This is a genomic window from Ornithinimicrobium panacihumi (assembly GCF_052073805.1).
In the GTDB taxonomy this organism is placed as follows: domain Bacteria; phylum Actinomycetota; class Actinomycetes; order Actinomycetales; family Dermatophilaceae; genus Ornithinicoccus; species Ornithinicoccus panacihumi.
In genome coordinates this window covers 1-115,343 of sequence record NZ_JBQGWG010000011.1, presented here as the reverse complement: position 1 = coordinate 115,343, position 115,343 = coordinate 1, and the positions used below count along the sequence as shown (strand labels likewise).

At 70.0% G+C, this 115,343-nt stretch carries 88 protein-coding genes, 1 pseudogene and 2 riboswitches (1 of these 91 running past the window's edge); of the genes and pseudogenes, 42 read left to right on the top strand and 47 right to left on the bottom strand.

The annotated features are described in order from the left end of the window. The 3 genes from ACTMMA_RS11720 to ACTMMA_RS11710 form a co-directional block, all read left to right on the top strand. Positions 1 to 1,286, top strand: partial view of an MBL fold metallo-hydrolase RNA specificity domain-containing protein gene (locus ACTMMA_RS11720; protein WP_441190312.1) — the 3' portion only. It extends 172 nt beyond the left edge of the window; only the last 1,286 of its 1,458 coding nucleotides appear in the window; the start codon falls outside the window, past its left edge; the stop codon is at positions 1,284 to 1,286. A gap of 110 nt (positions 1,287 to 1,396) precedes the next feature. Beyond that, complete coding sequence (locus ACTMMA_RS11715; RefSeq protein WP_441190311.1) at positions 1,397 to 2,779, top strand: sensor histidine kinase; 1,383 nt, start codon at positions 1,397 to 1,399, stop codon at positions 2,777 to 2,779. Positions 2,780 to 2,853: 74 nt separating this feature from the next. Then, positions 2,854 to 3,486, top strand: coding sequence for a response regulator (locus ACTMMA_RS11710; protein WP_441190320.1), 633 nt, complete (start codon positions 2,854 to 2,856; stop codon positions 3,484 to 3,486). A gap of 115 nt (positions 3,487 to 3,601) precedes the next feature. Here the strand turns inward: ACTMMA_RS11710 and ACTMMA_RS11705 are convergent, their stop codons facing one another. Continuing rightward, the gene (locus ACTMMA_RS11705; protein WP_441190310.1) at positions 3,602 to 3,841 is read right to left on the bottom strand and encodes a DUF2568 domain-containing protein; all 240 of its coding nucleotides are present in this window, start codon (positions 3,839 to 3,841) and stop codon (positions 3,602 to 3,604) included. Between the two features lie 229 nt (positions 3,842 to 4,070). Continuing rightward, positions 4,071 to 4,133: riboswitch (guanidine-III (ykkC-III) riboswitch) on the top strand. A gap of 39 nt (positions 4,134 to 4,172) precedes the next feature. Between ACTMMA_RS11705 and ACTMMA_RS11700 the strand changes: the two genes are divergently transcribed. The 5 genes from ACTMMA_RS11700 (at position 4,173) to ACTMMA_RS11680 (ending at position 9,352) form a co-directional block, all read left to right on the top strand. After that, a complete protein-coding gene (locus tag ACTMMA_RS11700; RefSeq protein WP_441190309.1) occupies positions 4,173 to 4,487 on the top strand; it encodes a DMT family transporter in 315 nt (104 codons plus the stop codon). Between the two features lies 1 nt (position 4,488). Next, complete coding sequence (locus tag ACTMMA_RS11695) at positions 4,489 to 4,863, top strand: DMT family transporter (protein WP_441190308.1); 375 nt, start codon at positions 4,489 to 4,491, stop codon at positions 4,861 to 4,863. A 67-nt stretch (positions 4,864 to 4,930) separates the two neighbouring features. Further along, positions 4,931 to 5,704, top strand: a complete 774-nt coding sequence (locus ACTMMA_RS11690; protein WP_441190307.1) for an ABC transporter ATP-binding protein — start codon at positions 4,931 to 4,933, stop codon at positions 5,702 to 5,704. Further along, complete coding sequence (locus tag ACTMMA_RS11685; protein ID WP_441190306.1) at positions 5,704 to 8,259, top strand: ABC transporter permease; 2,556 nt, start codon at positions 5,704 to 5,706, stop codon at positions 8,257 to 8,259. The genes ACTMMA_RS11690 and ACTMMA_RS11685 overlap by 1 nt, the downstream gene beginning before the upstream one ends. A gap of 361 nt (positions 8,260 to 8,620) precedes the next feature. Then, the gene (locus ACTMMA_RS11680; protein ID WP_441190305.1) at positions 8,621 to 9,352 is read left to right on the top strand and encodes a type 1 glutamine amidotransferase domain-containing protein; all 732 of its coding nucleotides are present in this window, start codon (positions 8,621 to 8,623) and stop codon (positions 9,350 to 9,352) included. A gap of 86 nt (positions 9,353 to 9,438) precedes the next feature. Here ACTMMA_RS11680 and recD read toward each other — a convergent pair whose 3' ends face one another. The 3 genes from recD to recC are packed head-to-tail and all read right to left on the bottom strand — an operon-like array spanning position 9,439 to position 18,226. Beyond that, positions 9,439 to 11,265 (bottom strand): exodeoxyribonuclease V subunit alpha, encoded by a 1,827-nt coding sequence (gene recD, locus ACTMMA_RS11675; protein ID WP_441190304.1) that lies wholly within the window; start codon positions 11,263 to 11,265, stop codon positions 9,439 to 9,441. Continuing rightward, positions 11,262 to 14,729: a UvrD-helicase domain-containing protein gene (locus tag ACTMMA_RS11670; protein ID WP_441190319.1), complete on the bottom strand. Its 3,468-nt coding sequence runs from the start codon at positions 14,727 to 14,729 to the stop codon at positions 11,262 to 11,264. Before ACTMMA_RS11670 ends, recD begins: the two co-directional genes overlap by 4 nt. Before the next feature lie 2 nt (positions 14,730 to 14,731). Then, on the bottom strand, positions 14,732 to 18,226 hold the full coding sequence (gene recC / locus ACTMMA_RS11665; RefSeq protein ID WP_441190303.1) for an exodeoxyribonuclease V subunit gamma: 3,495 nt from the start codon (positions 18,224 to 18,226) through the stop codon (positions 14,732 to 14,734). Between the two features lie 128 nt (positions 18,227 to 18,354). Here recC and ACTMMA_RS11660 point away from each other — a divergent pair, with 128 nt between their 5' ends. Next, complete coding sequence (locus ACTMMA_RS11660; protein ID WP_441190302.1) at positions 18,355 to 20,724, top strand: cell wall-binding repeat-containing protein; 2,370 nt, start codon at positions 18,355 to 18,357, stop codon at positions 20,722 to 20,724. Between the two features lie 19 nt (positions 20,725 to 20,743). Here the strand turns inward: ACTMMA_RS11660 and ACTMMA_RS11655 are convergent, their stop codons facing one another. Beyond that, the gene (locus tag ACTMMA_RS11655) at positions 20,744 to 21,208 is read right to left on the bottom strand and encodes a YbaK/EbsC family protein (RefSeq protein WP_441190301.1); all 465 of its coding nucleotides are present in this window, start codon (positions 21,206 to 21,208) and stop codon (positions 20,744 to 20,746) included. Positions 21,209 to 21,309: 101 nt separating this feature from the next. Here ACTMMA_RS11655 and ACTMMA_RS11650 point away from each other — a divergent pair, with 101 nt between their 5' ends. Next, positions 21,310 to 21,930: a CueP family metal-binding protein gene (locus tag ACTMMA_RS11650; RefSeq protein ID WP_441190300.1), complete on the top strand. Its 621-nt coding sequence runs from the start codon at positions 21,310 to 21,312 to the stop codon at positions 21,928 to 21,930. 263 nt (positions 21,931 to 22,193) lie between these two features. Here ACTMMA_RS11650 and ACTMMA_RS11645 read toward each other — a convergent pair whose 3' ends face one another. Genes ACTMMA_RS11645 through pdhA form a run of 3 tightly spaced genes read right to left on the bottom strand, consistent with a single transcriptional unit; the run spans position 22,194 to position 25,920 of the window. Continuing rightward, positions 22,194 to 23,732 carry a dihydrolipoamide acetyltransferase family protein gene (locus tag ACTMMA_RS11645; RefSeq protein ID WP_441190299.1) on the bottom strand — a complete coding sequence of 513 codons (1,539 nt, stop codon included), beginning with the start codon at positions 23,730 to 23,732 and terminating at the stop codon, positions 22,194 to 22,196. Continuing rightward, complete coding sequence (locus tag ACTMMA_RS11640) at positions 23,729 to 24,769, bottom strand: alpha-ketoacid dehydrogenase subunit beta (RefSeq protein WP_441190298.1); 1,041 nt, start codon at positions 24,767 to 24,769, stop codon at positions 23,729 to 23,731. The genes ACTMMA_RS11645 and ACTMMA_RS11640 overlap by 4 nt, the downstream gene beginning before the upstream one ends. Further along, a complete protein-coding gene (gene pdhA / locus ACTMMA_RS11635; RefSeq protein ID WP_441190297.1) occupies positions 24,766 to 25,920 on the bottom strand; it encodes a pyruvate dehydrogenase (acetyl-transferring) E1 component subunit alpha in 1,155 nt (384 codons plus the stop codon). Before pdhA ends, ACTMMA_RS11640 begins: the two co-directional genes overlap by 4 nt. 103 nt (positions 25,921 to 26,023) lie before the next feature. Between pdhA and ACTMMA_RS11630 the strand changes: the two genes are divergently transcribed. From ACTMMA_RS11630 to ACTMMA_RS11610, 5 genes are all read left to right on the top strand, one after another. Next, the gene (locus tag ACTMMA_RS11630) at positions 26,024 to 26,521 is read left to right on the top strand and encodes an Lrp/AsnC family transcriptional regulator (RefSeq protein ID WP_441190296.1); all 498 of its coding nucleotides are present in this window, start codon (positions 26,024 to 26,026) and stop codon (positions 26,519 to 26,521) included. A 113-nt stretch (positions 26,522 to 26,634) separates the two neighbouring features. Then, the gene (locus tag ACTMMA_RS11625; RefSeq protein ID WP_441190295.1) at positions 26,635 to 27,081 is read left to right on the top strand and encodes an FAD synthase family protein; all 447 of its coding nucleotides are present in this window, start codon (positions 26,635 to 26,637) and stop codon (positions 27,079 to 27,081) included. A gap of 122 nt (positions 27,082 to 27,203) precedes the next feature. Beyond that, entirely contained in the window at positions 27,204 to 27,974 is a 771-nt protein-coding gene (locus ACTMMA_RS11620) for a Wzz/FepE/Etk N-terminal domain-containing protein (RefSeq protein ID WP_441190294.1), read from the top strand. A gap of 10 nt (positions 27,975 to 27,984) precedes the next feature. After that, on the top strand, positions 27,985 to 29,169 hold the full coding sequence (locus ACTMMA_RS11615) for a Gfo/Idh/MocA family protein (RefSeq protein WP_441190293.1): 1,185 nt from the start codon (positions 27,985 to 27,987) through the stop codon (positions 29,167 to 29,169). A gap of 2 nt (positions 29,170 to 29,171) precedes the next feature. Then, entirely contained in the window at positions 29,172 to 30,065 is an 894-nt protein-coding gene (locus ACTMMA_RS11610) for a hypothetical protein (protein WP_441190292.1), read from the top strand. Here ACTMMA_RS11610 and ACTMMA_RS11605 read toward each other — a convergent pair whose 3' ends face one another. Further along, entirely contained in the window at positions 30,066 to 31,415 is a 1,350-nt protein-coding gene (locus ACTMMA_RS11605; RefSeq protein WP_441190321.1) for a phenylacetate--CoA ligase family protein, read from the bottom strand. Between ACTMMA_RS11605 and ACTMMA_RS11600 the strand changes: the two genes are divergently transcribed. The 3 genes from ACTMMA_RS11600 to ACTMMA_RS11590 are packed head-to-tail and all read left to right on the top strand — an operon-like array spanning position 31,347 to position 33,546. After that, positions 31,347 to 32,408 carry a glycosyltransferase family 2 protein gene (locus ACTMMA_RS11600; RefSeq protein ID WP_441190318.1) on the top strand — a complete coding sequence of 354 codons (1,062 nt, stop codon included), beginning with the start codon at positions 31,347 to 31,349 and terminating at the stop codon, positions 32,406 to 32,408. The two genes, ACTMMA_RS11605 and ACTMMA_RS11600, sit on opposite strands and share 69 nt — an antisense overlap. After that, positions 32,408 to 32,857, top strand: a complete 450-nt coding sequence (locus tag ACTMMA_RS11595) for a UDP-N-acetylglucosamine--LPS N-acetylglucosamine transferase (RefSeq protein ID WP_441190291.1) — start codon at positions 32,408 to 32,410, stop codon at positions 32,855 to 32,857. The genes ACTMMA_RS11600 and ACTMMA_RS11595 overlap by 1 nt, the downstream gene beginning before the upstream one ends. Continuing rightward, positions 32,854 to 33,546 (top strand): glycosyltransferase, encoded by a 693-nt coding sequence (locus tag ACTMMA_RS11590; RefSeq protein WP_441190290.1) that lies wholly within the window; start codon positions 32,854 to 32,856, stop codon positions 33,544 to 33,546. Before ACTMMA_RS11595 ends, ACTMMA_RS11590 begins: the two co-directional genes overlap by 4 nt. On the opposite strand, the gene ACTMMA_RS11585 is transcribed toward ACTMMA_RS11590, so the two are convergent. From ACTMMA_RS11585 to ACTMMA_RS11525, 13 genes are all read right to left on the bottom strand, one after another. Continuing rightward, on the bottom strand, positions 33,434 to 35,104 hold the full coding sequence (locus ACTMMA_RS11585) for a lipopolysaccharide biosynthesis protein (RefSeq protein WP_441190289.1): 1,671 nt from the start codon (positions 35,102 to 35,104) through the stop codon (positions 33,434 to 33,436). The genes ACTMMA_RS11590 and ACTMMA_RS11585 overlap by 113 nt on opposite strands. Then, positions 35,101 to 36,411: an O-antigen ligase family protein gene (locus ACTMMA_RS11580; protein WP_441190288.1), complete on the bottom strand. Its 1,311-nt coding sequence runs from the start codon at positions 36,409 to 36,411 to the stop codon at positions 35,101 to 35,103. Before ACTMMA_RS11580 ends, ACTMMA_RS11585 begins: the two co-directional genes overlap by 4 nt. Next, entirely contained in the window at positions 36,408 to 37,208 is an 801-nt protein-coding gene (locus ACTMMA_RS11575; protein WP_441190287.1) for a CDP-alcohol phosphatidyltransferase family protein, read from the bottom strand. The genes ACTMMA_RS11580 and ACTMMA_RS11575 overlap by 4 nt, the downstream gene beginning before the upstream one ends. Then, a complete protein-coding gene (locus tag ACTMMA_RS11570; protein ID WP_441190286.1) occupies positions 37,205 to 40,843 on the bottom strand; it encodes a fibrinogen-like YCDxxxxGGGW domain-containing protein in 3,639 nt (1,212 codons plus the stop codon). Before ACTMMA_RS11570 ends, ACTMMA_RS11575 begins: the two co-directional genes overlap by 4 nt. A gap of 38 nt (positions 40,844 to 40,881) precedes the next feature. Continuing rightward, positions 40,882 to 41,628 carry a hypothetical protein gene (locus tag ACTMMA_RS11565; protein WP_441190285.1) on the bottom strand — a complete coding sequence of 249 codons (747 nt, stop codon included), beginning with the start codon at positions 41,626 to 41,628 and terminating at the stop codon, positions 40,882 to 40,884. A 246-nt stretch (positions 41,629 to 41,874) separates the two neighbouring features. Beyond that, complete coding sequence (locus ACTMMA_RS11560; protein WP_441190284.1) at positions 41,875 to 43,065, bottom strand: type III PLP-dependent enzyme domain-containing protein; 1,191 nt, start codon at positions 43,063 to 43,065, stop codon at positions 41,875 to 41,877. A gap of 2 nt (positions 43,066 to 43,067) precedes the next feature. Continuing rightward, positions 43,068 to 44,279 (bottom strand): pyridoxal phosphate-dependent aminotransferase, encoded by a 1,212-nt coding sequence (locus ACTMMA_RS11555; RefSeq protein ID WP_441190283.1) that lies wholly within the window; start codon positions 44,277 to 44,279, stop codon positions 43,068 to 43,070. Next, a complete protein-coding gene (locus tag ACTMMA_RS11550; protein ID WP_441190282.1) occupies positions 44,276 to 45,103 on the bottom strand; it encodes a 2,3,4,5-tetrahydropyridine-2,6-dicarboxylate N-succinyltransferase in 828 nt (275 codons plus the stop codon). Before ACTMMA_RS11550 ends, ACTMMA_RS11555 begins: the two co-directional genes overlap by 4 nt. Further along, positions 45,100 to 46,089 carry a 4-hydroxy-tetrahydrodipicolinate synthase gene (dapA, locus tag ACTMMA_RS11545; RefSeq protein WP_441190281.1) on the bottom strand — a complete coding sequence of 330 codons (990 nt, stop codon included), beginning with the start codon at positions 46,087 to 46,089 and terminating at the stop codon, positions 45,100 to 45,102. The genes ACTMMA_RS11550 and dapA overlap by 4 nt, the downstream gene beginning before the upstream one ends. Next, positions 46,086 to 46,877 carry a 4-hydroxy-tetrahydrodipicolinate reductase gene (locus ACTMMA_RS11540; RefSeq protein ID WP_441190280.1) on the bottom strand — a complete coding sequence of 264 codons (792 nt, stop codon included), beginning with the start codon at positions 46,875 to 46,877 and terminating at the stop codon, positions 46,086 to 46,088. Before ACTMMA_RS11540 ends, dapA begins: the two co-directional genes overlap by 4 nt. A gap of 160 nt (positions 46,878 to 47,037) precedes the next feature. Then, a complete protein-coding gene (locus tag ACTMMA_RS11535) occupies positions 47,038 to 47,700 on the bottom strand; it encodes a response regulator transcription factor (RefSeq protein ID WP_441190279.1) in 663 nt (220 codons plus the stop codon). Further along, positions 47,697 to 49,016 (bottom strand): sensor histidine kinase, encoded by a 1,320-nt coding sequence (locus ACTMMA_RS11530; RefSeq protein ID WP_441190278.1) that lies wholly within the window; start codon positions 49,014 to 49,016, stop codon positions 47,697 to 47,699. The genes ACTMMA_RS11535 and ACTMMA_RS11530 overlap by 4 nt, the downstream gene beginning before the upstream one ends. Positions 49,017 to 49,057: 41 nt before the next feature. After that, on the bottom strand, positions 49,058 to 49,492 hold the full coding sequence (locus ACTMMA_RS11525; RefSeq protein ID WP_441190277.1) for a hypothetical protein: 435 nt from the start codon (positions 49,490 to 49,492) through the stop codon (positions 49,058 to 49,060). Positions 49,493 to 49,590: 98 nt separating this feature from the next. On the opposite strand from ACTMMA_RS11525, the gene ACTMMA_RS11520 reads away from it, so the two are divergent. Continuing rightward, positions 49,591 to 50,334 carry an esterase family protein gene (locus tag ACTMMA_RS11520; RefSeq protein ID WP_441190276.1) on the top strand — a complete coding sequence of 248 codons (744 nt, stop codon included), beginning with the start codon at positions 49,591 to 49,593 and terminating at the stop codon, positions 50,332 to 50,334. A 17-nt stretch (positions 50,335 to 50,351) separates the two neighbouring features. Continuing rightward, positions 50,352 to 51,605, top strand: a complete 1,254-nt coding sequence (locus ACTMMA_RS11515; protein ID WP_441190275.1) for an ATP-grasp domain-containing protein — start codon at positions 50,352 to 50,354, stop codon at positions 51,603 to 51,605. Positions 51,606 to 52,011: 406 nt separating this feature from the next. On the opposite strand, the gene ACTMMA_RS11510 is transcribed toward ACTMMA_RS11515, so the two are convergent. Continuing rightward, on the bottom strand, positions 52,012 to 53,904 hold the full coding sequence (locus ACTMMA_RS11510; RefSeq protein WP_441190274.1) for an acetate--CoA ligase: 1,893 nt from the start codon (positions 53,902 to 53,904) through the stop codon (positions 52,012 to 52,014). Further along, positions 53,897 to 54,643: an IclR family transcriptional regulator gene (locus ACTMMA_RS11505; protein ID WP_441190273.1), complete on the bottom strand. Its 747-nt coding sequence runs from the start codon at positions 54,641 to 54,643 to the stop codon at positions 53,897 to 53,899. The genes ACTMMA_RS11510 and ACTMMA_RS11505 overlap by 8 nt, the downstream gene beginning before the upstream one ends. A gap of 199 nt (positions 54,644 to 54,842) precedes the next feature. Here ACTMMA_RS11505 and ACTMMA_RS11500 point away from each other — a divergent pair, with 199 nt between their 5' ends. The 7 genes from ACTMMA_RS11500 (at position 54,843) to ACTMMA_RS11470 (ending at position 63,119) form a co-directional block, all read left to right on the top strand. Further along, complete coding sequence (locus ACTMMA_RS11500; RefSeq protein ID WP_441190272.1) at positions 54,843 to 55,775, top strand: ABC transporter ATP-binding protein; 933 nt, start codon at positions 54,843 to 54,845, stop codon at positions 55,773 to 55,775. Next, positions 55,768 to 57,753, top strand: coding sequence for an AMP-binding protein (locus ACTMMA_RS11495; protein WP_441190271.1), 1,986 nt, complete (start codon positions 55,768 to 55,770; stop codon positions 57,751 to 57,753). The genes ACTMMA_RS11500 and ACTMMA_RS11495 overlap by 8 nt, the downstream gene beginning before the upstream one ends. A 32-nt stretch (positions 57,754 to 57,785) precedes the next feature. Next, complete coding sequence (locus ACTMMA_RS11490; RefSeq protein ID WP_441190270.1) at positions 57,786 to 58,658, top strand: branched-chain amino acid ABC transporter permease; 873 nt, start codon at positions 57,786 to 57,788, stop codon at positions 58,656 to 58,658. A gap of 3 nt (positions 58,659 to 58,661) precedes the next feature. Continuing rightward, a complete protein-coding gene (locus ACTMMA_RS11485; protein WP_441190269.1) occupies positions 58,662 to 59,720 on the top strand; it encodes a branched-chain amino acid ABC transporter permease in 1,059 nt (352 codons plus the stop codon). A 61-nt stretch (positions 59,721 to 59,781) separates the two neighbouring features. Beyond that, positions 59,782 to 60,993, top strand: coding sequence for an ABC transporter substrate-binding protein (locus ACTMMA_RS11480; RefSeq protein ID WP_441190268.1), 1,212 nt, complete (start codon positions 59,782 to 59,784; stop codon positions 60,991 to 60,993). Beyond that, positions 60,990 to 61,847 carry an ABC transporter ATP-binding protein gene (locus ACTMMA_RS11475; protein WP_441190267.1) on the top strand — a complete coding sequence of 286 codons (858 nt, stop codon included), beginning with the start codon at positions 60,990 to 60,992 and terminating at the stop codon, positions 61,845 to 61,847. The genes ACTMMA_RS11480 and ACTMMA_RS11475 overlap by 4 nt, the downstream gene beginning before the upstream one ends. A gap of 51 nt (positions 61,848 to 61,898) precedes the next feature. Continuing rightward, on the top strand, positions 61,899 to 63,119 hold the full coding sequence (locus tag ACTMMA_RS11470) for a phenylacetate--CoA ligase family protein (RefSeq protein ID WP_441190266.1): 1,221 nt from the start codon (positions 61,899 to 61,901) through the stop codon (positions 63,117 to 63,119). 31 nt (positions 63,120 to 63,150) lie between these two features. On the opposite strand, the gene ACTMMA_RS11465 is transcribed toward ACTMMA_RS11470, so the two are convergent. Continuing rightward, entirely contained in the window at positions 63,151 to 63,939 is a 789-nt protein-coding gene (locus tag ACTMMA_RS11465; protein WP_441190265.1) for a hypothetical protein, read from the bottom strand. Between the two features lie 98 nt (positions 63,940 to 64,037). Here ACTMMA_RS11465 and ACTMMA_RS11460 point away from each other — a divergent pair, with 98 nt between their 5' ends. The 3 genes from ACTMMA_RS11460 (at position 64,038) to ACTMMA_RS11450 (ending at position 67,674) form a co-directional block, all read left to right on the top strand. Next, positions 64,038 to 65,891, top strand: a complete 1,854-nt coding sequence (locus tag ACTMMA_RS11460; protein WP_441190264.1) for a glycosyltransferase family protein — start codon at positions 64,038 to 64,040, stop codon at positions 65,889 to 65,891. Between the two features lie 77 nt (positions 65,892 to 65,968). Beyond that, entirely contained in the window at positions 65,969 to 67,210 is a 1,242-nt protein-coding gene (wecC, locus tag ACTMMA_RS11455; protein WP_441190263.1) for a UDP-N-acetyl-D-mannosamine dehydrogenase, read from the top strand. A 170-nt stretch (positions 67,211 to 67,380) separates the two neighbouring features. Beyond that, positions 67,381 to 67,674, top strand: coding sequence for a hypothetical protein (locus ACTMMA_RS11450; protein WP_441190262.1), 294 nt, complete (start codon positions 67,381 to 67,383; stop codon positions 67,672 to 67,674). A 22-nt stretch (positions 67,675 to 67,696) separates the two neighbouring features. On the opposite strand, the gene ACTMMA_RS11445 is transcribed toward ACTMMA_RS11450, so the two are convergent. The 3 genes from ACTMMA_RS11445 to ACTMMA_RS11435 all read right to left on the bottom strand — a co-directional run bounded on the left by ACTMMA_RS11445 (position 67,697) and on the right by ACTMMA_RS11435 (position 74,102). After that, complete coding sequence (locus ACTMMA_RS11445) at positions 67,697 to 69,178, bottom strand: hypothetical protein (RefSeq protein WP_441190261.1); 1,482 nt, start codon at positions 69,176 to 69,178, stop codon at positions 67,697 to 67,699. A 291-nt stretch (positions 69,179 to 69,469) separates the two neighbouring features. Continuing rightward, positions 69,470 to 72,328, bottom strand: coding sequence for a polysaccharide pyruvyl transferase family protein (locus ACTMMA_RS11440; RefSeq protein ID WP_441190260.1), 2,859 nt, complete (start codon positions 72,326 to 72,328; stop codon positions 69,470 to 69,472). 13 nt (positions 72,329 to 72,341) lie between these two features. Further along, a complete protein-coding gene (locus ACTMMA_RS11435) occupies positions 72,342 to 74,102 on the bottom strand; it encodes an FAD-dependent oxidoreductase (RefSeq protein ID WP_441190259.1) in 1,761 nt (586 codons plus the stop codon). Positions 74,103 to 74,269: 167 nt separating this feature from the next. On the opposite strand from ACTMMA_RS11435, the gene ACTMMA_RS11430 reads away from it, so the two are divergent. From ACTMMA_RS11430 to ACTMMA_RS11420, 3 genes and pseudogenes are all read left to right on the top strand, one after another. Beyond that, positions 74,270 to 77,362, top strand: a complete 3,093-nt coding sequence (locus tag ACTMMA_RS11430) for a glycosyltransferase (RefSeq protein ID WP_441190258.1) — start codon at positions 74,270 to 74,272, stop codon at positions 77,360 to 77,362. Positions 77,363 to 77,370: 8 nt separating this feature from the next. Next, positions 77,371 to 78,366: a polysaccharide pyruvyl transferase family protein gene (locus tag ACTMMA_RS11425; protein ID WP_441190257.1), complete on the top strand. Its 996-nt coding sequence runs from the start codon at positions 77,371 to 77,373 to the stop codon at positions 78,364 to 78,366. 175 nt (positions 78,367 to 78,541) lie between these two features. After that, positions 78,542 to 78,660, top strand: a pseudogene (locus tag ACTMMA_RS11420) (IS982 family transposase); the annotation flags it as partial. Positions 78,661 to 78,866: 206 nt separating this feature from the next. Here the strand turns inward: ACTMMA_RS11420 and ACTMMA_RS11415 are convergent. After that, the gene (locus ACTMMA_RS11415) at positions 78,867 to 79,364 is read right to left on the bottom strand and encodes an alpha/beta hydrolase family protein (protein WP_441190256.1); all 498 of its coding nucleotides are present in this window, start codon (positions 79,362 to 79,364) and stop codon (positions 78,867 to 78,869) included. Positions 79,365 to 79,827: 463 nt separating this feature from the next. Between ACTMMA_RS11415 and ACTMMA_RS11410 the strand changes: the two genes are divergently transcribed. The 3 genes from ACTMMA_RS11410 to ACTMMA_RS11400 are packed head-to-tail and all read left to right on the top strand — an operon-like array spanning position 79,828 to position 85,039. Then, a complete protein-coding gene (locus tag ACTMMA_RS11410) occupies positions 79,828 to 81,537 on the top strand; it encodes a heparinase II/III domain-containing protein (protein ID WP_441190255.1) in 1,710 nt (569 codons plus the stop codon). A gap of 23 nt (positions 81,538 to 81,560) precedes the next feature. Beyond that, complete coding sequence (locus ACTMMA_RS11405) at positions 81,561 to 83,387, top strand: asparagine synthetase B family protein (protein ID WP_441190254.1); 1,827 nt, start codon at positions 81,561 to 81,563, stop codon at positions 83,385 to 83,387. Between the two features lie 23 nt (positions 83,388 to 83,410). Continuing rightward, positions 83,411 to 85,039: a DUF6270 domain-containing protein gene (locus ACTMMA_RS11400; protein WP_441190253.1), complete on the top strand. Its 1,629-nt coding sequence runs from the start codon at positions 83,411 to 83,413 to the stop codon at positions 85,037 to 85,039. A gap of 42 nt (positions 85,040 to 85,081) precedes the next feature. On the opposite strand, the gene ACTMMA_RS11395 is transcribed toward ACTMMA_RS11400, so the two are convergent. Both ACTMMA_RS11395 and ACTMMA_RS11390 read right to left on the bottom strand, forming a co-directional pair. Further along, on the bottom strand, positions 85,082 to 86,176 hold the full coding sequence (locus tag ACTMMA_RS11395; protein ID WP_441190252.1) for an integrase core domain-containing protein: 1,095 nt from the start codon (positions 86,174 to 86,176) through the stop codon (positions 85,082 to 85,084). Next, positions 86,173 to 86,517 (bottom strand): hypothetical protein, encoded by a 345-nt coding sequence (locus ACTMMA_RS11390; RefSeq protein WP_441190251.1) that lies wholly within the window; start codon positions 86,515 to 86,517, stop codon positions 86,173 to 86,175. Before ACTMMA_RS11390 ends, ACTMMA_RS11395 begins: the two co-directional genes overlap by 4 nt. A 214-nt stretch (positions 86,518 to 86,731) precedes the next feature. Here ACTMMA_RS11390 and ACTMMA_RS11385 point away from each other — a divergent pair, with 214 nt between their 5' ends. After that, on the top strand, positions 86,732 to 87,325 hold the full coding sequence (locus tag ACTMMA_RS11385; protein WP_441190250.1) for a bactofilin family protein: 594 nt from the start codon (positions 86,732 to 86,734) through the stop codon (positions 87,323 to 87,325). A 61-nt stretch (positions 87,326 to 87,386) separates the two neighbouring features. Here the strand turns inward: ACTMMA_RS11385 and ACTMMA_RS11380 are convergent, their stop codons facing one another. The 10 genes from ACTMMA_RS11380 to ACTMMA_RS11335 form a co-directional block, all read right to left on the bottom strand. Beyond that, complete coding sequence (locus ACTMMA_RS11380; RefSeq protein WP_441190249.1) at positions 87,387 to 88,154, bottom strand: DUF6270 domain-containing protein; 768 nt, start codon at positions 88,152 to 88,154, stop codon at positions 87,387 to 87,389. Then, on the bottom strand, positions 88,151 to 92,659 hold the full coding sequence (locus ACTMMA_RS11375) for a glycosyltransferase (RefSeq protein WP_441190248.1): 4,509 nt from the start codon (positions 92,657 to 92,659) through the stop codon (positions 88,151 to 88,153). Before ACTMMA_RS11375 ends, ACTMMA_RS11380 begins: the two co-directional genes overlap by 4 nt. Positions 92,660 to 92,698: 39 nt before the next feature. Next, positions 92,699 to 94,705, bottom strand: coding sequence for an ATP-binding cassette domain-containing protein (locus ACTMMA_RS11370; RefSeq protein ID WP_441190247.1), 2,007 nt, complete (start codon positions 94,703 to 94,705; stop codon positions 92,699 to 92,701). Next, entirely contained in the window at positions 94,692 to 95,555 is an 864-nt protein-coding gene (locus tag ACTMMA_RS11365) for an ABC transporter permease (protein ID WP_441190246.1), read from the bottom strand. The genes ACTMMA_RS11370 and ACTMMA_RS11365 overlap by 14 nt, the downstream gene beginning before the upstream one ends. A 2-nt stretch (positions 95,556 to 95,557) precedes the next feature. After that, complete coding sequence (locus ACTMMA_RS11360) at positions 95,558 to 97,315, bottom strand: glycosyltransferase family 4 protein (protein ID WP_441190245.1); 1,758 nt, start codon at positions 97,313 to 97,315, stop codon at positions 95,558 to 95,560. Continuing rightward, positions 97,312 to 98,574, bottom strand: coding sequence for a glycosyltransferase family 4 protein (locus tag ACTMMA_RS11355; RefSeq protein ID WP_441190244.1), 1,263 nt, complete (start codon positions 98,572 to 98,574; stop codon positions 97,312 to 97,314). Before ACTMMA_RS11355 ends, ACTMMA_RS11360 begins: the two co-directional genes overlap by 4 nt. A 13-nt stretch (positions 98,575 to 98,587) precedes the next feature. Next, a complete protein-coding gene (locus ACTMMA_RS11350) occupies positions 98,588 to 99,823 on the bottom strand; it encodes an SGNH/GDSL hydrolase family protein (protein ID WP_441190243.1) in 1,236 nt (411 codons plus the stop codon). Then, on the bottom strand, positions 99,820 to 100,713 hold the full coding sequence (locus ACTMMA_RS11345; protein WP_441190242.1) for an MraY family glycosyltransferase: 894 nt from the start codon (positions 100,711 to 100,713) through the stop codon (positions 99,820 to 99,822). The genes ACTMMA_RS11350 and ACTMMA_RS11345 overlap by 4 nt, the downstream gene beginning before the upstream one ends. After that, positions 100,710 to 102,527 carry an SDR family NAD(P)-dependent oxidoreductase gene (locus ACTMMA_RS11340; RefSeq protein ID WP_441190241.1) on the bottom strand — a complete coding sequence of 606 codons (1,818 nt, stop codon included), beginning with the start codon at positions 102,525 to 102,527 and terminating at the stop codon, positions 100,710 to 100,712. The genes ACTMMA_RS11345 and ACTMMA_RS11340 overlap by 4 nt, the downstream gene beginning before the upstream one ends. A gap of 128 nt (positions 102,528 to 102,655) precedes the next feature. Beyond that, positions 102,656 to 102,934: a DUF4235 domain-containing protein gene (locus ACTMMA_RS11335; protein WP_441190240.1), complete on the bottom strand. Its 279-nt coding sequence runs from the start codon at positions 102,932 to 102,934 to the stop codon at positions 102,656 to 102,658. A 37-nt stretch (positions 102,935 to 102,971) separates the two neighbouring features. After that, a riboswitch (TPP riboswitch) is annotated at positions 102,972 to 103,076 on the top strand. Between the two features lie 49 nt (positions 103,077 to 103,125). Between ACTMMA_RS11335 and ACTMMA_RS11330 the strand changes: the two genes are divergently transcribed. The 3 genes from ACTMMA_RS11330 to ACTMMA_RS11320 are packed head-to-tail and all read left to right on the top strand — an operon-like array spanning position 103,126 to position 106,978. Next, positions 103,126 to 104,304 (top strand): thiamine ABC transporter substrate-binding protein, encoded by a 1,179-nt coding sequence (locus tag ACTMMA_RS11330; RefSeq protein WP_441190239.1) that lies wholly within the window; start codon positions 103,126 to 103,128, stop codon positions 104,302 to 104,304. Further along, positions 104,280 to 105,944: an ABC transporter permease gene (locus tag ACTMMA_RS11325; protein WP_441190238.1), complete on the top strand. Its 1,665-nt coding sequence runs from the start codon at positions 104,280 to 104,282 to the stop codon at positions 105,942 to 105,944. Before ACTMMA_RS11330 ends, ACTMMA_RS11325 begins: the two co-directional genes overlap by 25 nt. Before the next feature lie 11 nt (positions 105,945 to 105,955). Continuing rightward, the gene (locus tag ACTMMA_RS11320; RefSeq protein WP_441190237.1) at positions 105,956 to 106,978 is read left to right on the top strand and encodes an ABC transporter ATP-binding protein; all 1,023 of its coding nucleotides are present in this window, start codon (positions 105,956 to 105,958) and stop codon (positions 106,976 to 106,978) included. A 29-nt stretch (positions 106,979 to 107,007) separates the two neighbouring features. On the opposite strand, the gene ACTMMA_RS11315 is transcribed toward ACTMMA_RS11320, so the two are convergent. From ACTMMA_RS11315 to ACTMMA_RS11305, 3 genes are read right to left on the bottom strand one after another with little or no spacing between them, the layout of a single operon-like run. Further along, positions 107,008 to 107,793 carry an ABC transporter ATP-binding protein gene (locus tag ACTMMA_RS11315; protein WP_441190236.1) on the bottom strand — a complete coding sequence of 262 codons (786 nt, stop codon included), beginning with the start codon at positions 107,791 to 107,793 and terminating at the stop codon, positions 107,008 to 107,010. Continuing rightward, positions 107,790 to 108,887 carry a taurine ABC transporter substrate-binding protein gene (locus ACTMMA_RS11310; RefSeq protein WP_441190235.1) on the bottom strand — a complete coding sequence of 366 codons (1,098 nt, stop codon included), beginning with the start codon at positions 108,885 to 108,887 and terminating at the stop codon, positions 107,790 to 107,792. The genes ACTMMA_RS11315 and ACTMMA_RS11310 overlap by 4 nt, the downstream gene beginning before the upstream one ends. Before the next feature lie 25 nt (positions 108,888 to 108,912). Continuing rightward, positions 108,913 to 109,791: an ABC transporter permease gene (locus tag ACTMMA_RS11305; RefSeq protein ID WP_441190234.1), complete on the bottom strand. Its 879-nt coding sequence runs from the start codon at positions 109,789 to 109,791 to the stop codon at positions 108,913 to 108,915. Positions 109,792 to 109,920: 129 nt separating this feature from the next. Here ACTMMA_RS11305 and ACTMMA_RS11300 point away from each other — a divergent pair, with 129 nt between their 5' ends. Beyond that, a complete protein-coding gene (locus ACTMMA_RS11300; protein WP_441190233.1) occupies positions 109,921 to 111,081 on the top strand; it encodes a hypothetical protein in 1,161 nt (386 codons plus the stop codon). A gap of 23 nt (positions 111,082 to 111,104) precedes the next feature. Here ACTMMA_RS11300 and wecB read toward each other — a convergent pair whose 3' ends face one another. Both wecB and ACTMMA_RS11290 read right to left on the bottom strand, forming a co-directional pair. Next, positions 111,105 to 112,256: a non-hydrolyzing UDP-N-acetylglucosamine 2-epimerase gene (gene wecB / locus ACTMMA_RS11295; protein ID WP_441190232.1), complete on the bottom strand. Its 1,152-nt coding sequence runs from the start codon at positions 112,254 to 112,256 to the stop codon at positions 111,105 to 111,107. Between the two features lie 124 nt (positions 112,257 to 112,380). Next, complete coding sequence (locus ACTMMA_RS11290) at positions 112,381 to 112,914, bottom strand: DUF8738 domain-containing protein (protein WP_441190231.1); 534 nt, start codon at positions 112,912 to 112,914, stop codon at positions 112,381 to 112,383. Positions 112,915 to 113,352: 438 nt separating this feature from the next. Between ACTMMA_RS11290 and ACTMMA_RS11285 the strand changes: the two genes are divergently transcribed. After that, positions 113,353 to 113,679, top strand: a complete 327-nt coding sequence (locus ACTMMA_RS11285; RefSeq protein ID WP_441190230.1) for a Fic/DOC family N-terminal domain-containing protein — start codon at positions 113,353 to 113,355, stop codon at positions 113,677 to 113,679. Positions 113,680 to 113,809: 130 nt separating this feature from the next. On the opposite strand, the gene ACTMMA_RS11280 is transcribed toward ACTMMA_RS11285, so the two are convergent. After that, a complete protein-coding gene (locus ACTMMA_RS11280) occupies positions 113,810 to 115,216 on the bottom strand; it encodes an IS1380 family transposase (RefSeq protein ID WP_441190229.1) in 1,407 nt (468 codons plus the stop codon). Positions 115,217 to 115,343 lie beyond the last annotated feature (127 nt).

Genomic DNA, 115,343 nt, shown 5'->3' with positions numbered 1-115,343 from the left:
AGCTCACCGACGTGCTGATCACCCACGCGCACACCGATCACATCGGCTACCTCCCGGCGTTGGTCGAGCAGGGTTTCTCCGGTCCGGTCTGGCTGACCGAGGGCAGTGCCGCGATCGGTGAGATCGTCCTGCGCGACGCGGGCAAGCTGCAGGAAGAGGCCGCCAAGGAGGCCAAGGAGGGCGGCTGGTCCAAGCACGCCGAGCCCAAGCCGCTGTTCGACATGGGCGGCGTGGAGCGCACGCTCCCTCTCTTCCGCACCGCCGAGGTCGACACCGATGTCGACCTCGGCGAGGGGGTCGTCGCCCGCTGGACCCGCGCCGCGCACATCCTGGGCTCGGCCAGCATCCGGGTGGCCGTCGACGACACCTCGGTCCTCTTCTCCGGCGACCTCGGCCGCCACGACCACCCGATCCTCAAGGACCGCGGCACCCCTCAGGGAGCCCGATATGTCCTCTGCGAGTCGACCTACGGCGACCGCGAGCACCCCGAGCCGGAGGTCGAGCACGAGGAGATGGCCAGGGCCATCACCCGCACCATCGAGCGCGGCGGGCTGGTCGTCATCCCGGCGTTCGCGGTCGACCGCACCCAGTCGGTGTTGCGCACCCTGGTCCAGCAGATGCGTGAGGGCCGCATCCCCGAGGTGCCGGTCGTCGTCGACTCGCCGATGGCGCTGAAGGTGCTGGACGTCTACCGGGACGACTCCCTGGGTGAGCTGCACGAGGGCATCACCGTGGAGGACTTCACCGGCATCCCGAAGCTCATCGAGGCCAACACCTCCAAGGAGTCCCGCGCGCTCAACCGGCGCTTCGACCCGATGATCATCGTCGCCTCCTCCGGGATGGCCGAGGGCGGTCGTGTCCTGCACCACCTGGCCCGGCTGCTGCCCGACAAGCGCAACTGCGTGATCCTCACCGGCTTCCAGGCTCACGGCACCCGTGGCCGCGCGCTGGAGGAGGGGGCTCACTCGGTCAAGATCAACGGCCGCTACATCAAGGTCCGTGCCGAGATCGTCCGCGACCACGAGTTCTCCGTGCACGGGGACGCCTCCGACCTGCTCGACTGGCTCAAGGACCTGGACCAGGCGCCGGAGACGCTCTTCCTCACCCACGGCGAGGCCGAGGTCGCGCACACCTTCGCCGAGCGCATCGAGACGGAGCTGGACTGGAATGTCGTCGTCCCCCGCTACGGCGAGGTCGTCAGCCTGATCCCGGGCGCGCCGGACCCCGACGACCTCGACCTGGAGGTGCCCGCCCCGCCCCGGCCGGGAGAGGAGCCCAAGGAGTGAGGACGGGCGCACCCGGGTGCGCCACGTCATACTCCGGTCGCACGGATCCGGGGCAGGATGCTGCCCTGGCATGACGATCCTGCCCCCGCCCCGCGCCTAGAGTCGACGACGTGACTTCCCCTGCCCACTATCCCCACGGCCCTCCCCGGCCGGGCGATGCCGCCCCCGGCGACGGCAGCGACGCCGCCGCCGGAGCCGAGCCCGGCAGCTCCGGGCGGTTCGGCGACCTCCGCGACTCCTGGCTGGACGTGACCAACGGCGGCTTCCGCAGCTCGCCGTGGCTGCCCGACCTCGCGCTGGTCCTCGGGCTGCTGCTGTGGAATCTTGTCACCACCGTCGGCACGGGCACGGGACTGTTGGTCATCGGGCTGCTCATGGTGGTGCCGCTCTACTGGCGCCGCACCCACCCTCTCCCGGTCGCGCTCGCCGTCGCGCTCGCCTGCCTGGGCCAGCTGATCCTGTCGAGCAACCCGCACGGGTCCAACATCGCGGTGCCGATCGCGGTCTACAGCGCCGCCGCCTTCGGCAGCCGGCGTGACTCCCGCATCGTGCTGGCCCTGGGGCTGGTCGGGGCGGTCCTGGCTGGTTTCGACTGGTCCTACGGCGCCGGCTTCGACCGGCTCCCCAGCGCCATCTTCGGTATGACATTCCTGGCCATGTTCGTCGGCGTCGCCTGGATCGGTGGTGACGTGGTCCGCCGGCGCAAGGCGGTGGTCTCGCGGCTCCAGGCGCAGAACCGCGCGCTCGCCCGGGACCAGGCCCAGCGAGCCCGCCTCGCGGCCCAGGACGAGCGGGCCGCGATCGCCCGCGAGATGCACGACGTGGTCGCCCACTCCCTGGCGGTGGTCGTGGTCCAGGCAGACGGGGCCCTCTACGCGGCGCGTGTCGCCCTCGAGTCGCCACCGGCGATCGGCGCAGACCGGGCGGCGCTGGAGCAGGCCGCCAAGACGCTGGAGACACTCGGCCAGACCGCCCGGGCCTCGCTGGCCGACACCCGACGGCTCGTCGGGGTGCTGCGCGAAGAGGGCTCGGGAGCCGAGTACTCCCCCTTACAGGGCCTGGCCCACCTCGACGACCTGGTCGACCGGGTGCGGCAGTCGGGCATCCCGATCGACCTCGCCGTCCGGGGGCGGGTGGACGACCTGCCCAGAGACGTCAACCTCGCGGCCTACCGGGTGGTGCAGGAGTCCCTCACCAACGCGATGAAGCACGCGGGGCCGGACGCGACCGTCGACGTGGACGTGCTGCGCACGCCCGCCGTCGTGCTCGTGCGGGTCACCGACGACGGAGCGGGTCTGGCTCCCGACGCCGACGGTGAGGGCAACGGGATCCTGGGGATGGCCGAGCGCGTCGAGGTGCTGGGAGGCTCGGTGCACGCCGGTCCCCGCGCCCAGGGACGGGGCGGCTGGGAGGTCGTGGCGACGATCCCGGCGCAGCCGACCGAGGGCCTAGGCTCGGGTGGACGCACCGCCCCAGGAGGAGACACCCTGTGACCACGACAGCCGCCGACGGACCGATCCGGCTCTTTCTCGTCGACGACCAGGAGCTGGTCCGCGCCGGCTTCCGCATGGTCCTGGACGCCCAGGGCGACATGACGGTCGTGGGCGAGGCCGGCGACGGCCAGGCGGCGCTCGACGCGATCGCCGCCACCCGGCCCGACGTGGTCCTGATGGACATCCGGATGCCGCGTCTGGACGGGGTCGAGACGACGCGACGGCTCCAGGAGCGCGGGGACGCCGCGCGGGTCCTGGTGCTGACCACCTTCGACCTGGACGAGTACGCCTTCGCCGCACTCAAGGCCGGTGCCTCCGGCTTCCTGCTCAAGGACGCCGGGCCTACCGAACTCCTGGCCGCCATCCGGGCGGTGCACGCGGGCGACGCCGCCATGGCACCCTCCACCACCCGCCGCATGCTTGAGCGCTTCGTCCCTGAGCTGCCAGACGCCGGGGCCGAGACCGCTGCGGCTGCCCGCCGGAGGGCCGCCACCGAGCGCCTCGCTCCCCTGACCGACCGGGAGCGGGAGGTCCTGGAGGCCGTCGGGCGTGGGCTCACCAACACCGAGATCGCCGCCGAGCTCTTCCTCGCCGAGGCCACGGTCAAGACCCACATCGGCCGCGTCCTGCACAAGCTGGACCTGCGCGACCGCGTGCAGATGGTCATCACCGCCTATGAGACCGGGCTGGTCGGCCGCCCCGAATAGCCGACCGGGCGCGGCCTGTGGTTGTTCCCAGACCCACCGAGCGAGCCCAGTGGTTGTTCGCGCATCGACCCGGCCGGTGAGTGGAGAAACTCGGTCCTCATCGCTGAGAGCCGCGTCAGCCGAGCACCACCAGGTTGCGTCCCGTCACGGCCAGCCGGCGCGGTGCTCGCGGCGCCATGACGAGCGACCACGCCACGATCACGAAGAGAATCGTCAGAACTGAGACGACGAGACCAGCGATCCCGCCGCCGGCCAATCGATGGGCTGCCACGCCGCAGGCGCTCCACAGCACGAGTTCAGCGGCGAAGGCGAGGACGTCGAGACTGTCGAAGCCGGCTGCCTGGCGAGGTGGCACGTCAGCATTCTGACGGACGAAGGTTGATCGAGGAGTGGGTGTCCTTGACCACCCGCGCGACTTGCCGCGCCTGGTCGGGCTGGAGGCAACCATTCGTCGCGCCCAGTGGCTCTGGAAACAACCACTCGGCGCGCTCGGTGGGTCTGGAAACAACCACTCGCCGCGCTTGGTGGGGCAGGGGGCAACCATTCGGCGCGCCCGGTGGGAGGGGGCGTTGTTATCCTGGTTGACGGTGGCGTGAGCGTTGCCCCGGACGACGGTTCAGTACCCGGTGAAGACAAGACTGGCCAACCTTGAAAAGTTGACCTCTCGTCTTCAGGAGTGATCCGTCATGGACTGGGCCATCCTCATCGGCTCCGGCATCTTCGAGGCGGTCTGGGCGACCGCGCTCGGCGCCTCCCGCGGCCTGCGCCGCCCCCTCCCCACCGCGATCTTCGTCGTCGCCTCCGTCATCTCCATGTGGGGGCTGGCTGTCGCCATGCAGACCATCCCCACCGGGACCGCGTATGCGGTGTGGACCGCCACCGGCGCCAGCCTCACCGTGGGCTGGGCGATGGCCCGCGGCACCGAGCCTGCGACGCTCGTCCGGCTCCTGCTGCTGCTCGGCATCGTCGCCTGCGTCGTCGGCCTGAAGGCGGTGGCCTGAGATGGGGTGGGGCATCCTGCTGGTCAGCGCCGTGCTCGAGGCGGTCTGGGCGACGGCTCTCGGCGCGTCCGAGGGCTTCACCCGCCTCGGCCCGAGCATCGTCTTCGGCATCTTCTGCGTGCTGAGCCTGCTCGGCCTCGCGCAGGCGATGAAGCACATCCCCATCGGGACCGCGTATGCGGTGTGGACGGGTCTGGGGGCGGTCCTCACCGTCGCCTGGGCAGCCTTCACCGGGGTCGAGCCACTCACCCCGCTCAAGGTCCTCTTCCTGCTCGGGATCATCGGCTGCGCGGCCGGGCTGAAGCTGGCCTCCGCCGGCCCTGCGGTGGAGGCGACCGAGGAGACCGGGGCGAGCGACGTCATACCCAGGTCGTAGCCGCCCCGGCCCACGTCGCGACCGCCGACCGACGCCGGTCCCGGCCATGCCCACCTACGGTCAGACCATGACCTCAACCGGCACCACGAGCCCTGACGTGCGACGCGCGACCACCCTGGCCGCCAGCGCCATCGACCTGACCAAGACCTACGGCTCCGGCGAGACCGCCGTGCGAGCCCTCGACGGCGTCTCCGTCGGCATCGAGGCCTGGCAGTTCACCGCGATCATGGGCCCCAGCGGCTCGGGCAAGTCCACGCTCATGCACCTGCTCGCCGGGCTGGACGGCGCGACCTCGGGCCGCGTCTTCCTTGGCGACACCGAGCTGACCGGCCTGTCCGACAAGCAGCTCACGACGCTGAGGCGCCGCGCGGTCGGCTTCGTCTTCCAGGCCTTCAACCTGCTGCCCACCCTGACCGCGAGCCAGAACATCCGGCTCCCGCTCGACCTGGCCGGCCAGAAGGTCGACGCGGACTGGGAGCGCACGATCATCGACGGGCTCGGGCTGAGCGACCGGCTCGGCCACCGCCCCGGCGAGCTCTCCGGCGGGCAGCAGCAGCGGGTCGCCCTGGCCCGCGCCCTCGTCACCCGCCCCGACGTGATCTTCGCCGACGAGCCGACCGGCGCCCTGGACTCCACCACGGGGGCCGAGGTGCTGGGCATGCTGCGCCGCGCCGTCGACGAGTGGGGCCAGACCGTCGTCATGGTCACCCACGACCCGAACGCCGCGGCCGTCGCCGACCGGGTGCTCCTGCTCGCCGACGGGCAGCTGGCCGGCGAGATCCTCGACCCGGACGCCGACGCGATCCTGGCCGCCGTCCGCGACCTCGGCAAGGCGCTGTGATGGCCGGCTCCTGGATGACCGGCGGCCTGGCCTCGCGGGGCCGCCGGCTGCTGTCGGCCGCCGTCGCGATCATCATCGGCGTCGCCTTCCTGACCACGAGCCTGGCGGTGCTCCTCAGCGCCAAGGCCGGCCTGGAGGACGCGGTCGGCGCGGGTCTGCGCGACGCCGATCTGGTGCTGACCGGGCAGGCGTTCGTTCCGAAGGACTATGACGCCGTAGCCGCGGCCCAGGGCGTCGGTTCGGTCACCGGCGAGGCCTTCGTCTTCAGCGAGCGCGGCCCCGACTCCTACGTCAGCGGCACCAACCTGGCGACCAGCGGCCTCACCCTCCTCGAGGGGCGGATGCCACAGGCCGAGGGGGAGATCGTCGTCAACGACGACCTGGCCGAGGCCGGTTTCGGTGCTGGCGAGGAGCTCCGGCTGACGTCGATGCCCATGGACGAGGACGCCCAGCCGGCCACGGTCGTCCTCGACGTGGTCGGTGTCGTCAAGGCGGGCGACTTCAGCCCCATCTCCTTCGGTGAGGGCTTCCTCGCCGACGACGCCACGCTGCGCCTCGTCGACCCCATGGTCACCTATCAGTCCATCCGGGTGGACGTGGCCGACGAAGCCTCCGTCGACACGGTCCGCGAGACCCTGGCCGGCGCGCTGCCCGACGCGACGATCACGACCGGCCCGGAGGCGGCCGAGGAGCGCGTCTCAGCGATGACCGGTGGTACCGCCGTCATGGGTGCCATCCTGCTCGGCTTCGGCGCGGTCGCCCTGGCCACCGCCGCGATCGTCATCGCCAACACCTTCACCATCACCCTGGCCCAGCGCACCGGTGAGCTCGCCCTGCTGCGCTGCGTCGGCGCGACCAAGCAGCAGGTCCGCCGCTCGGTGCTGCTCGAGGCGCTGCTGCTGGGGCTGGTCGCCTCCGCGGTCGGTGTCCTGCTGGGCCTGGTCGGCGCCTGGGGCCTGGTCCGGCTCGGCGAACGCATGGACCTGGGTCTGCCGCTGGGCTCCGGCCTGAGTATCGACCCGGTCACCGTCCTGGCCCCGCTCGCGGTGGGCACGGTCGTCACCCTGTTCGCCCCCCTGTGGCCCGCGACCCGCGCCACCCGGGTCTCCCCGCTGGCGGCGCTGCGTCCGACGGGCGAGTCCAGCGAGCGGACCCGGATCAGCCTGGTCCGGGTCGGCCTGGCGGGTCTCCTGGTCGCCGGCGGCACCGCGCTGATGGTGTATGCGGCCACGAACCGCGACGTGCTCAGCGGCATCCTCGGTGGTTTCGTCAGCTTCGCCGGGGTGCTCGTGGGCGCGGCGGTCATCGTCCCGGCCGCGGTGCGTGCGCTGGGGCTGGGTGCCCGGGCGGCCGGTGTGCCCGGCAAGCTCGCGGTCGACAACGCCGTGCGCAACCCCGGCCGGGTCGCCGCCACCAGCGCTGCGCTCATCGTCGGGGTCACGCTCATCACGATGACCTCGGTCGGGGCCGCCTCCGGTCAGCGGACCGCGCTGGGCGAGATCGACAAGGAGTATGCGGTGGACCTCGTCGCGGAGACGGTCCCCGAGGCGGTCGAGGCCCTACCGGCCGACGGTCCGGCCGAGGAGGCCACCGGTGGTGAGGGCGACGGTGGCGAGGGCGGCCGCGTCCAGGACCAGATGGTCCCCGCCGCCGTGCCGTCCACCGTCCCTGCCGAGTTGGCCGCGGTGGAGGGCGTGGCCGCGGCGCTGCCGGTCGACACCGCATACCTGACCATGGACGAGGCCTGGGGCGAGACGCTCGCCATCGGCCTGGACCCGGCCACCGCCGGCCAGGTGATCCGCAGCCAGGCGCTCGTCGACTCCGTCCGCCCCGGGGTGGTCGGGATGAGCGACATGCAGCTGCTGATCCACGGCCTCGAGGTCGGTGACACCCTGCCCGTGCACGGCTCGGCCGGCAGCAAGGACCTGACGGTCATCGAGCTCGGGATGGGGTCGAGCACCATCGTGCTGCACGCCGACGACCTCGCCGCCCTGGACGGTGACCAGGTCGGCCGCGGTGCCGTCCTGCTCACACTGGAGGACAAGGCCGACATCGGCCAGGCCTTCAAGGACATCGAGGCGGTGACCCAGGACGCGACGATGAACGTCTCCGGCTCCGCCGCCGAGCGCGCCCGGATCACCCAGATCCTGGACGTCATGGTGCTCATCACCACCGCCCTGCTGGGGGTGGCCGTGCTCATCGCCGTGGTCGGCATCGCCAACACCCTGTCGCTGTCGATCATCGAGCGGCACCGCGAGCACGCGCTGCTGCGCGGTCTGGGCCTGACGCGCGGCCAGATGCGCACCATGCTCCTCGTCGAAGGCGTGCTGATCGCCCTGGTCAGCGCGGTGCTTGGGCTCCTGCTCGGCGTCGGTTACGCCGCCCTGGGCATCCAGACGATCCTGCCGGAGGACACCGCCCTGGACCTGGCGATCCCGTGGAGCCGCGTGGGCATCATCGTCGGCGTCGCGCTGCTGGCCGGGGTGCTCTCCAGCGTGCTTCCCGCCCGCCGCGCCACCCGGGTCAGCCCGGCCGAGGGGCTGGCGGCCGCATGATCTGCACCTAGACCGTCGGGTGCCGGCCCGGGACAGGCCGGCCCCGACCTCCGGGGGACCTCCGACGTCGGGACAACGTCGGGCGGTCCGCCCGCCGCGAGGGACACGCGGCGGGCCCACGGCCCGGTCGTGCCCAGGCGGGGTGGGCGCGACCGGGCCCTTCCCTGTCCGGTAGGGCTCCAGCTCCGGGCAGCGTGCCGGTTCGGGGCCGCGCGCCGGTGGCGACGGAGCCTCATACTGACGGCATGCCTCAGCAGGGACGGCGCAGCGTGCCGTCATGCGGCGGGAGCTGTAGCGCTCGAGGTGCGCCACCGCATACTCCTTGGTTGACTGGAGGGTCGTCGTCACCAAGGAGACCATCATGACCACCCCGCGCGTGCTCGCCCTCGTCACCAACGTCTCGGACTACCAGAAGGTGGGCTACCGGACCGGGCTCTGGCTGGGCGAGCTCACCCACTTCCAGGACGTCCTCGAGAAGGCGGGGTATGCCGTCGACGTCGCCAGCCCGCAGGGCGGCTACGTGCCCCTCGACCCCGAGAGCCTGTCCGCGGTGATGCTGAAGATGGGCGGCACCGACAAGCGCTACGAGGACCCCGCCTACATGAAGACCCTGCAGCACACCCGGGCCGCCGCGGACGTGGACGTCGCCGACTACGAGGCGGTCTACCTGGCCGGCGGGCACGGCACCATGTTCGACTTCCGCGACCCCCAGGTCGTGCGTCTCGTCGGCGCCTTCGCGGACGCCGGCAAGGTCGTCTCGGCCGTCTGCCACGGCCCCGCCGGGCTGCTGGACGTCACCCTGGCCGACGGCACGCCGCTGCTGGAGGGCCGCAAGGTGACCGGCTTCTCGTGGCGCGAGGAGAAGGTCGCGGGACGCCGCCGGGCGGTGCCCTTCAACCTGGAGAAGGAGCTGGGCCAGCGGGGCCGCTACGGCAAGGCCATGCTGCCGATGAAGAGCCACGTCGTCGTCGACGGCACCCTGGTGACCGGCCAGAACCCGATGTCCGCCTCGGGCGTCGGCGATGAGGTCGTCAAGCTGCTCAAGAAGGCGGCCAAGCGGGCGCGCAAGCAGGGCGCCGCCATGGGGAGCTGACCGACGACGACGCGGCTAGGGCTGCGGGCAGGCGGCCTCGGTCGGCACCGGAGTCGCCCGACGTCATGGAGGTCAGGGTATGAACATCAGGGCGCGGGCGGCGCCCCGGCGAGGCGTTGCCGCAGGCCGCTGGCCCGGACGACCCGCCGGCCGACCGCGGCGCGCACGGCCTGCTCGCTGGCCACCACACGGACCCGCTCCTGCGCCCGGGTGACCGCGGTGTAGAACAGCTCCCGGGTCAGCAGCGGGGAGTCCTCGTCGGGCAGGAGCACGGTGATCTCCTTGGCCTGGCTGCCCTGGGCCTTGTGCACGGTCATGGCGTGCATCGTCTCGACGTCGCCCAGCCGGCTCGGCGCGAAGCGGTGCGCCCCGGTGGCGCCCTCGATGACGGCCATCCGCACCGGCGTCCCGTCCGGCTTGTGCGACTGCACGACGACGCCGGCGTCGCCGTTGAGCACGCCGGTGGCGTAGTCGTTGGCGGTGACCAGGAGGGGGCGGCCGACGTACATCGGGTCGTAGAAGGTCAGGCCGGTGTCCTCGGCCAGCCAGGTCTCGACCAGCGAGTTCCAGGTCCGCGCGCCGAAGGGGCCCCGGCGGTGCGGGCAGAGCAGCCGGTGGGCACCGAGGGCGGCCAGGGCCGCGCCGGTGTCCTGGTTGCGTGCGGCGGTGAGTACCGCTCGCGCGTGCCTGGTCAGCAACGGGCGCAGGTATGCGGCAGGGTCGGGGTCGGCGACCCACTCCACCTCGGTGCTCCCCGCAGAGAGCTCCGCCACGACGGCGTCGGCGTCGCCGGTGCGCAGCGCCTCGGCCAGCGCGCCGATGGTCTCGCCGAAGCGGTGCACCGTGCGCAGCCGGGCCAGGGCGACGGGTGAGTCCGCGCTGGCCTCGGCGCCGGCGACGAGGTCGGCCAGCACCGCACCGGCGTCCACCGACACCAGCTGGTCGGCGTCCCCGACAAGGATCAGCCGGGAGGTGGGGCGCAGCGCCTCGAGCAGCCTGGCCATGTGGGTCAGCGAGACCATCGAGGCCTCGTCCACCAGCACGACGTCGTGGGGGAGCCGGTTGGTCCGGTCGTGCCGGAAGCGGGTGCTGCTGTCGGGGCGCCAGCCCAGGAGCCGGTGGAGGGTCATCGGCTCGACGGTGGTCAGCGACTCCACCACCGAGCGGGCCTCGGGGTCCTCGGTGCGCTCCAGGATCTGCCCGAGCGCCTCGGTGACCGCGACCTTCACGCGGGCCGCGGCCTTGCCGGTGGGGGCGGCCAGGCCGACCCGCAGGCGTCGCTCGCCGGCGGCGTGGGCCTGGTCGGCGAGCAGCGCCAGGACCCCGGCCACCGTCGTCGTCTTGCCCGTGCCGGGACCGCCGGTGATCACGCTGGTGCGGGAGCGGGCCGCCAGCTCGGCCGCGGCCCGCTGCTCGGCGTAGCCCTCGCCCGGGAAGATCCGCGCCAGGCCCTCGGCGAGGACGGCCTCGTCGACGGGGGGTGCCGGGAGGGCGGCGCGGGCACGCAGGTCGTCGACGACCTGGACCTCCTGGTGGTGGTAGCGCTGGAGGTAGACCAGCCCGTGCTCGACGACCACGGCTCCCTGGGCGACCAGCTTGCTCGCGGCCACCTGCTTGGTCCACCCCTCCGGGTCTGGCCACGGCAGGCCGGGCAGCGCCTGCCTGCCGGCGGTGGCGAGCGCGGCCAGGTCGGCACCGACCGAGCCGGAGCGCAGCGCCCGCGCGGCCATCGCGGCGGCCAGCACCGCGGCGTCGTCCTGCTCGTGGGCGATCCGCGCCAGGGTGGCGGCCAGGTGCACGTCGGCGGAGGTGACCACCCCGTGGCTGTTGAACTCCCCGAGGATGCCCTTGGCCCCCCTGGCCAGGCGGCGGTCGTGGCGGTCGACGTGCTCGATGACGTCCAGGATCGTCATGCCGGCACCTCCTCGACGGTCCCAGGAGCAGGCTCGGACCGGCCGGTGCCGTCGAGCAGGTCGGAGACGGCCAGCACCAGCGCCACCGGCGGCTTCCAGGAGAAGACGCCGCACGGGTGACCGTCCACGACAGGAGTGTCGGGCCCGCACATCCCGCGGACGTAGAGGTAGAGGACCCCGCCGAGGTGGCGGGCCGGGTCGTACCCGGGCAGCCGCCAGCGCAGGAAGCGGTGAGCGACGACCGAGTAGAGCAGCGCCTGGAGCGGGTAGGAGGAGTGGCCCATCGCCTCGTCGAGCTTCTCCGGCCGGTAGTGCGCGGCGGTCAGCGGCTCCTCGCCGCTGCCCAGCCAGTTGGTCTTGTAGTCGACCACCAGGTAGCGCCCGCCGGTGCGGAGCACGACGTCCACCGACCCGGTGAGGTAGCCGCGCAGCTGCTGGGCGCCCAGCTCCGGGGCGGCGTCGAGGACGTCGGCCCAGCCCCGCACCGGGTCGCCCGCGGGCAGGTGGCTGCGCAGCAGCGGGGCGAGGTCGCCGAGCACGGCGTGGGCCTGCCCGTCCCCCGGGTCGCGCGGTGGCGAGCCGGCGCCGCGGTGGCGGCGCTGCTGCATACGCCCCTCGTCCCCTCCGCCCAGGGGGAGCTCGAAGTCGAGCTCGCAGAGGCGGTCCGCGCGGCCGATGCCGGCCAGGGTCGCGTCCGTGGCCAGCGGGCCGAGCGGGGAGCGGCAGACCGCGACCAGGGCGTCGGCGAGGGTCTCGCGCAGCCACCGCTCGTCACCCTGGTCGGAGCGCACCGGCCAGTAGACCAGCTGCTCCTCGATGTGGCCCAGCAGCTCCGCGCGCAGGTCGGGAGCCTGCGGGTCTGCGTGCTCGAGGACGCCGTGCACCAGGGAACCGAAGGTTGCGCCGACGGGCAGGTCGGCCATGGGAGAGGGCACGTCGCTGCCGCTGGGCGCCTCGTCGAGGCCGGGCAGCGGTGGAGCCTGGTCCAGGACCGGGGTGGGGGTCTCGGGCTCGTCCTCGACGGCGGTCACCTCGCCCTCCGGCTCGCTCCCGACGCCGCCGGTCAGCTCGTGGCCCTGGTCGTCGCGGGGCGTGGACAGGGCGGTGTATGAGGTGCGCCGCCAGTCGGTGTCGATGCGGCGGGTCCAGGTGCCGGCGCGCAGCGCGCTGGTCTCTGCCTCGGGGGAGGACTCGGGGACCTCCGCGTGGTCGGCGCGCTCCAGCGTGAAGGCACCCCGCGTGGCCCACTCGCCCAGGATCTCGGTGGCCCTGGCGTCCCCGGGCACCTGGGCCACCGGCGGCACCGGTCCCTCCCCGGGTCGGCGGCCGAAGAGGACCCGGTGCAGGGGCGCGGGTCCGGTGTTGTACTTGGTCGGCGACCACCAGGTGACCACCTGGGACTGGGCCCGGGTCAGCGCGACGTAGAGCAGGCGCAGGGACTCGCCCGCGTCCTCCTCCTTGTGCCGGCGGACCGACCCGGCCCACTCGTTGTTGCCCCCGCCCTTGCCGCCGACGTCGATGGCGCGGGTGCGCTCGGGCTCGTCGTCGTGGAAGAGCGGGATCTGCGGGTCCCGGCCGATGTTGCGGTCGGTCAGGGAAGGCAGGTAGACGATGGGGTACTGCAGGCCCTTGCTGCCGTGGATGGTCACCAGTTGCACCGCGGCGGCGTCGCTGTCCAGCCGGCGGGTGCGGGCGCCGGCCGAGGTCGGGGTGTCCTCGGCCATCTGCAGGCGCAGCCACTCCAGGAGGGTGACCAGCCCCAGCTCGCCGTCCCGGCCCGCCTCGTGCAGCAGCTCGGCGACGTGCTTGATGTCGGTGAGCGTCCGCTCGCCCCCGACCAGACCCAGGACGCGCCCGGTCAGCCCGTCAGCGGTCAGCCGCTCCAGCACGGCTGCGATCCCCTGGCGGGCGTAGACGGAGGCGAGCTCACGGACCCGGTGGGCCAGGTCGTCGTCGAGGGACTCCCCGCCCGCGTCGACGTCGGCCAGCGACAGCCCGAGTAGGTCGGTCAGCGCCGCGGCGCGGGTGAGCGTGGAGCGGTGCGGGGCGACCATCGCCTCCAGCAGGGTGAGCCAGTCCTGGGCGGCCTGGCTCTCCAGCACCGAGGAGCCGCCGGTGCTGACCGCGTGGATCCCGACCTCGCGCAGGGCGGCCTGGGCGGCGAGGAGGTCCTTGGACTTGTAGGCCAGGACGGCGACGTCGTGGGCCCGCACCGGGCGCCCGTCGAAGGTCGCGCCGGAGGCGAGCAGGGTGGCGACGTCCAGGGCCAGGTCGCGGGCGATGTGGGCGCGGGTCGCGCCGATCTTGTCGTCGCCGTGCAGGTGGTCCTGGCCCAGCACCTGACGCAGACGGACCGCCCCCGGCTTCGGCGCGCCGGCCAGGCGGCCCTCGGTCAGGTGGGGCGTGACCGGGTGGACGGCGATGTCCGGGTCGCCGAGCTCGGCGCCCTCCAGGAGCACGCGCAGGGCCGTGACGACCTCGGGGTCGGAGCGGAAGTTGCGCGGCAGGGTGTACCGGTCGACGGCGCTGCGGGCGGCGGAGAGGTAGGTGACGATGTCGCCGCCGCGGAAGGCGTAGATGGCCTGCTTGGGGTCCCCGATGAGGACCATGGCGCGCGCGTGGCCGTGGAAGGCCCGCTCGAGGACCTGCCACTGGATCGGGTCGGTGTCCTGGAACTCGTCGACCAGCACCACCTTCCACCGGTGGCGCATCCGCTCCCGGGCCGGGGAGTCCTCCTTCTCCAGGGCTGCGGCGAGCTGGGTGAGGAGGTCGTTGTAGTGCATCACCTGGAGGCGCCGCTTGCGGGTGTCGATCTCGGCCCGCACGGCGCGGGCGAACCTGGCGCGACGGGCCGCGGATGTCGTGGGGTCGGCGGTCCGGGGCCGGATGTCGGCGTGGATGTCTTCTACCGCGGCGCGCGCGATGGTCAGGGCCTCGCCGCGGGTGAAGGCGGGCTCGCCCTCGCCGGCGAAGCGCCCCAGGTAGAGGTCGTCGACGACCTCCACCAGCAGGTCGTCGAGGTCCTCGACGAGCTCGGCGGAGGCGTCGGTGGTGCCTGCGACACCCAGGCTGCGCAGCACCTGCTGGCAGAACTGGTGCACGGTCGCGATCGTGGCCGCGTCGAAGCTGGTCAGCGCCGCCCGGACGCGGGCGTGGCGGCGGCCCCGCTCCTCCTCGTCGGCGTCGAGCAGGTGGGCAAGCAGCTCGTTGCCGTTGCCGTTGCCGGCGTCGCCCGTGGCCAGTGCCCGCTCCGCCTCCGCGAGCTGCTCGCGGACCCGGGCGCGCAGCTCCTGGCTGGCAGCCCGACTGAAGGTCACCACCAGCATCTCCGGCAGCGTCACCTCGCCCTCGGCGACGAACCGGGTCACCAGCGCCGCGATGGTCCAGGTCTTGCCGGTGCCCGCGCTCGCCTCGAGCAGGAGCGTGCCGGAGGGCAGCGGCGCGGTGATGGAGAAGGGTCGCATCGTCACAGCTGCATCAACCTCTCGGGGCCCTCGGTCAGGACCGGCCCCCACACCCGCAGCGCCAGCTGGCCCAGCCGGTGCGGGACGCCGGCCACCCACTGCTCGTCCTCGCGGGGGGTGCCCAGGATCGAGGGGTATGCGGCCGGGCCGCCGTGGACCCGGCTCCACGACGGGTCGTGCTGCTCCTTGGTCCCGTAGCTCGTGTCGCCGGTGGTCCACTCGTAGGTGCCGGCTTTGTAGTCGGCGGCGTTGACCTTGCCGGTCTTCAGGTAGGTCTCCGCCCAGACCTGCGTGGTCGCCAGCGGCAGCGGCAGCACCTCGCGCAGCCCGCGGTCGCGCAGGTCGACCAGCTGGGCGAGCAGCTCCCGTGCCCGCTCGGACTCGTGCGGGCCGTGCGAGGCGTGGACGAAGCCCTTCTTCCCGCCCCAGCGGTACTGCCCGAAGACGTTGCTCGTCGCGGTCGCGTCCCCGTCGGCGGCCAGGGCGAGCGAGACGATCCAGGAGCGCAGGCGCTGCTTGGCCCGCACCGTGGAGTAGGTGGCGGTGAGGGCGTGTCCGAGGACCAGGCCCGGCACGGTGCCCACGACGAGGCGCCCGTCCGGCAGCCTGGCCTCGACGTCCCTCGCCTCGCGCTCCAGCGGCCGGCCCCAGCCGCCCTGGTGCACCGCGCCCCAGGTCGCCTCGCACAGGGCGGTCACCCGGGTGACGATGTCGGTGAGGGTGGTGTGCCCGAGGTTGTGCGGCGGCAGCTCCCCGCGCCAGAGCTCGGCGTCGACGATGGCCTGGCACTCCCGGCCGGCCAGCGCCGACTGCAGGATGCGCTCGCCGATGGCCCACTGCTGCAGCCCGTCGAGCTCGATCGGGATGCCTTCCCCGGCCAGCTCGGGCACCTCCGGCAGGTAGACCCCGACCCGGGAGCGCAGGAACGCGCGGGCGGGGTTGTCGAAGAACCGGAGCAGGTCGTCGAGCTGGACGTCCTCGGCCGGCCGCTCGGGCAGGAGGTAGGAGGCCAACGGCGCCGGGCTCGCCGGCTCGGCCTCGCGGGCGGTGGCCCCGGCCAGTGCCGCGGGGTCGTAGCTGAACGGCTCGCCGCCAGGCCGGAGGTGGTCGCCGTCGAGCCCCGGGCGCCCCAGGTTGCGCGGGTCGAAGGGCTGCAGCGGGTGCCGCGTCACGACGCGTGCCGTCGGCAGGTCGGCGGTGGCGCGGACGGCATCGACCAGCTCACCGAGCGGGACCGCCGGCGGCCGGGCCTGACCGCTGTGCTCGTCCGCGCCGGTGTAGGTGATGACCAGGGTGTCGCCGGCCGCCATCACCGCGTCGAGCAGCAGCTGGCGGTCCTCGCTGCGGGCGTCGCGCTCGCCGGTCACCGGACGCCGGGCGAGGACGTCGTCGCCGTCGGGCACGGCCGAGCGCGGGAACACCCCGTCGTCCATCCCGACCAGGCACACCACGCGGTGCGGGACCGAGCGCATCGGCACCATCGTGCAGACGGTCAGGGTGCCGGTCCGGAAGTTGCTGCGGGTGGCCCGCCCGGCGCCGTGCTCGGCCAGCAGCGCGCGGACGTCGGACAGGGCCATGGACGTCCCCGACCCGGCGGCGGCCCGGATCCGGCTCAGCTCGCGCTCGAGCTGGGTCACCTGCCAGGCGTCGCGGTAGGTGGTGTCGGCCAGGTCCAGCACGCCCTCCTGCAGCAGGTCCAGCCACCGGTCGACCCCGTCGGCCTCCCTCAGGCCCCGCAGGACGTGGCCGAGCCGGTCGACGAGCTCGGCCAGCCGGCCGGCGAGGTCGATGTCCCCGCTGTCGAGCTCGTCCAGGGCCAGCGTGGTGCCCAGGTGGTCGTGGTCGCGCCCGTCGAGCGCGGCCCCGACCAGGACCCGGTCGAGGCCGGCGCGCCAGGTGTTCTGGGGCAGGTTGTGCAGGTCGTAGTCGGTGCGGTGCTCCGCGTCCAGCCCCCACCGGATCGTCACCGCCTCGACCCAGTCCCCGATCCGCTCCAGCGCGTCGTCGTCCAGCCCGAACCGCTGCCGCACGGGGGCGGACCGGGCCAGGTCGAGCACCTGGCTGGCGGTCAGGCGTGACCCGGCCAGCTCCACCAGACGGTGGGCGAGGGACAGCAGCGGGTTGGTCTGCAGCGGCGCCCGGTCCGCGAGCCGCACCCGCAGCAGGTGGGCCGGGTGGGCCACGGACGCCGCGTCGTCACGGACGACCTCGGCCAGGCCGAAGCCGGCGTGCACGAGCGGGGCGAAGGCGTCGATGTCAGGGCACATCACGAGGATGTCCCGCGGCTCCAGGCTCGGGTCGTGCTGGAGCAGGTCGGCCAGCACGTCACGCAGCACCTCGATCTGGCGGGCCCGGCCGTGGCAGGCGTGGACCTGGATGCTGCGATCGTCGGTGGCGATCACGCGGGACTGCTGCTCGGCCCGGTCCGGCACGTGGTCCTGCGCGAGGTCCTGCTGGAGGTGCTCCAGCAGGGTGCGCGGGGCCGTCGACGGGCGCTCGTCAGGGGCGTTCGCAAGAGCCGGGACGTCCGCAACGGACGGGGCGGCGTCGAGACGGTCGCCCAGGGGCCGGTCGGCAGCGCCGGCCACGGCGAGGGTCCGCTGCAGCTCGCGCATGTCGCGGCCCAGGCTGGCCAGGAGCGGGTGCTGCACCAGGCCCCCGGAGCTGTCCTGGGCGCGGGGGACCGGTCCGGCGCCGGCGGCGCCCGCGAGGGCGTCCCAGGAGGCGTGGGAGGCCTGCGGGAGCCAGAGGTGGACGTCGCGGTGCTGGCCCAGGGCCGAGAGGACCTCCACCTCGCTGCGGGCGATACGGGTGTGGCCGAAGAGGGAGAGTCGACCGGGCAGCTCCAGCCCGGGGATGCTGGGGCCGCTGCCCTGCTCCAGGGCCTGCACCACCCGGGCCTGACGCACGTCGGGAGGCTCGGCGTCCACGAGGCCCAGCACGCGCCGGTAGAGCTCGGGCTGCCAGCGCAGGTCCTCGGGCACCTGCCCGCCCAGCCCGTCGCCGTGACCGCCCTCGCGCCAGTCGGTGAGCAGGCTCGGCCGCTGCGCCGCATAGTCGGCGAGCAGACCCGCGAGCCGCCGCGCCACCGCATACCGACGCCCCCGACGCAGCTCGAGCTCGCTGCCGCTCAGCCCCCACCCCAGGTGCGTCGAGAGCGTCGCCGCCCACGGCTCGCCGAGGCTGGCGTCGATCGCCCGGAGCACGGGCCAGGCCAGCTGGGCGGGGTGCCACGGGTCGTCGCGCTCGATGCCGAGGACCATGGCCACCAGCGAGTGCGGGTTCAGGAAGCGCACACCCGCGCAGACGCCGTCGCCGCCGCGCGGCCCCGCCCCGAGGCGGTGCGAGAGCCGCTGGGCCAGCCAGCGCTCCACACCTCGCGCGGGGACCGCGACGACCTCCTCGGCGAACGGGTCCTCCAAGGGGGGGCCGAGCAGCACGGCCAGCCCCTCCGCCAGGTCGGCGGTGGAGGCGGCCCGGTGCACGTACAAGGTCACGGCTCGACCCTAACGGCGACCTCTGACGGGCCTGCGGTAGACATCTCTTTCGGGAACCGGTGCAACATCTGGGGGCGGTCACCTCGTCACCCCTGGAGACACCGCCGTCGACGAAGAAGGGGAATGCTGTGATCAACCACGCGAGGAAGGCAGTGGTGGGGGCGGTCGCGTCGGGCGCGCTGACGCTGGGCGTCCTGGGGGTGCAACCGGCCCTGGCGTCCGAGGAGACCGACTCTCCACCGCCGGACCTGGTGCAGGCGGTGGAGACCGACCTCGGCATGACCTGGCAGGAGTTCGTCCGCGCCGGGGCCCAGGTGGAGGGGGCGGCGGCCACGATCGAGGCAGCCCCGACCGGCCAGGTCGCCCGGCTCACCGCCGACGGCGTCGACCTGACCTCCGCGCAGACCCTCGGCGACGAGGGGCAGGGAGTCAGCCCCTTCGTCGACCTGGACGCGGTGCGCGAGGCCTACCTGCGCGAGGTCGGCCCGGAGGGGCTCACCGGTGTGGCGATCACCCTCGAGGGGTATGAGGTGCTGGTCGCCGACCCGGAGGAGGCCGGCGAGCGCGGCCGCACGGCGCCGGAAGGAGAGCTGGTCTCCCCGGCCGAGTGGGGCCGCCGCAACGGCGTCATCGTCTCCGGCACCTCCGGCGACCCGCAGCCGGCCGCCACCGTGCGCGGCGGCACGCCGATCGCCTTCAACGGCGTCGGCTGCAGCCACGGCTTCAACGGCTGGTATCAGGGCAAGACCCGCGGCATCGCCGTCGGGCACTGCGTCACGATGGGCGGCACCAACGTGACCTGGGGCAACGGCTCCTACCTGGGCACCGTGGACTGGTACCAGTTCGGTGCCCCCGGATCAGGGTGGGAGACCTACGGCACCGACCTGTCCACATACACCATCGCCAGCGGGATCAGCGCCCCTCCGGAGATCTCCACCGCCAACGGCGCCCTGACCATCACCGGCCGCGCGGCGGCCGTGCTCGGCATGCCGGTCTGCAAGCAGGGCCGGATGACCGGCTGGACCTGCTCGACGGTCACCAAGATCGGGTGGCAGTGGATCGGTGACGGGTCCGGCGACATCACCAGGCCCAAGCGCTGGGTGTGGTCGCTCTTCGCCGACACCCGGATCATCCCCGGCGACTCCGGCGGCCCGTGGGTGAGCGGTCGCAAGGCGGTCGGCGTGACCTCTTCCTACGACTGGCACGACGACGGCAGCCCCTACTCCACCGCCGCGCTACTCACCTCGCTCGACGAGTACCGCCCCGGCGCCCAGGTCAGGGTCTGGCTCGGCCGGTCCGTCCTGAGCTTGGCCACCTACACCGACAGCTACACCGCCCGCGCCCGCTGGTCGGCCGGGTCCACCGTCTCGGGCCGGATGACGACGTTCTCCGGCGACTCCGTCTCGGCCGGGACGGTCGTCGACGTCCGCGTCGACGGCACCCTCGTCGCCTCGCCCAAGGTCGTCGCGGACGGTGCCTTCAGCTTCACCTACCCGGGCTCCGACAGCAGCACGCACACGGTGACCTTCCAGGCCCGCAGCGGTGACTCGCGCGGGTCGACAGTCACCGTGACCGACCAGCCCTCCGGCACCGTGCCGAAGCTGGTGCGGCACAGCGGCTCCGACCGCTACTCCGTGGCTGCCGACATCGCCCTGTCCACGTGGTCTGGGCGCGACGTCGGCACCGTCTACCTGGCCTCCGGCCAGACCTTCCCGGACGCGCTCTCCGGCAGCGCCCTCGCCGGCAGCGAGGGCGTCCCGGTGCTGCCGACCCGCAAGGGCAGCCTGCCCAGCGCGAGCCGCGACGCCCTGGTCCGGCTGGCCCCCGAGCGCGTGGTCGTGCTCGGCGGGACGGCGACCGTGGCCTCCACCGTGGTCGACGAGGTGCGGGCGCTCGGCCCCTCGGTGTCCCGGATCGCCGGGGCTGACAGGTATGAGGTGTCGGCCAACATCGCTGCGATGTATCCCTCCGCGAGCACCGTCTTCGTCTCCGCCGGCAGCGCCTTCGCCGACGGTCTGGCCGCATCGGCCCGCGCCGGCGTCCTGGACGCCCCGCTGCTGCTGAGCAAGACCGCCGTCCTGCCCGACGCCGCCGTCGCCCAGCTCGAGCGGCTGCGGCCCTCCAAGATCGTCATCGTCGGCGGACCGGTCTCGGTGAACCCCTCGGTCGAGACCCAGCTGCGCCAGTATGCGGCCGAGGTGATCCGTGTCGGTGGGGACAACCGCTACGAGGTCGCGGCCAACGTGGCCCGTCTCTACTGGGTGCCGGCCAACCAGGTCTGGCTCGCCAAGGGGACCGACTACCCGGACGCGCTCGCCGCAGCCCCGGCGGCCGCCCTCAACCGCAGCCCGGTGGTCCTGACCAAGCCCTCCGTGCTGCCGGCGGTGACGACCTCGGCGATCAAGCGGCTCAAGCCGCCGGTGATCCACCTCGCGGGCGGCCCCGACTCGATCACCTCTGCGGTCGCGGAGGAGCTGCGTTGGCTGACCTTCCGCTGATCGGGACGGCCCGGATGCCTCAGCGCACCCGGGCCGGCGTCCCGCCGGTCAGGCGCACGAGCTGCTCGAAGGTGAGCGCCATGACGGTATCGGGCGTCCCGCCCGCCGCCCAGACCTCGTCGAAGCGCTCCAGATCCACGTCGACGAGAGCCGGCAACCGGCTCGGGTGACCGGCGGGGGCGACCCCGCCGATCGCCATACCCGTCGCCTCCCGGACGAAAGACGCGCTCGCCCGCTCCACCCGCTGCGCGTCCACCGTGCGCGCGATCAGGTCGGTGTCCACCCGGGCGGCCCCGCTGGCCATGACCAGCAGGGGCTCCCCGTCGCGGTCGAAGACGAGGCTGTTGGCGATCGCCGCGACCTCGCAGCCGATCTGCTCGGCAGCCAGGGCGGCGGTCCGGGCGTGCTGGTCGAGCCAGACCATGCGCGGCTCGATCCCGGCGGCGGTCACCGCGTCGAGGACGACCTGGTTGGTGGGGTGCATGGGCCCGATTGTGCCGTAGCGACTTCCCTGCCGGCGTGCAGGTGGCTCCCAGGCTGTCCTACTACGCTGCGTAGGTCCCGACGTGTCCCGAGGAGGACCCCATGCGCACCGCCGCCGCCCTGTCCCTGCTGACCGCCGTCACCCTCGCGCTGTCCGGGTGCTCCACGGCGCAGGACCAGCCGAGGGAGAGGGCGACCTCAGCCGCCGCTTCGCAGACCTCGACCCACGCCGCCGCGCTCCCGGAGCCGGTCGCCGCGCAGCTCGCCGCCCTCGGCGTGCCCACCGACGACGTCAAGGAGCTCATCACCACCCTCGACCAGGTCGAGCAGGCCCGTCCGCTGGCCGTCCAGGCCTCGGTCCGGCACGACGAGGTCATCCTGACCGACGGGCAGCAGGAGGCCACGCTGGCCGTGCCCGGCGACGAGGTCTACGTCTCCGTCGCGCCCTACGTGCACCAGACCCACGACTGCTTCTTCCACGCCCTCGGCGGGTGCCAGGGCGAGCTCGTCGGTGAGCAGGTGCACGTCACGATCACCGACAGCGACGGGGAAGTCCTCGTCGACGAGGACGCCACCACCTATGCCAATGGCTTCGTCGGCTACTGGCTGCCCAAGGACCGGACCGGCACGATCGAGATCACCCAGGGCGACCGCAGCGGGATGGTCGAGCTCGACACCGGCCCCGACGGGGCCACCTGCATCACCACCCTGCAGCTGCGCTGACGACCTGGGCGGCGGGAGCGTGGTCGTCAGCGGGGGTACCACCTGTCCGGGTGAATCCTGGCTGAACGTTCGCGCGATCCCACACGTCTGTCGGCGCCCGGTGCCATGCTCGTCCCAGACGCCCGGCAGCGGGCCGGACGCGGAGCAGAGGGGGCAGGACCATGGCGCACGGCGACATCACCCCACGTCGACATCCCGGCCTCTACGAGGGCGTCACCGGCGGCGAGGACGCTCCCGCGGAGTGAGGTCGGGCGGGGGCGTGCTCACAGGTCGGCGAGCAGCGCCCCCGGCTCCTCCACACAGTCGGCGACGAACCGCAGGAAGCCGCCCGCGGTCCCGCCGTCGCAGACCCGGTGGTCGAAGGTGAAGGACAGCTGCGTCACCTTGCGCACCTTGAGCTTGCCCTTGCGGACCCACGGCTTGTCGATGATGCGGCCCACGCCGAGCATCGCGGCCTCGGGGTGGTTGATGATCGGCGTCGAGCCGTCCACCCCGAAGACGCCGTAGTTGTTGAGCGTGAACGTCCCACCGGTCAGCTCGGCCGGCGTCAGCCTGCCGTCGCGGGCCTTCTCGGTCAGCTCGCGCAGCGCGGTCGCCAGCTCGGTGGTCGTCATGGCGTCGGCGCCGTGGACCACGGGGACCACCAGGCCGCGGGGGCTCTGCGCGGCGAACCCCAGGTTGACGATGCCGTGGTGGACGATCTCGCCGGCCTCGAGGTCCACGGAGGAGTTGAGGGCGGGGTATGCGGCCAGGCCGGCGACGGTGATCCGCGCCAGGAGGGGGAGCACCCCGATGCCGGCGCCGGGGCGGGCGGTCTTGAGGGCGTCCTTGAGCTTCATCAGCCCCGTCGCGTCCACGTCGACCCAGGTGGTGGCGTCGGGGATCTCGCGGCGCGAGGTGGAGAGCCGGTCGACCATGATCCGCTGCACGCCCTGGATAGGCACGCGCACGTCCTCACCGCGACTGCGCGGGCCGGCGCTCCCGGCAGCCCTCCCTTCACCGACCGGACGCGCCGCGTGCACGCCCTCAGCCCCACCGGACGCGCGCGGTGCACGGGTTTCAGCACCACCGGACGCGCCGGGTGCCTGCTCGCGCGCGGCCTCAAGGTCCGCGCGGCGGATCACGCCGGTCGGGCCGGGCTTCACCGTCGATAGGTCGATGCCCCACTCGGCCGCGAGCTTGCGGACCAGGGGTGAGATGACGCGCACCGCCCGACCGCTCGATTCGCCACTTCCTGCGCTCGGTGCAGTGGAATCCGCGCCACTTGGTGCGCTCGGTGCAGTGGAATCCGCGCCACTTGGTGCGCTCGGTGGGGTGGAATCCGCGCCACTTGGTGCGTTCGGTGGGGTGGGAGCGGTGTTGCGGTTGCGGCTGCGGCGGCGTCGGGCGGGGCCGTCGCCGGCGCCGTAGCCGATGAGCGGGCGCTCGGGGGCGTCGTCGGAGGCGACGGTGGACTCGTGGGCGGGGGGCCTGGTCCCGGCGCGCTCCTCGGTGCGGTACTGGTCACCGCCGGCACCGCCACGCCCGTCCTCGCCCGGACTCTCACCCTCGCCGGGGTCGCCGCCGATCGTGATCAGCGGCGCACCGACCTCCAGGACCGTTCCGGGCTCGGCGTGCAGCCGGGTGACGACTCCGGCGGCGGGGCACGGGACGTCGACGGCGGCCTTGGCGGTCTCGACCGTCACCACCTCCTGGTCGATGCTCACCTCGTCACCGACGGCGACGTGCCAGGAGACGATCTCGGCCTCGGTCAGGCCCTCGCCGAGGTCGGGGAGCTTGAAGACGTGGGCGGTGGTGCTCACGCGCGCACCCCCGAGGCCTCGGCGCCGGCGTGCGTCAGGTCGGGCTCGTCGTCCCACTGCAGCCGCTCGATCGTGTCCAGGACACGGTCGACGCCGGGCAGGTAGGTGTGCTCCAGGATCGGCGGGGGATAGGGGATGTCGAGCCCGCTGACGCGCAGCACCGGCGCGGCCAGCGAGTGGAAGCAGCGCTCGGAGACGCGGGCGGCGATCTCGGCGCCCATCCCGGCGAAGCCCTGCGCCTCGGCGAGCACCACGGCCCGCCCGGTCCTGCGCACCGACGCCTCCACGGTCGCGTCGTCGAAGGGCACCAGCGAGCGCAGGTCGATGACCTCCACGCTCCAGTCCTCCTCCGCGGCCGCGACCTCGGCGGCCTTGAGCGCGTGCGGCGCCTGCGGGCCGTAGGTGATGAGCGTGACGTCGCTGCCCTCGCGCCGCACGACGGCCTTCCCGATCGGCTCGGTCGAGGTCGGCAGCTCTAGCGGAGCCTTGGACCAGTAGAGCGACTTCGGCTCCATGAAGACCACGGGGTCCTCGGAGGCGATCGCCTCGCGCAGCAGGCTGTAGGCGTCGGCCGGGGTCGACGGCGTGACGACGTGCAGACCCGGGGTGTGCACGTAGTAGCCCTCGGAGGAGTCGCAGTGGTGCTCGACGCCACCGATGCCACCGGCGTAGGGCACCCGGATCACCATCGGCAGCGTCATTCTCCCCTGCGTCCGGTTGCGCATCTTGGCCACGTGCGAGGCGACCTGCTCGAAGGCGGGGTAGCCGAAGGCGTCGAACTGCATCTCGACCACCGGGCGGAAGCCCTGCGTGCAGAGCCCGATCGCGAAGCCGGCGATGCCCGCCTCGGCCAGCGGGGTGTCGAAGCAGCGCTCCTCACCGAACTCCTTGGTCAGGCCGTCGGTGATCCGGAAGACGCCACCGAGCGTGCCGACGTCCTCGCCGAAGACCAGGACCGAATCGTCCTCGCGGATCGCGTCGCGCAGCGCCGCGTTGAGCGCCTGGGCGTATGTGGTGGGGCGGGGTTCGGTGCTCATCGCGCCTCCTCCTTGCTCGGGCTGGCTCCGGTCGGGCCGGGGCTGGCGGCGCTGGCGGTGCCGGCCAGCTCGCGGCGCACCATGTCCATCTGCTCGCGCAGCTGCGGCGTGGGCTCGTCGTAGACGTGGGCGAAGAGATCCATCGGGTCGACGACCGGCTCGGCGTTCATCCGCGCGCGCAGGTCCGCGGCCATCGCCTCGGCCTCGGCCTTGACCTCCTCGATGCGGGCGTCGTCGAGGCCGCCCTGGGAGACCAGGTAGGCCTGCAGCCGCACGATCGGGTCCTGGCCGGTCCATCCGTCGACCTCGTCCGCGGTGCGGTAGCGGGTCGCGTCGTCGGCGTTGGTGTGCGCCTCCATCCGGTAGGTGTGCGCCTCGACCAGCATCGGGCCCCGGCCGGAGCGGGCGTGCTCGCGGGCGGCGCGCATCACGGCCAGCACGGCGGCCGGGTCGTTGCCGTCGACCTGCTCGCTGCGGACGCCGTAGCCGATGCCCTTGTAGGCCAGCGACGGCGCCTTGGTCTGCTTGGCGAGCGGCACGGAGATGGCGTACTTGTTGTTCTGCACGAAGAAGACGGCCGGGGCGTCGTAGACCGCGGCGAAGTTGAGGCCCTCGTGGAAGTCGCCCTCGGAGGTGGCACCGTCGCCGATGAGGCACAGCGCGATCCCGTCGACTCCGCGTCGGCGTAGGCCGTCCGCGGCCCCTGCGGTGTGGACCGCCTGGGTCGCCAGCGGCGTGCACTGGGGCGCGGTGCGGGTCGCGGCGGGGTCGTAGCCGCAGTGCCAGTCGCCGCGCAGCAGGGTCAGCACCTCGACCGGGTCGATGCCGCGGGTGACCAACGCCATCGAGTCGCGGTAGGTCGGGAAGACCCAGTCGTTCTCCTCCAGGCACAGCATCGAGGCCACCTGGCAGGCGTCCTGGCCGCGGGAGGAGGGGTAGACCGCCAGGCGTCCCTGCTTGGTCAGCGCGGTGGCCTGCGCGTCGAAGCGTCGGCCGATCACCATCGCCCGCCACACGGCGAGCAGGTCGTCGGTCGAGGGCATGGCGTAGCCGCGGGCGCCGGCCTGCTCGCCCGGCTCGACGGCGGTGCCGTCGGGGGCGATCAGCTGCACGGGCTCGGCGCAGGGCAGCAGGTCGTGGATGTCGCTCATCGTCGAGGGCCTCCTGGTTGGACGTCTGCCCTCCATCGTCCCGCGTCGTGACCGATGGCCTCAACGACAGCGCCAATGTCAAGACGTCTGGCACAGTTGAGGCATGAAGGATGACCAGACGTCCAGTGTGATCCAGGACACCTCGGGGGTGGCGAGACAGGTGGCGCCAGGTCTGGACGACACCGACCGGGCGATCGTGGCCGAGCTGCGTCGGGACGGGCGGTTGTCGGTCCGCGCGCTCGCCGAGCGGCTGCACATCAGCCGCGCCACCGCATACTCCCGGCTCGAGCGGTTGCACCGCGACCAGGTGATCACCGGGTATGCGGCGCGCGTGGACCCGGAGCAGCTGGGGCTGACGACGGCCGCCTACGTCTCGGTCTCGATCGAGCAGGGTTCGTGGCGTGAGGTGCTGGAGGCGATGTCGGCGCTCCCCGGGGTGCAGAAGGTCGCGCTCGTCGGCGCGGAGTTCGACATGCTCGTCGAGGTGCGGGCGCGCGACAACCACGAGCTGCGTGACGTCGTGCTCGAGCAGATCCAGGCGGTCCCGGGGGTGCGTGGCACCCGCACCTGGCTCGTCTTCGAGAGCTGGCAGACCGGCTGATCCGCACGGGGCGCGGAAATCATCCTTAAGGCTCATGCCTGACTCCCTGATGGCTGCCAGGGTGGTGAGTGCTCGGCCACCGTGATGGCCGACGGGGATGTTGGGAGTCGTCGATGCAGGGATTGACGGACCGCCCACCTGGGCGGATCGGCTATGTGCCAGGGGTGTTCGACATGCTTCATGTCGGACACCTCAACATCTTCACGCACGCCCGTGGGGCCTGCGACCACCTCATCGCGGGGGTGGTCACCGACGAGCACGCCGCGTTGGTCAAGGGGCGGCTCCCGGTGGTTCCGCTCGTGGAGCGCGTGGAGATGGTCCGGCACTGCCGGCTGGTGGACGAGGCCGTGGTGGAGGACGCCTCCACCAAGCTGGAGATGTGGCGGCGGCTGCGCTTCGACGTCATCTTCAAGGGTGACGACTGGCGGGGCACGCCTCGGGGTGCGGCGCTGGAGGAGCTCATGGCGACGGTCGGCGTCGAGGTCGTCTATTTCCCCTACACCGTCCACACCAGCAGCACCCTCCTCCGAGGGGTGCTCGAGGACTGGGCGGCCTCCTAGCACGACCGCCCACCGTCGCCGACGGTGGACGAAGACTCCACGGTGCAGGGCCGTCGGAGAGCAGGGCGGATGGACCGGACCGTGACTCGGTCCATCCGGAGGGCGACGAAGGAGTGTTTTCGGTGCAGAACCGGACGAGCGTGATCAGCCTGTCGAGCGTGCTGGCCAAGGGCTGGGGCTGGATCGTCAGGCTGGCGTTGCTCGGTGCCGCCCTCGGGGTGGCGGCGGGCTTCTTGTGGCCCAAGACCTACGAGGCCAGCGCCGTCCTCATCCTGAGCGAGCAGCCGGGCGGGCAGCTCAGCATGGAGACCGAGCAGCTGGTCGCCTCCTCCACCGAGATCATGACGCACGCGGCCGAGGGCCTGGGGACGACGGCCGCGCAGGTGCGGCAGGCGGTGTCCGTGTCCGTGCCTCGCGGGGCGAAGGCGCTGCGGTTCACGGCCGAGGCCGACCAGGCCGGGCGTGCGGCCGAGCTGGCCAACGCCGTCGCGGTCGCCTACCGCGACCAGGGGACCGATGCCGCGGCGCTGGAGGCGCAGGTCGGCCAGCTGCAGGCTCGGGTCGACGACCTGGGTGACCGCCTGGCGGAAGCGACCCCCGGGTCGTCCCGGGCGAGGGCGCTGGTCGCCGAGCTCGACTCCACCGAGCAACAGCTGCTGGACCTGCAGATCGCGGCGGAGGCACCCGCGCAGCAGCGCGGGCGGCTGGTCACGCCGGCGGTGGCGCCGTCGTCACCGGCCACCCCGGGGGTCGTCGTCTTCGGGGCAGGCGGGCTGATGGCAGGGGCGATCTCGGGGGCGGCGCTGGCGATGCTGCTGGGTCGTCTGGCGCTGCGTCAGGTGCCGCCACGCACCGTGGGCACAGTCCGTGCAGGGCGTAAGAACACTCGATGAAGGAGCAGATATGAGCAGGGAGAAGTTGCGGGTCGGGCTGGTCGGTGTGGGGAAGATGGGTCTTTCCCACCTGTCCATGATCAGGGCGCACCCCGAGGTTGAGGTGGTGGGCGTCTGCGACTCCTCCCGGCTGCTCCTCGACGTGCTGTCCCGCTACACCGGCGTCACGACCTACACCCGGATGGGTGATCTCATCGAGCGGGCGCGTCCGGAGGCGCTCGTCATCGCCACCCCGACGAGCTCGCACCACCCGCTCGTCCAGGAGGCCCTGGCGAGCGGGCTGCACACGTTCTGCGAGAAGCCGCTGACCCTCTCCCCGGCGGAGTCGCTCGAGCTCGCCGCACTGGGCGAGGTCCGCGGGCTCCACACGCAGGTGGGCTACCACAACCGGTTCGTCGCCTCCTTCCAGGAGTGCCAGCGGCTCGTGGCCACCGGCGCGATCGGCAAGGTGGTGCACGCGCACGGCCAGGCGGAGGGACCGGTGGTGCTGCGCAGCCCGGGCGCGAGCTGGCGCTCGCGCCGGGACCAGGGCGGCAGCTGCCTCTACGACTACGCGGCCCACCCGATCGACCTGCTCAACTGGTGCCTCGGGGAGCCCGTGGCGGTGTCGGGGACCGTCGTGGCCCCGATCTTCTCTCCCGCCACCGACGACGCCGTCTACGCCACGATCCGTTACCAGGACGACGTGAGCGCCCAGCTGGCCGTGAACTGGTCGGACGAGTCCCAGCGCAAGATGTCGACCCAGCTGTCCATCTGGGGCACCCAGGGCAAGATCACCGTCGACCGGCAGGCCTGCCAGGTCTACCTGCGTGCCGGCGCGAAGATGCCGGAGGGCTACCGGAGCGGCTGGAACATCCGCTACACCACCGAGCTGACCCCGACGGGGTGGTTCTACCTCAGGGGCGAGGAGTACAGCGCCCAGCTCGACTACTTCGTCACCAGGTCCATCGCCAGGCGGGACCGGGTCCGGACCGTCGATGAGCCGATCAACAGCTTCCGCAGCGCCGCGCGGACCGACGAGGTCATGGACATGCTGCTGCGCGACTCGACCGCGTGCGCCTGGACCAACCCCGCCGGGAGCGGTCCTGTGGAGGAGCTCTCGCCGACCGCCCGGACCCGCAGGCCGCGTCGCAGCTCGGCGCTGGCGCTCCTGACCGGGGCGCGGGCCGTGGCCTCGCTGGCGAGGATGAGGTAGCCGTGGACCGTCTGCTGTTCGGGGACAACCAGTTCTTCGGCGTCAACCACATGTCGGAGGAGAAGGCGCGCGCCCAGGCGGTGCGCTTCCAGGACCTCGACGCCATCATGGACGTCCTGGCCTGCGCCTGCGAGCAGGGGATCTCGACCTTCATGTGCACCACCCACGACCGCATCGCCGACGTCGTGGAGCGGGCCCGTCAGGACCCGGACAGGTTCTCCGCGCTGACCTTCTACCCGGGCATGCCCTACGCCCACAAGTACGCCAACGCGGTGACCGAGGACGGCATGATCGGGGCGGTCCGTCGCTTCATGCCGCAGGAGGGGACGGTCAACGCGCTCCTGCGAGGTGGAGCCTCGATGGCCCGACGGGACATCGAGGGGGTGATGACCCTCCTCATCGACGCCGAGATGAAGATGTTCGCCGGCGCGCGCACGCCGGTGATCTTCCTGCAGAACGTCGTCGTCGACCTGCTGCTCGGCCTGGAGTTCACCGAGGCCTTCGCCGTGTTCGCCCGGCACGTCCGGGAACGCTACGGCGCCGAGCCCGGCTTCATCACGATGAACCTGCCCATGCTCGTCCCGGTGCTGGAGAGGGCAGGGATGGAGAACCCCCTGGTCTGCGCCAACATCAACAAGCTGGGGTTCCGGATGAGCGGTGGGATCCGCACCTACATCGAGATGCTGGAGGCGCAGCGCTGCCGGGCCATCGCGATGTCGGTCTTCGCCTCCGGAGCCATCCCGCCCCGGGAGGCGCTGGAGTGGGTGGCGCAGATACCGGCGATCCAGTCGGTGGTCTTCGGCGCCTCGTCCGCGGCACACATCGAGTCGACCGCCCGGATCGCGCGCGACATCTGGGGCCTGGACCGGTCGGTGGCCGCCGCGACGGTCGGGTGATCAGTCGTGCACGTGGGAGACGACCAGGCGGGTCTTGCCCCCCTGGTGCGCGATCTCGGCGACGGCCAGGGGCTGCACCGTGACGGTGTCGTGCAGCATGGTCTCGATCCGGCGGGCGGCGATCCCGGCGACGGCGGCCGCCTCCTCGGACGAGCTGCCCGGGACGTAGCGCAGGGTGATGGAGTAGTCGGCCGCTTGCTCGATCTGGAAGTGCTCGACCACCCCCGGGTGGGTGCTGAACAGCGCGCTCAGGCCACCGGCGACCACATGACCCTCCGGTCCCCGCAGCACGTCGACCTCTCGCCCGTCGACGGGGGACACCAGCGGAAGACCGCGCCCGCACGGGCAGTCGTCCGCCAGGGCCGTGGCCCGGTCCCCGATGCGGTAGCGGATCAGCGGGAAGACGAGGTTGCTCAGGTCGGTGACGAGCACATGGCCGAGCTGACCGGGGGGAGCGGGAGCGCCGTCGTCGTCGACGATCTCCACGATGCGGTGGTCGGCCATGACGTGCAGACCGCTGCGGACCTGGCACTGGGCGGCGATCCACGGCACCTCCGCGGACCGGTAGCAGTCGTGGACCGGGGCCCCCAGCACATGCTCCACCGTCTGGCGCTGGCTGGGGTGCAGCACGGAGGCGGTCACCGCGATGGCGAGGGGTGGCGCGAAGGCACTCCCCGTGCGCCGCACGTGTTGGGCCAGCTGGTGGACCCCCTCGACGTAGCCGGTCAGCACCGAGGGCCGCACCCTGTTCCAGCGCGCCACGAAGGAGTCCATCTCCTGCGGACCCATGCCCTGGGCGTCCAGGTAGAGGTGCCGGGCGGGCCACCACTGGGCGTCGTGGGCCAGGGTGCGGAGCCGGCCGCGTCGCTGGCGGTTGACGAAGCCCTCGTGCAGGCCCGGACCGACGCCCCACCAGCGATAGGCACGCCACCACAGCGCCGCGATCGGGGAGCTGCGGTCGTGCAGCACCCGCAACGGCTGGCCGGTGCTCCCTCCCGTCGAGGAGACCAGGCCCCGGCCGCGCAGGCCGGGGGAGACGAGACGCTCCTGGTGCTCCTTGACGGCCGACTTGGTCAGCACCGGCACGGCCGACCAGGAGTCGTCCCGGTCCAGGTCTCCACGGCCCAGACCGGCGGCGTCGAAGGTCTCGGCGTAGTAGGGGACGGTGTCGTAGGCGTGCCGAAGCAGATCCCGGGCCCGCTCGCGCTGCAGCTGCCCCAGAGCGTCGGGGGACAGCGACTCGGCCCGGGCCATGTCCTCGGCGGCCCGTCGGGCCGGGCGCTGGGCCAGGCCCGACTTGAGCGCGTAGATGCGCAGGAGGGCGGCGTCCCGCCCGCGGGTGGAGATCATGCCCCGACCACCTCGCAACCTTCCTTCCCGCAGGTCGACGAGCCTGCGCCGGGGCCGTCGGTCCCGGACCAGGATCGCGACGGCGGACTCCCTGCGGTCACAGTAGTCGTCCCCACGCACAACCGGCCGGAAATGATGACGCGGGCGGTCCGCAGCGTGGTGGACCAGGACTACGACGGAGAGATCGAGGTCGTCATCGTCTTCGACGCCTGCGAGCCCTTCGTGCCCGACGTGCCGACCTCGACGACGCGCACGCTGAGGACGCGGACCAACCGGAGGGCCAGGGGGTTGGCCGGGGCGCGCAACAGCGGGATCGCGGCCGCGAGCCACGACCTGGTGGCCTTCCTCGACGACGACGACGCCTGGCAGCCGGGCAAGCTCCGGGCCCAGGTCGAGGTGCTCCGGCGCCATCCGGAGGCCGTCCTCGTGGGGACGGCGATCGAGGTGCAGGCGGTGGACCGGACGCACCTGCGCCTGGTCCCGCACGATCCGGTCACCCACGCACATCTCCTCCACGACCGGCTCCCCGGCCTGCACTCCAGCTCCTTCCTCTTCCGCAAGGAGGTGCTCACCGACATCGGGATGGTCGACGAGCAGCTGCCGGGCAGCTACGGGGAGGACTACGACCTCCTCCTCCGGACGGCCAGGGCCGGCGCGATCCGCGTCGTCAACGAGCCGTTGACGGTGGTCACCTGGCAGGGGCAGTCGTTCTTCTTCGGCAAGTGGGCCCAGTATGCGGATGCGCTGGAGTGGATGCTGGACCGGCACCCGGAGTTCCGCAGCAGCCCTCGCGCGGTGGGCCGGATCGAGAGCCAGATCGCCTTCGCGAGGTCGGCCGCCGGCCAGCGTGCCCTGGGCCGGCGGTGGGCCGTGCGGGCCCTGCGGCACCATCCCCGCCAGCCCAAGGCGGCGCTGGCCTGGGGGATCGGTGCGGGACTCCTGCGCACGGGCTGGGTCGTGCGCGTGGTGCAGCGGATGGGGAAGGGGATCTGATGAGGGTGCTCCTGGTGTGTTCCTCCGGCGGCCACCTGGCCCAGATGTGGGCGCTGCGACCGTGGTGGGAGCAGCACGAGCGGCGGTGGGTCACCCTGCCGACCGAGGATGCCCGGGCCCGGCTCGTCGGCGAGGACGTCGTCGAGGCCCACTATCCGACGGTCCGCAACGTGCCCAACCTGCTCCGCAACACCCTGCTCGCCCGTCGCGTCCTGCGCGACTTCCGCCCCGACGTCATCCTCAGCACGGGTGCGGCCGCGGTGGTTCCCTTCTTCGTCCAGGCCCGCTCCGTGGGCGCCTGGACCGTCCACCTCGAACCGGTGGACCGCATCAGCGACCTGTCGCTGAGCGGACGACTGCTCTATCCCTTCGCCGACCGGTTCTTCGTCCAGTGGCCGGAGCTGGCCGAGCAGGTCCCCGGCAGCGAGTGCGTCGGGGTGGTCCTGTGACGGCCCGCGTCGTGGTGAGCCTGGGCACCTACCACCTGCCCTTCGACCGGCTCGTGGACTGGACCGACTCCTGGCAGCGACCACAGGGGGTCGAGGTGCTGGTCCAGCACGGCGTCTCGCGGTCGGCACAGGACGCGGACAACGTCGTGATGCTGCCCCACCCCGTGCTGCTCCAGACCTACTCCGCCGCCGACGTGCTGGTCCTGCAGGGGGGTGCGGGCGGTGTCATGGACGCGCTGGCCGTGGGACACGTCCCCATCGTCGTGCCACGCCTGCCGGAGCTGAACGAGGTCGTCGACCACCATCAGGTGCACTTCGGTCGGCTGCTCGCGCGGGACGGCCTCGTGCACCTGGCCGAGACCGAAGCGATGCTCCACGAGCTGCTCGACCAGGCCCTGGGCGGCCGGGTCGAGGTGCGGCGGACGGTGAGCTATCGCTCTCCCGGGGCGGCCGTCGCGATCCGGCACCTGGACGGGCTGGCGACGACAGCCGGGGAGAGCGCCGAGCCAGTGAGCCGGGGCGCGGAGCCGGCCGCGGCTCGGGCGGGGATCGCTGGGTCGGGGATGGAACGGGCGCTCAGGCGCGGGCTGTGGGTCGGACGTCGGCTGGTGCCGAGTGCGCGGAAGGGCTCGGCCCCACAGCTGGACGTGGCCGCTCCCCGTCCTCGGCAGGAGACGCCAGCAGGCTGAGGCCGAGCCGTTCACGGAGCCGCCACAGCACGAAGAGGTAGAGGACCGCGGCCGAGGCGACGTAGACGACCAGGGCCTGCGGCGCGCTGCCCCAGGTCGAGCGCACGAGCAGGCCCGGGAGGCCGAAGCACAGCAGCGGGGCGAGGGCGGCGGGGAGCACGGCTCTGGGCCGCAGCTCGACACCCACGCCGCGGTGGACCAGGACGGCGGCGGCCGTGGTGTCGACCAGGACCACGATGCAGAAGGCCGTGGCTGCCCCCAGCAGGCCCAGCCGAGGCACCAGGACCAGGTTGAGGACCACGCTCAGGAGCAGCGCCGTGCCCTTGGTCCAGACCTGCCAGCTGCTCCGCCCCGCCATGAGCAGGATGCTCTGCAGCATCCCGGCGAGGGCGGCCAGCATGGCTGCCGACGAGAGCAGCGCCAGAGGCAGCGCGCCCGCCCGGAATCCCTCGCCGAAGAGGGCCAGCACGGCCGGACCCATGATGATCAGGACGAGATAGAAGGGCCAGACCAGCAGGACCAGGCCGGTCGTCGCGACGGTGTGGAGCCGTGCGGCGCCGTCGCTGTCACGCACCGCGAGCAGATGGGCGATGCGCGGGCTGGCCGCGACCCGCAGCGCACGGTCCCCGACCTGACCGGCCCGCACGGCCCGGGTCACGACGGCGTAGATGCCGGCCTCGTGGGCGGGCCGGAGGGCGGCCACCACGAGGACGTCCGCCCACTCCAGCGCCACCTCGACCGCCGAGCCCACTGCGCGACCGCCGGTGAACCTCCAGAATCCGCCCAGCGTCTCCCGGCCTCCGGCGCCGGCGTCCCGCCGGGCGCGCCCTCGCAGGTCGCGCAAGACCGGTCCCCACAGGACGCAGACCGTCAGGAGCAGCCACAGGGGCAGGAGCGCAGCCCAGGCGACGACGGCCCCGAGGACGTTCCAGCCGGCCCAGGCTGCCGCCACCACGGCGACGATGCGTCCCAGCGGGATCAGCACGTTCTGGAGGAGGGTGAACGCGAGGACACCCCGCATCATCCGCACGGCGGTGTGAAGGGTGGACATCACCGCGGCGACGACCAGGCAGGGGGCGAGGGCCCTCAGCGCCTCGGCCGTTCCCGCCCCGGCCATGTCGGGGCCGGACGCGGCCGGGCCCAGCCTCGCCGCGAGCCCTGGCGCCCAGACCCAGACCGCCGCCGCGACGAGCGTGGACACGAGGAGCACCGGCCACACCGCATACCAGAGCAGCTGGCCCTCCGGCTGCGACTGGCCCAACGCCCGGGACCGGGCCAGCCCCCGGACCAGGCCGCTGTTGGTCCCCAGCTTCAGGATGCCGGCCAGGACGGCGAACCAGCCCACGAGCTGGAAGAAGACGCCGGTCCCGGCGGGGCCGAAACTGCGCGCGACCACCACGGCGAGCACGAGGGCGGTGCCGGCCGCCACGCTGGATCCGACGAGACTGATCGTCCCGGCACCGAGCAGGGACTCACCACCGGCCCGGCCGGGCCCGGTCGCCGCCGGGACCCGCGCGCCGGACCCCACCACCGGCCGTCCGCCCCTGGGCGCGCTCATGGCCGCAGCACCGCGACGGGCGGCAGGTAACGGTGGCGCAGCAGCATCGCCGCGACGACGGCGATATAGGGCAGGTGCCTGTCGAGTCCGTAGAAGATGCTCATGAAGGCAGCCGCGACCAGGGCGGAGTGCAGCCACAGCTGCCAGGTCGTGGGGGCGGCGAAGGTCCGCAGGACCAGGCCCAGCATGAACCAGGCGAACAGGCCCAGGCCGACGAAACCGAAGCAGAAGAGGACGTTCCAGACCATGCCCTGGGTGCCGACGTAGATCTCGCTCCAGTAGGACTGGCGGGGCGCACCGAAACCCAGGAGGGGCGACCCGAGCGTCCGCTCGAAGGCCTCCCGGTAGAGGCCTGCCCGACCTGCTGTGGTGTCCACGACCTCCTGCCTGGCCGTCAGCAGGCGCATCAGGGCCGCCCACCCTCCGCTGACGGACAGGATCCCCACCCCCACGCCTGCCGCGAGGGGGACGGCCAGGTGCCCCCGCAGCGTCAGGCGCAGCGCGACATAGGCCAGGACGACCGCCCAGGTCAGGAAAAGGCCGCGGTTGGTCGTGGCCAGGGCGGGCGGGATGGTCAGGGCGATCGCGGCAAGGACCAGCCCCTTCCTGACCGGTGTCGGCGTGCGCAGCCCGGCGCCGAGCAGCACCGGCACGAAGAGAGCGATCGAGGCGCCCCACCCGTTGGTGTAGGAGAACGGTGCCGAGGGACGCACGAAGGGCTCGGGCGCACCCCAGGGGTGCTGGATCTCGGCGGCGGTGGGGAAGACCATGTCGCGCACGTAGTCGTTGCCGGCCAGGCCACCGGGCAGGAGCCGACCGACGGTCCAGGTCAGCTGCAGGTCGGGGGCCAGGAGGCCGAGATACCCGCCGGCGACGACGGCACCCCACACGGCGACGAGGCCGGCGAGGATGCGGGAGTCGGGCAGCTGTGCCCGGGCGTTGACCACGTAGACCGCGATCACCGCCACGGACGCGAGCTGGGAGAAGCGGATGAGGAAGCTGAGCATGCCCCCGTCCAGCATCAGGGCGCTGGGCACCATCCACGCCAGGAGGGCGACGTAGGGCAGGATCCCGGGCACCACGACCACGTCGCGCTTGAGCACCAGGTAGCACACCATGGGCACCGCGACGATGACCGAGCTCACCGGGAAGAGACCCAGCACCCACCAGAGGGGCAGGCCCCACAGCAGGGCCAGGAGCGGCCAGGCAGGGAGCTGCGCCACCGCGTCGGTCGCGATCCGGCGCTGCTCCTGCGCCTGGCGGAACTGCGCCCGGCTCAGCGCCTCGTCCCCGGTGGTCACGGTCACGGCTCCGACCTCCCTGGCCGGGCTGGTGATGGGGTGGCGGCCAGCGTGGCGTACTTGCGGATGCCGGACAGGCACGCGACCAGGATCGTCAGGCCGAGCAGGGCGAGGTAGAAGGGGACGAAGATGGACGGCCAGGGCAGCAGGAGAAGGCCGAGGTAGAGGAAGCCCGTGTCGTAGGGCAGCTTCACGAACGAGAGCCACCAGGGGGACGTTGAGGTCCCGGGGGAGACCGGCGTCGTGGTCGACGCCGAGCGGGCCGCCAGCTGCTCCGCCAGGAGCTGGGAGAGGAACCACGCGGAGGCGACCACCATGAAGACCCCGGCACCCGCCGCGGCCCAGGACCAGCGTTCGTCGGTGTGGCGGGCGAGGTGGAGCCCGACGGCGAGGTGCACGAGAGGCTGGCGCACGGCGTCCATGACGTGGTCGAGCCACTCGCCGGCCGGCGACCCGGAGCCCTGGAGCCGGGCGAGCTGGCCGTCGGCCGAGTCCAGGGCGTAGCCGAGGAGCAGCAGGACGACGATGCCCACGGCGGCGGGGACGGTCGCCGGCAGCGTCACCATCAGGAGCGCCGCCACGACGGAGGCGCCCATGCTGAGCGTCGTCACCTGGTTGGGAGACATGCCGGCGACGTGGGCCAGGGCGGCCAGGCGTCGGCCCAGCCCGCGGTTGACCCAGCGGAGGTAGGCCGGGACCCCGGCTCCCGACTTCTGTGCCGCCGACAGCGCAGCGACCGACTCCCGGTAGCGCGGGCGGCTCCCCAGGGTCGGGTGCGTGGTGCTGGTGGCGGGACGGGTCACGGGGCCGGGGGCACCTCCTCCGCCTCGAGGTCGAAGAGGATGTTGGGGCTGTTGCGGTAGTTCAGGTGGGTCTGGGCGGTCACGACGTTCTGGCCGGCCACCAGCAGCCCTGGCGGAACGGCCACGGTGACGGGAGCCGCGCCGGCACCGGGGGCCGCCGTGGCGAACGTGTTCTGCGTGAGGGGGCCCGTCGGCAGGTTGACCCGGGCGACCTCGGTGCCGTTGAGCCAGACGACCGCCCCGTCGTTGGCGAGGAAGGTGAGCTGGGTCGCCCCGAGACCGGACGGGTCGTCCACCGTGAACTCGTGACGGAACTGCACCGACAGCGGACGCGGCGTGGGCGCACCGGCCTTGAGGTCGGTGCTGACCTTGGAGCTGCCGTAGCCCAGGACCGCGCTGCCGACCGCCCAGCCCTGGTCGTCGAAGGCGGCTTGGACCCAGTCCTCGGCCAGGGGTGCGGCGTCGAACCGCCACGACCACGAGGAGCCCTCGGCGACGAGCACCACCGGGTCGGGGACCGGCTCGGGCAGGGTGACCTCGGCGGCCTGCGAGGGCGTCGCCTGCCCGAAGGCGTCCACGGCGCTGACGGTGTAGCTGTGGCTCGATCCCGGCTCCAGCCCCTCGTCGGTGTGGGCCCGGGCGTCCGGCCCCAGCTCGGCCACCACGGCGCCGTCCCGCTCGAGGACGTAGCCGCTGAAGTAGTCACCGGGGACGTGCTCCCAGGCCAGCTCCACCGTCGACGGTGAGGTGGCCAGCGCTTGGAGCGAGGCGGCCGCGGGCGGGTCGGGTGCCACGGCGGGCCCCTCCGTCCCCACCAGGCTCAGGTCGAAGAGGACGTTGGGGGTGCTGCGGTAGTTGAGGTGGGTCTGTGCGGCCAGGACGTTGTCGCCCTCGGTCAGCAGGGCCGCCGGCACCGAGATGGTGACCGGGGGCGCGCTGGCCGGGGGAGCCGCGGTCGCCAGGGTGGTGGAGGTGATGGGACCCGTGGGCAGGTTGACGCGGGCGACCTCGGTGCCGTTGAGCCAGACGACCGCTCCGTCGTTGCCCAGCAGGGTCAGGTCGACCGTGCCGTACTCCCCGGGGTCGGAGACGGTGAACTCGTGCCGGAACTGCGCCGAGAGCGGACGCCGCGTGGGCGCACCGACGGAGATGTCGGTGGAGACCGAGGACGAGCCGTAGCCCAGGACCGCCTCGCCCGTGGCCCAGCCGGAGTCGTCGTGCCCGAGCTGCGTCCATCCCTCCGCGGGCGCCGTGGTGTCGAAGCGCCACGACCACGTCGAGCCCGCGGCCACGAAGGTGGTGCTCACGGGGATCGTGGCGGGGTCCACGACCTGGACGGGTGTCGTGGCAGACCGGTTGCCCGCCGCGTCGACCGCGCGCACCGCGTAGCGTGCCACGCCCTGGGGCAGCGCCACCGAGGTGCTGGTGGTCGTGGGGATTGCGATCACGCGTCCGTCCCGGAGGACCTCGTAGCGTGCGACGCCACCACCTGCCTCCGCATCCCAGGTCAGCTCGAGCTGGGCGCCGGCGGTCACCAGGAGCGACGTCGGCGCGGAGGGGGCGGTGACGTCACGCGGCGCGAAGCGTGCGAAGCCGCCGGACCACTGGTTGACGTAGTTGGCCCGCAGGGAGCTGACGTAGTCGCCCCCGACCCACAGCACCCCGGTGGAGTCGACGAAGGAGGCCCATGCCCCATACCCGGCCCGTCCCTTGAGGACCGGGTTGAACTCGGGCAGGTAGGTGCCGCTGGCGGCGTCCCAGGCCCCGATGGTGGTGATCTGGTCGGCCTGGGTCCAGCCGGGGGTCAGCGTGGGCCACGCGTAGGAGTCCTGGAAGACCCAGTGCCCGCAGTGGCAGCCTCCGTAGACGAGATCGCCGTCGGCGACGACCGTCTGGAAGTCCCCGCCCGCCTTGGTGATCGACCCCGACCGCAGCGCGAAACCCTCCCGGTCGTAGCCGAACAGGCTGTGCTCCGAGCCACCGAGGTAGACCCGTCCGGAGGCCTCCGTGACGCCGAGCTGCCAGAGATTGTCGTTGAGCGTGCGGCTGAACGTCGGGCTCCACACGGGCTCGACGACGGAGGCCCCGGAGCCGGTCAGGACGGCGGAGGCGCTGGTGGTGGGGATCGTGCCGGTCTGGCGGAAGTAGCCGGAGTAGTAGACGCGGTCGCCGGCCTCGGCGGCGTGCACGCCCACGGACGTCCCGTTGAGCGCGGGATTCCAGGCCGTGTCGGGCCGCCCGTCGGAGAGGCGTATGCGGCCGGCGTTCCACGTGGACGCGGTCGTGGTTCCCGACAGCAGGTGCGTCATCGATCCGGACAGGTAGAGGTGGGTGTCGGAGACCGACATCCCGCGCACCGACAGCGCCCCGGAGGCGCTGCGGTTCTGGACCTCCACCTGCCAGCCCTGGAGCGCGCCGGTGACGGGGTCGAGGAACGCCAGGCCGGGCCGGGCCTGCCCGTCGACCGTCGTGAACGTGCCGCCGACGGCGAGGCGTCCGTCGGGGAGTGCGGCCAGGGCCTTGACCTGCCCGTCCAGGACCGGGGCGAAGGAGGTGACCAGCTCGCCGGTGCTCACGTCGAAGCCGGCGAGGAAGCGCCGGGCCACGACGTCGCGGCCGGCCGAGTCTCGCTGGACCTGGCTGAAGTTGCCGCCGACGTAGACGGTCTGGCCCACCTGGGCGAAGGCTTGGACCTCGGTGTTCAACTCGCCGCTGCCGGCGGCCAGACCGGTCACGCCCCAGACGGTCGGCATGGCCTGGCTCTGGGGCAGGCGACGCTGCTCCTGGGCCGGTGCCCCCTCGTCCGGGATCGTCGGGAAGGCCAGGTCCGAGAGCCGCAGCGTGGGGCGCAGGTAGACCTGCGCGAAGGGCAGCGCCCGGCCCTGCCCGTTCGTGCGGGACCAGAGATAGCTGGTCTCGGAGCTGCTGCCGGTGACGCTGTCGCCGTAGGCCCAGCCCGCGCGGTAGCCCATCGCCGAGTTCTCGCCGGTGCGGACCCGGCGCAGGCCCTGGTCGGCGCCGAAGTCGGAGGTCAGGCCGCCGTTGCGGGAGGACCCGTTGAAGGAGAAGCTGCGCAGGCCGTGCTCGGCGCCGAAGGTCCACGTCCACCGGTCGCGGCTGCTGGGGCGGAGCCGGACCTCCTGCCAGGCCGAGCCGTCGGCCGCCGCAGCGCGGCGCACCCGGATCCCGTCGGCGAGGGCGTCGACCCGGCCGCCGTCCAGGAGCCCGTCGATCGTCGACGCCGGCAGCTGCGAGGGCTGGAAGGCCGCCGGTCCGGTCACCGCCGTGAGCATCCGCTCGGGACGGAGCCCGGTGTAGTGCTCCTTCCAGGCGTCCCGGCCTCGACCTACGAGCACCCACCCTCCGCCGTCGGTGGTCATGTCGCAGTAGAACTGGGCGGGTGCGACCAGGGTGGGCGTCACGAGCCAGTAGGTCCCGTCGGGGCTGCCCGGGTCGTTCTGCCTGATCTCCCAGCAGGAGGCCGCGGCTCGCTCCGGGGAGGACCCGTCGGGCAGGTCCGTCGCGGCACTCGCCACCGACCGGCCGGAGGTCAGACCGGCACCGATGAGGGCCAGTGCGGCCACGGTCGCCAGGGCGCGTCGCATCCACCTCGGTCCGATTGCGGTGCTGGTCACGGGATGCTCGATTCTCGCTGCGGCCGGTGCGGTGCCGGTCAGGTGGTGGGGGTGCACGCGTCATCCGCGGGGATCTCGTGGAAGGTGACCTTCCAGCTCCCCTCCGACCGGACGAGGGTGTAGACGTCGCGGACGGGGCGCCCGGGGCGGTAGAGACGGTCGCCCAGGGACACGCCCCGGGCGTCGACGACCTCGACGTCGTCGAGGTCCAGGCAGGCCTCGACGGTCATGGTGGCGGGGTCGGCCTCGTCGTCCCGGTCCAGGATCGTGACGCCGAGGACCTGGACCTGGCCGGTCTGCCGGAGTCCCTCGTTGGCGAACTCCGCGGCGCGCGCCGCCAGCTCGCCCTCGGCGACCCCGGTGACCACCCCGAGGGCGTCGGTCTCCAGCAGCCCGGGCTCGGGCAGCCCGAGGAACTCGTCCTGCGCGGCCAGGAAGTCACCGACCACCGACTCGGCCTCCTCCGCGGCCTCCTGGGGGAGGTGGACCGGGGCAGGAGCCGGACGGGAGACCGGTGTGCCCGCAGGGGCGTGGTCCGGGGCCAGGTCCTGCGGACCGGGGCCCTGCTGCTCGACATCGGGCAGCTCGGTGCTCCGGTCCTGCGGGATGCGAGCTTCGATCTGGGTCTGGGCGGGGCTGGGGGTTTGGGTCGAAGCCGCGTCCACGGCGGAGGCCGAGGAGGCCGCAGGCTCCTGGGGTGTTTGGCCGGCCAGGGAGATGCCCAGCCAGGTGGCGGTGGCCGCGGCGACCGTGCCGGTGAGGGCGAGGGTCAGGAGGCGACCCATGTCAGTCCCCGCCCCGGAGCTCGACCGGGACGTGGGAGATCGCGCGTCCGCTCCCCACCGCACCCCGGAAGGGGGTGAGGGCGTGCGCGCGCGCTCGCCGGACACGGCCAGCCAGGCTCGAACCCATCGTTGCTCCCTGCACATCTCGCACGTCTCACGGATGACGCGCGGTGTGTGGCGAGCCTAGGGCGGGGGGCATGCGGCCGGCCTCCGCCTCCAGGATGATTCGCCCGGTGGCGGCCTCCCTCAGCCCATCCAGACCTGCTCGGGCGCCGGGTGGGACAGGAAGTGGGTCATCGCCTGCGTGAAGGCGTAGGCCCCGGCCCGGCCGAAGACCACCACGTCGCCGGGCTGCAGGTCCACCGGCAGGTCGCCGTGCCCGAGACGGTCCAGCGAGGTGCACAGCGGCCCGGCCAGCGTCGTCGTCGCGGTCCCACCGTCGAGCACGCCCACTCCCGGGCGCAGCGCCAGGGTCGGGAAGGACTGCCCGGTCATCAACGGCCGCAGCAGGTGGTTGATGCCGCCCTCGAGCATGACGAAGCGCTCACCCCGCGAGACCTTGGTCCGCACCACCCGGGCGCAGTAGACCCCCGTCGGCGCGGACAGCCACCGCCCCGGCTCCAGCAGCAGCTCGCCGGTGAACCACGGGTTCTCCTCCAGCACCCGACCCAGCCCCGCACCCAGGGCGCGGACGTCCAGGGTCGGCTGCTCCACGGCATACCGGACCCCCAGCCCACCGCCCAGGTCGATGAGGTCCAGCTCCCGGCCCAGCAGCTCCTGGAGGCGCTGCCCGATCCGCAGCGTCGTGCGGTGGTTGGCCAGCAGTCGCCCCGCGTCGAGCTCGTTGCTCGCGGAGAAGACCTGCAGCCCGCAGATCTGCACGGGGTCGAACCGCGTCGCCTCGCGCACGAACTCCTCGACCACCTCCTCGTCCACCCCGAACGCGCTCGGCCCACCACCACTGATGATGGCCGCGCCCTCCGACACACCCGAGGCCGGATTGACGCGGACGTTCACGCGCAGGGGGCGCTCGCCGGTGTGGAGGGTATGCAGCCGGGCCACGTCCTCGATCCCGTCCACCTGGATCCGGGCGCCGGCGAAGAGAGCCGCCTGCAGGTCGCGCTCGGACTTCGCCGGCCCGGCGACGACCATGCCCGACCCGGTGCCGCCGGCGGCCAGCACCGTCGAGACCTCGCCCGCGGACGCGCAGTCGAACCAGGCTCCTTCGGCGGAGAAGGTCTCCAGCAGCGGCAGGCCAGGGTTGGACTTGACCGCGTAGGCCAGACGGACCCGCTCGGGCAGGGCCGCGCGCAGCTGTCGATAGCGCTCCCGCGCGACGCCCAGGTCGTAGGCGAAGAAGGGCGAGGTGCGGGTGGCGGTCAGGTCGAGCAGCGCCTCCTCGCCGAAGGTGAACAGGTCGGTCGTCGCAGCGGTCAAGATCATGCCTTCCACCGGGGCGCCAGCCGCGCCAGTCCTTGCTCGAGCTCGTCGACGGGGCCGCCGATGCTCACCCGCAGGAAGCCGGCTCCCCGCGGCCCGAACGCTCTGCCGGGGACGGTCGTGACGTGCGACTCGTCCCGCACCCGCAGCGCGAAGCTCTCGGTGTCCGCCCCGGCGTCCTCCGCCACGGTCACCTCTGCCGCGCGCCCCGCCGCCCCCTCCTCGGGCACCGGCAGCCACAGGTAGAAGCCCGCCCGCGGGTCGCCGGGGCTCCGACCTGCCGCCCGGTCGGCCAGGTCGAGCAGCTGCGGGGCGTGCAGCGCCAGCGTCTGCCACCGGACGCGCACCTCCTCGCGCGCGGCCGGGAGCACGACGTCGGCGGACCGCAGCAGGGCCACGGCCGCAGCCTGCGAGGGCCGGGCCGGTGCCGTCGTCATCGCGTTGTGCACGATCCGGGTCGGCGCGAGCACCTCGGGATCGCCGACCGCCCAGCCCACCCGCAGCCCGGGCGCGCCGAAGGACTTGCTCACCGAGCCGAGCACGATGCCCCCCTCGACGCCCACGACGTCGTGCAGGGAGGCGGGCGGTGCACCCAGCCACAGCTCCGCATACACCTCGTCGCTGATGAGCAGCACCCCGCGCGAGGCGCATGCCTCGGCGACGCGGAGCAGGTCCGCCGCGGACGCGGTGGCCCCGGTCGGGTTGGCGGGATGGTTGAGGACGACGACGGACGCGTCGGGCGCGGACTCGAGGGTCGCGACCAGCAGGTCCGCGTCCAGGACGCCGCCGCGCCCGAGCGGGTAGCCGACGCTCCGTGCCTGGCACATCCGGGCCAGCGAGGCGTAGGAGACGAAGCCCGGGTCCGGCACGAGCACCGCGCTGCCCGCCTCGACGTGGGTCAGGAAGAGGGCGCAGAGCGCGGACTGGCTGCCGGACGTCACCATCACCTGGGTCGGGTCGACGGAGGGTATGCGGTGGCTCGCCGCGTGGTGGTCGCTCACCGCGTCGACGAGGTCGGGGGAGGAGGTGTTGGGCCCGTAGGCCAACGGCCCGTGCTCGTGACCGGCCTCGACCAAGGCCTCGCGGGCGACCTGCGGCAGCGCCCAGCCGGGCTCGCCCAGGCCCAGGCTGATGGTGCCCGGGGGAGCGCCCACGGCCATCCGGCGGATGGGGGACAGCCCGACGTCCGCCACCCGTGACGACGGGCTCACCGCAGCGCACCCTCCAGGACGGTGGCGGCGTCGGTGGAGGCGTCGCGGTACTTGACGATCATCGGCGCGTAGAGCGAGAGGCCGAGCACCGCGGCGTAGTCGCCCCGCGCAGGGCGGGACCCCGGCACGACGACCGCGCCCTCGGGGACCTCCCCGCGCAGCTCGGTCTGGTTGACGAGGTCGTAGACCGTCGTCCCCGCCGTGAGCATGACGCCGGGCGCCAGGACGGCCCTGGACCGCACGACGACGCCCTCGTAGAGACCGCACTGCGCGCCGACGAAGACGTCGTCCTCGACCACGACCGGTCGGGCGCCGACCGGCTCGAGCACCCCGCCGAGCTGCACGGCGGTCGAGAGGTGGACCCCGCCGCCCACCTGGGCGCAGGATCCGACCAGCACGTGGCTGTCGACCATCGAGCCCGCGCCCACGTGGGCGCCGACGTTGACATAGCTCGGGGGCATGACCACGACGCCCGGCGCCAGGTGCGCGCCACGGCGCACCGAGGTGCCGCCCGGGACGACCCGCACCCCGTCACCGAGGCCGAGACGTCGCGCCGGGACCAGGGACCGGTCGACGGCGCCGCCCGGCCAGTCGATCTCGACGGTCTCGCTGTGCCGGAAGGCCGCGAGGATGCCGCGCTTGACCCAGGCGTGGGCCTGCCACCGCCCCTCGTCGTCGCGGCTGGCCGCGCGGACGGTGCCCTCCTCGAGCGCCTCCAGCAGCTCCTCGACCCTTTCGAGGGTCTCGCGCTCGCCGGCGCGCTCCGCGGCGCCGCCCTCGGTGAAGAAGGCCTCGAGCGTGCTCTGCTCCGTCCGGGCCGTCACGACGCCAGCGCCGCGGGGCTCGAGGGGATGACCGGCATGAGGGTGCTGGTGCGACGGCTGGCCAGGAGGCCGGCGAGCGCGCGCTGCACGGCGGTCCACGTCTGCGGCTCGGCGGGCGAGAGCGGCAGCCGCACCATCCCCGAGGTGATCCCCAGGCAGGCCAGGGCGGCCTTGACCGGGACCGGATTGGTCTCGACGAACATCGCCGTCATCAGCGGGGCGAGCAGGTCGGCGGTGGCGCGCGCGGTCGCGATGTCGCCGGCCATCGCGGCGTGCACCATCCGCCGGGTCTCGACCGGGGCCACGTTGGCGCAGACCGAGACCAGGCCCTGCGCGCCGAGCGCGACGGAGGCCACGGTGAGGTCGTCGTCCCCGCACAGCACGGCGCGCCCTGCCGGGGCCTGCCGGCACAGCTCGGCCATCTGGCGGATGTCGCCCGAGCTCTCCTTGAGCGCGACCACCTGGTCGATGCCCCAGATCCTGGTCATCGCCGCGGGGGTGATGTTGCAGCCGGTCCGGCCGGGGACGTTGTAGGCGATGATCGGCAGGCCGGGCACGGCGTCGGCCACCGCCCGGAAGTGGGCGACCAGGCCGCTGACCTGCGGCTTGTTGTAGAAGGGCGTCACCACGAGCAGGGCGTCCGCCCCGGCAGCGCGCGCCTCGACGGCCAGCTCGACGGCACGGTCGGTGTCGTTGGCGCCGACGCCGACCACCACGGGGACGCCGCCGGCCAGCGAGACCGCCTGGCGGATGAGCGCCAGCCGCTCCACGTCGGAGACGGTGGCCGCCTCGCCGGTCGAGCCGAGCACGAGCAGCCAGTCCACGCCCTCGCCACCGGCGAGCACGTGCTCGATGAGCCGCCCGTACGCCGCATGGTCGACCGCCGGCTTTCGCGCCCCGCCGACGGCGTCGGTGCCGGCGGTGAAGGGGGTCGCGAGCGCGACGCCCAGTTCGGTGAACGGGGTGGCGGTGAGGCTGCTGCTCATGGCTGGCCTTCCTGGTGGGTGGTCCGGAGTGGATGGATCGGTGGGAACAGGTCTGCTGCGAGGTCGTCGAGGGTATGGACGCCCGCCGCCCTGGTGGTCAGCCAGTCCGCAGCGGCGAGGGCGCCGGCGGCGAACAGGTGGCGGTCGTGGGCGACGTGCTGCACGCGGATGGTCTCCTGCTCGGAGGTCAGGATGAGCTCGTGCTCGCCGACGACGGCGCCGAGCCGCAGGCTCGTGGTCGGTATGTCGTTCTCGTCCCGTCCCGCTCCCACCGCCAGGGCCTGACTGAGGCTCAACGCGGTGCCGCTGGGCGAGTCGACCTTGCCCCGGTGGTGGACCTCGGTGACCGCGAGGTCGGCCGTGGCGCCGGAGGAGGTGAGGGAGGCCGCATACCCCCCGAGGACCTGGGCGACCCGCCGCACGAGTGCGACACCGAGGGAGAAGTTGGGAGCGACCAGCACCGGGATCTCGACCTGGTCGGGCCGGAGGAGGGCGGGGTCCCAGCCCGTGGTGCCGATGACCAGGGGGGTGCCGGTCCGCCCTGCCCACGCCAGGTGGTCCGCGACGGCGTCCGGGTGGCTGACGTCGATCGCGACGTCGACGGGAGCCAGCGGGGGCTCGGCGGGCTCCGGTGCCGGGTCGACGGACCCCGATGCCGGCTCGAGGGACCCCGGTCCCGGCTCGTCCCCGCGGCCACGTGCCCATGCCACGACGTGCCCGGGCTCGGCGATCTGCCGGATCGCCGTGCCGAGGCGTCCGGTGCCGAAGAGGCCGACGGTGGTGGTCACAGCAAGGAGTATGGGACCACTCCGAGCGGCCGATCAAGCCACGTTTTCGCAGGTCAGAGAGGGTTTACGTGGCTGAGGTCAGATGCCCGCGCGATCGTCCTGCCAGGTGCCGACGCCGCCGGATGATCACCGGCCGGAGGGAAGAAAGTTGGTACGCCCCTCAGGGCTGGACCAGGCCGGAGCGGTAGGCCACTGCGACCAGCTGGGAGCGGTCGTGGGACCCGGTCTTCATCAGCAGCCGGGAGATGTGGGTCTTGACCGTCGACTCGGAGACGAAGAGCATCTCGGCCAGCTCGGCGTTGGTCGGGGCGTCGCCCAGGAGGCGCAGGACCTCCAGCTCGCGTCGGGAGAGCATCTCCAGGCTGGGGCGCCCCGTGGCGTCCTTCGGTGCCGTCTCGCGGAGGGTCTCGATGACCTTCCCGGCCACGCTGGGGTCGATCCACGAGCCGCCGTCGGCCACCTTGCGGACGGCGTCGGCCAGCCCGGAGGGGGCGGCGTGCTTGAGCATGTAGCCGGAGGCGCCGGCCCGCAGGGCGCCGTAGAGGGCGTCGTCGTGGTCGAAAGTGGTCAGGACCAGGACGGCCGTGACCTGGTCGCGGCCCTCGCACTCCCGGGCGATCCGTCTGGTGGCCTCGATCCCGTCGACGCCGGGCATCCGGATGTCCATGACCACGACGTCGGGCCGTTCCCGGGTGCACATCGCGACGGCCTGCACGCCGTCCTTGGCCAGGCCCACCACCTCGATGTCGGGCTGGGAGCCGAGCATCATGGCCATGCCGTCCCGGACGGCGGCCTGGTCGTCGGCGATCACGACGCGGATCATGGCTCCCCCTGGCGGTTGCGTAGGTCTGACGTGGAGGTCAGGGGCAGGGTGGCGGTGGTGACGAACTCGCCGTGGACCCAACCCGCCTCGAAGCTGCCTCCGGCGAGCTCGACTCGCTCGCGCAACCCTACCAGCCCGGTGCCGGACGACGGGGCCGTGGGGCGCTGCGGCGTCCCCTCGCCGGGCCCGGAGCGGCTGCGGACCTGAAGATGGAGGCCGTCGGCGCTCCAGGTCTCGTAGACGTCGACCACGGTGCCCCGGCCACCGTGCTTGAGGGCGTTGGTCAGTGACTCCTGGACCACCCGGTAGGCGGCCGAGTCGACCGAGGGGTCCAGCCCCTGGTGCGCGCCGATGTGGTGCAGCTCGACCGTGAGCCCGCACCTGGAGGATCGCTCCACCAGGTCGTGGAGGTTGAGATGGTGGTGGTCGTCGGATCCGCGGTCGTGGGACTGGAGGCCCGGCCCGGCGCTGCCCTCCTCGGCGCCGCGCAGGGCCCCGAGGAGCCGGTGCAGCTCCCGCAAGCTCTGCGAGCCCGTCTCCTCGATGGTGGTCAGGGCATCCTCGACCGTGCCCAGCCGGTCCAGGTCCGTGCCCTCCTCGCCGATCGACCTGGCCACAGCCCGCGCCCCGGCAGCCTGCATCATCATGGCGCTGACGGAATGGGACAGGATGTCGTGCAGCTCGCGGGCGATCCGCCGACGTTCGCGGTCGGTGGCGGCCGCATCGCTGACCGCGACCTGCTGCCGGAGCCGTTGGGCGGCGAGGCGGTTGCCGTACTCGTGGCGGCCGACCGCCCAGACGATGATCGTGAGACTGGTGAAGAAGATGGCCGGGATGACGAAGTCGACGAGGTCGGGGTGGTCGTCGATGAAGGTGTAGGTCCAGTAGGACTGGGCCAGTCCTGGCACGATCGCGGCGAAGAGGGCCCACTGCGAAACGACCGGAGGGCGGACCGAGGCGACGGCATGCAGCCCCAGGAGCATCCCGACGAAAGGCTGCCCGTGGCCCGTCGCCGTGATGACCAGCGTCGGGGCGAGGGCGGTGGCGAAGGCGAGCAGCGGCCATCTCCTGCGCACGAGCAACGGGCCGTAGCACAGGGCGAGGATCGCCAGCCAGCTCAGGTAGCCGTTCCCGAGGAAGTAGGTGCCGCGCTCGATGAGGACAGAGGTCAGGACCCAGTCGATGAGCAGAGCTGCCAGGACGATGAGCAGCTGCCCGATCCACCAGCGCCGGGGCCGGGCACGTAGCCAATCCGGGGGGAGTGGTTCCAGCACGGAGTCCGACACGGTGGGGGAGGGTCCTGGGGTGGTGCCCATGAGCCTCCCTTCAGCTCTGACCAGTCGGACGTCGGCGCCGCTCAGCAGATCCGGAAGATGCGGCACAGCCAGTTCTCCCTGCGCGCGCTGAGCGAGGCGGCCGGATCGAGGTCCATGCTTTCATCCCTGGCCGTCGTCCCGACGCCCGGCTCGACGGTCAGCATCCGCTCGAGGGCTGCGGACTCCTGACGGTCGACCAGGCCCGGGTCGCACTGCTCCGCGAGTCGGAGAGCGACATACGGGCGCCCGTCGACGGCGGGAGCCACCTCGGAGACGGGGGTGGTGTGGTGCTCGTCCTTGCCGCCCCCTGCGGCGACAGGGACGAGCACCACCAGTGGCAGGACAGGCACGGTCTCCCTGTTGACCACACGCATGACAGCAACGTCGGGAGCGACGAGGGCAGCAGTCCCGGAGACCCGGACCACCGTCCCATCTGCATCGACCTCGGCGACTGTGACGTGGCGCTGCGTCTGCACGCGACAATTCTCGTGGAGACGGGGCCCTTTTCCGTCATCCTGCAGGGGGATTCCTGGCCGGTAGGTTGCGGCCCGGCCGGGTGTGGGACGCTGTGCCCATGGAACGGGTGCACACCGATCTCGACACCCTCGGCACCGGACGCGGTGCGGTGATTCGCTACGGCCACTGGGGTCGTCCGCTGCTCGTCTTCGCCTCCGAGGCCGGCCGGGCGTGGGACTTCGAGAACAACGGCATGATCGATGCCATCGCGGACCTCATCGAGGGCGGTCGGGTCAAGGTCTACTGCGTCGATGCGATGGACAACCTGACCTGGTCCGACAACAGCCTCCCGACCGAGGAGCGCGCCCGCCGGCACAACGCCTACGAGTCCTGGATCCTCGACACCGTCGTCCCGCGGATCGACGCCGACTCGCCCGGTCACGCCGGGATCGTGGCCGCCGGGTGCAGCATGGGGGCCTACCACGCGGTCAACATGGGCCTGAAGCGCCCCGACGTGGTCAAGGTCGCGATCGGGCTGTCCGGCAGCTACGACCCCACCACCTGGCACGGCTGGGGGGAGACCGGCGAGGCGACCTACTTCAACAACCCCCACGCGTATGTGGCAGGGATGGAGGGCGGTCATCTCGCCTGGGTGCGCGAGCACGCCAACATCCTGCTCGTCGCCGGGCAGGGCCCCTTCGAGGTCCACCCGACCCAGTCGCTGCCGGGCTCGCAGCGCCTGGCGGACCTGCTGGCCGCCAAGCAGATCCCGCACGAGTTCGACCTGTGGGGTCATGACAGCGCCCACGACTGGCCCTGGTGGCGCAAGCAGCTGGCGCTCCACCTGCCCCGATTCTGCTGACCGGCTAACGTGCTGGCATGACCACGGACGATCGCAAGCATCTCGTCGGCCTGCTCCTCGGTGCCGAGGAGGACTGGCCCCGCGCCTTCGAGACCATCATGGGCAAGGTCGGCCCGGTCAACCTCGGTGGCACCACCCACACCCTGAGCACCGAGCGGGTCCGGATCAGCCCCTTCGACCTCAACGACGAGGTTCGCCACGGCCTTGTCATCGACCGCCTGGCGTACTGGTACTTCCACCCCCGCGAGTGGCTGAAGAAGGCGTCGTTGATGAACGACACCTACCTGCTCAACAGCCCCTTCACCTTCCAGTCGATGGAGAAGCACAGCGCCTACGTGGCCATGCTCCGGCTGGGCATGAAGATCCCCAAGACCGTCCTGATCCCCTACAAGAACCCCGTCGACAACGTGCGCTGGGCCTACACCTCGGCCCGTTACAACGACCCCTTCGACCTGGAGCAGATCGCCGCGGAGATCGGCTATCCGCTGTTCATGAAGCCCTTCGACGGCGGCGGCTGGCGCGGCGTCTCCAAGGTCGACGACGTCGAGGCGCTGCACCGGGCCTACGACGAGTCCGACGACATGCTCATGCACCTGCAGGCCACGGTCGAGTACGACAGCTTCGCGCGGGCCCTGTCGATCGGCCCGGAGACGATGGTGATGGACTTCCGGCCGGGCGAGCCGATGCACAGCCGGTATGCCGTCACGCACGACTTCCTGTCGCCGCAGGCCGGGTGGGAGGCCGAGACGGTCAGCAAGGTGGTCAACGCCTTCTTCGGCTGGGAGTTCAACAGCGCCGAGATGCTGGTCAAGGGCGATGAGGTCTACCCGATCGACTACGCCAACGCCTGCCCCGACGTCGCGGTCACCTCGCTGCACTACTACTTCCCCTGGGCGATGACGGCGCTGGTGCGCTGGTCGGCCTACTGCCTGATGACCGGCCGCCGCAACACGATCGGGCTGCGCAACCCGCTGGCCTACTACGAGATCGCCGACGACCCCGACCGCTCCTACCTGGAGAAGATGCAGGGCTACCGCGAGCTGGCCGACAAGGAGTTCGAGGCCGATCGCTACTGGGACTGGTGCGACCAGCATCTGCCCCACCTGCCCGAGCGCGTCCTCGAGTGGGTCGACTCCGACGACTTCGACGACCTCCTCGTGCAGACGGTCACCTCCACCTATCCCGAGCACGAGCACGAGAAGTTCCTCGCCCACTTCCGCGGCCTCACCGGCATGTGGGTCACCGACCAGAAGGCGCAGCCGCAGCAGTAGCCCCCACACACCACACCCCACCCCATCCCACGACCGGCGACACGGTCTGCTGCCGACTGGCGACACACTTTGCCGAGCGCGGGCTGTCACGGTGGGGGCGCCGAGCCTTATGAGCGGTGCCGATGCCGGTGACTCGAGGAGATGTCGGCAAACCTCACATCGGCCCGGTGCACAACATGGGCAGATATCAGGCTCGGCGACCGGGGCAAGGTTTACCGACATCGGTAGGGCATGGAGCCATCCGTAGCGGCACAGAGTTGGTGGACAGCGTCGGCCGGTCCCTGAGCACGCCCTGGTCGGCAGCAAACCGTGTCGACGGTGGGGAGCAGACCGTGTCGACGGTGGGGAGCAGACCGTGTCGCCGGTGGGGAGCAGACCGTGTCGCCGGTCGGGGATGGGGGCGGGGTCAGCCGTCGCCGGCGGCGGCGACCAGCTGCTCCCAGGTGATCGACCTGGGGGCGCTGTGCCGGTGCTCGGTCGCCAGGGCGGCGATCGCGCGGGACAGCGACTCGCGGCCCAGCTCCTCGCCGAAGCGGTCGACCACGAGGATCGCCCGCGGGCGGGCCAGCCCGCCGAGCGCCTCGCGCACGGCGTCCATCAGCTCGACGGCGATGGCGTCCAGCTCGCTGTCGGCGCCGCGCTCGCCGTCGGTGCTGCGCAACGCTGTCGCCGCCTCGGGGGAGAGCACCACCGCGGCCACGAGGGCCCGCCCCAGCTCGACGTCCTTGCGGACGGTCACGCGCGCCTCGGCGACGAAGGGGTGGTCGGTGAGCACGTCGCGCACCTCGCGCAGCGACACCAGCTGCCCGGAGACGGACACCACGTCGTCGGACCGTCCCAGGAAGACCACGGTCCCGTCCTCGGCCCGCATCGCCAGGTCGCCGGTGGCGTAGACGCCCGGGTGCCGGCTCCAGTGCTCCCACGGGTCCTGCGAGACCTCATCGGAGCCGTCGACGCCGATCATCAGGCCGGCCCAGGGGCGCCGCAGCACCACCTCGCCGGTCTCCCCGGGACCGGCGACCCGCCCCTGCCGGTCGACGATCTCCAGCCCGCAGTCGGGCATCTCGACCGTGCCTGGGTCGGGCTCGACGGTCGTGCCGTGCGTGCCGGTCACCCGCACGACACCGCCCAGCTCCAGCTGGCCCCAGGCGTCCAGGACCTCCAGGTCGGTCCCGAACGAGTCGACGATCCATGACGCCAGCTCGGGCTCGACCGGCTCCCCGGCGGTCGCGAGTCGGCGCAGCGTCGGCGCGTCGTCGGTCTGGGGCATGTCGCGCGCCCAGCCCCGGATCGTGCGCATCACCGACGGGCTGGTGATCAGCGTCTCCACGCCGTAGCGGCGGATGATGTCCCACGCCCGCCGGTGGTCGGGCACGTCGAGGGTGCCTTCGTACATCACCGAGGCGTCGCCCCAGGCGAGCGGTCCGTAGATGGCGTGGAACTGCGTCACCGCCCAGGCGATGTCGCCAGCGCACCAGAACGGTCCGCCGGTCCGGAGCCGGCCGTGCACGGCGATCGCGTTGGCCAGCACCGGGGCGGTCCCGTGCAGCACCGACACCGGCTGTCCGCCGCGGCGGGCGATCGGCACGGACGCCACGGGGTGGTCGCTGTCGAGCAGCAGCACCTCGTCGGTGGTCCGGTCCTTGGAGCGCTTGGCGGCGACGACGTCGTGGTACCAACGGTCGCCCTCGTACCACGCGACGTCCATCCCGGTCCGTCGCACCACGATGGTGTGCTCGATGCTGCCGACCGCCGACAGCGCGTCGTCGAGCCGCGCCTTGAGCGGCAGCACGGTGCCGTGCCGCCACGCGCCGTCCTGGGTGAAGATCACCTTCAGGTCCAGCAGCGCCAGCCGGTCGGCCAAGGGGCCGGGGGGCAGGGTCGAGGAGATGACGCTGTGGACCGCGCCGATCCGGGCGCAGGCGAGCATCGCCACGACGGTCTCCGGGAGCCAGCCGAGGTGCAGACCGACGCGGTCGCCCGGGCCCACACCCATGCCGGTCAGGGCCCGCGCCAGGGTGACGACCTGCTTGTGCAGCTCGCGGTAGGTCAGGTCCCGACGGTCGCCCGGCTCGCCCTCCCAGTGGATGGCGACGTGGTCGGAGCGCTCGTCCAGGTGGGCGTCGAGGCAGGTGGCGGACAGGTTGAGACGTGCCCCGGGCAGCCAGCCGGGAGCCCGGTCCGTGCCCGATGCTCCCGGGTCGCTCCACAGCGCGTCGGCGGGGGAGAGCAGGTGGAGACGCTCGGCGACCTGCGCCCAGCGCGGGTCGGGCGGCAACGCGTTGATCGGCTCAGCCATGCCCCAGTGTCCTTCCTGCCGCTTTCGCGGCTCGACCCAGGTATGCGGCCGCCGCGGCCACGTGCTCGGTGTCGCCGGCGTCCGGGACGTCGGCCGAGATGGCGCCCACGGCTGCGCCCGTCGCGTCAAGCACGGGGACGGCGACCTCCGAGGGCATCGTCATGTCCTCGGGCTCGTGGGCCAGCCACTCGGCGGCGACCCACTCGGCCCGGGCCTTCTCGGCGATGCCGCGCATCTCGGGCGTGGTCAGCCGCAGAGCGTGCTCCCACTCCTCCTCGGCGGCGCGGGCGGCGAGCACCCGACCGCCGGCCGTGTCGAGGGCGGCGTGCACGCGGTTGCTCTCCCGGTAGGGGCCGAGCGTCCCCCCGTCGACGCGATCGACATACACGACCTCGCCCCGGACCAGGATCTCGACGTGGACGGTGGCGCCCACCTTGTCCCGCACCTGCGCCAGGTAGGGGGAGACGGCGCCCACGAGCGGCAGCCGGGTCAGGTAGTGGTGGGAGAGCCGGGCCAGCTCGGGGCCGAGGCCGTAGCGGGAGGTGGCCGGGTCCTGCACGGCCAGGTCGGCCAGGACCAGCGAGCGCAGCAGCCGGTGCACGGTCGGGATGGACATGGAGGATCGCTCCGCCAGGTCGGTGAGCTGGTGGTAGGCCGGCCCGTCGGCCAGCAGCTCCAGCAGGGTCACGGCATTGCGGACCGTCCCCAGTCCGCCCCTGCCGTTGTCGCCGTTCGGCATCCGTTCTCCTCCCGCTGGGACCGTTCGTCGCGCGATGAGAACCGATCATCCCCTATTGAAGCACCGATTGCGACATCCGCGCGAAGATTTCTCTCAGAGGTCTTGCTTTTCAGATAGTGAAACTCTAGTGTCAGTCTCAGTCATCCCGACGGTGAGCTGGCAACCGGCTCTCCCGACACCCGTGGAAGGACCGACGACCTTGCTCACTCGCGCCTACCAGCACTCGCTCAACGGCAGCCATCTGCCGGACGGGGAGCCGCTGCTCGAGGTGGACGGAGTCTCGCTGCGCTTCGGCGGAGTCAAGGCCCTCACCGACATCAGCTTCACCGTGACCCAGGGGCACATCCACGCGATCATCGGCCCCAACGGCGCCGGCAAGTCCTCGATGCTCAACTGCATCAGCGGGATCTACCACCCGCAGGAGGGCGAGATCCGCCTGCAGACCGCCTCGGCGTCGGGGGAGCGCACCACCTCGACCCTGACCCAGCTGCCGCCCTTCAAGATCGCCCGCCTGGGCGTGGCCCGCAGCTTCCAGAACATCGAGCTCTTCTCCCACCTGACCGTGCTGGAGAACCTCATGCTCGGCCGGCACATCCACATGAAGCACAGCGTGGCCGCCTCGATGCTGTGGTTCGGCCCGGCCCGCAAGCAGGAGATCGCCCACCGCCAGCTGGTGGAGGAGGTCATCGACCTGCTCCAGCTGCAGGAGTTCCGCTCCAAGCCGGTCGGCTCCCTGGCCTACGGCATCCAGAAGCGGGTCGAGCTCGGACGCGCCCTGTGCATCCAGCCCGCCCTGCTCCTCCTCGACGAGCCGATGGCCGGCATGAACGCCGAGGAGAAGGAGGACATGGCCCGCTACATCCTCGACGTCCACGAGCTGGCCGGCGTCAGCGTCGTCCTCATCGAGCACGACATGAACGTCGTCATGGACATCTCCAACCGGATCAGCGTCCTGGACTTCGGCAAGCTCATCGCCGACGGGACGCCGGACGAGGTCAAGGTCAACCCCGCCGTCATCGAGGCCTACCTGGGCTCGGAGGACGAGGACGAGGAGGTCCGGGAGGCCGTGGCCCACATGCAGGAGCAGGTCGAGCTGGAGCACCAGCACGAGGAGGAGGGCCACCGTGGCTAAGAAGATCGAGGCCCCCGCCCTGGACCTGTCCAAGGACACCTTCCCGCGCCTGCTGCTGGCGCGTGCCGCCTCCGACCCTGACGCGGTGGCGATGCAGGAGAAGCTCTACGGCATCTGGCAGCCGATCACCTGGTCCGGCTACGCCCGCCGCGTGGAGGACTTCGCCCACGGGCTGGCCGGCTTCGGCGTCGAGCGCGGGCACATCGTGGCCGTCCTGGGCGACAACCGGCCCGAGTGGCTGATCGCCGAGCTGGCCGCCCAGAGCATCGGCGCCGCGGTCGTGGGCATCTATCCGACCTCCATCGGTGAGGAGCTGGAGCACATCCTGGCGATGTCCCAGGCCCGCGTCGTCGTGGTCGAGGACCAGGAGCAGGTCGACAAGCTCCTGCGCCTGCGCGAGACCTCCCAGCTCATGGTCGAGCACGTCATCTACTACGACCCCCACGGCCTGGAGCAGTACGACGACCCGTGGCTGGTCGACTTCACCGAGGTCGAGCGGCAGGGCCGCGAGCGCGCCGAGTCGCAGCCGCAGTGGTTCGCCGAGCAGGTCGAGTCCACCACCCCCGAGGACATCGCGATCATCTGCACCACCTCGGGCACCACCTCCAAGCCCAAACTGGGTGAGCTGTCCCACCACAACCTGCTGGCGATGGCCGAGCACCTCACCTCCATCGACCCGGCCGACAGCTCCTTCCGCTACGTCTCCTTCCTGCCCTTCGCCTGGATCGGCGAGCAGATGCTGGCGGTGGCGATCGGCCTGGGCCGGGGCCTGACGATCTCCTTCCCCGAGGACGCCTCCACCCAGCGTCACGACATGCGTGAGATCGGGCCGGACGTGATGTTCTCCCCGCCCCGGATCTGGGAGTCGATGCTCTCCGAGGTCCAGGTCCGCATCGACGAGGCCGGCTGGCTCAAGCGCAAGATCTTCGGCTGGGGATATGACGTCGGCGACAAGGCGGCCCGCGCCCGCGTCCAGGGCAAGGGCGGCGGCAACGGACCCCTCACCTGGATCGCCGACCAGGTCAGCACCCGCCCGGTGCGGGACCAGCTCGGCCTGGCCCGGGTCCAGCGTGCCTACACCGGCGGTGCCCCGCTCGGCCCGGACGTCTTCCGCTTCTTCCACGCTATCGGCGTCAACCTCAAGCAGATCTACGGGCAGACCGAGATCTGCGGCATCGCGGTCGTGCACCGCGACGACGACATCGCCTTCAACACCGTCGGCACCCCGATCCCGGGTACCGACCTGCGGATCAGCGACGACGGCGAGATCCTGCTGCGCTCGGCCTCGATCTTCCGGGGCTACCACCGGCAGCCGGAGGAGACGGCCAAGACCGTCGACGCCGAGGGCTGGCTGCACACCGGCGATGCCGGCTACCTCGACGAGGATGGCCACCTGGTCGTCATCGACCGCGCCAAGGACGTGCTCACCGCCCCCGACGGCAGCCGCTACTCGAGCCAGTTCATCGAGAACAAGATCAAGTTCAGCCCCTACGTCGAGGAGGCCGTCGTCTTCGGCCCCGAGACCGCGGACCAGGGCATGACCGCGATGATCACCCTCGACCCCGGCACGGTCGGGTCCTGGGCCGAGCACGAGCGGCTCTCCTACACGACCTACACCGACCTGGCGGCCAAGCCCGAGGTCTACGACCTCATCGCCGAGGAGATCACCCACGCCAACGAGGACCTGCCCGAGGCGATCCGGATCGAGCGCTTCCTGCTGCTGCACAAGCAGCTGGACCCGGACGACGACGAGATCACCCGCACCCGCAAGGTCCGGCGCAACGTCATCGACGAGCGCTACGGCGATCTCATCGCGGCCCTGCGCCGTGGTGACGACGAGGTCGGCCTGTCCAGCCGCATCACCTACCAGGACGGCACCTCGGTCCTGCGTGAGCTGTCCCTGAAGATCTTCGACCTGACGACCTACCAGATCCCGGCCGGCCGGGGTCGCCGACCGGTCTGGAGCGGCCGGCGCTGACGCGCCGGTCTAGGAAAGCGGGAGAACAACCCATGTCAACCTTCCTCAACCTGCTGGTCTACGGACTTGCCGACGGTGCCATCCTGGCGCTGGCCGCACTGGGCTTCGTGCTCATCTACAAGGCGACCTCGGTCATCAACTTCGCCCAGGGCGAGTTCCTCCTCGTGGGCGCCTACATGTTCTACACCGCGTTCGTGGTGATGGGGCTGCCGATGATCGCCGCCGTGCTGGTGGGCGTCCTGGCCGCCATCGTCATCGGTGTGGTCGTCGAGCGCTTCATCCTGCGGCCGATGATCGGCGAGGAGCCGATCAGCATCATCATGGTCACGATCGGGCTCTCGATGCTGCTCAAGGCTCTGGTGCAGATGTTCTACGGCACCAGCGTCAAGAGCCAGCCGGCGATCCTGCCCAACCGCTCCATCGAGTTCTTCGGCGCGGTCGTCCCGCTCAACCGGCTCCTGGTGATCCTCATCGCCGCCGTCGTGCTGACGGCCTTCACGATCTTCTTCCGCAAGAGCCGCCACGGCATCGCGATGCGCGCCGTCGCCGACGACCAGCAGGCCGCGATGACGATGGGCATCTCGGTGCGGCGCATCTTCGCCCTCGCCTGGGTGCTGGCCGCAGTCTCGGCACTCATCGCCGGTGTCCTGCTGGCCGACATCACCGCGGTCGACCAGAAGCTGGCGGCCTTCGGCCTGATGGTCTTCCCGGTCGTCATCCTCGGCGGCCTCGACTCGGTCCCCGGCACCATCGTCGGTGGCCTGACGATCGGGCTGCTGACGCAGTTCGTCTCCGGCTACCTCGACCCCGGGCTGGCGACCGTCATCCCCTACATCGTGCTCGTGCTCATTCTCCTCGTCCGTCCCTACGGGATCTTCGGCGAGACCCGGATCGAGAGGGTCTGACCCATGGCGACCGCAACCGGCATCTACCACCGCAGCTACGCCTCAGAGCTCAAGCTGCGCAGCACCCGGGCCGAGTACCTCCGGCTGGGCCTGATGGTCCTGCTCCTGCTCGTGCTGCCCTTCATCCTGGACAACTACTGGCTCTCCATCGCCAACACGATCCTGATCGCCGTCATCGGCGCGGTCGGCCTCAACATCTTGGTCGGCTACACCGGACAGATCAGCCTCGGTGCGGGTGGCTTCCTCGCGGTCGGCGCCTACTCCTCGGCGATCCTCTCCGAGCGTATGGGGCTCCCGGCACCTCTGGCGATCGTCGCCGCCGTGATCCTCACGGCCGTGATCGGCACCTTCTTCGGACTGCCCGGTCTGCGGCTCAAGGGTCTCTACCTGGCGATCGCGACCCTGGCCAGCCAGGTGATCATCGAGTTCATCATCCGCCGCTGGGGCTGGCTGACCGAGGGCAAGGGCTACATCACTCTGGACCGGATGAACATCTTCGGCTGGCAGCTGTCCCGCGACAGCTTCGAGCAGAGCTGGTACTGGATCCTGCTCGTCCTGGCCACGCTGGCGGTCATGGGCGCCCGCAATCTCTTCCGCACCGGGCTGGGCCGCTCGTTCATGGCGGTCCGCGACCAGGACATCGCAGCCGAGGCCATCGGGGTCAACCTGACCCGGGCCAAGCTGACGGCCTTCGCGGTCTCCTCCGGCTTCATCGGCCTGGCCGGCGCGCTGACGGCCCACTACAACGAGACGGTCACCTGGGAGGCCTACACCCTCAACGTCTCGATCCTCTACCTGGCGATGATCATCGTCGGGGGCATGGGCAGCATCGCCGGTGCCGTCTACGGAGCGATCTTCATGACCCTGCTGCCGGTCCTGATCCGCACGGTCGCCGACGTCGTCGGCCCGGCCGCCCCGTGGCTGTCCAACCAGCTGCCCGCGATCCAGAACGCGGTCTTCGGCCTGGTCATCATCCTCTTCCTCATCATCGAGCCACGCGGACTGAACAGGCTGTGGGAGCGGATCAAGGAGTACTTCCGCTTCTGGCCCTTCCGCTACTGACCAACCAACCAACCCTGTAGAACCCACCTGCCGGACCCGGCACAACCCAAGGAGAAGCATCATGAACCGCACTCGACGCGGAGCATTCATCGCGGCGACCGCTGCTCTGGCGCTGGGCCTGTCGGCCTGCGGCGGCAACGGAGATGGCGACGGGGGTGGAGGCGGCGGCGCCTCCGACGGCCCCATCAAGGTCGGCCTCATCGCCGACCTGACCGGCGCCACCGGTGACGTCGGCAGCCCCTACAACGAGGGCATGCTGGCCTACATCGACTACCGCAACGCCAACGGCGGCGTCGCGGACCGCAAGATCGAGGCCACCAGCAACGACTACGCCTACGAGGTCCCCAAGGCCGAGCAGCTCTACAAGCAGTACGTCAACGACGGCGTCGTGGCGGTCCAGGGCTGGGGCACCGGTGACACCGAGGCGCTGCACACCAAGGTCGCCGAGGACGAGCTGCCCTTCATGTCCGGCTCGTTCGCCGAGTCGCTGACCGACCCGAAGGAGGCGCCCTACAACTTCGTCGTGGCACCGACCTACTCGGACCAGATGCGCGTCGCGCTGAACTGGATCGCCGAGGACGCCGGCGGCAAGGCCGAGGTTGCGGTCTTCCACCACGACAGTCCGTTCGGCACCGCCCCGGTCGCCGACGGCGAGGCGTGGGTGGGCGAGCAGGGCCTGGACCTGGGCTACAAGGCCTACGCGATGCCCGCCGGCTCGGCCAACTACGTCGGTCTGCTGTCCCAGGCGCAGAGCCAGGGCGCGAAGTACATCGTCATCCAGAACGTCGCCTCCCCCGCGGCGCAGGTCGCCAAGGACATCGCGGCGCAGAACCTGGACATGAAGATCGTCTGCCTCAACTGGTGCGGCAACGAGCTGTTCATCGACACCGCCGGCGCCGACGCCGCCGAGGGTCACATGCTGGTCCAGCCGTTCGCGCCGATCTCGGCCGAGAAGGACGGCCACGAGGAGATGGTGAAGTTCCTCGAGGACAAGGGCGAGGACCCGGCCAGCAAGGGCACCTCGTGGGTCCAGGGCTGGATGGTCATGCACGTCATGGCCGAGGGCATGGAGAAGGCGGCCGAGGACGGCGAGGTCACCGGCCCCTCGATCCGCGAGGCCCTGGAGACCATGGGCGGCATCGACACCGGCGGCGTCGTCGGTGACGGCACCGTCGAGTTCACCGCCGACTCCCACCGCGGCTCCACCTCGACCGGCATCTACAAGGCCGAGGGCGGCGAGATGGTCGAGGTCGAGGCGGGCGCCACGCCATGAGCACCGCAGCTGTCTCCTCCCCGGGCGCGGCCGGTCAGCCGGCCGCCCCCGGGGCCGGGGGCGACCTGCTCGTCCTCAACAACGTCGAGGTGATCTACGACGACGTGATCCTGGTGCTGCGGGGCCTGTCCCTGTCGGTGCCGGAGCACAAGATCGTGGCGCTCCTGGGCTCCAACGGGGCGGGCAAGTCGACCACCCTCAAGGCGGTCTCGGGCCTGCTCCCGAGCGAGCGGGGCGAGGTGACCGACGGCACGATCACCTTCAACGGCGAGGACATCACCAAGATGGACGCCGCCACCCGGGTCACCCGCGGGATGAGCCTGTGCATGGAGGGGCGGCACGTCTTCGAGCACCTCACCATCGCCGAGAACCTCGTCGCGGGCGCCTACACCCGCTCCGCCAAGGAGTCGGCCGAGGACCTGGACATGGTCTACGAGTTCTTCCCCAAGCTGGCCGACATGCGGGCCCGCGTGGCCGGCTACCTCTCCGGTGGCGAGCAGCAGATGCTGGCGATCGGGCGGGCGCTGATGGCCCGGCCGCAGCTGCTGATGCTGGACGAGCCCTCGCTGGGCCTGGCGCCGCTGCTGGTCCAGGAGATCTTCGGCTACGTCAAGCGGCTCAACGCCGAGACGGGGCTGACGGTGCTGGTCATCGAGCAGAACGCCCGCCGCGCCCTGGAGGTCGCCGACCACGGCTACATCATGGAGCAGGGCCGGATCGTGCTCGAGGGCCCGGCCGCCGAGCTGCGGGAGAACCCGGACGTCAAGGAGTTCTACCTCGGCCTCGGTGACGAGGGCGGCCGCAAGTCCTACCGGGACGTCAAGCACTACAAGCGCCGCAAGCGCTGGCTCTGACCCCCCACCGTTCGCTACCGCATACCCCCTAGTCGTGAGGAAGAAGGACCCATGTCGATCGATGCTGCCCTGAAGCAGCGGGCGGAGCGCCTGGCTCCGGCGCTGGCCGAGGTGGTGCGTGGCGCGGCCGGGCGGGTGCCCGGGTTCGCGGCGCGGCTCGCCGAGGCCGGCACGGACGTCGAGGAGGTATGCGGCTCTCCCGGGCTGGGTGCACTACCGGTGCTGTCCAAGGACGAGCTGGTCGAGCGCCAGCAGGCCGACCCGCCGCACGGGGGCCTGCTGGCCCCGGACGCGGACGTGGCCCGCTGGTTCCAGTCGCCGGGGCCGCTGTATGAGCCCCAGCTGGTCGGGGCCGACTGGCGCTGGGGGCAGGCGCTGGGCGACCTCGGCGTGGGGGAGGGAGACATCGTCCTCAACTGCTTCGGCTACCACCTCTCCCCGGCGGGCGCGATGTTCGAGCAGGGCGCGCACGCGGTCGGTGCCTCGGTGGTGGCCGGCGGCATCGGCAACCAGGAGCTGCAGGCGAGGGCGATCGGCGACCTGGGCGTCACCGCATACACCGGCCTGCCGTCCTATCTGAAGGCGCTGACCGAGCACTTCGACAGGGCCGGGCTGCCGGCCGAGCGGTGGCGGCTGGAGCGGGCGCTGGTGACGGCCGAGCCGCTGCCGGACTCGCTGCGCGAGGTGCTCATGGAGCGGGTCCCGCACGTGCGGATGGCCTACGGCACCGGCGAGACCGGGCTGCTGGCCTGGGAGCCGGCCGACGAGGAGCCCGGCAACGGCCTGGTGCTGGCCGACGGCGTGGACGTGCAGGTCTGCGCGATCGGCTCCGGTGAGCCGGTCACCGACGGGACGGAGGGCGAGGTGGTGGTCACCCTCTTCCGGGAGGACTACCCGCTGATCCGTTTCGGCACCGGTGACGTGTCCGCGTGGATGCTCGGCCCCGACGGCTCGCTGCGCCTCAAGGGCGTCCTGGGCCGGATCGGGGCCGCGGTCAAGGTCAAGGGGATGTTCCTGCACCCCCGGCAGGTGACCTCGGTGATGGACGGCGCCGAGGGCGTGGCGGACTACCGCTTCGTCATCGACCGCGCCGACCACGTCGACCGGCTCACCTGCCTGGTGGTGCCCGACGGCAGCGTCGGCGACGAGGAGCTCACCTCGGCCCTGGCCACCCGCATCCGCGAGGGCCTGCGCTTCCGCACCGACGTGCAGGTGGTGCAGGACCTGGGCGAGGGTGAGGGTCCCATGGTGGACCGGCGCGACTGGAGCTGAGCGGGGCCGGCCAGGGGCGCGGGGAGCGGGCTCAGTCGTCCAGGGCGTCCTGGAAGGCCAGGGCCCACTCCTCGGCGGTGGGGGCCTCGGCGACCGCGTCGCGCAGGTCGACGGTGACGACCTGCTCGGTGTGCTCGTCGCCCCACCCGGCGATCGCGTCGCCCACGCCGGCGTCGTAGAGGCCGGCGGGGCCGACGACGAGGAGGACCGGCACGTCCGGCAGGCCCTCGAGGAGGGCGTCCAGCGCGCCGGCGACGTCCTCGCCGCCGCTGCCCTGCCCGAGGCTGACCAGGACGGCCTCCGGGTCGGCGGAAGCAGAGTCGAAGCGCTCCAGACGCTCCACAGCGTCCTTGATGGTCGACCCGTCCCGGCTGGCGCTCCAGATGGTCAACGACGGCCCGTCCCCGGTGCTCGGCTCGATCGCGTCGTTGAAGCTCACGTCCGCGGCCTCGCCCCAGTGCCGGATCGCGACCGGGCGCTCGGCACCCACGAGCACGCCCCACTGCTGGACCCACTGGGAGGGCAGGTTGCTGTAGCCGTCACCGACGACGAGCAGGTGCGCACCGTCGGGGGAGAGGGCCGAGGTCCAGGTCGCGAGATCGACCGCCGGCCCGTCCTGGGCGGGCGGGTCCGCTGTCACCGTCGCGGACCCATCGTCCGCGGGGGCCTCGGTCGCCGGCGGTGCCATCGCGGCAGCGAGGATGGGGGAGTCGGCCAGCGGCGGGGGCGGTGCGTTGACCTGTCGCACCGCGTGGACGGACATGCTGATGGCCACGACCGCGAGGGCGAGCATGAGGACGACCGCGAGGCGTCGGGGCATGACCCTTCTCCTCCCTCTGCCTGGCCGGTGACTGGGGGCATGCTACTCGGCTAGCCTGGGGCGGATCTGGTCACCGCCCCCGAGGAAGATGACGGCCGATGTCGATGGGCACCTCCCTTCGCACCCAGCTGTGGCACCTGCGGCACGGGGGCATCGCCCAGTGGCGCAAGCACCGGGCGCGCCGCCGCATACCGAGCCTGCGGCCGGCGACCACGGAGCCGGCGACGGCCCTACCGGAGTGGGAGCTGCCGGACCGGTCCCCGCGGCGCGCGCTGCGGGTGGGGGTGATCGCCGACGAGTTCACCCGGCTGTGCCTGCAGCAGGAGTGGGAGCAGGTCGAGCTGGACCGGGAGACCTGGCGGGAGCAGCTGGCGAGGGCGCCGATCGCGCTGCTCTTCGTCGAGTCGGCCTGGAACGGCAACGGGGGGTCGTGGAAGTTCGCCCTCACCGGCTCCAAGGCGCCCTGGCCGCAGGTGCGCGAGCTCGTCGAGCACTGCCGTGAGCAGGGGGTCCCGACGGTCTTCTGGAACAAGGAGGACCCGGTCCACTTCGAGGACTTCCTCGACACGGCTGCGCTCTTCGACCACGTGCTCACCACCGAGGCGGACCAGGTCGAGGAGTATGTGGCCCGGCTGGGTCACGACCGGGTCGCCACCATGCCTTTCGCGGCCGCGTCCTGGATCCACAACCCGGTGCGCCTGCGGGCCGGGGCCTCGCGCGACATCGCCTTCGGGGGGATGTACTACCGCCACCGCTTCCCGGAGCGGCGCGAGCAGATGGACCTGCTGCTCGGGGCGGCCAGGGACGTCTCGCCGCGGATGGAGACCGGGCTGGAGATCTTCTCGCGCTTCCTGGGCACCGACGAGCGCTACCAGTTCCCCGACGAGATGGCCGACCGCGTCGTCGGCGAGCTGTCCTACCGCCAGATGCTCACCGCCTACCGCGACTACAAGGTCTTCCTCAACGTCTCCTCCGTGCCGGGCAGCCGCACGATGTGTCCCCGCCGGCTCTTCGAGATCAGCGCCTGCGCCACCCCGGTGGTGTCCACCCCGACGCCGGCGATCGAGGCGGTCTTCGGCCCCGAGGAGATGGTGACCGTCACCGAGCCGCAGGAGGCCCGCTGGGCGCTGCGGGCCCTGGTCCGCAACGACCAGTGGCGCGAGCGGCTGGCGCACCGGGCCGCCCGCACGGTGCTCTCGGAGCACACCTACCGGCACCGCGTCGACGACCTCCTGATGAGGGTCGGCCTGGAGCGGCACCGCAGCACCGAGCCGACGGTGTCGGTCGTCTGCTCCACCAACCGCCCCGGGCAGCTCGACCACGTCCTGGCCGGCGTCGCGGCCCAGCTCGGGGTGGACCCGCAGCTGGTCCTGGTGACGCACGGTTTCACCGCCCCGGCGGACCTACCGGCGCGGGCGGCCGCGCTGGGCCTGGAGGACCTCGTGATCGTCGAGGCCGACTCCGGCCTGACCCTGGGGGAGTGCCTCAACCTGGGCATCGAGCGCGCCGACGGCGACCTGGTCGCCAAGCTCGACGACGACGACCTCTACGGCCCGCACTACCTCGCCGACCAGCGCCGGGCCCTGGACTACTCCGGCGCCCAGGTCGTCGGCAAGCAGGCCCACCACATGTTGCTCGAGGGCAGCGGTGCCCTGATGGTCCGCTTCCCCGAGCGCGAGCACCGCTTCACCGACCTGGTGATGGGCCCGACCCTCCTCATGCCGCGCCCGGTCGCGACGGAGGTCCGGTTCGGCGCGCGCACCCGCGGTGAGGACACCGACTTCCTGGAGCGGGTCATTCGGTCCGGTGGGCGGATCTATTCGTCGGACCGGTTCAACTTCATCCAGGTCCGTCGCTCGACGGGTCACACCTGGGACGCGACCGACCTGGAGCTGCTCGCCAACGGGCAGGTTATCTCCTACGGCACGTCGGGAATGCACGCTTTCGTGTGACGGTCGTGGCGGCGGAGAGAATGCACAACGGCTCGCTATAGTCGAGCAGGTTCACCCTGAAATCACAGAAGGTTGTTATGACTCAGAGCGTTGCGGTGATCGGTCTTGGCTACATCGGCCTCCCGACGGCAGCCATCCTCGCCAGCCACGGCTACAAGGTCCTGGGGGTGGACGTCAACGACAAGCACGTGGATGCGGTCAACAGGGGTGAGGTGCCCTTCGTCGAGCCCGACCTGGGCGCCTATGTCGCCTCGGCGGTCAGCCAGGACCTGCTGTCCGCGCAGAAGGACACCCCCAAGGCCGATGTCTACATCATCGCGGTGCCGACGCCCTTCGCCGAGGGTTACAAGGCCGACCTGAGCTACATCGACGCCGCGACCGACGGGATCATCCCGCACCTGGAGGGTGGCGAGCTGATCATCCTCGAGTCCACCTCCCCGCCCGGGGCCACCCAGCACGTCGCCGACCGCATCACCGCGGCCCGCCCCGAGCTGACCACCGGCGCCGAGGGCGACCCCACGAACGTCGACGTGGCCCACTGCCCCGAGCGGGTGCTCCCCGGCCGGGTGATGATCGAGCTGGTCGAGAACGATCGGATCGTCGGCGGCCTGACCCGGCAGGGCGCGGTCCGCGCCAAGGACCTCTACCAGTCCTTCTGCCGGGCCGAGATCCACCTGACCGACGCGGTCACCGCCGAGATGGCCAAGCTGACGGAGAACTCGTTCCGCGATGTCAACATCGCCTTCGCCAACGAGCTGTCGATCATCGCCGAGAAGCTCGGCATCGACGTCTTCGAGCTGATCGAGCTGGCCAACAAGCACCCGCGCGTCAACATCCTGCAGCCCGGCCCCGGTGTCGGCGGTCACTGCATCGCGGTCGACCCGTGGTTCATCGTCTCCTCGGTCCCCGAGCAGGCGCGCATCATCCGCACGGCTCGCGAGGTCAACGACAGCAAGCCGGAGTATGTAATCAACCAGGTCCTCTCCCACATCGAGGGCAAGGACAACCCGGTCATCGCCGCCCTCGGCCTGGCGTTCAAGCCGGACATCGACGACATGCGCGAGTCCCCGGCGCTGGACATCACCAAGCAGCTCGCGGAGCGAGTGCCCGGCGCGACCATCCTGGCTGTCGAGCCCAACGTGGACGAGGTCCCGACGCAACTGAACGGGGCCAGCAACATCTCCCTGGCCACCCTCGAGGATGCCTTGGCCAAGACTGATGTCGTCGCACTCTTGGTTGACCACCGGGAGTTCAAGGCGTTCGACGCTTCAGGACTCACCATCCCGGTCGTGGACACCCGCGGCGCCTGGCGCGTCTGACAACCGACCCAGAACCAGGACACGCCATGCGATCCCCATTCGTTCTAGTACTCACTGCCGGCCTGATCGGGCTCGCGGGCTGCAGCACTCCGACCAGCCCCTCCCCGTCTACCTCTGCAGGGGCGATCTCAGCGCCGGAGACCACCGAGGGGGCTCTCTCCGAGAACGGCGTGGCAGTGGGCACCCCCGTCGACGAGCTGACCTCCCGATCCTTCGACTCGGTCGACGAGTTGCGTACCGCCCTCGTGGACGCAGGGGTGCCGTGCGAGAACCCCACCACGTTCTCCGGCCCGGAGTTCGCCGAGGGGCTTCGCTGCGACGGAGGTGTCTGGCTGACCACCTACGAGGACGACGACAGCCAGGCCGCAAAGGTGGAAGAGTACACCGCGCAGGGGACCAACTTCGTCGAAGGCGTCCGGTGGCTGTTGGTCGCGCCTAAAGCGCACCTGGGTCAGGGACGCTGACCGGGCGCTTCGCTCGCGTAGCTCACTCGCGGAGCAGGATGCCTAGGGAGAGGATCTTGCCTAGGTCTCCGGACGGGTGTGCCACTCGGACTTGAGGCTCGTCTAGGACGTCTTGGCTCCGTCGGATGATGGACCCGACGTTTGTCGGCAGTGTCTCCCGCTGCTGTTCGATGCTGGACAGGGCTGATGTCCAGGCCGCCCGGACGGCTTCGGCCGTGAGTCCGCCTTCCGGCAACCGGTGCGCCAGCAGGTTCTCGATTAGAGGGCTCGGGCCCTGCGTGACCTGGTCGGCGTCGCCCACCAGCCGGTACTCCATTAGTTCGTCCGGGAGGATCGGGCCGCCCAGCGCTGCCAGCCGGTCCATGACCTCGTCGGGACGAAGGTCCTTGGTCGGTTTGTCGTAGGGCAGGGTCGCCAGCCGGGGAGAAAGCAGCATTGTCAGGTCAGCCCCGATCTGACGTGGCTCCCCCATACCGCGTGGTCGTTCGGTCAGCGGTACTTTGTTGAGTGCCGCCAGCCTGGGGTCGTGGAGGGGCCGCAGCCCGAACTTGGTCATCGGGACGAAGCGGCCCGCATGCAAGGCGTTGCGAACACCTAGATAATGCCACTCGGCACTCGCCGGATCCGCAGGATCCACGCCAGCGCTGCGAAGGAACTCACCGGCGACCTCGTCCAACCCTGTTGCTGCCTCCGGATCGAGGCGGGCGACAGAGTCGACGATCTGGGCGAAGCTGCGCAGACCATAGTTGCCCGTCGCGGTCTCCCCGCCGTGACCTGTCACGGAGAAGTAGCCCCCGGCGCGGAAGCCGTGGCGCTGCATCGTCAGGGTGTAGTAGGACAGTGCCGAGTCCGTGGCCCACAGGCGGAGGGCGTCCGGGTGTTGCCACGATGGTGGTGCTGCGAAGCGCCCCCCGAGGGGAAACACCAGCTCGCTCGCCAGCCCTTTCACGACCTCGGAGTCCCGGTCGTTCCACGCGCCCTTTCGCGCCACCGAGTAGACAGCCGCGGCACGCGTCTCCGCCGACAGCCAGGCGGCGGCCAGGGTGATGCGCGAGTCCATGCCTCCGGAGAGATTGAGTCGGACGCTGCCGGGGTGGATCCGGCTCAATGTGCGCAGCAAGGAGGCCATGTCCACCGCTACCGACCGGAGCAAGGAGGCGTAGTCCTGGTTGGGGACCGGGAAGAGGGTCGGATAGTGGCCCGGCTCAAGACGGGCTGACCGGTCGTGGAAGGACAGGGTGATCCGTGACCCGACGCCGGCGTACTCCACGTCCCGAGCCAAGGTGCGGTGTCCGGTCGTCTGAGCCGTGATGACGTTGCGCAGGCCGCTCGCGGCAGTGGCCGCCTTATCCACGCCATTCGGCAGGCCCAGCCGTCTCCGCAGTTCCACGACCGCTACCGGTGAGTCGGAGGCGATGAGGAGATCCGTTGCTCGAGTAAGGAAGAGCGGCAGGCAGCCGAAGAGGTCATTCGTGACCTCGAGACTGTCATCGTCCCACGCCACCCTGACATGACACCCCGGTGCGGTGCCGCTCGGTTGATGCTGGGCATAGCCCGCAGCTCCAAGGACCACAGTGCGTCCACGGTGGTCTATTGCGTAGCCGCTGAAGATTGCCTTCCGTCCCGGCACCAGGTCCCTAGCGGTATCCCGGGACGCCCATGTCAGTTCCCAGCCGTGGGAGAGCGTCACCCGGTGAACTTGTTGAAGGGGGGTACCCGACTCTGCCGGGAAGATGTTCCTGACGTGCTGTGCCAGTTCGCCCCTGGCGACGACTGCGACGGCGTTGACCAATGCTCACTCATCCGAGGCCATGTCGGCGAGGTCGGACAGGTCCATCACCTGTCCACCGCTTGCGAAGAGCATCCCGTCCCCGAATCGTTCATCCGAGAGCCGCGCATCGGTGATCCGCAGACCGACTCGGGAGTAGGTCGCCCAGGTCTGGGCGGGTGGACAGGTCCGCTCTACGCGGATGTGCAGGTCGATGGGGACATCGAGCTGGCCCTGGGTGCGGAAGCGCACCTGTACGGGCTCACGACTCCTCGCCAGGTCGTCCTGCCACACAAAGTCGCCCACGCGGAGAAGGACGCGGATGCGGCCAAGGTTCTGTGCCCGCTCGTAACGGTTGGTCACCACCATCGCGACCTCGGACATGGTGGCGGAGGAGAGCCGAAGTGTGCTCGATGCGGTCACCGACATGCCCGCCAGCGGGCGTGCCGTCGGCAGGCTGACGTGCAGCACCTTAGGCGTTGCATACAGGACGCCCAGTTTCGGCTCGGGAAGGGCTATGTCAGACGACGCGAATTCGGTCCCGACCAGCCGGGACTGGGGCTCCTTCAGCACAGGCCCGGTGACTGCGGGCTCGGTGGGGCGTTCTGCAGGGATGACGTGGACCGGATTCCGAGCCGGTGCCGCGACGACCTGGGCCGCAGCGGCGTCCAGCGCCTGCCCGGACGCTCTCTCCAGCGCAGCCGTCCCAGGTCCGTTCTCGGGAGCTGAGACAGCTGCATCGACCAGCCGTAACAGTTGGCTCCATTCTTCGTCGAGAGCCGCCACGAAGTTGCCTCGGCCGATCTCTCGCATGTGGCGTTCGACCTTGGGCTGGTAGTTGATCGCGACCGTCGGGACGCCGAGCCGAGCTGCGAGGAGCAGTGCATGCAGCCGCATTCCTAGTAGCACGTGGCAACGAGCCAGGAGCGCCAAGCTCCGATCCACGGACGATCCTGCTGGCACGTCGAGCACCTGGATCTCAGGTGGCAGCTGGCCAGCCACCTCGCCCAGGATGTGGCGGTCGTGGGACGCGCCCTCCTGCATCGGAAGGAGAACGACCGTCAGTGGTCCCGCGGCGGCTGCCGCAATAAGTGTGCGTGCCACGGTACGGCTCAACTCGTTGGCCTGGACATCGGCCCAGCGACGCAGGCTCAGTCCAATAATTCTACGACCCAATGCTCTGGCTCGGTCGAGTTCGTCGGTTAGGTTGTCGCGAAAATGGTGTGCGCTCGAAAGGTCGACGGCATAGACGACGTCCGGTGCGGTCACTACACGGCTAGAGTCGACCCCGCTCGCGGCGAGCAGTTGCGCCGATTCCTGGTCCCGCACATGGACGCTGCCCGCAGAATCGGCCAGATGTCTGACCATGGCCATGGCGTCGGGGTCTTTCAGCGGCCCCACGCCCATGCCTATGACGTGGAAGGGGATCTGCAGGACCGTGCCCATGAGGGGGAGGGCTCCGAAGCCGGCGATCGAGATGGTGCTGTCGCCGACTATGCTTGCGAGTCCACCAGCCTTGCTGAAGGTGAGGTCGTGCCACAGGCCACCACCTCCCAGTACGACGGCGTCCAGGTGATGGAGTTCGTGAGCAGCTTCGAAGTGATTGGCGCGCTTGAAGGCCTGAAGACCATGAGTCAATTCGACACGTCGAGGGTTCTCGGCTGCGACGATCACCTGAACACTGGGGTCGGCCTTCTGTAAGGAGGAGGTGATCGATCGCAGAATAAGCTCGTCGCCCAGGTTCTGGGCACCGTAGAAACCGGAGACGGCGACCCGGCGTGCCCGCGGTAGGGACACGCTGAGGATCTCCCGGATCTGGTTGGCGCGCTCTGCGGACAGCCAGGGCGTTGTCCGGGTCCCCGCCTCGCGAATAGTGGCGAAGAGTTCCATCCATCTGTGTTCGTACAGGTGGTTCTCTACCAGGCGACGGAAACCATTGACGCGGATCCGCTCGTACTCTTCCGGGTGAGACAGAAGGTTTTGGATCTTCGCCGCGAGATCGACCTCGTCCTGGTAGCCGATGATCTCTTCGCCGTACTCAAAGAATCTGGCCATCTCGTCGAATTCGCCAGTGGCGACGACGGCTCCCGATCCCACGGATTCGAAGACTCCGCACTTAATGTTGACGTATCCCGCGCGGGTGAGCGGGAAGTTCACGTGGATGCGTCCCATTTTCAGGGCTTGGAGTGCCTGATCTCCTGCGACAGTCCGGCTGCCTGGGAGGTCCCAGCCGCGCCCGTATGTCGTCACTCTGAAGTCCCGCGCAAGTGCTGTCATGGTCCGATTGCGATCAGGGCGGTCGGTTGCGTGCCCCAGGCAGATCACGTCGGACTCCATCTCGGGAGCAGTCTCGACCTCCTGGGTCACAAAGCCGCGATCGATGGCGAACGGGAAGTACAGGGTGTTCATCACCCGGGCGTCCCGGTACATGCCTAAACTCAACTCGGCGTTCGTAGTGTGGACGTCAAAGACATGTGCGTGGGGGTGCACGGTGGGAAATACATCAGGATCGCTGAGTGTCAGGCCCACAAGGACGATGCCTCGCTGTTTCAACTCCTCCGCATCACCTGGGTGGAAGGTCAGTCCCCCTGCACAGCACACGATCATTTGGGGTTGGAATTGGGTCAGTGCGTCCTCGAGCAGATCTGTCCGGATGTAGATCGGACCATTCCCACCGGCGGCTCGAGACGGATTGTCGGTGATGCGGTGATACTTCAGATCTAAATCGAGGACATGATGACCCAAGTTTCGTAGGGAACGGGAGAGGGAGGACACTATGTCCGTCGTTCCGTTGATCGATCTTCCTAGGAAGAGGATTCGCCAGTGAAATCCTTGATCGAAAGTTGTGGAGGCTAGATCCCTGCGAATTTCCTCGACGGTGGTCATTTAATCTCCTCCATCACCTCTGCGTGCTGGTCATCGCGCGGCCAATCCTGACCGCCCTCGCCATGTCGGTCGTCAGCAAAGGGCATCGGTGCATGTCTCCCTCGGGCCGGACGTGGGTTGTCGACGTGTCAACCGCACCGCGTGCGACAGCCAGGACCGCAGCTGCCCGGTCCTCCGGATCCTTCGGGAGACCGCGCACGGGGAGGGGCGTCAACGAAGCCCCTTCCTGGGCGAGTCTGCTCTGCACTTCCAAGGCTTCGATCCGTGAGGGTAGAAGTTGCCGTTCGGCACTTAACGCGGCTAGTACACCTGCCGCGTGCCCAATGGCCATGACGGTGGGGTGGAGTCGGACTGCTGAAGACGCGATACGCGAGGCAGAGATGTTCTTCTCTGCGGCGATGATGGCGACGTCTCTCTCTGGGATGAGATGGTCTAGGCAGATGGGAAATGGTCCCTCCTGCCAGCGGGGGGGCTTGTCCGCCATCGTCTCCAGCAGATCCTTCTCCAGGTCGTCGTCGGATCTTCCACCATGTAGGTCTGGCGGATAGGTTCCGATGGCGATCACAGTCGGGTCCCACGGTGCAGCCGTGCGTTGCCGGGCTCGGAAGATGCGCTTTCCGGTCAAGGTGCGCCTGCCCAGCAGCCGTACAGACTCGCGGATATAGGGAATGGGGGGAAGGTGGCGTGACATGCGAGGGTACAGTTCCAGGCGATGTGCGCCGACGCGTTCATCTGGTCCCTCCGCGAACCCCTCGTCCCTCACGAGTCCCCATGGTTGCTTGAGCTCCTGCTGGAGATAGAAGAGCACCGCGTACGTGGTGGCGATCGCGCGGCGCTCGGTAGCGACCCGCTCAGAATGCTCGACGAGGAATCCCGCGGGGGCGGAGCAGTCGTTGGCGTAGTTCAGGCTGGTGCGGGTGATCTCGTGCCAACGCGCGCCCGAGTAGTCCCGATTGCTGGCCAGGTCAGGCGCCCCTCGGTATCCCGCGAAGCCCTGCCGAGTGCCCAGACGCGCTTTGCCGGGCCCGTGGGGGTAGGTGGCCTGAAGGATTCGGCGCCGACTGTCGTACCCGGGGGGTGGCATCTCAAGAACCAGGTCGTCAGGCAGCCCCACGTCCGAGTAGTCACGGATCATGGCTGTCTGAGTGATGTCTTGAATGCGCACACCGATGAGTGCGCCCGAGTCGAGCTCTTTCGAGGCGACGATGTTGCCGATCCGGCGCGGCAGCTGGCTCAGTTCCAGCAAGGAACCATCCTCGGAAGCATCAACGGTGATCCGACCCGAGATCGGCCCCGCATGAGTCTCCAGTACGACTACCCGACCGTTTGCTTCGACCGCGAGAAGGTCCACGTTCCGCACGACCCGGACACCGGATTCGAGCAGCATGTGCGAAAGGACGTAATCAACGATGACGGGATTGACCGAGAAGGACTCGTCGCGGTACTGGGAAGTGTTGCAGGACTTGCCGAGCACGTCGCGATAGTAGGTTCGGCAACGCAACACGAACTCCCCCCACATGCCAGCCTCGATCAGGTCCTGGTAGTACCACGTGACATCCATCGCGGACACACCTCCAGGCCCGGCCTGCCCGCCGAGCAGGTGGGTGGGCTCCAGCAGCACGACATCGGCACCGTTTCGGGCCGCAGCCACGGCGGCGGAACAGCCCGACAGCCCTCCGCCCCAGACCACCACGTGGCTGTATCGCGGCACCTCGGTCGGGACCACGGCCCAGTGCTCCCTGAAGCTCTGTCCGGTCAAGGCATCGTCTGTCATGTGCTCCTCGTGATCGAGGTGGAGGGACCCCTCCGGTCGGAGGGCTTCGCTTGTCGCACCTGCTTCTGTGCAACCATAGTGGCCGACTCGCGACCGCCAGGACCCGGCTTCCGCATGTACGGCGGATGATTGCCCGAGGTGGACGACCTGAACCAGGAGAGGCACCCGTGAACCAAGGCCCGCACACGCTCCTCAACATCTACGGGAGTGTGATCGAAGAGGGGCACTGGGCGGTCGCCCGTCCTGCGAACGTCTCTGTGCTCGAGGAAGAGGGCCCAGCTACGGTGCTGAGACACCACAGGGCGGAGGGCGACTACATCCTCCACAGGGGGGTTGGCGCTGACCTGGTCCGGCTCACGTCCCCTCTGCCGCCGCGCGGCCTGGCGCACATCCTCAACGTGGAGCTGGGAGCAAGGACCCTCGGCAAGGAGGAAGTGGAACTAGTTGTCTGCATCGTCGAGTACGACACCGCAGGGGCCAAGATCGCATCCACATTCTACGAGCAGGGTCGTCTCTACCGCCATCGCCTCTCGGCCAGGTGCCACACATTTCTCGTGGCCCTTCGGGTCGCTGGGAAGGGCTCGGTGGCGATTGATCGCCTCGTCGTGCAGGCCCATGAAGCGCCGGCGTCGGCGACCACGACCGAGATCGAGGAACTCTTCGACCGTAACCGTTACCTTCTGGACAAGCGGATGCGGCAGATACTTCTCGCTCCCGTACGGTCCACCCCGGCGGCGGCCGCCACTCCTGCTCCGAAGGCCGAATCTTCGGCACCCCTTCCAGAATCCGTCGGCACCTCGCGGATCCTTCACACCTTGCTGGAAAACCTCGCCGCTGAGTTGCCACGCAGCAACGGGACTCGGCACCATGTGCGACGCCCCTACAGGGTCGCGATCGTTACAGACATTTACATGCTGAACTTCTACCGGGACGCCTTCGACACGGTCGCCTACCTCACGCCTGACAACTACTCCTCGATCTTATCGGAGAATGAGTTCGACCTATTCCTCTATGTGACCTGCTGGAAGGGTGTGGAAGGGAATGAATGGCAGGGCGTAAAATTCAGAGAAAAGCCTCGAGCTGCTCTTGAGGGAATCTTGCGCCACTTCCGAAAGGCGGGCTTACCTACTGTCTTCCAGAGTATTGAAGACCCTAGCAACTTTGAGTATTTCCTCCCGATTGCCAAGCAGTTCGACTACGTATTTACTTCGGACTCAGACTGCGTGGAGCGTTATCAGGATTCACTTGGCCACGGTCGCGTTAGTTACGGCCCTTACGGCGCCAATACCTTGATTAATAACCCGATCGGCGCCTTCCGTCCCACCCTCGAATCCGCTTTCTTTGCGGGCTCTTTTCCTGATCGGTATCCTGAGCGATGCGCGGACATGGAAGTCGTTTTCGACAGCCTCGTGGATTCCGACATTGCCCTGTTGATCGCCGACCGCAACTACGGCAACGATACCTATGCCTACCCACTTCGATTTCGGCCGATGACGATGGCGCCCTTTCAGCACGAACTACTACAGCAGGTCCATAAACTGTTCCGATACAACTTGAACTTCAACTCGATCAAGACGAGCCCAACGATGTGTGCCATGCGCGTCTATGAGTTGCAAGCCCAAGGCTCTAACCTTGTCTCGAACTATGCCCGATCCGTCTTTAATACCTTCCCGCACATCCGGCTGCTACCGGTGCGGCAGCACCTCGGGGATCTCCGGCGTCCTGTCTCCGTTCGTGAGGTGGCCGAGCGACTCGATGCAGTGAGAGCCGTCCTGACCGCCAATACCGCTTTCGATGTCGCGGATCGGCTTCTGAACACCGTGGGTCTTCCCCAAGGGAGAGATCTCACGCGAGTGCTCGTTCTTGCCGACGGGTCCGACCTGCGGGACCGGTTCGAGGCGCAGTCCTATGCAGACAAGGTCTTCCGTCTGGTGAGCGACTTCGAACGGCCAGAGGACCTCGACCGGTATTGTTATGAGTCTGGCGTGGCCTACCTAGCCCTTTGGTCCGTTGATGAGGCCTACGAGACGCACTACCTGCAAGACCGGATCAATGCCTTCAAGTTCGTTGACTGCGACTACGTCACGCAGTTGGTGCAGTCCACCGAGTGGGACCCGGCAACTCACCCCGTCCACGAGTTCGTCACGCGACTCGGTCGGCCCAGCCAGACCGTGTTCTCCCTTGCGGGGCATTCGGCCAGTCGGTGGTTGGAGGTCGTCGAGGGACAGGAGATTCCGGGCGGTTACCAAATCGACCCGCTCCAGGTGGACTTCCCACAGGCCCGCAGGTTCGCCCCCTCCGCTGCCGACTCACAAGCCGGGCAGGCTTCCGAAGCAGAGCCACCAAGATTGTCGGTGATCGTTCCTGTCTACAACAACGGCGAGCACCTCTTGGCGACCTGCTTGCCGAGTCTGGAGCGTAACGAGCTCTGGCCCAGCATGGAAGTCCTCCTCGTCGACGATGGCTCGACAGATGAGGCGACTCTCGATCTATGCCGTTCACTTGAGGCTGAGTGCCCCAACGTCCGGTTCTTCTCTTTCGACGACGGGGGCAGTGGGAGCGCCTCACGGCCCCGGAACAAAGGGCTGGAACTTGCGACCGCCGAGCTGGTGACCTTCCTGGATCCCGACAATGAGATCTCCCCCGGTGGCTATGACCATCTGGTCACGGTCTACGAGGATTACAGAAGCGAGAACGGGCCGCGTTTCGTCAGCGGGTGCCAGGTCAAGGTAAGCACCACAACCTCGGTCATGGCTCGCCACGCCGAAGGGATTCGTTTGGTGCCCGACCTACGGGAGGCCTTCTTCCGGTCCGGCCGTTTCCCGCTGATCTCGACCCAGGCGGCCGTGATGGAGAGGTCGCTGTTCAGCGATGGAGAACTACGCTTCGTCGAGGGAGCTGTGGGGCAGGACACTCTCTTCGGCTGGGAACTGCTGCTCAAGGCAGAACGAGGATGTTTCACGGACGGCGCCCACATCGTCTACTACGCGGGACGAGACGGGTCGGTGACCAATGCCGTCGGTGCCTCCTTCTTCCGCAAGAGCCTCATCCTGGAACGGGCTCAAGTTGAAACACTGCGGCGCCACGATCTCCTGCGCCATTACCAGGAAAGACATCTGACGCCGTTCGTGGACGGATGGTACCGGCCAAGACTCGAACAGGTCGTGTCAGACGATCGATCCGAGAGCGAGAGTCTGCTCGAAGATATTCTGGCCTTGTATTCAGGCAGCGAGACCTCGGGCGCACCAGCGGCCCAGTAAGGACTGACATGACCAAACGAATCGCGCTCGTCGGGTTTTTCGGGTGGGGGAACTTCGGTGATGAACTCTTCGTCGACGCCCATCGCCAGATGCTCGAGCCGAAGTACGAGCTCTTCGTCGCTAACGATCTGACGGCCGCCCCCTACTTCTCCGAAGGTGTCCAGCCGGTCGTGGATCACGCCGATGCAGTCCTCGTGGGCGGCGGAGACCTCATCAACCCTGCTCAGGTCTCACAACTCTATTGGAAGCAGGAGTTTCTCCAGAAGCCCACGTTCGTCTACGGGATTGGCGTGCCTTCCCAGCCTTTCACGCGCAAGCCGGTGATGGACCACTACGCGCGCTTCCTCCAGCACGACAACTGCAAGCTGGTCGTCGCCCGCGACGTGGAGAGCCACGACTGGCTCGCGAAGAACTTCGACCTGGGCGACCGACTGCATTGGTACCCGGACGCAGTTTGCGCCTACCGCCGCCCCCCAGCGGTGCGGACCACCGAGAAGATCTTCGGCATCGTCATGCGCGAGCACCGCTCTCTAGACTCGGACATGTCACATGTTCGAGCCATGGCGGACGAGGCTAAGCGACTCGGGTACACCGTTCGTCACCTGGTACTCAGTAACAAGGTTCTGGCTGAGGGAGACCTCGGCCGAGCGAAGCTCATCGCGACCCCGGACGAGGAGATCTTCCACAGTGACTCCCTCGAGGAGATGTGCATCGAGATCTCCAAGTGCACGCTGCTGGCCTCTATCAAGTTCCACGGCATGGTGGTTGCCACGATGTACGGCGTCCCGACCATCGCGATGTCGGTCACGCCCAAGAACAAGAACTTCCTGCGCATGATTCAGCGTCCAGAGATGGCTGCCGGGTACCGTGATCCACACCTCAAGGACCGAGTCACCGCTCACCCCGCTAAGATTCATACTCTTGTCCGAGGAAATCTCCACCGTCGCGCGGTGGCGGGGTATGAGGTGCTCAAGGACGCGCTTGCCCAGCACCTAGATGAGTAAGTCCAAGGGTTGTTGCTGGTGTGGCGCATGTGATTTGAAGTGAGGGAGCCGCACGCTCGTTGTTGCTAACCCAACATCGAGCACTGGAGGCTCGTGTGGGCGCCGACCTGGACACCCTCGCCACGGTACTGTACGTGACCGTCGACGATCTGCTGATCGCTCATCCCGAGCAGACCCCTGTTCGTCCCCTCGCCGCTCCAACCTGGCCGGCAGGGCCGGTACGGCTACTGCGCCTCCCACTCGCGCTTCTGGGGACTGCGACTGCACCTGATCACCACCGTGCACGGCCTGCCCGGGGGATGAGCGCTGACCGGTGCCAAGACCAGCTCCGGCATCGAACTGCTCCGTCCGGCCCGCAAGGGTGAACAAGACCGCGGTGGCCAACAGTTCAGGACGTCCGCCGGTCCTTGACCGCCTACGACCACTGAACCCTTGGACTTACTCATCCAGTCCGAGTGACCGGTGCCGTAGTTGCCGTTAGGCCCATGACGTTGTCGAAGTCACGGGCTGACGAAGCCTACCGCTCGTGCTTGCGAGAGCACCTCGTGCCCCGAGGTATCCGATGTGAGGATTAATTCTGACGGGCCCGCCGCAGGCAGTTGGGAATTCCGCAGCCACGTGAAGAAATCCACCTGCTCAGAATAGGAACGGTCCTCGGGATTCGTGATGAGGCGGATCGCGGGGGCCCTCCAGGCATGGACCAGCCTGTCCTTGAGGTTAAGGCGCTCAGGATGGGTCTGCCGGAACTCATCGATCGGCTTCCCCAGGAGTTTGGTCTCCAGTGCCGCGACGGGACGTGGGAACCAGTCGCTCACGTCGATCTGTGGAACTTCCGCGACGGCGCGGGCCCCTTCGATCTGGGAAGCTGCCGCGATCGCGGAAAAGCCGCCCAAAGAGGACCCGTAGAAGACGATCCGGTTTGAGGCGATGCCAGCCCTCTCGGCAAGTTCTTGGCATACCTGACCGACCGCGGCAATGACGTCGTGGAACGGGTGCACGAACCAAGCGGCGTCTAGTTGGTATCGGACCATAACAGGGTCGGGAAGAGCCACGACCATCGAAGTAGGCCATTGTCGATGCCATGACCAACGCGGGAAGCGGGTCTGGCGCGGGTCGTGGCCAGTGGTGCGTGCCGCAGGCATGAGTACGACGAGGCTATCAACGTCGATACGTTCAGTCACGGCGTAGTGGAGGGGAAGTCCAACCAGTCTCGTGTCACTGCTGAGCCGCATGCCGGATAGGGCTGGGAGCTCAGGTCCGAGCGTGCTCAGGGCACGTCCAATGGGACGGCGATGCGCAGTTCGGGGTACACGGCTGGCCCGAGCGCGGGCACAAGCTCTTTCAATCTCACGGGTTGCTCCTGGGTGCGGTGATGTAGGAGGAGGATCAGGATTGACGACCGGAGGCTAGAGTATCTAGACACCCACAGTTGCGACCAGTCTCCGGAGGTACCTAAGCACGATGAGGTACTCGCGGCCACAGGCGACGGCGCAAGCCTTTGGGGCTCCCTTCGACCCCACGGGGCAGGATGCCGCGAAAGCCGACTCCCTGACGCAGGGAACTCTGGAGCTGGCGCCCCACCGGGCTTGGCGTATCCCGGACGAGCCGACGTGGCGAGAGAACCCCTTCCGTGAGCCCAACTGGGTGGCGCAATACCACATGCTCAGATGGCTCGATCCTCTGCGTCGGCAGGCTCAGCGTGGGCAGGAAGAGCATCTTGACACGTGGCTGCGGCTCGCCGAGTCCTGGATTAGTGCCAACCCGCCCGGTCGCGGTCGCGCCAACTACTCCTGGGCTGACATGGTCGAAGCCGCTCGCGCACTCACCTTCTGCTTCGCGCTGCCCCTCATCGAAGATGTTCGGCCCGAGAGTCTGGACACCATCCTCCGGTCCATCCATGAGCACGGGGAGTGGCTTGCGGACGAGACCCACATCCGGCGCGGCAACCACGCGCTCCAGCAACACCAGGGGCTGCTGGTCATCGGGGCCGTGCTCGAGCGGGATGACTGGGTCGACCTGGCTGTCGGCAGGGCTAGGGCCATGTTGCTTCACTCCTATGACGAGCAGGGAGTCAACGAGGAGGGGACCCCTCAATACCACCAGATCAACTACATGTGGTGGCGCAACCTCGGCCGCCGCATCGAGATCGTGACCGGCGGGGTACCGGAGGAATTCGCGAGGATCGACCTCGCTCCCGAGGCGATGGCACACGCCACTCGCCCCGACGGGAGGTACGAATTGATCGGGGACACCGAGGAGTTCAATCCCCGTGGACTCGGTCATTCAGCGATCGACTATGTGAGCTCGGGAGGGGAGAAGGGCGAGCCGCCGGACAGCCGCGTTGCGATCTACGACGCCGGCTACATCTTCGGCCGTTCCGGCTGGGGAAGTGCGCAGGAAGCCTTCCCCGACACGAGTTTCTACTCGCTGCGCTTCGGTCCGCAGAACCGGATCCACGGGCACGCGGATGGCATGGCTCTGACACTCTACGCGGGGGGAACCTCCCTCCTGGTCGACAGCGGGAAGTATGCCTACGACGCGACGGATCCCTTCCGCGCCCACCTGTTGAGCAGAGAGGCTCACAACTCGCTCTCGGTCGACGGAGTGGAGTACGACAACGGGGCTTACGTGAAGCTCCAGGCCGCGAGTCTTGAGAGTGCGTATGAGCACTTCAGGTTTCGGGACTCGGGGTATGCCGGGGTCGAACTTTCTCGAGACGTGCTGATCTCGCCAGCCTGGGGGCTGGCGGTCATTCTCGACAGCTTCACCGCGGATCGCGAGGTCTCCGTGAGCCAGTGGTGGCACTTCAACCCCCAGATGGGCCACCGGAGGGAAGGTCAGTCGATCTTCGCCCGGGATGAACACTCCTCGATCCGCCTGAGCTGGGCCGGGGACACGGACTCCCGATCCGTGATCAAGGGCCGTCGTGCTCCCATCCAAGGGTGGTTCTCGCCTCGGTGGCGTGTCCTTGAGCCGACCCGAACGGTCCAGTCCACGCTGCTTGGCAAGTCCGGTCATCTTGCCACAGCCATCAGTTTTCGCGACGCGGTAACCCCGTTGACGATCGCACGCGATGCTTCTGGGGCACAGGTCTACGTTGTCCGAAGGGGTGACGACGAGACCTTCACTGCGAGATTCGACGGTGACGGTTTGTTGATCGCCGGCCAGTAGAGCGGGCAGGCTAGGATTCGCAGATGCGATTGTTCGTGGCAGTCCGACTGAAAGGTCATGTTCCCTCTGGACAAGGCGTGCTGAACGCCACGGTCGGTGCCGCAGCGAAGGCGCTCGACGCTGTGCAGCCTTGGGCCGAGGAGCAGACGGCAGCTGAGTACCGCTGGGCCCCCGTGGGTGGCCGTGTCGCCGTCCTCTACCGCTCGAACGAGCCCGACCCGACCGCTGAGCGTACGGGATGGCTGGGCAACAAGACGCGGGCGTGGGCATGGTCAGGCATCGTCGGATCGGACCTTTTGGAAAGCATGCGCAGGTCAGACTGCACGACTATCGGTGCGAAAAGCGTTTGGGGCGGGATCGGCAGCTACGCCCTCATCGGCGGGACGCCGGACACGATCTCGGCCTTCACCAACCAGCACCGTTCCGAGGCGCTCTACTGGACGACCACTGCCGACGCTGTCCTCGTGAGCAACAGCGCGGCCACGCTCAGCCTGGTCCGAGGCCGTGGCCGCCCTCACTACAGCAGGCTTGGGATCGCGGCCTTCCTGATGCACGGCCTGCCCTTCGCCGACGTCATCCCGTTCGAAGGGATCGAGGTCGTTCCGGCCGGGGCCAGGCTGACATCGAGCCCCGCCTCCGATCTGAAGATCATCCGTGACCAGCCAGTGCAGGGAGAAAGCAGCGTCGACGAGGCCGCCGACGATATCGCGGAAGGTCTGGTGGAATACGCGCGGATACTCACCTCCGGATCCTCCGAGGTTGCTGCTGCCATCACCGGGGGCAAGGACAGCCGTCTTGTCGTGTCTGCGCTACGCGCCGCCGGTATCGACTTCAGTTCATACACCAACGGCTTGCCCGAGAGCGGGGAGATCCAGGTGGGGCTCCGGGTCTGCGAGGCTCTGGGCATCCCGCACCGAGCCAACACGCCTCCGGTCCGGCGGGGCGCAGCAGGTGGCAGCGTCATCGTGGGCAGGCCGGAAGAGCAAGCATGGAGGACTTTGCGCTCCACCGGCGGCCTCGGCAGCGCATTCACCACCCTGGCAGACCCGTTCACTCCGCATGCGTCCATCGCGGGCAAGGCCAACCTTGGAGGCCAAGGAGGTGAGATCGTACGAGGCGGATTTGCCCGGACCCTGCCAAGCACCGACCCGACCCCGGATCAGGCGGACACCGTTCTACGCCGTACCTGGTTCAACAATCGCGATCTGCTGACGCCGCTGGCAGCAGAGGCCGTCGAGCACAGCGTTCGTGGTTTTTTTGAGGCGATTCTGATCGACCCGGTTGCCGCGATGTTCGACGTCTACGTGACCAATCGGACCGGTCGATGGCTTGCCACGATGCGGCACGGGGAGTCCGTGGTTTCGACCCATACGACCTTGCTGATCAACAACCAGATGGTGCGCCAGATGCGCTGCCTGCCCTCGACGGCGCTTCTGGGTGAGCGGGTGGCCCACGCGGTGATGTCGCGGCTCGCGCCCCAGGTCGTGGACCTCCCCTTCTTCAGGGACCGCTGGGCCTTCGAGGCGCAGGGGCCGACGAGCTACAAGCCCGAGTCCTGGGAACAGCGCGCGCCCTACACCGCCCACGACCAGCCGCGAGCCACGTTCAACTGGCGCTCTGCGTATACGAAGGACCTGAGCGCGTTCTTCCGCTCATTCATCCTCGACACGCCGTCCAACCTGCTCTTCGACGTGGTGGACCGGTCAGCGGTCGAGTCGATGCTGAACGGGACGAGATACCGACCCGCTACGGCATGGGCGCTCTTCTCCACCCAATACATGCTCAGTGATGCGTGGCTGGGGGCTCGTCCCGAGAACGTGCAGGACATCGAGATCGAAGTCCCAGCATGACTTCCACCGACAATGATAGGCCGATGAACACCTTCATCTTCGGGAGCTGCGTTTCACGCGACACCTTCGGCTTCCTCGGTGACGACTTCCACCTGACGCGCTACGTCGCACGTCAGTCGGCGATCAGCGCCTCCACCGATGCTTCTGCCCTGCTGGCCAAGCTCAAGCCGATTGACTCCCCATTTCAGCAACGAATGGTGGTCAATGACCTCGCTGGCGACCTGCCAGTGGCCCTCGAGTCAGTGGCCGACGAGATTGACGTCGTCCTGGTCGACCTCATCGACGAGCGCGGCGGGGTGATCGATACCGGTGGTGGGCGATTCGCTACGAAGCTCTCGGAGTTCTGGAGTGCCGGTGGTCGCGAAGCGGTTTCGGGTATGACGCAATATCCCTTCGGAAGTGACCAGCACTTCGCACTTTGGCAGGAAGGGGTGGACAGGTTCGTTGCGCAGCTTGAGGGGCTTCGTTTGAAGGACCGGACCCTCGTGCTGAGGACGCCTTGGGCCAGCAAGTTCGAGGATGGGCAGGTCCTGGAGGTCCCAGAGTGGATGATCCACCCTGCGGATGCCGACCAGATGTACGTCCGCTACTTCGGTCATCTCAAAGCTCAAGGCCTTCAGATCCTAGAGCTTCCTACGGACCTGGCCCGAACCCCCCGCAACCATCGGTGGGGGGCCAGTCCCTTCCACTATATCGACGCCGCATACGAGTTCCTGGCTGATGGCATCAAGGAAGCTTTCCGACAGCCCCGCCGTCCACACATGGAGCGACGTAATACGGCTGAGTGGGGGGATTTTTCAGATTTTTCGAACGTCTCAGAGATCGAACGGACTGCGCAGCTGCCCGAGCTCATCACGCTGTGGCAGGGTGGATTCCCCATCGATCTCATGGTCGAGGACAATGGCGCCGCCACCACCCTCGTCAGCTTCCATGCTGCCCTGGGTGGGTCTGGCTTGCAGCCTCCTGTATTCACGGGACGAGCCATCTCGGCCGGGATTGGGGTCAACCGGGTCTTCGTCTCCGATCCGAGCCTTCTTTCCTCCAAGGATCTCGGACTGGCCTGGTACCTCGGCACCCAGGAATTGGATCTCACGGACGTGCTCACCCGGGTGCTCTCCACGCTTCAGACCAAGCTGGGTGCCCAGCACCTGGTCTTCTTCGGGATGTCTGGTGGCGGTTTCGCCTCGCTGAACCTCTCTCACCAATTCCCGGGATCCTTGGCGGTCCCGGTCAACCCTCAGACGAGGATTCTCGACTACGCGCCCGTGCACTGGCAGGCCATGGCGAACGCCTGTCTGGGGACTCGGTCGGAGGATGAGGCGCGTCGGGCCCTGGAAGCGCACCCCCGAGCAGACCAACGGCAAGTGTACGAAGCTGGTTTCGACAACTACGTCATCTATGTGCAGAACTCGGCGGACGGGCACGTCTCGAACCAGATGGTGCCATGGCTGGAGGCCGTGGGCTGGTCCGAGCGTGCACCGGTTCTCATGAGGGACTGGGGGCAGGGGCACAAGCCACCACCTCCCACATACCTTCGGGAAATGCTCTCCAAGATTGCGGGAGCCGAGGGTAGGTGGGCTGGGCTCGCCGATGTCTGGGGGGCAGAAGTCCGACCTAGTCGCCAGTGGGTGCGAGAGCTCTCGGGTCGCTGAAGTGAGGTGTTTCAGCGTTAATGTCCGCTTGAAGCGATGCGATCAAACCACATCCGGATCCTCTGGGTTGGGTTGATTCTTTCGTTGGTCTCGGTGGTAGGCAAGTCGCTGGCGGGCGGCCCTTGCCAGCCCGTCCCGGCGGGCCTGGCGGATGGTCTCGGCGCGGCCTTCGTGCTCGTCGTCGGGGGTGACGTAGCCGAGGGAGGAGTGCAGCCGGGCGGAGTTGTACTCGGTGCGGACGACCTCCAGCTCGGCACGCAGCACGGCGGGGTCGGTGATCTTGGTCAGGTGCGGCCACTCGTGCTTCACGGTCCCGTTCAACGACTCGATCCACGCCTGGTCGGTCGGGGTGGAGGGCCGGCCGAAGTGCTGGGCGATGGCGACCATGGCCATGAACTTGCGGGTGTTCGCCGAGATCATCTGCGAGCCGTTGTCGGAGACGGCGAGCAGGATCGGGGTGAGCTCGTCCTCACCGTCCAGGGCCAGCGCGCGGTCCAACGCGTCGGCCCGCTGACGCGCGACCTCGAGCAGGCCCTCGACCTCCAGAGCCTGCTCGAACGCGAGCTGGACCTGGGTGTGGGTTTCCTCAGAGGAGACGACGGTGGTGATCCACTTGCGCGAGACCAGATCCTCGATGAACAGGGCGCCCACGCCGGCGGCGGTGAAGTGCGTTGTGTCGTAGATCCAGATTGAGTTCGGGGTGTAGGAGGCCCAGTCCGGGAACGGGTGTCGCTGGCCCGCCGAGGGCCGCGGCGGGTGACGAAACCGCAGGTCGTGATCGTTCAGGACCCGTCGCACGGTGGACGGCGCGGCCCAGAAGAGGTGCTCGTAGGAGCCGCGGTGAGCGAGGCGACGGTGGGAGAAGTCCTTCTCACCGAAGGTCTCGAACGCGGACACGATGGCCTCGATCTCGGCCGGGGTCAGGGCGTTGACGCTCGCGCCACGGCGGGCATCGACGAGCCCGATGTCGCTGTCCCGCCGCCGGGTCCAGCGGCGGGCGCGGCGCACGTCCAGGCCGAGCACGGCGCAGGCCTTCTCCATCGGCCAGCCGGCCTCGGTGGCGTGCTCGACCAGGCCCAGCAGCGACTCCTTGATGCCGGCCTCGACCCGGGCCGGAACAGGTGCGGTGGGAGTCAAACCGAGCCCCCTTTTCCCTCGACCAGCGTCAGCTTCACCGCCAGCTCCTTGACCGCCTCGGAGAGCCGTGCGATCTCGGCGTTGGCCTCCTCCAGCTCGATGTCCCGCGGACTCTTGCCGGGCGTGCCGGGCCGGGAGGCGGCCAGCGCCGCCAGCGCACCGTCCTTGGCGACCTGCCGCACGCGGATGATGGTGGACCGGTCGACACCGGCCTCGGTAGCGGCCTGGGCGATCGTGGCCTCGCCACGAACCAGCCGCAGCCAGATCTCATACTTCGCCGACGGTGACAGGACCTTCTTCGGTCGCCGCCGCCTCGGCGTCGAGGCGTTGTTGCTGCTCATCGTGCACCCTCCTGAAGGTGTCACGAGGACCGTATCGATGTGGTTTGATCCAGCGCGTCAAACCGGACACGAACGCTCAATCAACTCAGAAGCTACAGGCTGCCAGGTGAAAGGTGAGAGGACTCTCATGCCACTCTCACCACGAGTTCATCAATCCATGGTCGACTGGGCCTATCGGCGGGCCACGGGGGCCGGCCACACCCAAGGAGTGCTCATGAAGACGTTCAAGAAGGCTCTCACAGTGGTCGCAGGCGCGGCGATCATCTCTGGTTCGACCCTCGTTGCCCTACCTGCGTCGGCCGGTGACATCACCTGCCGCACCACCCTGACCAACCGCACCATTGACGGCAACGTCAACGTGCCGGCAGGTGCCAACTGCACCCTCAAGGGTGTCACCGTGGACGGCAACGTGAAGGTCAACTCGAATAGCTACGTCAACATCACCGGAAAGTCCAGGATCAAGGGCAACGTCCAGGCTCAGGGCCAGCGCCATGTGCTAGTGCAGGGTTACAGCCGCGTCGATGGTGATGTGCAAGCCAAGAGTGGGAACTCCGCCTACGTCGGCGTCGCCTACGTGGACGGTAATGTCCAGATCGAGCAGAACTTCGGCAAGATCACCGTCGGGTCCAGCCAGATCAAGGGCGACGTCCAGCTCTTCTCCAACCGAGGGCGGAACTCCGCTTACACCAAGACTGTTTTCAATAATCGCATCGGTGGAAACCTCCAGTGCAAGTCCAACACCCCGGCGCCGTACGGCGATAACAACCGGGTGGAAGGCAACAAGGAGGACCAGTGCCGTCGTCTCTGACGGGACGCTGAGCACGGATGCGGTTACTACGTGGGATGCGGCTCCAGGGCCGCATCCCACGTCATTTGCTCAGGCGTGCAACGGGCCTACCGGCAGCCTGCGAGACCTGCGCGGCCAGAGCGGTATACGTAGCGTGGTCGTAGTGGAAAGGCGCTGGTCCCCATCGATGGCTGCGCGAGGCGCGCGGTGGCGAAGTCAGGTCGCGGACCACGTGGATGCCGAGCCGGGCCTCCACCCTTGCGTGGTAAACGTCGAAGAGGTCGTTTGCGTGGTCTGGCGTCAGGCCATACGAACTTGGAGCAGGCTGGCCATCGGGGAAGTGAGTCGCCCAGGGTGGTGCAAGGAGGAGCGTGCGTGAGCGGAGGTCGAGCTCGTCGAGCAGGTCTGCGAACTGCCCCAGATTCAGCTCGAAGCGTTGGCGATGAGCTGGCGATCCGAAGGGGACGTGGGGATGAGGCCGCAACTCCTGGTCCAGGCCGGTGGACAGGGAATCCACCGAACGGGTAACGATGCTGGCGTTCGGCAATCGATACAGGCCGAGCCGCTCGTCGCACAGATCCCAGAGCAGTAGGTCTATCGAATCTTGATGCTGGCGGAGCGACTGAACCAGGTTTCCCCGCCAGTCGCCCACGAGCATGCGCCTCTGGAAGTTGGACGATGTGCTGAATGGTGGGACAGCTAGATCGTTCGGGGTGGAGAACGCGCTGGCCAGGGACTGGCGGGCGATGTAGTGGCTGAGTTCGAACCTCTGCGGGTCCAAGAACTCGAACGTGTCCCGCGAGACACAGCTCCCGTAGATGAAGGTGCGTATTCTCGGGATGGGAGTCACCGGCCTACTGCCGCGGTGTCCGCGGGAGCGACCGCGGCCGTGATCTGATCCAGGAGTGCTGGCAGGACTACTGTGGCTGAGTATCTATCGCGGATGACCATTGCCTCGTCGGTTGGCTCCGTGTTCAGGACCCTTTCGACGAGTTCGTCGAGGTCTGCGGAGAGCCAGTCGGTGGGGTAGAGATGCTCTGCTCCAGGCCAAGCGAGCACTGCGGGCAATGCCCCGGACGCAGCGCCGTCAGCCACGGTGAAATGGAAGGACTCGTGGTCGCTCACCGAAACTGCCACCCCGACCTGGCGGAACCATTCGGCCATGTCGTCACCGTGAGGGTCCCAGATCACAGCACCGGGGTCGCTGTCGTTGATGGACGCGATGCGAGCCTCAAGACCCTCGTAGTAGGCAAGCTCCCCAGGAAGGTTGCCGAGCCATGGATAGTGGTCCGGTGTATGACCCTTGATGCGAAGGCGGTACCGAGGATCCCTCTCGCGTAGGCGCACGAGGAGGTCAAGCGCGAGGTCGGGGCGCTTGGAGCTCGGAACTGCTCCCACGAACCCGAGGGTATGACGAGACTCACCGGTCTTGGGGCGCTCCAGAGCATCCACATCGACTGGATTGGGGATCACAATGCTCGTCTCGCGAGGAACCCCATGGCTGGCGACTGCCGAGTCCAAGATGGTCCGCCCCACGAAGATGAAGCGGTCGACAGCCGAGTGGTTGATCCTTCGGAGGTAGTCGCGCCGAAGTTCTTGCGCGTGGACTCGGACGAGAAGCCGCTGGTGCGGGTGGAGGTGCTTTGAGTACCACACGGCGTTGCCGAGGCCCCACTCGCAGAAGACGACGTCCGCCTCTGCCAACAGCTTCCGGGATCGCTCGGGGTCATGGGCGCTGTGAGATCGCCACTCGTCCAGCACCACCGTCAGGCCCCGCTCCTCCGCCGCTCGGATCAGGGGCCGCGCGAACTTCAGGTCATGGCCCGCGATGAGTAGTCGCGGCTGCTTGGCCAGCGCTGGTTCTCGCCTGGGCGAGCCGAGTTCCTCAGGTCGGACCCTTGCTGGACGCGACAGCATCATGCCGTGTGCATCCGCATCACTAGCCAGCATGAGCACGGTGGTGTCATCTGGCGGTGGGCCGTCGGAGGGCCGCGCATAGGGAGGTTCCGGGGTGAGGGAGTCGTCAGCCCCGACCCAGGACCACCTTCCCCACCGAGTTGCGTGCAGCAGATCCTCCGCGGTCGTGCGGTCGAGCACGTCATGGACCTCCAGGATGGCTCGATCATGGTCCGGCTCGGGATGACCGGTCAGGATCGAGACACCCGCTGGGAGATCTAGCTCAGGCACATGACCATCCCCACAGTAGATCGTCGTGGGGAGTACGCTCTGCGCCGAGATGCTGGAAAGGACCTCCGCGGAGGTCTGGTGAAGCCGGATGTCGTAGGTGGGAAGCGCGGGAGCCTGCACGCGCAGACCAGCTGTGCGCGCCACGATGGTCAGCGCCGTCCCCGCGGTGTGAGCACGCAGCACCGTGCGCATCTGCAGCCATGCCTCCGCGCGTCGGGCTTCGGGCGACGTCGTCCAGGCTCGGAGCCAAGAGCGCCACACCTGCACCTGATCGGAGCAGGCGAGTGCGTCCCCGAAGGTCTCTGTGATACCGCGCCCGGCTGCGCTGAGGATGACAGCGCCGCTGGCTGCGACCTCGACCACTCGGCGGGAGAACATCGATGGGGAATCGGCGACGGAGTTGACGTTGAGGTTCGCGATGTGGGATTTGTATGCGTCCAGAACCTGGCCGTATGGCAGACCGCCCATCACATAAGGCTGAAGGTGTGGCGGGAAGCGATACGGGGAGTCGGGGCTGTCCGCCTGGCGATCGTAGATCGTGAGGCCGAAGGGCGCGGCGGTGTCGAGCAGCTTCGCGAGTTCCTTGCTGCGCTTGGGGTAGCGCTCGCCGTAGAAGGTCCCGGCGTAGCTCGCACCGCCACGGAATGGCGTAGAGGCCGGCAGTGGATTGTGGATCGTGGGCGCTGCATAGAAGGGGAGAGCGGACGCTGTCTTGGCCCGGGTTGCCGCTGAGAGGTAGGCCGGGATCATGTCTGCGTCGGTGGTGAAGATGTGGTCGCATTCCACCGCAGCCCGCAAGAACCGGTTGAAGTGGACGGGGTCCTCCTTGTTCCAGAAAACCGTGGGGATCCCGGACGCGCGGCAACTGTCGATGAGCGCACGGAAGTCTGCGTGCTCCTCGTCGGAGTAGTAGCCGATCCCGCGGTGCCAGGGGCTGCTGTTGGCCCAGGCTGACTCGATAAGTACGAGGTGTGGCCGCACGCGGTCCAACTGGTCCCCCCAGCCGTCCCGGTCCAGCTCGGTCACGGAGACCTCCGCAGCGAGCGTCGTCGTCGTGAACTCGTCGGCCACGACGGCGACGCGCAGATCCTTGAGCGGAATGCTGCGGCCGCTACTGGCGGCGTCAAGGTGGAAAAAGCCCGCTTGAGCGTGGGCTGCGACGATGTTCTTCCCGAGCTGGACCCAGGTGCGCTCTTGCACGACCCACCGACGGGCGTGGCGCCCCAGTCTGCGGCGTGCGTCCGCGTCCACCAGCAGCGGGCGTAACTGTGCCGCGAGCGCGAAAGGGTCGTCGGCACGATGGAGGACCGCCCGCTTTCCGTCCAAGCCTGCGATGGACCTGTTCGGTGCGACATCGGAGAGTACGACGGCGCGGCCCGCCGCCATTGCCTCCAGCGGCTTCAGCGGGGAGACGAGCTCAGTGATGAGGGTGGACCTCCGGGGACAGACCACGACGTCGAGGACGCTGAGAAGCCGTGGAATGTCAGAGGCTGGTAGTCGTCCCAGGAAGGATACGTGCTCCATCCCCCGTTCCTGGGCGATCTCACGAAGTTGTGGCTCTGCGGTTCCCGACCCTGCGAGGACCAGGTGGTGAAGCACCCCCTCGTCGTGCAGCGCCGCCGAAGCTTCAAGGAGGTCGTCGAGGCCCTCGTAGTCAACCATGCTGCCCGCGAAGCCGATGGTGGGCAGGTCCGGCTCGCCGGACGAGTGGGAAGCGAAGCGACGCCGCATCCTCTCGTCGGGGTAGAGGGGGGTGAACTGTTCCGTGTCCACACCGTTGGGCAACAGACTGATCTGGTCTCGGGCGACGCCTCGGCGGATCAGCTCGTCCGCCACCTCCTGAGTGATGGCGAGCACGTGGTCGGCCTCGGTCGCGACTAGGGTCTCGAGCTGCTTGGTGATCGCAAAGCGATCTCCTTGATCCCAGTCCGCCTTGGCCGACGCTTCGGTCAGCTCCCAAAGTCCGCGCACCTCATACACGAACGGCAGGCCCAGCCGGCGTGCAGCGATGAGAGCCGCGAGGCCGGTCCGATAGTTGGACGCAGCCTGGATCATGGAGGGTCGGTACAGGCGAGCCTCGCGGACGAAGGCGTCTGCCATCTGAAGCACGATCCGGTCCGGCGGGTCTCGGTGCTCGTTCGGGCCGGTGAGGTGGACATAGTCCACCCTGTCGATCGGTGTGATGCTTCGCCGGCGAGGAGGCGCCGGCACATCTGTCTTGGTGTCCCACGGGTATCCGGCGCGGCCGACGACGCGGACCTGCACGCCGTTGGACACGAGCGCAGAGGCAACGCCACGGGTCCGGGTCGAATAGCCATTGGAGTTGTAGGCCGGGGTCGAGTGGACGCAGTACATGAGCCGGTTCCGCTCGGGCACGTAGGCGACCCCGAGGGACCGGTCCGGGATCCATCCCCGAGCGTCCGCGGCGATGCGCCGGGCACCAGCGATCCGGCCGGTGATGACCTTCGTCGCCGGGGTGAGGGAGTCGGCGAGGTCGGGCCACGCGTCGAGCAAGGCCGCCGGCTCGTGGACCAGTCCGTGGCCGAACCAGGCACGGTTGATGACGTAGCCCAGCGCCTCTGCCGTGGGCCGCTCGTCAAGTCGCTGCTTGAGCTCCTCGTAGGTGCACTCCGACGGCCGCTTCTGCCAGAGCCTCAGGGGCGTTGAGAGGGCGGTCGACCCCGGCCTCTTCTCAGCCGTAGGTGTTGAGTCAGCATCTGGCGTCCGCGTGGTTTCAGCGGCCGGGATCGTAGCGATGTTTTCGGTGAGAGACGTCTGGGCTGCGGGCTCACGCTGACGAGTCAGGCGCTTGAGGGTGCCGAGTGGGTCGCCAGCTGCCCGGCTGAGGCGGAGCGCCCGGGAACGTCGAAGCCTGGCGAGGTCGTCCTTGAGGCGCCTCGTCTCGGCACGGTAGGCATCCAGGGCTGCGTTGGCGGAGCCCAGTCGTTGGGTAAGGTCAGGCACGGCGCCTGCAGTCGTGCGCTCTCTCCGGAGCTCCTTGCGTAGTTGCTTGAGTTCCTTCTCGAGCTCTTCGACCTTCGAGCGGAGCCGTCTATCCCGGGCCACCAGGCCGGTGTACTTGGTGTGCAGGGACGCTGGGTCGCTGACGAAGTCCGCCAGGATCTGGCTGCGGTGGACCTCATGATCCCGTGACTCGTCCGGGTACATCCGTCTTCTCTCCTCGATGCCCGTGGCGCTACTCAGCGATTACTGTAACTGCCGGGAAGTCTCGGCCTCGCTCATTCCCAATGCCTGGGTCAGGGGGCCTTCGAGGAGTACGCCGAGTTGTCCGCTGCCTTTGGTAGTCAAGTGCGTGCCGTCCCTTGTGAACTCTGGTCGAAGTGCGACCCCGCCCTGGCTGGTGAGATCCGACAGGTCGACGAAGTGGGTCACGAGCCCCGAATTGGTGGGATCGGGCAGCGACCGGAGCCACTCGTTGTAGTCTCGGCGCACCCCGGCGACGGCTTCTCCCTTCTTCTCCGCAGGGGTCAGAGATACCAGGATGATAGGTACTCCGTAGGCAGCGATCTTGTCGATCGTGCCCAGATAGCGTTCCTTCATCTCGTCGAGCGTCCGGTTGCGGGTCAGGTCGTTCTGACCCATGAAGTGGACAATGACGTCCGGACGCTGCCGTCGATATAGGGACCACCACCAGTCACGCGGGTTTGCCCACTCGACCATGCCCGTGCCGGGGGCCGACATCAGGACAGGAATGGCGTTGTTGGCGCGGGCCCACTGCGCCAGGGGAGCGTCGTGGACCGGAAGGTCGTTGCCGACTCCGGTGGTGATCGAATCACCCCACATGGCTACGACGGGCGTTTCCCTGGCCAACTCGATCTCGAGCCACCACACGAGCGGCACCTGGACGTTGCTGCGCATCTTCGGGAGTGCTTCCATCTGCTCGGCATCAACCGAGTTCCCGTAGGCGACCCAGGCCCCTGCCGTAGACACCTGGACAGATCCGCTGTGGGAGACCACTCCGGCGGACAGCATCATCTGTCGTCCGCCGCCGATGGGGACCTGGCTCCACTCCGTCACGTGCTCCCTGCCGGAGGCCGAGAGTTGAATCGGCCCGGAAACCGACGTCGGGGGAGCGGAGAACGTCCCTCCCCAACCGCGACCGACCCAGACGCCCGTCAACTGCGCTTCCCGACCACTCGCTTCGGCGCGGTCGTTGTAGTTGCGGACGTGCAGTCTCCACCTCTTGACCTCGGGTCCCAGCTGGAGAGGAAATCGCACCACGGCCGCTACGCTGGTCAGGGGGCGTCCGAGAGCAGAGCAGGACAGCCTTATCATCGTTCGACGCGTGCCCGCCTCGATTACCTCATCCTCGGCCGAAGGGCCGGCTGTGGTGAGTTCCTCCTGGATCGGCGTCCGCTCGTCCAGTTCAGCCTGCAGACTACCGTCCACTGCCTGCCGGAGGAGCTCGCTGGCCAGTTCGGTCTTGCCCTGGGCGACGTTCCACGCCCACCAGCGGTAGGCCCGCGCGATCTCGACGGCCGGTCCGTCCGCGATCAGTTCACCTTGGTTCATCCACAGTGCTCGTGTGCAGGTCTCTTCGATGGTCTGTGCTGCATGAGAAACAAGGAAGACGGTGCCGGCTCGCTTTCGAATCTCATCCATCCTGGCTTCCGCACGTTGCACGGACGCCGCGTCGCCGGTAGCAAGCACTTCGTCGAGCAAGAGGATCTCCGGTTCGAAGGCTGCCGCGATTGCGAATCGGAGTCGTGAGCTCATACCGGACGAGTAGGTCTTGATGGGACGCCTGATGGCGTCGCCGAGGCCAGCCATGTCCAGCACCTGCGGCATGACGTCCTTGACCTCAGCGGGTGCCAACCCCTGGGCTAACAGGCCGAGACGGGCGTTGTCGATGCCTGATAGGTCGGGGATGAGAGCCGCGCCCACCCCGAGAAGGACGGGCTGGGAGGTGGCCGTTACCTGACCGCGGCTGGGAAGATCGAGACCGGCGATGATGCGGAGCAGGGTGCTCTTGCCGGAGCCATTGGTCCCGACGATTCCGATTGCCTCGCCAGCGTGCGCGACGAACGAGACAGACCGCAGAGCATGCACCGTTAGTTTCGGCTCCGGTCTCAGAGAATCGACCAGATGCGCCCCGAAGCGGCCGGAGGGCGAGGGGCGCTTGACGGGTACGTCGAACTTCCTGCTCACTCGGTCCACGACGACTGTGGGATGACCGATCTCAGTGCTGGCCATAGGTTTCTTCCCCCTGCCAGAAATACCAGAACCCGAGCACTGTGGCCGAGATGGCCCAGAGGGACAGGATCAACCATGACCGCCCATCCGGGACGGTGTCGTAGAGGAGGAGGTCGCGGGACATGTCGAGAACCAGGTACATCGGGTTGAGCTTGACGATGGCGAGCCACAAGGGGTCGTGGATGAATCTCTCGACCGAGAAGAAGACGCCGGAGGTGTAGAACCAGAAGCGGCTCAGGAAGCTGACGACGTGCTTGAAGTCCGGGATCGCCGAGCCGAGACGGGCCGCATAGAGCATCAGACCGCCGTTGAAGACCGTTTGGAGCACGAACACGGCCGGGAAGAGCAGCCAGGTCCAGGTGACCGGGGCCCCGGGCGGGACCACGAGGAGGAGCAGCCCCAGGGTGGCGAGGACCGGTGCCATCGACAGCGTCTCGCGCACGAGGCCGGACAGCGGGATCGCTGCCCGGGGGAAGGAGAAGGCCGTGGTGAGACCTCGGCCTCTCGCCATCGAGGTCACGCCCTGGTTGAGGCAGGAGGTGGTGAACTGGAAGAGGAAGATGCCGATGAGCAGGAAGCCGGTGAAGTTGGGGATGCCCCGGTTCACCTTCAGGATCAGTGCGAAGATGATGTAGTACATGATCCCGGACAGGATCGGGACGCCGATGAGCCACAGGTTGCCCAGGAGCATGTCGCGGTTGCCGGAGAAGGCCCGCGCGCGGGAGTCCGCGTAGATGAAGTGCCGTCGGTCCCACAGCTGGCGCACGTAGTCACCGAGCGAGGGCCGGCGCCCCACCGGGAGGAGCGGCGGCGCCGCCCCGGCTGGTGAGGTGGTGGGTGGCACGGGCATGGTCACATCTTCCCCCACGAGACACGCTGATCCCGCCAGGCGGTGGCAGAGGAGTAGCCGGAGGCGTGCCGTCCCACCAGGTGGGTCCAGGTGAGCTCGGCGGCTGCTGCCCGTCCGGCGCCGACCAGCTGGATCAGCAGGTCGGGGTCCTGGTGGAGGTGGGCGAGGGAGGCCGCCACGGCGCTCGCGTCCCCGGCAGGGACGAGGAGGCCGGTCTCGCCGTCCCGCACCAGCTCAGCCAGCGCGGGCAGGTCCGACGCGATGACGGGGCGTCCGGCGCCCATGGCCTCGGCGACCTTCAGCGGGGGCACGAGGCGGGTGACCTCGTGGTCGTGGCGGGGGACGACGACGACGTCGAGGGCATCGAGCCAGCGCAGGGACTCGGCGCGGGGGAGACGTCCGGGGAGCAGCACGTGCCCGGCGATGCCGAGGCGCTGGGCCTGCTCCTTCAGCCCGGGCCAGGCCAGGCCGTCCCCGACGATGGCGACGCGCACGTCCAGGCCGTCCCGGCGGGCCAGGGCGACGGCGTCCAGGAGGGTGTCGAAGCCCTCGTAGTGCACGACCGAGGAGACGGCGCCGACCCAGAGGCCCTCGACGGGCAGCCCGAGCCGACGTCGGGCCTCGGCCGGATCGATGTCGCGCTCCAGGAGGGCCGGGTCGATGCCGTTGGGCACCACCGTGACGCGCGCCGGGTCCACGCCCCGGGCGGCCAGGTCCTGCCTCATCACCTCCGAGAGGGTGATGACGTGGTCGGCCTGGGCCGCGACCTCGGCCTCCCGCGCCCGCCAGGCCGCGAAGCGCTCGCTGCCGTAGGGGTCCGCGTCCCCGTGCCGCTGCCGGCCGGAGGCCCAGGTGCGCTCGAGCTGCCCCCGGACCTCGTGGACCCACGGCAGGCCGAGGGCGCGCGCGGCGGCCTGGGCGGCCAGCGCGTTGGGGTAGTGGGTGGTCGAGTGCAGCACCGTCGCCCGGTGCTCCCGCGCCAGGCGCACCAGGTGCTCGGCCCAGACGTCGACCCGCTCGGCCTCCCCGGGCGGCAGCCCCGCCGGCACGCACCGGCGGTAGGCGATGCCGTCCACGACGTCGACGTCGGTCGAGAGGACCTTGCCGATCGAGACCGGATAGGCCGGCCGCGTGATCGCCGCCACCGCCATGCCGGCGTCCCGCTGGGCGGTGAGGATGGCGTGCGTGCGCAGCGCATAGCCCGATCGCGTCCACGGCAGCGAGTTGGTCAGCACGTGCAGCGGCCGGTGCTGGGCGGTGGCGCCGACCTCCCTGCCCAGGGGCCAGTCCCGCCGGTCCGCCGGCAGCGGGCGCGGACCGCCGGTGAGCGCCTCCAGGTCACCGCGGACGCGCCGGTCCAGCCGGTCGGGGAGGGCACCCTCCTCCAGCAGCTGCCGCAGGCGGGTCAGGTCGCCGGTGAGCCAGGCCCACCGCGCCCGCTGGCCGGCCGGGGCGTCGGGCGCCGGTGCGGTCCCGGCGTGCACCGCCAGGGTCGCCGCCAGCGGGCCGGAGCGGGGCAGGCGCGACAGCCGCTCCCGCGCCCGGTCGGGCCGGTCCAGCAGCAGCTCGCCCCAGGCCCCCAGCACGCCGCGCGAGCGCGTGGCCCGGCCCCCGAGCCGGGACCGTGCCGCCGAGGGCAGCTTGCGGCCCGCCTGTACCGTCAGCCAGGCGAGGTCGTCGCGCGCCATCGCCGCCACCGTGCCGGCCGCCGCGAGCAGGTGCTGGCCCCGCTGCCGGGCCGCTGAGATCCGTCCGCTCACCGGGCAGGCACCCGCTCCGGCCGGGCCGCGAGCATGTCGGTGAGCAGACCCAGGTATGTGGTGCTCGTGCCGGTCTCCGAGGCGTGCTCGGACGCCCAGGCGCGCATGCGCGCCCGGTCGGGGTGGGTCCCGGTGCGGGCCAGGTCCACCCACTGCCGGGCCAGGGCCTCCTCGTCGCCGGGGTCGACCGCGAAGCCGGCACCGGTCTCCTCGATGATCGCCCGGGTCTCGCCGGCCACCATCCCCGAGACGTGCAGGCCCAGCGCCAGCGCCTCGTAGAGCTTGGACGGGACGGCCCACCGCAGCGCCCGCCAGCCCCTGAGGCTGACCAGCAGGGTGTCGGCCCACCGGTAGTGCGCGTGGATCTCATCCCGCGGCACCGGCCCGACCAGCTCGACCGGCACCCCCAGCTCCTGGGCCAGCGGCGGCAGCAGGGACAGGCGCGCCCCGGTGCCGACGACCCGCAGGCGCACGTCCGCGCCGGCGGCCCGGGCCCGGGCCATCGCCCGCACCGCGGTCTCCAGGTCCTGCGCCCGGCCGACCGTGCCCACGTAGACCACGTGCAGCGGGTCACCCTCGACCCGGCCGCGCCGGTCGGTGGAGCCCGGCTCCTGCAGGCCCGGCACCGGGTGGTGGGCGTTGCGCACGGTGGCGACCCGGCCGACACCTCGCCGGCGCAGGACCTCGGTGAAGCCGTCGGTGGTGGTCACCACCAGGTCGGCCCGGTGCTGCACGAAGGTGACGGCGCGGGAGGCGGCGGCGACCGCATACCAGCGGATCATCTGCTTGGCCGAGCGTCCCGGGTTGCGGGCGTCGGCGGCCAGGTCCGGCCAGGCGTCGCGCATCTCCAGCACCAGGGGCCGCCGCAGCAGCCGGGCGGTCAGCCAGCCCGCGCCCATGGTCGGCAGGGCGGGGACGGTCGCGACGACGACGTCGGGGGCGATGGTGCGGCGGCGGCGCCAGGCGGTGACGGTGCCGTGCGCGGCCGAGAGGCACTGGTCGACCAGCGTCGAGACCGCCCGCCCGGAGGTCTCCCGCCAGGCGACCCGGTGGACGGTCTCACCGTGCTGCCCGGTCTCGATCGCCCCGACGGGGGCGTGGGTCCCGGACAGCAGGCGACGGTGCGGGTAGTGCGGCGGGGGAGCGACGACGTGGACCTCGTGGCCCTGGGCGCGGAAGTCGCGCACCAGTGCCGACCACCGCAGCTGGGGCGGCCCCAGCTCTGGGTGGTAATAGTGCGTCAGCAGCAGGATCCGCATCGGCCGCGACCGGTCAGGGGGTCGGCTCGACCGGGTCCGGGTCCACCGGGTCGGTCGGCGCCGGGTCGGTGGGGATCGGATCCACCGGGTCCGTCGGGGCCGGGTCGGTCGGTGCCGGGTCCGTGGGCGGCGGCTCGTAGGGCGGCGGCGTCCACGGCGGCGGGGTGTAGGGAGGGGGCGTGTAGGGCGGCGGTGCCGACGGGACGTAGGGCGGCGGGTCGACGGGGTCCACCGGGTCCACGGGGTCGACCGGGGCGACGGGGTCCGCCGGCGCGGGCTCGGCGTCCGTCGGCTGCACCGGGTCGAAGGGGGTCTCCTCCGCGGGAGCCTCCTCCTCCGGCAGTGGCCCGAGGACCGCCTCGTGGACGACCCGCGCCCAGAACTCGCCGCCGTAGATGTTGACGCTGAGCGGGTCGCGGGTGGAGACGGTCGACTCGATGAGGTCGGCGTCGTAGAAGGCCTTGGCCACGTCGATCAGCCCGGCGTCCGTGCGCTTGGCCCAGCCCCGGACCGCGTCGCTGGTCACCGGCCCGCCGTCCTGGCGCGGCGGCTGGACGATGACGTGCACCTCGGCGTCCGGGTGCTCCTCCTCCAGCGCCTCGGTGAGCTCGGTCAGGTCCTCACCGAGGTCCTCGGGGGTGTTGGAGCGGCCATAGCTGACCAGGACCAGGTCCGGCTCGACCGGCACGAGCAGGGAGAGCCGGTCGGCCGCATACTCGGGCGTGGAGTCGAAGATCGCCGCGTTGTAGAGGGAGACCGTGGCCTCACCCTGCCCGAGCAGCAGCGGCTCGCTGAACTGGGTCGGGTCGTTGGGCAGCGAGGAGCGCAGCTCGACGGCGCGCTGGGTCGAGAGCAGGCGCGACCAGGCCCCCACCCAGTCGTTCTCGTGGGTGCCGGTGCGGTCGCTGAGGACCACGACGGTCAGGTCCTCCCCGTCCTCGTAGCGCTCCTGCACCGTCGGCACGTCCGGCTCGGCGGTCTGCGTCGCGGTCTCGGTCGGGGTGCTCGTGGCGGTCGCGGTCTCGCGGGCCGGGGCGCCGGTCGTCGCCGCGGCGACGTCCTCCTCGGGCGCATAGGGGTCGGTGATGGAGACGGCATCGTCGAGGGACACCCAGTCGCCCCGCAGGGTCGCCCACCAGCCGGAGAACCCGCGCTGCGAGATCCCGATGGCGACGAGGGCCACCAGCAGGACGTTCGCGATGATGATCGCGATCCCCAGGCCGGTGGACTTCACTCTTGAACCGGTCACGACATTCCATTCTGCCGCACCAGCGCACCGGCGACCGCACCCGAGAGGAGGGCGGCACCCGCCCAGAGGCCCGCGACCCGGGCGTGGGACCACGCGGGACGGCGGGAGAGACGCTGGTAGAGGTGCTCGCGGTGGGCCTCGGTGAGGCGCTCGCCACGGGCGGCGCGCCGCACCAGGGTGGAGCCGGTGTCGGCCAGGTAGGGGACGAAGGGGGCGAGCAGGAGGAGCCACCACCAGCCGCCGGCGGCGGACTGCTCGGTCAGCAGGGCCATGGCCGCCAGGCCGCCGAAGAGATAGCTGCCGCTGTCGCCGAGGAACATCCGGGCCCGCGGCAGGTTCCACGGCAGGAAGCCGAGCGCGCCGCCCAGGGCCAGGGCTGCGAGGAGGGCCGTGGCCGGGGCCTGCGCGACCACGACGACGACGGCCCCCCAGGCGGCCAGCGTCAGCCCGGTGATGCCGTTGATGCCGTCCATGAAGTTGACCGCGTTGACCAGCACGGGCACCGCGACCGCACCCAGCAGGGCGGTCAGGTGGTCCCCCAGCAGCGAGCCGACCGCGGCCCCGGCGAAGGCCTGGGCCACGAAGCGGGTGATCGGGCCGACCCCCTGCAGGTCGTCGGCCAGGCCCAGCAGCGAGAGCAGCACGGCCCCGACCAGCGGGGTCCACGGCAGGTCCGCGCCCAGGGCCGTGGCGACCACGGCGGTGAGGAGCACCCCGGCGAGGACGGCGACCCCGCCACCGCGCAGGGTGGGCTGCTGGTGGGAGGAGCGGTGGTTGGGCACGTCCACGACGTCGAGGCGGCGCAGCGCCCGCATCGCCGCGGGCGCCAGGGCGGTGGTGGTCAGGGCCGCGCCGGCAGCGAGGGCGAGGGCCAGGGTGGTGCCGGTCATCGGGTGCGCAGGACGTCCTCGGCCCCGGCGGAGCGGCTCCGCAGCCAGGCGACCAGCTCGCCGTCGTGGTCGCTGTTGAGCACGCCGAGGTCGGTGGGGTCCAGCGGGGGCACGGAGACGGAGCGGATCAGCTCGTGCTCGGTCTCCACCGGGTCGTCCAGGCCGAAGAGCTCCTCGGTCAGCTTCTCGCCCGGCCGCAGGCCGGTGAACTCGATGCGCACGTCGCTGCGCCCGGAGAGCTGGATCAGGGTCTGGGCCATCGAGACGATCTTGACCGGCTGGCCCATGTCCAGGACCAGTACGTCGCCGTCGGAGCCCATCGCGGCCGCCTGCATCACCAGCTCGCAGGCCTCCGGGATGAGCATGAAGTAGCGCTCGACGTCGGGGTGGGTCACGGTCACCGGCCCGCCGCGGCGGATCTGCTCGGAGAAGGAGGGGATGACCGAGCCGCGCGAGCCCAGGACGTTGCCGAAGCGGACCGAGACGTAGCGGCCCGGCTGGGTGACGGCGTAGTGGGCGGTGAAGCGCTCGGTGACCCGCTTGCTGTAGCCCAGGACCGCCATCGGGTTGGCGGCCTTGTCGGTGCTGACGTTGACGAAGGTGCCCACCCCGCTGCGGGCGGCGGCGCGCAGCACGTTGAGGGTGCCCTGGACGTTGACCCGGAAGGCCTCCTGGGGGTAGCGCTCCAGGAGGGGCAGGTGCTTGAGGGCCGCGGCGTGGAAGACGATGTCGGGGCGGTGGCGGGCGAAGAGGTCGTCGACGTCCTCGGCCCGGCAGATGTCGGCCAGCAGCAGGCTCTCGCCCTCGAGGAGGCCGCGGCCGGTGATCGAGAGCTGGGTGGCGTGCAGGGCAGACTCGTCGCGGTCGAGCATCAGCAGCCGGGAGGGGCTGAAGCGGGCGATCTGCCGGCACAGCTCGGAGCCGATCGAGCCGCCGGCGCCGGTGACGAGCACGACCTTGCCGGTCAGCTGGTCGGCGATGGCGGCCTGGTCCAGCCGCGTGACTCGGCGACCCAAGAGGTCCTCCAGGTCGATGTCGCGCAGGTCGGCGAGCTCGGCCTTGGTCTCGAAGAAGCCGTCCAGCGTGGGGAGGACCTTGACCGTGAGCCCGGCATCGGTGGCCAACTGGTTGATCTCGCGCATCTTGGCCGCGTCGGCGTGCGGGATGGCGATCGCCAGGTGGGTGGCCTGGTGGCGCTTGGCGACCTTGGCGAGGGCCTCGATGTTGCCCCGGACCGGCACACCCTCGACACGGAGGCGGCGCTTGGCGCGGTCGTCGTCGAGGAAGGCGACCGGCCGGAAAGAGGCCTGGTCGTCCTCGATCATGTTGGCCAGCAGGCGACGGCCGAGCACGCCGGCGCCGTAGATGATGACGTTGTTGTCCACCTCGCGGCGGACGGCCCTGCGGTAGCGGTAGGAGCGGACGACGAAGCGTCCGGCGAGCATCAGGATCAGCGCGACGGCCCCACCGACCGCCGGGACGGACCGGGGCACGACATAGGGCTGGATGAGGATCGCCCATACGCCGAGCGCGATGCTGGTCAGGAGGGCAGCGCGGGCGACCGCGATGACCTCCTCGAAGGAGCCGCGCACGTGCTTGACGAGGTAGGGGCCGTGGATGATCCCGGCGAGGATGTGTATCCCGGCGGCCGCACCCGCCACGATCCAGGTGTTGGGGACCAAGGTCCGCTCAAGGTCGTACTGGAAGCGGATCCACACGCTGACCAGGACTGCGAGGAACCACGTCACCGCGTCGCCGAACGCCCACAGGAACCGCACGAGCGGCTCGGCAGGGCGCCAGGGCATACGGGACATTCGAGCAACCTCACGGGGGGACGTCAGGAGATTTCGGTTCCTGATGCTCCCAGAGACTCATCCGTTGTGCAAGAGGCGAATGCTAATCAATGTTGTTGCTGTGGCGTGTGCGACACGCCGGGGGGAGATCAGCTCTCGTCGGCGATCTGAGCGGACGACTTGCCCTGGGCCGCGCCGAGGACCTTGGTGGTCTGCCGGTTGGCGAGCATCCTGGCCAGGGCGATGAGGGCTCCGGAGAGGATGGCGAAGAGGATCGCCTCCTTGATGTCGATGTCCGGGTCGTCGGGGTTGTCGGGAACCTCCTTGCCCGTCACGAAGGACCAGGTGCCGTCGGTGGCCTTCTTGGCGATGAAGCTGGCGGCCAGGGCCGCTCCGGTCGTGGCGAGCTTGGCGACGATGTTGCTCATGGGCTCGATCCTGCCACAGAGGCTGTTAGGGTCGAGACCGAAACGACAGGGGAGCGCACACGCGCTGAGAGTGCGGCACCCGCCGCAGACCCTCGAACCTGCTCCGGCTAGCACCGGCGAAGGAAGTCGACTCTCACGGACCCGGCACCCGCCGCGTCCTTCCCCTCCTTGCACCTTGAGGAGGATGCACCATGCGGACGACCCGCACCCTGGCTGCTGCGGCGGCCCTGGCCCTGACCCTGAGCTCCTGCACGCTGATGGGCTCCGACGACGAGCCGACCGGCACCACCCCGGCCCCTGCGCCGGCACCCACCACCGGCGCTGCCGAAAGTGAGGGCGCCGATGACGGCAGCGCCACGTCCGAGCCGGGCGAGGCGGCAGCCACCACGACGGAGGCGCCCTCCGAGCCCGGCACGGTCACCCTCATCACCCACAGCTCCTTCAATGTCCCCGACGAGCTGGTCGAGGACTTCGAGGCCGACACCGGTTATGAGTTGCAGGTCCAGCAATCCGACGACGCTGGGGCGCTGACCAACCAGCTGGTCCTCACCAAGGGCAGCCCGGTGGCCGATGTCGTCTTCGGCATCGACAACACCTTCGCCACCCGCGCGATCAACGAGGAGGTGCTTGCCGCATACACCCCCGAGTCCTTGCCTGAGTCTGCGGAGGAGCACGCGCTCCCCGACGGCGGTGACCAGTTCCTCACCCCGGTCGACTACGGCGACGTGTGCGTCAACATCGACCACGTCTGGTTCGCCAACGAGGGCATCGCCCCGCCGGCGACGCTTCGGGACCTGACCAAGGAGGACTACAAGGACCTCTTCGTCACCCCCGGCGCCACGACCTCCAGCCCCGGCCTGGCCTTCCTGCTCGCCACCGTCGGCGAGTTCGGCCCCGGCGAGTGGCAGGGCTACTGGGAGGACCTCATGGCCAACGGCGCCAAGGTCACCAGCGGCTGGACCGACGCCTACACCGTCGACTTCACCGCCGGCGGCGGCGACGGCGACCGGCCGATCGTCCTCTCCTACGCCTCCAGCCCGCCCTTCACCATCCCCGAGGGCGGCTTCGAGCCGACCACCTCCGCGCTGCTGGACACCTGCTTCCGCCAGGTTGAATACGCCGGCGTCCTCGAGGGCGCCGCCAACCCCGAGGGTGCGCAGGCCGTCGTCGACTGGCTGATCAGCCCCGAGGTCCAGGCCTCGATCCCGGACAACATGTACATGTATCCCGTGGACGCCGAGGTCGACCTGCCCGAGGTGTGGGCGGAGTGGGCCCAGGTAGCTGAGCAGCCCATCGTGGTGCACCCCGGTCAGATCGAGTCCGAGCGTGAGAGCTGGCTGCGCGAGTGGGCAGACATCGCCACCGGCTGACCAGACCGGGGCTGGCGCTGACCGCGCTGGCCCTGGTCCCGATCGCCTTCCTGGCGGTTTTCTTCGTCCTGCCGGTCGGCGGGATGCTGGGTCGAGGCTTCTTCCCCGACGGCCAACTCGACCTGTCCGGCGTGCCGGACGTCTTCGGCCGAGCACGCACCCTGCGGGTGCTGTGGTTCACCCTGTGGAGCGCGCTGGCGGGCACGTTCCTGACCCTTGGTATGGGGCTTCCGGTCGCTTTCGCGCTCTACCGGCTCCGGTTCCCGGGGCGGGCGCTGCTGCGGGCGGCGGTGGTGATGCCGTTCGTGCTGCCCACGGTCGTCGTGGGCGTCATGTTCCGCTCCCTGCTCTCCAAAGGAGGCCCGCTGGGGTTCCTGGGCTGGGACGGGACGTGTGTGCCGATCCTCATGGCCTTCGTCTTCTTCAACCTGGCCGTCGTCGTGCGCACGGTCGGCGGGATGTGGGAGGGCCTGGACCGTAGGGCCGAGGAGTCGGCGGCGGCCCTCGGCGCCAACCCGTGGCAGGTATGGCGCACGGTGACGCTTCCCGCGCTCGCTCCGGCGGTGGTGTCGGCGGCCACGCTCGTCTTCCTCTTCTGCTCGACCGCCTTCGGGGTGGTGCTCACCCTGGGTGGACTGCGCTACGGCACCATCGAGACCGAGATCTACCTGCTCACCACCCAGTTCCTCGACCTGCAGGGTGCGGCGGTGCTCTCGATGGTGCAGCTCGTCGCGGTCGCCGCGATGCTCTTCGTGGCCGCCCGGACACGGGCTCGTCGCGAGACCTCGGTGAAGCGCGTGGGTGCGCGGGCGGCTGCCCGCCCGCCGCGACGTCACGACCTCCCCGCACTGGCTGTGACGCTGCTGGCCGTTGTCTTCATCCTGCTGCCGGTCGGGAGCCTGATCGTGCGGTCGTTCCGGGTGGGTGATGCCTGGAGCCTGCGGCACTACCGCGCCCTCACCGACCCCGACGCGACACCCGCCCTCCGGGTCAGCGTCACCGAGGCGGTGGAGAACTCCCTGCGCACCGCGATTGACGCCACCGTCTTGGCCATCGTGCTGGGCCTGATCGTCTCGATCGTCGTGTCTCGTCGGCCTGGAGCGGCTGGCTGGAGGAGGGTCATCTCCTCCCTGGACGCGGCCTTCATGCTGCCGCTGGGCATCTCGGCGGTCACGGTCGGCTTCGGCTTCCTCATCACCCTCGACCGCCCGCCGCTGGACCTGCGCTCCTCCCCGGTGCTGGTGCCGATCGCCCAGGCGATGGTCGCGCTGCCGCTCGTCGTGCGCACCCTGGCGCCCGTGCTGCGGTCGATCGACCCGCGGCAGCGGGAGGCTGCGGCGGCGCTTGGCGCCACCCCGTGGCGGGCTGCCTGGACCACCGAGGCTCCCGTGCTCACCCGACCGCTGCTCGCGGCCACCGGGTTCGCCTTCGCCGTCTCGCTGGGTGAGTTCGGTGCCACCAGCTTCCTGGCCCGTCCCGACCGGCCCACCGTGCCGGTCATCATCTACCAGCTCATCTCCCGCCCCGGCGCGGACCACCTCGGCATGGCGCTGGCGGCCAGCGTCGTGCTCTCCCTGCTCACCGTCACCGTCATGGGTCTGGTCGAGCGGCTGCGTGTCGGCTCGGTCGGGACCTTCTAGGAGGCATCTCCGTGCTCCAGCTCACCGACGTCACCGTCCGCTTCGGCACCACCACCGCCGTCGACGACGTCACGCTGGCCGTGCCCGATGGCTGCGTCCTGGCCGTCCTGGGTCCGTCCGGCTGCGGAAAGTCGACCCTGCTGCGGGCCGTCGCCGGGCTGGAGCAGCTCGACGCCGGCTCCATCAGCTGGCAGGGCAAGGACCTGCGCGGCGTCCCGGCCCACCAGCGCGGCTTCGCCCTGATGTTCCAGGACGGCCAGCTCTTCGCCCACGCGAGCGTCGCCGACAACATCGCCTACCCGCTGCGGTTGCGCGGCGTCGGCAAGGGCGAGCGCGCTCGTCGCGTCGAGGAGCTGCTCGAGCTTGTCGGGCTGCCCGGCTATGCGGACCGCCGCACCCCGACCCTCTCCGGGGGCGAGCAGCAGCGGGTCGCTTTGGCGCGTTCGTTGGCCGCCGACCCCGGACTGCTCCTGCTCGACGAGCCACTCTCCGCCCTCGACCGGTCGCTGCGCGAGCGCCTCGCTGGCGACCTGCGCGAGATCCTGACGACGACCGGCACGACCGCCGTCCTGGTGACCCACGATCACGACGAGGCCTTCACCATCGCCGACCGGATGGCCGTCATGCTGGCCGGTGAGGTAGTGCAGGATGGGCCGACCACCGAGGTGTGGCGCACCCCGGCCTCCCGCGAGGTCGCCGCCTTCATCGGCTTCGAGACCTTCCTGACCGGAGAGCTCGCGGCGAAGGTCGCAGCGGCCGGTGCGCGACCGCATACCCCTGGCTCGCCCCAGGCGGAGATCCCCGGGACGGGCGGGGTGCTGGCCCTTCGCCGCAGCGGGCTACGAGTCGTCGACGACGGGCCCCTCAGCGGCACCGTCCAGCGTGCGGTGGCCGTCTCCGACGCGGTCCACCTCGTCGTTGACGTGGAGGGCGTGGGTGAGTGCGCGGCGCTCGGTGCCTCGCCGGAGATCGCCCAGGGCGACAAGGTAACGCTGTTGCTCGACCCCGCAGGCGCCTGCTGGCTGCCCGGCTGACCTGATCTAGGCTGCTGATCCAGATCCGGTCAGAGCCCGGCGTCGGCGTCCGCGTAGATCGCGGCGGCGATCTTGTCGCGCAGCTCGTGGAACTCCGGCGTCTGCCGCAGCTCCTGGCCACCGAGCAGTCGGCCGTAGCCCTCGGAGATGCGGACCGGCTGGTCCAGGACGATGCGGCCCGGGCGTGGGCTCATGACCAGCACCCGGTCGCCGAGGTAGACGGCCTCGTCGACGCTGTGGGTGATGAAGAAGATCGTCTTGCCGCGCTCCCGGGCGATCTGCAGCAGGTCGGCCTGCAGGCGCTCGCGGGTGAGGGCGTCAAGGGCGCCGAACGGCTCGTCCATGAGAATGATCTGCGGGTCGTTGGCCAGGACCCGGGCGATCTGGGTGCGCTGCTGCATACCTCCCGAAAGTTCGTAGACCTTCTTGTCCTGGAAGGACTCGAGCCCGACCAGCCGCAGGAACTCCTTGGCGGTCTCCTGCCGCGCGGTCTTGTCGACCCCGCGCCATTTCTGGCCGAGCTCGACGTTGCCCAGCACCGTCTTCCACGGGAAGAGGTTGGGCTGCTGGAAGACGACCCCGCGCTCGTGGGAGGGGCCGGTGACCGGTTTGCCGTCGACGTGCACTGTTCCGCCGGTGGGCTTGAGGAAGCCGGCCAGGATCTTCAGCAGCGTCGTCTTGCCGCAGCCCGAAGGCCCGACCACGCAGACGAACTCGCCGGGCTCGATCGTCAGGCTGGTGTCGGCCAGGGCATGGACCAGCTCCCCGCTGTCGGTGAGATAGCGCTGGGAGACCTGATCGAGGACGAAGCTCATCCTCCGGCGACCGCCTTGACCGCGTCGCTGTAGACCGCGTCGGCGTAGGTCTGGGCGTCGCTGGCCTCGTCGATCTCGCCTTGAGTTACGAGGAAGTCTGCGGTGCTGGCCAGGGCCTCGCCCAGCTGGCCGTCGAAGTACTGCTCGGCCTGCTCGGCTGCGTCCAGGTAGACGTAACCGTCGAGCTGGGGCTTGACCTCGTCCGGGGTGATGCCGAGTTGGACGGCGATCGACTCCGCCGCGGTGTCGGGGTCGTCCTTGATCATGGTGACGGCCTCGCTCTGCAGTGTGGTCCACATCTGCATGAACTCGGGGTTGCCCGCGATGAAGGCAGTGGTGGCTCCGGCCAGGTCGAAGGTCGGGGCGCCATCCTCGGCGGTCTGGGCAGCCGAGAGGACCAGGTCGCCAGTCTCCAGCAGCTTGGGCAGGGTAGGGGCCCAGACCCAGGCGGCGTCGATCTCCTTGCGTTCCCAGGCCGCGAGCATCGCGTCGGGGGACATGTTCATCATCTCGACGTCGCCGGCGCTCATCCCGGCCCGCTCCAGCGCGGCGAGGAGGGAGTAGTGGGCGGTCGAGGCGTAGGGGACTGCGATCTTCTTGCCGGACAGCTCCTCGAGGGAGGTGGCTGTGCCCTTCTGGGCGACGAGCGACTCTGCGTCACCGATGACGTCGTGGATCCAGATGACCTTCATGTCGATGTTGAGGGGAGCCGAGGCCGCCTTGGTGGCGGGGCTGGAGCCCATCAGGCCCAGGTCGGCGGAGTTGGAGCCGAAGGCCTGGACGACGTCGCCACCGGAGGCGAACTGGCTCCAGGTGATGTCGGCGTTGGGCATGCAGGCCTCCAGCCAGCCCAGGTCGCGCACGATGAGGTCGCCGTTGGGGATGGGCTGGAAGGCGATGCGGACGGTGCTGTCGATGTCCTCGTCGACCTCGACCGGGCAGGCGCTGGTGGCGCCGCCGGTGGCGCCACCCTCGTCCTGGCCGGCAGGGGACGGGCCGGAGGTGCGTCCGCCCTCGACGCAGCCGGAAAGGACCAGGGCCGCGGAGGCGGCCAAGGTCGCGGCGATGGACAGGCGACGGATGCGGGTGCTCATGGGTGGTGGTCTCTCTTTCGGGAGGTCAGGCCTTGCCGTACCAGGGCACGAGCAGGGTGCCGAGGCGTTTGATGACGGCGTCCAGCGCCACGGCCGCCAGGCCGATGACGATGATGCAGGCGATGGTCAGTGCGGTCTGCAGCTGGGTGCCGGAAACGTAGGCCAGGGCGCCGATGCCGGGGATGCCGGCGTTGAGCTCGGCGGCCACGACCGTGGTCCAGGCGAAGCCGGTGGCGATCCGGATGCCGCCGATGACCTCCGGCAGCGCCGAGGGTAGGACGACCTCGGTCGCGACCTGGCGGCGGTTGGCGCCCATGGACCGGGCGGCGTCCAGCGTGTCGGAGCGGATGCCGTTGATCCCGTTGATCGTGGCGATGACGATCGGGGGGAAGGCCGCCAGGAAGAGCAGCCAGTACTTCGACAGGTCCCCGATGCCGAACCAGACGATCAGCAGGCCGATGTAGCCCAACGGCGGGAGGGAACGGAGGAAGTTGAGATAGGGCTCGATCGCGGTGTTGAGCCAGCCGATGCTGGCCATGAGGAAGCCCAGGATCGGGCCGAGGACGATCGCTGCCCCCACGCCGACGCCCATCCGCTGCAGCGAGGCGATCAGGTGCTCCCACATGTAGTAGTTCTGCTCCCCGCAGATCGTCCGGGAACTGCCCTCGGCGATGGGGCGGCAGGAGTTGGACTCGACAAAGGCGGTCCACACCGCCCCCGGCGAGGGTAGGTAGAGGGGACGGATGAGACCACTCGCGGTCACCGCCCACCACGCGAGCAGCACGACGACCAGCACCCCGGCCTGCAGGGCGAACCGCCGCACCTGGCCCACTCGACGGGCCCGGCGATGGTCGGCCACGACCTTCATCGACTGGCCGAGGTCGGCGGTCTCTTGCTCGCTCACAACCCACGAGGGTAATCGCAGGACTTGCTCGAGTCCGTACGCCCCCGGGCGTGGCGGCTGACGGCCGCCGGTCAACGAGTAGATTGTGCTCTCCGCCCACCCCGGAAGACGGTGAAGGAGCACCACCTCTTGGACGTCAGCCACCTCGAGCACATCCTGGACCGGATCAGCGGCCTGCAGCCCAACCGCTACGGCCACGAGATCATCGTTAGCGTCTATGACAACTGGATCGCGGCGGTGCAGGCATCGGGACGACCGCACAGCGTGCGCCGGTCCGCGAAGGGTATGCCCGACATCACGCTGCTGAGGCAGGACGGCAGCGCGCTCGGGGTGATCGAGCCGGTCCTGTTGCCGGGGTGCCCGCCGACCAGCCGCAAGATCGTTGGGGACAAGCTCCGCACCTCCCAGATCCTGGCCGGCAAGGGGATCCGGGTGCCACGGGCCTGGGTCTTCGGGACCGCGTCGATGGAGGAGGCACGGAAGGTCGTCTTCGCCGATCTGAAGGAGGTCGCCGTCAAGCCGCCGGCCCTGTCTCTGGGCCAGGGCGTGCGTCTGCGGGTCGACCCGGACGAGTTCCCGCGTGTCTTCGCCTCGGCGGTCAAGGCTCAGGATGACCGACCCGATGCCCAGGTGCTGGTCCAGGAGATGCACCCAGGCTTCGAGATGCGCGTCGTGGTCGTGGAGGGGCGGCTGCACCACGTGCTCGCCCGGATCCCGGCCTATGTGATCGGTGACGGCGTCTCGACCATCGACCAGCTGCGGGCGGCCAAGAACGCACGGCGCGCCGAGGATGGCTTCCTCGCCAAGAAGAGGCTGGGCAGAGGTGCCAACGTCCAGGCCCAGCTGCGGCAGAGCGGTCGCAGGTTCTCCCACGTCCCGGCGGATGGGGAGTGCGTGCTCCTCTCGTCCTTGTCCAACACTGCCTTCGGCGGGGAGACAGCGGTGGTCACCGAGCTCGTGTCCGACGCGATCAAGGACATCGCACTTCGGACCGTGGCGGCCATCCCGGGGATCAGCACGGCCGGCTGCGACATCCTGGCCCACTCCTTCGACGACGAGGACCCGGTCGCGCTGGAGATCAACACCTTCCCGCACGTCCAGCTCGGCCGCTACCCGACCTACGGCGAGCCGGTCGACGCCATGGGCGACTTCGTCGAGGCCGTCTATGTCCGGGACGCGATGCAGCGTGAGCACCGGCTGGAAGGGGAGCGGGCAGGCGAGATCCTCTCGCACTACCTACGCTTCTATGCGCTCAGGGATACGCTGGACAGCGCGCCCACGATCCCCTGAGGCCGCCTGCCGGCAGACACAGATCAGCCGGCGAAGTCTGCGATCCGCTGGCCGGTGCCCAGCAGCTGCTCGATCGCGGCGACACTGCGCTCGGCGGCTCGCCCGTCGCCGTAGGGGTTGACCGCGTTGGCCATCGCCGCATACGCGGTCTCTTCGTCGAACAGCTCGGTGACGTCGTGCACGATCCGCTCCTCGTCGGTGCCGATCAGGCGTACCGTCCCGGCGTCGACGGCCTCGGGACGCTCGGTGTTGTCCCGCATCACCAGCACCGGCTTGCCCAGCGACGGGGCCTCCTCCTGGACGCCGCCGGAGTCGGTGAGGACCACTTTGGCCGCACCCATGACGCGGGTGAATTCGCCGTAGGCCAGCGGCTCGGTGACCACCACGTTGGCCAGACCCTCGAGGTGCGGCAGCACGGCCTCGCGCACCACCGGGTTGCGGTGGGCGGGCAGGACCGTGGTGACGTCGGGGTAGCGCTCGGCCAGGCGCCGCAGCGCGCGACCGACACCCTCCATCGCCCCACCCCAGTTCTCGCGGCGGTGAGTGGTGACCAGCAGGATCGGGCTGCCGGTCTCCACGAGCTCGGCCAAGCGCGGGTCGCTCACCGGCACCTTCTGCTCGAGTGTGTGGAAGAGCGCGTCGATGACGGTGTTGCCGGTGACCACGATCGCCTGCTCGTCGATGGCCTCCCGCACAAGGTTGTCCTTGGAGCGGCTGGTCGGCGCCAGGTGGAGGCTGGTCACCTGCGAGGTGATCTTTCGGTTGGCCTCCTCCGGGAAGGGGGAGTGGATGTCGCCGCTGCGCAGCCCCGCCTCGAGGTGGACGACCGGGATCTGGCGGTAGAACGCGGCCACCGATGCGGCCGCGACCGTCGAGGTGTCGCCCTGGACGACGAGGGCGTCGGGGGCCTCCCGCTCCAGGACGGGATCGATCCGCTCGAAGACCTTCGCCAGCAGCGTGTTGAGGGTCTGGCCGTGGGCGAAGACATCCAGATCGTGGTCCGGCGCGATGCCGAAGATCTCGTTGACCTGGTCCAGCATCTCGCGGTGCTGGCCGGTGACGACGGTGACCGAGTCCAGGTTGGGATTCACCTCCAGGGCCTTGATCACCGGGGCGACCTTGATCGCCTCCGGTCGGGTCCCGTAGACGGTCATCACGCGGGGCTGATTGCTCATGGTTTCCTCTGCTGGGGGACACGGCCTACGGCAGAGGACACAGGCCCGCCCCTGCCGGCCCCATTGTGTCCCACCAGAAGTGGAAGTTCACGCTTGGGATCGGGTTCCGCGTGGTCTTGGAACGTCACATGTCCTCGCGCGGGACCGGCGGGCTCGGGTTGGCGCAGTAGGCGAAATCCTTGCCCTCGGCGGCGTGATAGCTCGCGAGCTTGCCGTCGACGCTGAGGACCAGCTGGTGCCCGGGCACCAGCGCCATCGTGTACATCTGCCCGGGCTCGGGGCAGCCGATGCTCCCGTCGCGCCAAGTGACGTCGGCATAGCCGGCGATCTCGACCTGGGACGCCTCCACGCCGGTGCGCTTGGCCTCGGCCTCGACGGCCGCCTGCACGTCCTCGCGCTCCTGCACCGCGTCCGGGACCGGGCCGGTGGGCAGGGCGGGCGTCACCGAGGTCTGCCTCGGCTTGTCCGGGGTGATCGGGGTCAGGGTGCTGTCGTCCACCGGGTCCTCCGTGGTCGGGCTGCCGGGAGTGGCAGGGCTGGTCGGGGTGCTGACGGCATCGTCCGTGGTCGTCGCCGGTTGGTCGGCCGTCGTCCCGCACGCGGCGAGGGTGAGCGCCAGCGTGATGGTCAGGGCAGCGTTCTTCAGGCGTCGCATCATCTCTCCGTCATCGGTGTCACTCGGATGCAGGCTGGGACGTTCCATCGCAGTCCACGGTTCCACCCCGGGCCGGCACTTCTCAAGCCGACGGTATCGGGTACAGATGGAGCGGGGCGCTGGTCCCCTGAACCAGCGCCCCGCCACCTGCAACCCCCTGCGTCCGTGCCTAGGCGCTGACGCGTTCGTCGGGTGTCCCGTCCCGACACTACGTAGACGTCGCAGACAGGCTTTTCGTTGCTCGGCTCCGATGTGATCTGTATCACATTTAGTCAGAGTCCCCACTGCAGGGAGGTCTTGAGGCACCGACCCTTGCCGAGCGCGCGGTGTGGCACCCGCCTCGAACGACGTTACGACAAGCAACGCGACATCACCATGGAACATGTTAAGTTCTGATCGAATTCTTAACACGTTTCTCTCTTGCGGTGAAGGACTTGACACATGGCCTGGAGCCCAGAGACCCCTTACAACGAGCTGTCACCGCTGCCGCCTGCCGGGGTAGACCTCGAACCCAAGGAGGTCCTCAAAGCCACCGTCGAGGCGCGCGCTGCACTGGCTGCTCTGGGCCAAGCGGGGAAGTTGCTGCCCAACCCAGGTGTGCTGATTCACGCGATGCCACTGCTCGAGGCCCAGGCGAGCTCGGAGATCGAGAACATCGTGACGACCGCGGACGAGCTCTTCAAGCACGCGGACTCGGGCGGGGGAGACCACGCGACCAAGGAGGCTCTCCGCTACCGGGCAGCCCTCTTAGCCTCGATCCACCGATGAGCTGGTGAGATCGGCGATGTAGACGGCCCGGAGGACGCGCGCAGCTTCGGTGTCGGTGAGGGCAGGTGGGAGCTGCCGGTCTGCCCGGCCTTTCCACTGGGGTTCCTGCTCGTCGGTACTGGGGTTGGGGTCAGGCGGGTGCGGCGGCCCGGCCGGGGCGGACGGCGGTGTGCAGCGCGGTCCACGCGTCCTGCCATGGCCAGTCGCGGGGCAGGTGCAGGTGCAGGCGTCGGGCGGAGGAGGCGATGCGGGCGGGCAGGTTGATCAGCTTGCGCCGGATCGAGGGCGTGGTCGCCCGGACCAGGCGCGGGTTGTCCGTGAGGGTGGCGGCGGCGCGGGTGAGGTTGAACGCCATGGTCGCGGCGACGAGCCAGACGGCGTTGGCGGTGAACACCCCTGACGGCAGGTGCGCCAGGGCCGAGGCCTTGAGGTCGGCGTGGACGTTCTCGATGACCGCATGGCCCCGGTGGACCTGGTCGGCGGTCACGGTGTCCCGCTCGGCGGCTGGCGTGGTGGTGAAGAAGGCGTGGAAGCGGTAGGTGTCGAACAGCGAGGCCTGCCCGGTCTTGGCCTTGGGGTTCAGGTCGGGGATGCGGCGGACCACCAGCCGCCCGGTGGCCTGCTCGGACTTCTTGGCCGAGGTGAACGCGGTGTAGTCGATCTCGGCGATCTCGGCGCGTGAGACCCATCTTCCGGTGGCCTCGTCGTAGATGGCGTCGGTGTACCTGATGGTGGTCCACGTGTCCTCCTCGATGGCGGCGATGGCGCGCTTGACCGCGGGGTCCAGCCGGACGGTGATCGAGACCTGCGCCCCGGCCTTGGTGGCGGTGGCCACCAGGGCGGCGGAGTAGAACGCGGAGTCGGCCCGCAGCAGCACCGGCCGTTCGGCCAGGTGGCTGCGCCGCACCAGGGCCAAGGCATCGGTGGCGAGGCGGACCGCGCCGCGGGAGGACCCGACCGAGCCCTTGCGCAGCCGCTGGGCGGCGATGACCGGTGCGACCTGCTCGGTCGACACGGTCGCCAGCAGCGCGTTCAGGCCGCGGACCCCGCTGTAGCCGAACCCGGCGCCCTGCTTGGCGTACCCGTGCACCTCGATGATGGTGTCGTCCAGGTCGACCAGCACCGCCCCGGTGTCCTCGGACCTGCCGAGCAGCCCGGTCCGCTCGGCCAGGGCAAGGGTGAAGCGGGAGGCGACGGCGTCGACCTGGCGGACGTGGCCGAAGGTGAACGTGCGCAGGAACGAGCCGAGGGTGGAGGGGGCGTACGGCCGGTCGAAGACCTTGCCCATCGCGCCGTGGCGCAGCAGGCCCATGTCCTCGATGCTGTCCGCACCGGCGGCCATGCCCGCCACCAGCGCGGCCAGCTTGCTCCCGGCGTTGGAGCCCTTGTCGGTCGGTACGCTCAGGTGCTCATTCCCCAAGGCGTGCAGACCGGCGTCCTCGGCCAGCGCCATCAACGGGACCAGACCGGCGGCCGACACGAGGTTGGGGTCGTCGAACGTCGCGGAGACCACGGGCAGGGTGTGAGACAGTTGCATCTACGAGATGCCCTTCCGGTTTGGGTGATACGTGCTCTAGACAAGTCGTATCTTCCCAGTTCAGAGGGGCATTCTCGCTTTCCCACGCCGCCCTACGCCCTCACCCGATCGGTGGATCCAGGCTTAG

What these genes read in the sequence shown, in the direction of transcription:
- ACTMMA_RS11710 (WP_441190320.1), top strand. Translation starts at nt 2,854, where the DNA reads ATGGTCCTGGACGCCCAGGGCGACATGACGGTCGTGGGCGAGGCCGGC.
- ACTMMA_RS11700 (WP_441190309.1), top strand. Translation starts at nt 4,173, where the DNA reads ATGGACTGGGCCATCCTCATCGGCTCCGGCATCTTCGAGGCGGTCTGG.
- ACTMMA_RS11695 (WP_441190308.1), top strand. Translation starts at nt 4,489, where the DNA reads ATGGGGTGGGGCATCCTGCTGGTCAGCGCCGTGCTCGAGGCGGTCTGG.
- ACTMMA_RS11690 (WP_441190307.1), top strand. Translation starts at nt 4,931, where the DNA reads ATGACCTCAACCGGCACCACGAGCCCTGACGTGCGACGCGCGACCACC.
- ACTMMA_RS11685 (WP_441190306.1), top strand. Translation starts at nt 5,704, where the DNA reads ATGGCCGGCTCCTGGATGACCGGCGGCCTGGCCTCGCGGGGCCGCCGG.
- ACTMMA_RS11680 (WP_441190305.1), top strand. Translation starts at nt 8,621, where the DNA reads ATGACCACCCCGCGCGTGCTCGCCCTCGTCACCAACGTCTCGGACTAC.
- recD (WP_441190304.1), bottom strand. Translation starts at nt 11,265, where the DNA reads ATGACGATCCTGGACGTCATCGAGCACGTCGACCGCCACGACCGCCGC.
- ACTMMA_RS11670 (WP_441190319.1), bottom strand. Translation starts at nt 14,729, where the DNA reads ATGCGACCCTTCTCCATCACCGCGCCGCTGCCCTCCGGCACGCTCCTG.
- ACTMMA_RS11655 (WP_441190301.1), bottom strand. Translation starts at nt 21,208, where the DNA reads ATGCACCCCACCAACCAGGTCGTCCTCGACGCGGTGACCGCCGCCGGG.
- ACTMMA_RS11650 (WP_441190300.1), top strand. Translation starts at nt 21,310, where the DNA reads ATGCGCACCGCCGCCGCCCTGTCCCTGCTGACCGCCGTCACCCTCGCG.
- ACTMMA_RS11640 (WP_441190298.1), bottom strand. Translation starts at nt 24,769, where the DNA reads ATGAGCACCGAACCCCGCCCCACCACATACGCCCAGGCGCTCAACGCG.
- pdhA (WP_441190297.1), bottom strand. Translation starts at nt 25,920, where the DNA reads ATGAGCGACATCCACGACCTGCTGCCCTGCGCCGAGCCCGTGCAGCTG.
- ACTMMA_RS11630 (WP_441190296.1), top strand. Translation starts at nt 26,024, where the DNA reads ATGAAGGATGACCAGACGTCCAGTGTGATCCAGGACACCTCGGGGGTG.
- ACTMMA_RS11625 (WP_441190295.1), top strand. Translation starts at nt 26,635, where the DNA reads ATGCAGGGATTGACGGACCGCCCACCTGGGCGGATCGGCTATGTGCCA.
- ACTMMA_RS11615 (WP_441190293.1), top strand. Translation starts at nt 27,985, where the DNA reads ATGAGCAGGGAGAAGTTGCGGGTCGGGCTGGTCGGTGTGGGGAAGATG.
- ACTMMA_RS11605 (WP_441190321.1), bottom strand. Translation starts at nt 31,415, where the DNA reads ATGATCTCCACCCGCGGGCGGGACGCCGCCCTCCTGCGCATCTACGCG.
- ACTMMA_RS11595 (WP_441190291.1), top strand. Translation starts at nt 32,408, where the DNA reads ATGAGGGTGCTCCTGGTGTGTTCCTCCGGCGGCCACCTGGCCCAGATG.
- ACTMMA_RS11585 (WP_441190289.1), bottom strand. Translation starts at nt 35,104, where the DNA reads ATGAGCGCGCCCAGGGGCGGACGGCCGGTGGTGGGGTCCGGCGCGCGG.
- ACTMMA_RS11565 (WP_441190285.1), bottom strand. Translation starts at nt 41,628, where the DNA reads ATGGGTCGCCTCCTGACCCTCGCCCTCACCGGCACGGTCGCCGCGGCC.
- dapA (WP_441190281.1), bottom strand. Translation starts at nt 46,089, where the DNA reads ATGAGCAGCAGCCTCACCGCCACCCCGTTCACCGAACTGGGCGTCGCG.
- ACTMMA_RS11535 (WP_441190279.1), bottom strand. Translation starts at nt 47,700, where the DNA reads ATGATCCGCGTCGTGATCGCCGACGACCAGGCCGCCGTCCGGGACGGC.
- ACTMMA_RS11530 (WP_441190278.1), bottom strand. Translation starts at nt 49,016, where the DNA reads ATGGGCACCACCCCAGGACCCTCCCCCACCGTGTCGGACTCCGTGCTG.
- ACTMMA_RS11520 (WP_441190276.1), top strand. Translation starts at nt 49,591, where the DNA reads ATGGAACGGGTGCACACCGATCTCGACACCCTCGGCACCGGACGCGGT.
- ACTMMA_RS11515 (WP_441190275.1), top strand. Translation starts at nt 50,352, where the DNA reads ATGACCACGGACGATCGCAAGCATCTCGTCGGCCTGCTCCTCGGTGCC.
- ACTMMA_RS11510 (WP_441190274.1), bottom strand. Translation starts at nt 53,904, where the DNA reads ATGGCTGAGCCGATCAACGCGTTGCCGCCCGACCCGCGCTGGGCGCAG.
- ACTMMA_RS11505 (WP_441190273.1), bottom strand. Translation starts at nt 54,643, where the DNA reads ATGCCGAACGGCGACAACGGCAGGGGCGGACTGGGGACGGTCCGCAAT.
- ACTMMA_RS11490 (WP_441190270.1), top strand. Translation starts at nt 57,786, where the DNA reads ATGTCAACCTTCCTCAACCTGCTGGTCTACGGACTTGCCGACGGTGCC.
- ACTMMA_RS11485 (WP_441190269.1), top strand. Translation starts at nt 58,662, where the DNA reads ATGGCGACCGCAACCGGCATCTACCACCGCAGCTACGCCTCAGAGCTC.
- ACTMMA_RS11480 (WP_441190268.1), top strand. Translation starts at nt 59,782, where the DNA reads ATGAACCGCACTCGACGCGGAGCATTCATCGCGGCGACCGCTGCTCTG.
- ACTMMA_RS11475 (WP_441190267.1), top strand. Translation starts at nt 60,990, where the DNA reads ATGAGCACCGCAGCTGTCTCCTCCCCGGGCGCGGCCGGTCAGCCGGCC.
- ACTMMA_RS11470 (WP_441190266.1), top strand. Translation starts at nt 61,899, where the DNA reads ATGTCGATCGATGCTGCCCTGAAGCAGCGGGCGGAGCGCCTGGCTCCG.
- ACTMMA_RS11465 (WP_441190265.1), bottom strand. Translation starts at nt 63,939, where the DNA reads ATGCCCCGACGCCTCGCGGTCGTCCTCATGCTCGCCCTCGCGGTCGTG.
- ACTMMA_RS11460 (WP_441190264.1), top strand. Translation starts at nt 64,038, where the DNA reads ATGTCGATGGGCACCTCCCTTCGCACCCAGCTGTGGCACCTGCGGCAC.
- wecC (WP_441190263.1), top strand. Translation starts at nt 65,969, where the DNA reads ATGACTCAGAGCGTTGCGGTGATCGGTCTTGGCTACATCGGCCTCCCG.
- ACTMMA_RS11440 (WP_441190260.1), bottom strand. Translation starts at nt 72,328, where the DNA reads ATGACCACCGTCGAGGAAATTCGCAGGGATCTAGCCTCCACAACTTTC.
- ACTMMA_RS11435 (WP_441190259.1), bottom strand. Translation starts at nt 74,102, where the DNA reads ATGACAGACGATGCCTTGACCGGACAGAGCTTCAGGGAGCACTGGGCC.
- ACTMMA_RS11425 (WP_441190257.1), top strand. Translation starts at nt 77,371, where the DNA reads ATGACCAAACGAATCGCGCTCGTCGGGTTTTTCGGGTGGGGGAACTTC.
- ACTMMA_RS11410 (WP_441190255.1), top strand. Translation starts at nt 79,828, where the DNA reads ATGAGGTACTCGCGGCCACAGGCGACGGCGCAAGCCTTTGGGGCTCCC.
- ACTMMA_RS11405 (WP_441190254.1), top strand. Translation starts at nt 81,561, where the DNA reads ATGCGATTGTTCGTGGCAGTCCGACTGAAAGGTCATGTTCCCTCTGGA.
- ACTMMA_RS11400 (WP_441190253.1), top strand. Translation starts at nt 83,411, where the DNA reads ATGAACACCTTCATCTTCGGGAGCTGCGTTTCACGCGACACCTTCGGC.
- ACTMMA_RS11390 (WP_441190251.1), bottom strand. Translation starts at nt 86,517, where the DNA reads ATGAGCAGCAACAACGCCTCGACGCCGAGGCGGCGGCGACCGAAGAAG.
- ACTMMA_RS11385 (WP_441190250.1), top strand. Translation starts at nt 86,732, where the DNA reads ATGAAGACGTTCAAGAAGGCTCTCACAGTGGTCGCAGGCGCGGCGATC.
- ACTMMA_RS11375 (WP_441190248.1), bottom strand. Translation starts at nt 92,659, where the DNA reads ATGTACCCGGACGAGTCACGGGATCATGAGGTCCACCGCAGCCAGATC.
- ACTMMA_RS11370 (WP_441190247.1), bottom strand. Translation starts at nt 94,705, where the DNA reads ATGGCCAGCACTGAGATCGGTCATCCCACAGTCGTCGTGGACCGAGTG.
- ACTMMA_RS11365 (WP_441190246.1), bottom strand. Translation starts at nt 95,555, where the DNA reads ATGCCCGTGCCACCCACCACCTCACCAGCCGGGGCGGCGCCGCCGCTC.
- ACTMMA_RS11355 (WP_441190244.1), bottom strand. Translation starts at nt 98,574, where the DNA reads ATGCGGATCCTGCTGCTGACGCACTATTACCACCCAGAGCTGGGGCCG.
- ACTMMA_RS11345 (WP_441190242.1), bottom strand. Translation starts at nt 100,713, where the DNA reads ATGACCGGCACCACCCTGGCCCTCGCCCTCGCTGCCGGCGCGGCCCTG.
- ACTMMA_RS11340 (WP_441190241.1), bottom strand. Translation starts at nt 102,527, where the DNA reads ATGTCCCGTATGCCCTGGCGCCCTGCCGAGCCGCTCGTGCGGTTCCTG.
- ACTMMA_RS11335 (WP_441190240.1), bottom strand. Translation starts at nt 102,934, where the DNA reads ATGAGCAACATCGTCGCCAAGCTCGCCACGACCGGAGCGGCCCTGGCC.
- ACTMMA_RS11330 (WP_441190239.1), top strand. Translation starts at nt 103,126, where the DNA reads ATGCGGACGACCCGCACCCTGGCTGCTGCGGCGGCCCTGGCCCTGACC.
- ACTMMA_RS11315 (WP_441190236.1), bottom strand. Translation starts at nt 107,793, where the DNA reads ATGAGCTTCGTCCTCGATCAGGTCTCCCAGCGCTATCTCACCGACAGC.
- ACTMMA_RS11310 (WP_441190235.1), bottom strand. Translation starts at nt 108,887, where the DNA reads ATGAGCACCCGCATCCGTCGCCTGTCCATCGCCGCGACCTTGGCCGCC.
- wecB (WP_441190232.1), bottom strand. Translation starts at nt 112,256, where the DNA reads ATGAGCAATCAGCCCCGCGTGATGACCGTCTACGGGACCCGACCGGAG.
- ACTMMA_RS11290 (WP_441190231.1), bottom strand. Translation starts at nt 112,914, where the DNA reads ATGATGCGACGCCTGAAGAACGCTGCCCTGACCATCACGCTGGCGCTC.
- ACTMMA_RS11285 (WP_441190230.1), top strand. Translation starts at nt 113,353, where the DNA reads ATGGCCTGGAGCCCAGAGACCCCTTACAACGAGCTGTCACCGCTGCCG.
- ACTMMA_RS11280 (WP_441190229.1), bottom strand. Translation starts at nt 115,216, where the DNA reads ATGCAACTGTCTCACACCCTGCCCGTGGTCTCCGCGACGTTCGACGAC.